The organism is Limimaricola cinnabarinus, assembly GCF_002723615.1.
Taxonomy (GTDB): Bacteria; Pseudomonadota; Alphaproteobacteria; order Rhodobacterales; family Rhodobacteraceae; genus Limimaricola; species Limimaricola cinnabarinus_B.
The window spans coordinates 83,344-194,772 of record NZ_KZ304951.1; the positions used below are offsets into that span (position 1 = coordinate 83,344).

The window sequence follows — 111,429 nt, forward strand, 5'->3', positions numbered from 1 at the left end:
TTAAACGCGAGGTCAGATCGGCAACCGGCGCCGCGCTGCTGCGCCTTGACCGCGTTGCGCTGTCGGCTGCCAACTTGATCTCCGCAAAGGGCTCGCGTGATTGCGGTCGCTGAGTGCGACGGGTGCAAGGTTTGCGCTGCCTGATGAGCAAGAATGCCACGCCTCGAGCGAACTCCGCCTCTGCCCACGCCACAATTGGCGACGCAAGAGGCAGGGTCCGACAGGAGGAGAGTGCCGTCGATGTTATGAGGGTGGCCGGGCTCTGTTGCGCAAAACGGGTGATGGCCGAGGTGCCCCTTTCCCCAAACGGACTTATCCTACGACCTCTGTCACAGGTATGCCGAGCGCGGTGAAGCCGTTGAGCACGGCAATGCGGATCTGGAGCTCGGCGACCTGACGATCGAAGTCCCGGGCCATGAGGCTTTGGCCCAGTAGCTTCACACAGTGCATCTTCGTCTCGACGCGGTTTCGGCGGTGATACCCGCTCCAATGGCGCCATAGGGATCGGCCCAGATACTTTGACGCCCTGAGGGCTTCGTTGCGGGCGATCGCCCCAGCGGAGCCGGGCTTCCAAGGCTTCGCATTCTTGCGCGGCGGGATGACCGCATGCGCCCCCCGATGCGACGGCGTCATGGCACTTGCGCGTATCGTAAGCGCCGTCTGCCGTGACCGAGCCAATGTCTTGGTTGCTGGGGATCTGGTCCAGCAGTTCAGGAAGCATGGGGGCATCGCCGACATGGCTCCCCGTAATCTCGACCGCCCGAACCTCCAGCGTGTCCTCGTCGATCCCGAGGTGGATCTTGCGCCACAGGCGTCGCATTGGCCCGCCGTGCTTGCGCGCGTGCCATTCGCCTTCCCCTTCGGCTTTGATCCCAGTGCTGTCGATCAGCAAATGCAGCGGACCCGGTGAGCCGCGATAGGGGATGTTCACGGCCAGCGCCTTCTGGCGCCGGCACAGGGTGCTGAAGTCTGGCACCACCCAGTCCAGGCCGATCAGCTGCAAAAGGCTCTCGACGAAGCCCGTTGTCTGGCGGAGCGCCGGGCCGAACAGCGATTTCATCGTCAGGCAGACCTGAATGGCGGCGTCGCTGTAGCTCTGCTGGCGCCTCCTGTTGCCGCTCGGTGGCGGCGTCCAGACCATGCCGGGATCGAACCAGATCGTCAGGGAGCCACGCTTCTTCAGGGCTGCGTTATAATCAGACCAATTCCTGGTCTTGTAGCTCGGCGGCTTGGATCTGCTGCTCATGCGCGCCCGCTATCATGCTGCTTCCAAGAGATGAATCCCGTCAGCCTGTTTGCACAACAGAGCCGTGGCAGGGCGGAAGTAGCTATCCAGCGGCTTCACCCTGTTCTACTTGAAAAAATCCCGATTGCTCTAAGCAGCTTCGAAGGAGCGACATAAGCTCCTGACTCACCAGAGCTTCAAGATTTCGCCTACCACCGGGTTGCTGAGAAAGGCGGTCATTCAAATTTGATATCAACTTCTTGCCATACGCCCGCTCAAGATTTGCGCCTTCGTTTTCCGGCCAAAGCTCATTCGTGTTCGGACTCCCACCGTCCTTCCAAAATTTTTGATTTGCTTCTTGGCGTTTCTTCCGGAATTTGGCCCGAAAGTCGTTTGCGCTGCGATCTATTTCTTCTTGAACAATTTGCCGGCATTCGAATTCACCGAGATCATAAACCGCAGCAACATGAGCTGGTGTGCAATGGTAGGATTCAATATCGCAAAGGGGAGGGGAGAAGACCAACATGTCGCGGTTTATATAATCCGCACCCCACATATTCACCTCAGCATCAATCATGAAATCTCGATCCCGGTGAACAATGATGAGCGGGTTATTCTCATACAGATCAGCCATCGCTTTAATTGCTACGGACGAAGCCGCATTATTGATGCCGTTGTATGAGATTACTTTAATTCGCTCTGACAATCCCAAGCTCTCGACGCAGTTCTCCAGCGCTCTCTTGCCTTTGTCCTCGGTGCAAATGATGCAGTCTGCTCCTTGTGAGTCGAGTTGATCCAAGGCGCCAAGGTCCATGAGAACGCTGGCCAGATCTTTGCATTCATCCGACTCTATTTTCCCATCCTTCATCCATACGATCTTCGCAGTAGATGATGCGGCAGCGACCAAGTGCCGACTGTGAGTGGTGACGACAATTGTTGATCCATACAGCTCTGATAGCTTATCAAAAGTCTTGGCCAGTATCGCTTGACGTGACGGGTGAAGGTGATTGTCAGGCTCATCAACTAATAGAAATTTGGGTTCGAAGAGGCACACATAAGCAACAATTTGAACCAGTTGAAGAATGCCAGTTCCAGTTAAGTCAATTGGAACACTCTTGCCTCCGCCCTGAGAAAACTGCACGTCCACGAATAGATCTCTTTCTGCATCATGGCTGATGTAGATTTTGCAGTTGCCGATGATGTCCTTGAGGATATCCTCAACTTCTAAAATCTTATCTGATTCGTCCAGAATTCTAATGATATTCCTAAATACGAGATTGGCTTCTCCTCCGGCGGCCTTCAGGAAAACTGAGGCGTAATTTTTGTGCTCCTCTCTGTGAGGGATTCCAGATATTCCGGGAACGAACACCGAAAACATACTCTTAGGGTCGCAGATCTCCTGCCCAAACCCGGCATACGTTCCACTCCTATCTACTCCAACACTCCCGTAGTTTCTACCTTTGTAAATCTCAACGCGGTAGCTTGCGACAGTGCCGTCATTCGCGGTTCCCGTAAACTCAATGCGCCCGCGTGATCCAGTGGCTTTATTTTCATAAGGAGCGCTGTGACCAAGCAGAGTGAATTCTGAAGTCGGTGAGTATCTCAGCTCAGCCTCGGGGAGAACTTGCTCCTTCCGTTCGAGAGAAAGCTTTGCGCATGATGCGGCCATATGAATGGCTTGAAGAACACTGCTCTTTCCGGAATTATTGCCCCCAACAATGTAATTGACTTTCGATAGAGGTATTTCGACTTCGGAGATTCTTTTGAAGTTCTCGATTTTAATATTCGTTACATCCAAAGCGGAAGACCTTCTTTTTGTGATGCGCGTGGGAGTGCAAATTACGGATTGCGGAGTGAGTTGCAGGTTGCGAGGGGTGATGTAGAAATTCAGCAGTTGCGAGGCAGCAACGCACCTATCCGTGTTAAGTATAGCATTTTGGGTCGGTAGAATTAGTGTTCTGTGTGACGGCATTTAGGCGGGTGGCCTATGGTCGCTTGGGGCTGAAACTACGGATCGGCCAGGCGCCAGAACCCATGCTTGCGGCCGTGCTCCTGCTTGAGCACCTCGAGAAACCGCGCGTGTGAGGGGAAGTCGCCGTAATCCGCGATGGCGGCGTCGCAGGAGCGGCATTCGGCCAGATGCCGCGCCGCGTGACGATAGCGCTTAGACTTGCCCCCGTTCAGCGTGTCCAAAACCATGGCGCGCCGCATGAGCGTCGCGGCGAGCGGATGCCCGGCCTCGAGCGCATCGGCCGCTGTCGTGAGGGTATGGTAGGAGTTCCCATTCAGCTCGTCGGCTCGGGATAGCACGACCCGTGCCGCGCGGTCGTGAGACGGCCAATCGGCAAGGAAACCGATCGCTGCCTCCAGGTGCGGAAAGGCCTCCGCAAGATCCAGAGCCGACTCTTCGGCCTCGAAGTCCTCGAAGTCGGGCAGCAGCTTCAGATACTTGCGGAGGCAGGGCGTGCTGAGGGTCTGCTCGAACGCCCCTTTCAGATGGGCCTTCAATTCCTCCGTCCTGCCCTGCCGCTCGAGGCATTCTTCGAAGACCGCGTCGAGATCGTGGCGGAACATCCGGAACGGTTTGCCGTCTTCGCTGGCGCGGGCACGGACGACGATGTCGTAAGCCTCGTCGACCCGTCCCGCGTCCAGCAAGCGCCGGGCCACGTCGGGGGCGATGGTGCCATAGGTCAGCTGTTCCGCGGAATAGCGGGCCATGTAGGCGTCGACATCCCCCTGGGCGTCCGCGACATCCGCCAGGATGATCGACCGCGTAGCTTGCTTGTTGCGGCGCACGCTGTCTTCGGCAGAAGACCTAAGGCCATAGCCCTGGTATTGCTCGAGCTCATGCTCGGTCGGTGCCGCTTCGGCCCAGGCTTGCGTGATGCCTTTAAGATGCTCCAGCCCCTCCTGGCCGAGCGCCTCCGCCGTCGCGGGAATGATCCCGTCGAACTCTCCGTAGCCGGCTCCGGCGACCGCGTCGAGAACGCGCTCGGCCAGGGCGGTGCGGTTCTTGGAAATCCTGGGCGATATCTCCGCGATCAGGTCCACCGCGTCACTCATGACGCCGCCGACCGCGCCGTTGCTGTCATCCGTGCGCGCGTAGATCGAGGGGGCGAGCTGCAGGAAAGACCAGAGCAGTTCGAAAGCCTCGTCCGGGTCCTGCGGGACGATGTTGGTTTCGATCATTCTCAGCAGGCCTTCGAGATCCTTGACCAGCGTCCTTTGCTTGCGCCAGTCGACAAAGCCAGTCGCGCGGCGCAGCGAAGCGAAGCGTTTGCGCAGATCGGCAGCAACATCCCCGGGGCCCTGGGCGGCGCTGAGTTCCATCCGTGCGCGACGCTGAAGGGCCGCACTCCCCTGAACCAGCTCCATGACCAGGGCGGCGAGCTTTTCCGCCCCCAGCTTCTCGAGGTTGGTCTGGTTCAAGGTCTTCTTGGACATGGCGTCAGGTCTGGCTTTGTTGCAATGCGTCCTGCGGACCATGTCGCACAGGTCTTCTTGCAACAAGCGCCAATGGTGGCTTTTGGGGGAGCCACGCGACGTGGTCTGACGGCGAATGAGACGCGCATTCTGGCACAGCGAAATGTTAAGGCGTTCGTGGAAGACGCGTCGGCCAGCATTGCCAATCCGATGCACCGATGAGGCAGGGCACACGTCGATTGCAGCAGTGCTAATATTTTGGCGTTGGCAGCAGGCCTCAGAACGGCTGCGTCATGGGCTACGGGCGGCCGTTCCTCGGGCTATCATCCCATACGGCGGCCTGAATGCGGAGGTAGGCATTTGCCACCCAGCAGGTCACGACCGGTAGGATACCGCCTTTCTTCTGCGGCGGCTGCGCTCCTCTTCTTGCAGACGGCACAGCTGCTCGTCCATTCGCTCAAGCTCAGACAGGTCTAAGCGCCTCTGCTTTTCGTTCACGAGCTCTTTATAATACCGCATCGCATTGCCGTAGCAGGCCAGTTCAGAAATGGGGGTGGATTTAATAAGCACGTCCCGCATTATTCTGATACTTTCTGCGATTTGGCAATCCAAGTTCCGGTCAGTCAGCCATAAGAGTGCCTTTCTATGCGCTTTCTCTGTTGCGTGGTCGCTTCGCATTTTTGATAACTCTGGACCATTGCGAATTGCGCGGAGGATGTGGAGATGCCGGTCGAACATGCGCGACATTCGCTGGGGAACTTGCAATTCCGCAATGGCTTGGCGCACAAAGGCCTCGATTTCTGGCCAGGGTTTCCAGGGTTGCTCCCCATCAAGGAGGGGGAGCAAGAAACACGGATCCCCCATGTCGAGGGGAAGCGAAATGGAGCCTTCGACCGGGCCACGCCATTTCGGTTCGTAGGTGGCCGCGATCGATAGGACTGCGCCATCGTATCGGACTGTCACGCGGGTCGGCCGGGCGGATGGGGGATGCGCAAGGCCGGAGGCTGCGAAAGAGCCGTTTTCATGGGTCACTTCGAGGGGGCCTGAACCCGCGCGTCCGAGAGCCCCTGGAGCAAGATGCTTGCTCGTCGAGTTTGATTTGGGCTTATTTTGCGTCATGACTTGCTCCCGTGCGCCAAGCGCAGACCTTGCACTTCCTGCGGCCGTTCTGGGAATCCCGGGATCGGGCTTTGCACCCGTTCTGGGTCGAACGGAATCTTCTTTACCTGGTCGAAGAGGCTCGCGATGCTTATTCCCTTCTGGGCGTAGGCACGTTCTCCTTCGTCGAGAGGCTCGTGGCCCATCAGTTTTCGCCGGTGCGCCCCCGGACAGGATCCATCCACCAAGCGGTGGTGGAACGTGGTGCGCAGAGCGTGGAAATCAAGGCCATGCCAGTAGACGTCATTGGTGCGGCGGTAGTAGCCGAAGGCCTTGGTGAAATTTTCGGTAAGTGTCCCCTTGTTCGCCCCACGCGTGAGCGAGGGAAAAAGGCGGCGATCTCCTCTTTTCCTGGCGCGCTCCACGAGTTCCATGAAGCCGAGGTCGATCAAGGCGGGATGCACCGGGATCTTGCGGGTCGCATTCTCCGACTTGACGCTATCGCCCAAGGCTTGGCGAACGATCAGGTAGGCAATCCCTTCATCGGATTGGACATCATCCGGTCCGGCTTGGGCGGCTTCTTCCATCCGCGTGCCCATCAGGTAGCCGATCAGCGGCATCCAAAACAGGGGATCAGCTTCATCTGCGGCATTGCCTTTGAATACTCGGGTTGCGAATAGCTCATTGAGGCGGTCATCCCAAGGTTGGCGCGCTACGTTTTCCTCGGTCATTTTCAGGGCCTTCGCTTCACGATTGGAAAAGGTGCAGATGCTGAACGGATTCGTTCCCACGAGGCCGAGCTGCTCGAGCATCGTGCCAACCCTGTTGGCCATGCGAACGATGCGCATATAGGTCTCTGCCCGAAGACGCGGTTCGGCATGTGCGAGACGCGCATCTCGAATCTCGGCTTCGTTGTTGCAGCCTTGTCGCCGCAGTTCCCGTTCTGCGTTATCCATCGCCTGGGCTTCACGCGCTTCGACCTTTGCGATCAGTGCCGGGTAGCTCTCGGCCGTGTATTTCTTTCCTTTGCCATGAAGTCTCGGGAGACTGCGGATGACATTGATGGCGGCCTCGATCTCTTCTTCAGGGATCTCGGTGAATACTTTGGAGCCCAGTGGCTCCGCCCAGATTTTCAGGCTTGTCTTCGCCGAGGCGCCCGACGACTTGACCCACTTTCGCCCCACGGCGGCATCGGGACGCTGATACTTGTGCCATTCGTCGGCGAAGCCTGCTTCCTTCAGTTTGAGGTAGAAGTCGGCTGCTCTGTCGAACGTGATTGGTTCGCCGCTCTCGAGGCTTGCAAGGAGCTCGGGCGGGCAGCTTTGGAGAACCCCGCGTTTTTTCAAGAGATCTCTGACAGCTGGTTTCTCGGTCGGCGTTTCCTCGGGCCCCGATTTTTCATGTGCGGGCTCGCATGAGGCAAACCGGGATGGGGGGAACAGTTTCGTGGCAACTTCCTTGTCGATGAGACGTTCGGCGATGGCCGAGGCGGTTGATTGCGCGGGAATGCCCGGGGATGTTTCCTCGGCGATCGCGCGGACGAAGTAGGGGCTGGGACTGGGGAAGATGCCCCGGTCCCGCCGGGCCTTCTCCTCGCTGGCATCCAGCAGCACGCGCGTGGCCTCGTAGGCCAGTAGCCGCGCCTGTTCGCTGCCCGCTTCGGGGAGCTCGATGCCCAGATGCGCGGCGACATGGCGCAGCGGCTCCTCCACCACGGTGTAATCCTGCTGGAAGAAGGCTTGCCGCAGAACGGCCTGCCGGGCCGCTTCCCGTTCCAGGGCCGCCTGCGCGAGCTGGGGGGATCGCGGATCGGCCAAGGCACGTTCGCGATCGGCCGCCTCGATCTCGAAGCGGGCGAGTGCGGTCAGGAGGCGGGTGACGTCTTGGGGTGACAGGTTCATCGTGGCGGTGGCGTAGAGGAATATCTGATCGCTGAGGGTGCTGAGCCTGCGGGCAAGCTCCGCGGCCACCGAAAAGCCATGGGTCTTGAGGGAAAGACATAAGGGGATTCCCCCAAACAGGGTTTGATTCCCCGAATTCTCCTCTTGCGTCTCGGCAACGAGCTTTGAACGGGTCATGTCGTTACAGAGAATCCGATTCTCTTCGCAGGCTTTGATGCGAACCGAGGCGAAAACCGCCGCCTTTTCAGCTTTCACGGGTTGCCCGAGTCGCAGAACCGATCGCGGGAGTCGCCGCCGCCAGACGTAGCCTTGGGCGCGCAGTTCGAGATGGGGGATATGGGCGTGTTTGGAACGGGCAAGGGGCACCGGCACTGACTCCTTGTGACTCCGATGTGTCCGGAGTGTGTAAGGCGGAGTGTCAGGACCTGTGTCCGAAACGCGAAAAGCGCCCCCGAGGGAGCGCTTTTCCGTTTGTTTCCAACCATTTACTTAGTGGTTGGCTCCGGCGGTAGGGATCGAACCTACGACCAATTGATTAACAGTCAACTGCTCTACCGCTGAGCTACGCCGGAACATGTGGGCGATATACAGTTATCGGATCGGGAGTGTCCAGAGGGGGTGGCGTAAAAAATTCAACTGCCCTCACGTCAGGAAGAAACGGGCCCCGACCAGACCGCCATCGCTCGGGGTGACGAGGTTTCGCTCCATGAGATCAATGAGATGGGCGAGGACGTTTCGGCGGGCGGCCGGATGGAGCGCGATCGGCAGGTCGGCATAGAGGCGCTCTGTCAGGGCGGCGGGGTCGAGCGGGCCGTCTTCGAGCGCGGCGCGGATCTGGGCCTCGCGCGCGGCGCGGTGGGCCAGCAGCCAGTCGATCCTTTCGGCGGGCGAGTCGACCGGGGCGCCGTGGCCGGGATAGAGCCGCCGGGGCGCATGGGTGCGCAGCCGCTCGCAGGAGCGGCGGAAGGCGGCGAGATCGCCGTCGGGCGGGGAGATCAGCGTGCTCGACCAGCCCATGACGAGATCGCCCGAGAACACCGCGCCGCGCCAGGCAAAGCACAGATGCCCGGCCATGTGGCCGGGCATGTGCAGCGCCGTCAGCGGCGCCCCCTCCGGGGCCAGCTCTGCGCCATCGGCCAGGCATCTGTCGGGCGCGAAGCCCTCGTCGAGACCCTCGCCGCCGCCGATCCCGGCATCGGCCAGCCTGCGCATCACCGCGCTGCGCCCGGCGGTGGCGGGGCCGTAGGCGCAGACCGCAGCACCCGTGGCCCGCGCCAAGGCGGGCGCGAGGGCCGAATGATCGAGATGCGCATGGGTGACCAGGATCGCCTCCACCGGCCGGGCGCCGATCACCGACAGGAGCGCCTGCAGATGCGCCGGATCGTCGGGGCCGGGATCGAGGACGACGAGGCGGTCATACCCCACGACATAGCTGTTCGTGCCCGGTCCGGTCATCGGCGAGGGGTTGGGCGCGCGCAGGCGCATCAGCCCCGGTTCGAGCTCTTCGAGCGGCGCGTCGGTCATGCTTTTCCTTTCCGGCCCGGGCGGCTAGCTTGCGCCATGGCTTTCGACTGGTTGAAACGATGGATGCCGCGCGGCCTGCAGGGCCGGGCCGCGCTGATCCTGCTGCTGCCCGTGGTCACCTTGCAGCTGGTGATCTCGATCAGCTTCGTACAGCGCCATTTCGAAGGCGTCACGCAGCAGATGACAAGGTCCGTGCTGATCGATCTGCGCTTCCTGTCGCAGGCGGTCGATGCGGCCCCCGACCGCGCCGCCGCCGAGGCGCGGGCGCAAACGCTCGGGCAACCGCTCGAGCTCGAGGCGCGCTTCGCGCCGCCCATGCCCGCCGATGCGGTGCGGTTCTTCGACCTGTCGGGCCGCGCCGTGATCGAGACGCTGCGCGCCGGGCTCGAGACGCCGCTGGCGGTGGAGGTGGCCGAGGGGCGCAGGGTGACCGCATGGATCGACACCGCGCATGGCCCGCTCGCGGTGACCTTCGACCGCCGCCGCGTCTCGGCCAGCAACCCGCACCAGCTGATCGTGCTGATCGTCGTGCTGGGGGCGCTGCTGACGCTGGTGGCCTATCTCTTCTTGCGCAACCAGCTGCGCCCGGTGACCCGGCTGGCGGCGGTCGCCTCGGCCTATGGCAAGGGGCGGATCCTGCCCTACAAGGCGGCCGGCGCCTCGGAGGTGCGGGCCGCCGGCATGGCCTTTCTCGACATGCGCAACCGGATCGAGCGGCAGACCCAGGCCCGCCGGCTGATGCTGTCGGGGATCAGCCACGATCTGCGCACGCCGCTGACCCGGCTCAGGCTGGGGCTGACCATGCTGCCCGAGGAGGAGGCCGCGCCGCTGGTGGGGGATGTCGACGAGATGCGCCGCCTGCTCGACGCCTTTCTCGATTTCGCCCGTGGAGACGCGGCCGAGGCGATGGAGACGGTGGACCCGGCCGATCTCGTCGCCCGCGTGGTCGAGGATGCGCAGCGGGCCGGGCAGGCGGTGCGCCTGCGGCCCGTGCAGGGCCGCTCCGAGCCGATGCCGCTGCGGCCCACGGCGCTGCGCCGGGCGCTGGAGAACCTGATCAACAACGCGCTGCGCTACGGCACGCGCTGCGAGGTGGCGCTCGTGGTCGGGCCGCGCAGCCTGCGGCTCTCGGTCGAGGATGACGGGCCGGGCATCCCCGAGGAGCGGCGCGAGGAGGCGATGCGCCCCTTCAGCCGGCTCGATCCGGCCCGCAACCAGGATCGCGGCACCGGGGTCGGCCTCGGGCTCGCCATCGTGGCCGATATCGCGCATGGGCATGGCGGCGCGCTGCATCTGCACGACAGCGAGGGGCTGGGCGGGCTCAGGGCCGAGCTGGTTCTGGCGCGCTAGGGCGCGGCCGGCCGAAGCTGCCCACCGCCTGCGCGGTCAGCAGGCTGAGAAACAGGTTCTCGCCGCCGCCTTCGGCGATCATGAAGGCGCCGCTGAGCAGGGGCCGGTCGGGCCAGTAGAAGCCGACCAGCGTGTGCAGCGTGTCCATGCCCATCGCGCACAGCGCGATCCCCGCAAAGAACAGCCCCGTGCCCATCGCGCGGCGGCGCAGCCCGGCATCGGCCCGGCGCCAACCGATCCCCAGCGGCACCGCGCAAAGCAGCCCCAGCCCGGCCCAGATCACCAGCTCGCAGATCTGGAACGCGATGGTGCCATGACGCTCCACGAGACCCGTGGCGAGCGCCAGCGCGATGCTGCCCTGTTCGTGCAGCCGGCCCGCATCGTCGGCCACCGCGACGAGCAGCGTCGCCGCCATGGCGGCGGCCAAAAGCGCATCTTCGCGCCGCCAGGCCAGGGCGAGCGCCCCGGCCGCGACCAGCCATTTGACGTAGTTCAGCATCTCCGCAAGGCCCCAATCGTGATCGAACCGGAGCGCGGGCGGCCAATGCACCGAAGGATCGAACGCCACGGCCACCCCGTAGCCCACCCCGATCACCAGAAGCAGCAGGTCGAGCGCGATCAGCGGGAACAGGACCCGGCGATCCAGCCGTCCGAGCCCCCATGGCAGTTCGATCATCCGTTCCGCTCCGTTCCGCTTTGCTTCGCCATGCGTGGATGCAGCCTGCCACGGGAAGGGAATGGCGGTCCAGATCGTCCATGGCGCGAGGCACGCCGTTCGCTCCTTCCGGCGAACCGTTCCATCCCGGCTGCGTTGAGCCGCGACGCAACAGAAGGAAACGGACATGGTCTACAAGTATCTCATCCCGGCGGCGCTGCTGCTTGGCGCCTGCACGACCATGCAAGGCGGCGCGGGCCTTTCGACCGAAGCGGGCGCGGATGGCACCGTCTTCAACGACGAGGATCGCCCCGATTATCGCCAAGGCGGCGATCCCGTGCTCAATACCGGCGGCGGGCTGAACGACGAGGAGGACGACTGACGCCGCAGGTCACGAATGACTTGCGCGCGCACCTATGAGCCGAGATTGCCGCTGGAGGACGCGGCCGGTGCCCGCCCGCGTCCTCACGCTCGATCGCTGTCCTGACCAGAGCCACCGGTAAGTTCAGTCACACGGTCACGTGATGAAACTTATGACACCGCCAGACGTGTATGCAGGGTCAACTTCTGGTGGCGGAGAACGTCACATATTATGACAGGGAGGAGAGCCTGTGGCTCATCTTAACAGTTCTTACGGATCTTTCGAAACCTTTCTCAAGGGGTCGGAGGGCACCTGGGCCGTCGACCTGACGGCGCTGAACAACTCCGGTGTGTTCGGCAGCGCCATCGTGTCTCTCGGCGAAGCCGAGGATACGCCTTACATCAACGTGGCGGTGCTGGCCGAAAACCTGACGCCTGACGCCGCCCATGCCCAGCATATCCATGGCGCCTTCGACGAAGATGGCGATCCCGCCAATTCGCGCACGCCGACGCTGCCCGATGATGCCGATGGCGACGGGTTCGTCGAGGTGCTCGAAGGGGTGCCGGCCTACGGCGACATCCTTCTTCCGCTCATCGACGAGGACGGCATGAGCCCGATGGCCGATGCCCGGGGGCAGCTCTCCTACATCCAGAGCTTCGACCTCACCGACATGGACAACCTCAAGAGCCCGGTCACCGGCAATCAGTATGACATGGAAGACCTGATGCCGCTGGCGCTGCGCGAGATCGTGCTGCACGGCCAGAATGTCGAGAGCGGCTATGGCGAAGGCACCGATGGCGAGATCGACGGCACGCAGGACGGCTATGTCGGCATCCTGCCCGTCGCTTCGGGTGAGATCACGAAGATCGATCTCGAACAGGCCCTCGACCTCCTCGCCGGGCAGCGCGCCTCTGCCAGCGGCAACTTCAGGCTGAGCGCGGATGATGACGTCTTCGATGCCGGTGCCGGCGATGATGTCGTGAAGGGCTTCAGGGGCAATGACGTGCTCGATGGCGGCGCCGACAACGACGTGCTGCGCGGCTTTGCCGGCAATGACCGGCTCGATGGCGGCATCGGAAACGACCTGCTGGCCGGCGGCGCGGGTGCGGATGTTCTCGCCGGCGGCAAGGGCAATGACACCCTGCAGGGCAAGGCCGGTGCCGACGTCCTCATCGGCAACCAGCAGCGTGATACCCTGGATGGCGGGGCGGGCGATGACCGGCTTCTCGGCAATCTGGGCCGCGATACGCTCGATGGCGGCAACGGCGCCGACACGTTGAATGGCGGCCGTCACAACGACGTTCTCACCGGCGGCAACGGGGCGGATCTCTTCGTCTTCCGCAGCAAGAAGGATGGCGATGACGTCATCACGGATTTCGAAGACGGGTCGGACCTGTTCGACTTCACCCGCACCTCGCTGGATTTCGAGGACCTGTCCATCGAGAACCAGGGTGACGACGCCGTGATCAGCTATGGCGAGTCGCAGATCACGCTTCGCGGGGTCGATGCGGAGATGATCACGGAAGACGATTTCCTGATCTGATAGAACCGAGTTCGAAAAAGCCTGGGCCGCCCGCGGGCGGCCCTTTCCCTTGCGCGATGTCCGGGATCGGGCAGGTCGCGCTTGCAGCACAAATCGGCTGGCCGAGTTTCGTCAGCAGAAGTCAGACGTTCGTAAGAGCGGCCTGTCGGCACCGGATTGGCATGCAGCAGAGATCGCCTCGTCCGAGAGGAGGGTCGGCCACGGCCCTTATCACAGGGCCAGCGCCACCCCGATCCAGATGAGGCTCGCCCAGATCGCCAGTCCGATACTCGCGCCCGGGATGATCCACCACCCTTGATGGAACCACTTATCGTGTTGAGCGGGTCGCGTTGCGCGATAGGAAATACTGCTGATCATTGGCGCAGAACGCCGGTGCCGGGCTCATGTTCCCGATGATTGCGCAAGGGCAACGTAACCGGGCGTTCGACCGGGCTTTCTCGCGCGGCCCCGCTTTCACGGGGCAATCATGATGATGACCGGTTGACTCCCATGAGGCGGGGATTTGCCCCCACGCCTCATGTGGTTTTCGTTTATCGTCAGTTACTTGAGGGTGTTTTTGGTAGGCCCGGAGGGATTTGAACCCCCAACCAAACCGTTATGAGCGGTCTGCTCTGACCGTTGAGCTACGGGCCCCCTGCGTTCCTCTTAGCAGACCGGGGGGGCGGGTCAAGTTGGCGCTGGCTCTCGCGCGGGGTCTGAGGTATCGCGGCGTCACTTCACACACCGGCATTCGGGGGACGCGATGCAGAAGGACGGGCTCACTTACGCGCAGGCGGGGGTGGATATCGATGCGGGCAATGCGCTCGTGGAACGGATCAAGCCCGCGGCGAAGCGCACCGACCGCCCCGGCACCATGTCCGGTCTCGGCGGCTTCGGCGCGCTGTTCGACCTCAAGGCCGCCGGATACAGCGACCCGGTGCTCGTGGCCGCCACCGATGGCGTGGGCACCAAGCTGCGCATCGCCATCGACACCGGCCATCTCGACGGCGTCGGCGTCGATCTCGTCGCCATGTGCGTCAACGATCTCGTCTGCCAAGGCGCGGAGCCGCTCTTCTTTCTCGACTACTTCGCCACCGGCAAGCTCGACACCGACAGCGCCGCGCGGGTGATCGAGGGCATCGCCGCGGGCTGCGAAGCCTCGGGCGCCGCGCTGATCGGCGGCGAGACGGCGGAGATGCCCGGCATGTATCCGGCGGGCGATTTCGACCTCGCGGGCTTTGCCGTCGGCGCGATGGAGCGCGGCCACGCGCTGCCCGATGGCGTGGCCGAGGGCGACGTGCTCTTGGGCCTTGGCTCGGACGGCGTCCATTCCAACGGCTATTCCCTCGTGCGCCGCATCGTCGAGCGCGCCGGGCTCGGCTGGGACGACGCCGCGCCCTTCTCGGGCGAGAGCCTCGGGGCCGCGCTGCTCGCGCCGACGCGGCTTTACGTCAAATCGGTCCTCGCGGCGATCCGCGAGGGCGGCGTGCATGGCCTGGCGCACATCACCGGCGGCGGGCTGACCGAGAACCTGCCGCGGGTGCTGCCCGAGGGCCTGGGCGCCGAGATCGATCTGGGCGCGTGGTCGCTGCCGCCGGTCTTCGACTGGCTCAAGCGCGAGGGCGGGCTGGACACCTCCGAGATGCTCAAGACCTTCAATTCCGGCATCGGCATGGTCGTCGTCGTCTCGCCCGAGAAGGCGGACGCCATCGCCGCGCTGCTCGACGCCGAGGGCGAGACGGTGCACCGGCTGGGCCGCGTCACGGCCGGGCAGGGGGTCGCCTATACGGGCAGCCTGTCGTGAGCGAGACGCAGCGCGTCGCCATCCTGATCTCCGGCGGCGGGTCGAACATGCTGGCGCTGGTGCGCGACATGACGGGCGACCACCCCTGTCGCCCGGTGCTGGTGGCCTCGAACGACCCCGCGGCGGGCGGGCTCGCCCGCGCCGCCGGGCTGGGCATCCCGACCGCGGCGGTCGATCACAAGCCCTTCGGCCGCGACCGCGAGGCCTTCGAGGCGGCGCTGAGCGAGCGGCTGGAGGCGGCGCGGCCCGACATCATCTGCCTTGCGGGCTTCATGCGCATCCTGACGCCTGCCTTCATCGCCCGGTGGGAGGGGCGGATGCTCAACATCCACCCTTCGCTCTTGCCGAAATATCGCGGGCTTCACACCCATGCGCGCGCGATCGAGGCGGGCGACGCGGAGCATGGCGTTTCGGTGCACGAGGTCACCGCCGAGCTCGATGGCGGGCCGGTGCTGGGGCAGGCGCGGGTGCCGGTCCATCCGGGCGACACGCCCGAGGTGTTGGCGGCAAGGGTGCTGGAGCAGGAACACCGGCTCTACCCGATGGTGCTGCGCCGCTTTGCCATAGGCGACCGGACGCCGATCCGGCTTTGAGCCGGGCGCTTTCCATCTGCGCGCCCGTCCCTTAAGAGAACGGGGACCGGCGCCGCCGCGCCGCCCCCATTTCCGCAGGCTCCAGACGACATGCAGACCATCACCACCACCGAAGATCTCGCCGCCTTTTGCCAAAGGGCCGCGAAGCACCCTTATGTCACGGTGGACACCGAGTTCCTGCGCGAACGGACCTATTACTCCAAGCTCTGCCTGATCCAGCTCGCCCATCCGGGCGAGGACGGCCCCGATGGCGGCGAGGGCAGCGCCGTTCTGGTCGATCCGCTGGTCGAGGGGCTCGACCTCGCGCCGCTTTACGACCTCTTCCGCGATCCGGGCGTGGTCAAGGTGTTCCACGCGGCCCGGCAGGATCTGGAGATCTTCCAGGTCGAGGCCGATCTCATCCCCGCGCCGCTGTTCGACACGCAGGTGGCGGCGATGGTCTGCGGTTTCGGCGAGCAGGCGGGCTACGAGACGCTGGTGCGCAAGATCGCCCGCGCCGAGATCGACAAATCCTCGCGCTTCACCGATTGGTCGCGCCGCCCGCTATCGGAGGCGCAAAAGAGCTATGCGCTGGCCGATGTGACGCATCTTCGGGTGATCTACGAATGGCTCGCCGCGCAGCTCAAGAAGACGGGCCGCGCCCGCTGGGTCGCCGAGGAGATGGCCGTGCTGAACGACCCCGCGACCTACCGCGTCGATCCGGCGCAGGCCTGGCAGCGGGTCAAGACCCGCTCCAACAGCCCCAAATTCATCGCCGCGCTGCGCGAGCTGGCGCAGTTCCGCGAAGCCTATGCGCAGGAGCGCGACGTGCCGCGCTCGCGCGTGTTCAAGGATGACGCGCTGGTGGAGCTGGCCTCGACCCGGCCCGCCAATGAAAAGGATCTCGGCCGCTCGCGCCTCTTGCTGCGCGATGCGCGCAAGGGCGAGATCGCCGAGGGCATCCTCGCCGCGGTCGATCGCGCTGCCAGGCTGCCCGCCGACAGGATGCCGCGCGCCGAGAAGCCGCGCGACCAGCTTCAGGTCAACCCGGCGCTGGCCGATCTCCTGCGCGTGCTGCTGAAGGCGCGCTCCGAGGCCGAGGGGGTCGCGCCCAAGCTGATCGCCAGCTCCGCCGATCTCGACGCGCTGGCCGCGGGCGAGCGCGAGGTGCATGCGCTTTATGGCTGGCGCCGCGAGGTGTTCGGCGAGCAGGCGCTGGCGCTGTGCGAAGGCCGGGTCGGCCTTGCCGCCCGGGGCGCGCAGGTGGTGACGGTCGATCTCTGAGCCGAGCCGTCCGACACGAGACCGGGGGCCGCGCCCCCACTGGCAAATGCGGGCAAAGCGCTTACCTGTGAGCCACAGCCCCGACGACAGGAGACGCAGATGGCCCAGCCCGCCTTCGAGGAGATCGCCGAGACCTTCGAGTTTCTCGATGATTGGGAAGACCGCTACCGGCACGTGATCGAGCTTGGAAAGGCGATGGACCCGCTCGAGGACGCGCTGAAGGTGCCCGCGACCAAGGTGCTGGGCTGCGCCAGCCAGGTCTGGCTCGTGCCCGCGCCCGAGGGCGGCACCTATCATTTCCGCGGCGACAGCGACGCGATGATCGTGCGCGGCCTGATCGCGGTGCTGCACGCGCTTTATGACGGCGCGCCCGTCGCGGAGGTGCCCAAGATCGACGCGGGCGGCGAACTGGCGCGGCTCGGGCTCAACGATCACCTCTCGGCGCAGCGCTCGAACGGGCTGCGCGCCATGGTCGAGCGCATCCGCGAGACCGCGATGGCCGCCGCCTAGGCCCGCACCAGCGCGGCCTCCAGATCGCCGTAACCGGTCAGCCGCCGCTCGAAGCCCAGCCCCAGCCGTTCGGCATGGGCGCGGGCGAGGGCGGTGAGCGCCGGATCATCGGTCTGCGCTTGGTAGACCAGTGTGGTGTAATTGCCGAAATACATCTCGCGCAGCTCCGGGTGCCGATCGAGGCCCAGGGGCTGCCAGACGAAGGCGTCGAACTGCCGCACGAGAAAATCGGTGAGGTAGAAGCAGGTGACCTCGCCCGTCTCGGCAAAGGTCTCCACGCCTTCGTAGAAGGCGTAGCAATGCGGCCCCTCGACCATGCCCAGCCCCAGCCGTTCGCAGGTCCGGGCCAGCTCTCCCCCGGTGCCGCAATCGGCATAGACCACGAAGATGCGCGCGTAGCCTGCGCCCCGCGCCGCCACCGCCGCCTCGACGGCGGGGGCGATGCGCTCGGGGCGGTTGTGCAGGATCGCGGGCAGGCAGTGCAGGTCGAGATGGTCCCAGCCATTGCGCCCGATCAGCGCGAGGATCTCGCGCGCCAGCGCGCCGCAGGCGATGAGCAGCACACGGCCCCGCCCCGACGGGGCGAGGCCGTCGCGCGTCAGCGCGGCGTCGGAGGGCAGGGGCGCGCTCAGGCGCCCGCCCGCATCCGGTTGTGCCGGCGCGAGACCTGCTCCTTGGCCGTCTCCACCGCCACGGCGGCGTCGCGGCAATAGGCGTCGGCGCCGATCGCTCGGCCGAACTCCTCGTTGAGCGGCGCGCCGCCCACCAGCACGATGTAATCGTCGCGGATGCCCTGCTCCTTCATCGTGTCGATCACCACCTTCATGTAGGGCATGGTGGTGGTCAGGAGCGCCGACATGCCGAGGATGTCGGCCTGTTCCCGGGCCAGCGCCTCGAGATAGTTCTCGACCGGGTTGTTGATCCCGAGATCGACGATCTCGAAGCCCGCGCCCTCCATCATCATCGCCACGAGGTTCTTGCCGATGTCGTGGATGTCGCCCTTGACGGTGCCGATCACCATCTTGCCCATGCGCGGCGCGTCGGTTTCGGCCAGAAGCGGCTTCAGGATCGACATGCCGCCCTTCATCGCGTTGGCGGCGAGCAGCACCTCGGGCACGAAGAGGATGCCATCGCGGAAATCGTTGCCGACGATGGTCATGCCGCCGACAAGGGCGCGGGTCAGCACGTCGTAAGGCTGCCAGCCGCGATCGAGCAGGATCTGCGTGGCCTCCATGATCTCGTCGCGCATGCCGTCATAGAGGTCGTCGAACATCTGCGCGACAAGCTCTTCATCGTCGAGTTCGGAGAGGATCAGGTCGTCATCTTCATCAGCCATGTCACGGGGCTCCTCGGGGCGGGCTTTGCTCTTCGGGCCGATCAACGCCCGGATCGGCACGCGGGTCGCGGCCGTTTCCGACACTGCCTGCATCGCAACCGACGAGGATGCAAATGAAAAGACCCCACGACAGTTATGAGCCCGCCTCAACTATGGGGCTTGCCCGGCGCGCGCGCTTGCGAAAGCGTGGCGGCAGGGAGGACAGGCATGAAGATGGACGCAGCGGCGCTGACCGCGTTTCTGGAGCGCGATTTCGCGCAGGTCGCCGCGCAATTCGCGGTGGAGCGGGCGGAGGGGGAAGGAGTGCTGCTGCGGCTGCGGGTGACGGCGCTGCATCTGCGCCCCGGCGGCACGGTCTCGGGGCCGTCGATGTTCGGGCTGGCCGATGTGGCGATCTATCTCGCGATCCTGTCGCGGATCGGCCCGGTCACGCAGGCGGTGACCACCGGGGCCACGATCGACTTTTTGCGCCGCCCCGTGGCGGGGGCGGATCTTCTGGCCGAGACGCGGCTCTTGAAGCTCGGGCGCAGGCTGGCGGTGGGCGAAGCGCTCTTGTTCAGCGAGGGGCAGGGCGCGCCGGTGGCGCGCGCCTCGATGACCTATTCGATCCCGCCCGATCCGGCGCAGGGGGCGATGCCTGCATGAAAAAAAGGGGCCGGATCGCTCCGGCCCCGCAGGTTTGGTCAGGCCGGGGATCAGCCCTTCCAGAACGGCAGCGCCGCCTCGCGCTCGGCCGAGACGGGATCGAGGCCGAGATCGCGCAGCATATGCGCATCGAGACGCGACAGCGCGCGGCGGGTGCGGGCGCGGCGCTCCCACAGCGCCACGCGGCGGGCCAGCCCGGCGAGAAGCGCGGAGAAGGCTCCCTGATCGAGGGCGGCCTCGAAGGGCGTGGCGGTGCGGGCGAGCGTGGTCATGTCGGCCTCTCTTGTATTGGTACAATATCTGTCTATGCTTCGGATAAAGGCATACAATGCGCGGAAACTGACGTCTAGGGAAGTTTTGTCATGAGTACAATCTGGTGGCCCAGCCTCGATGGCGGTGGCCCGGTCAAGCATCAGGCCTTGAAGCGGTCGATCCAGGAGGCGGTGGGCTCCGGCACCATCGCGCCGGGGCACCGCCTGCCGCCGGTGCGCGAGGTGGCCTGGCGGCTCGGCGTGACGCCGGGCACGGTGGCGCGCGCCTACAAGGATCTCGTCGAGCAGGAGGTGCTGCGCGCCGTGGTCGGGCGCGGCACCTTCGTCGCCGAGCCCGACATGCCCGCGCCGCTGCCGGCGCTGATCGACCCGTCGGGCATGGGCCCCGAGGGCGAGATGCTCAACCTGCGCACCGCGCAGGTCGCCGATGTGGGGCAGGGGCGCATGCTGCATGAGCTATTGAAAAACCTGCCCGATCCGCCGCTTGGCGCCTATGTCGGCTATCCGCGCCCCGAGGCCGACGCGCCGCTGCGCGCGCTTCTGGCCGAGTGGTTCGCCACCCCCGCCCATGGCCCGCTGGAGGCCGAGGACCTCGTGCTCACCTCGGGCGCGCAGCATGGCATGGTGGTGCTGCTGCAGGCGCTTTTGCACGGGCCGCGCCCGGTGGTGCTGACCGAGGAGCTGGCCTATCCCGGCTTTCGCCACGCCGCTGCGCTCGTCCGGGCCGAGATCCGCGGCATCGCCTTCGATGGGGAGGGGCTTTTGCCCGAGGCGCTGGAGCGGGCCTGCCGGGAGAGCGGGGCGCAGCTGCTTTGTACCAGTGCAGAGGCACACAATCCGACGACGATCCGCACCTCGCCCGAGCGGCGGGCGCAGATTGTATCAATAGCGCGCCAGTACAATCTTCAGATCATCGATGATGACTGCTTCCGCTCCGACGCGGGCGAGGATGCCAGTTACCGCCGCCTCGCGCCCGAGCGGTCATGGGTGGTCACGACGCTGTCCAAGACGCTGAGCCCCGACCTGCGGCTCGGCGCGATCCTCTCGGCCCCCGGGCGGGCCATGCTGCCGCGCATCGCGGCGCAGCAGCAGTTCTTCGGCCTGTCGCGCCCCACCGTCTCGCTGGCCGAGGCGGCGCTCTCGGGCGGGCTCGCGGCACGGGTGCGCGACGCGGTGCTGAAGGTGCAAAGCCGGCGGCTGGATTATCTCAATCGCCGCCTCGCGCCATGGCAGCCCCGCAGCCGCGAGGGCGTGCCCTTCGCCTGGCTCGACCTGCCGCGCGGCTGGCGGCCCTCTTCGCTGAGCCGCGCGGCGGAGGCCAAGAACATCCGTATCAAGCCCGCCGACGAGTTCGCGCTGATCGACGGGCGCGCGCCCTCGGCGGTGCGCCTCGCGCTGACCGGTCTGCGCGAGGATGCCGCCTTCGAGGCGGCGATCGACCGGCTCGCCGCACTTCTCGCCGCGCCGCCGCATGTGATGGAGGTCTGAACCCCGCAAATTCATGGGGTATCATTATACCATATTTGCAAGCGACTGATATTGGACGGTTTTTCGATACCTTGCGCGCTTGACTGCGCGCCAGCTTCGTTTAGAACCCGGCCATCGAATTTGCGCGGGCGGCCCGTACGGGGCGGTGCGCGTTGCAGATCAAGGGCAGAACCATGAAAACCTTTACCGCTACACCGGCGGATATCGACAAGAAGTGGATCCTGATCGACGCCGAGGGCGTCGTCCTGGGCCGCCTCGCCTCGATCATCGCCATGCGCCTGCGCGGCAAGCACAAGGCCTCCTTCACCCCGCACATGGACATGGGTGACAATGTCATCGTGATCAACGCGGACAAGGTGCAGCTGACCGGCAAGAAGCGCGAGAAGCCGCATTACTGGCACACCGGCCATCCGGGCGGGATCAAGTCGCGCACCACGCAGCAGATCCTCGAAGGCGCGCATCCCGAGCGCGTCGTCATGCAGGCCGTCAAGCGCATGCTGCCGGGCAACCGCCTGTCGCGCACGCAGATGACCCATCTGCGCGTCTTCGCCGGTGCCGAGCACGGCATGGAGGCCCAGAAGCCCGAGGTTCTGGACGTCACGTCCATGAACAAGAAGAACACGAGGACCGCATAATGGCCGATCAGATCAACTCGCTCGAAGAGCTGGGTGAAGCCGTCTCGACCGAAGGTCAGGTCAACACCGAGGCGCTCGCCCCCCGCGAGCCCGTCCGTGACGAGCTGGGCCGCTCCTACGCGACCGGCAAGCGCAAGGACGCGGTCGCCCGCGTCTGGATCAAGCCGGGCTCCGGCAAGGTCACCGTCAACGGCAAGGAAATGAGCGAGTACTTCGCCCGCCCGGTGCTGCAGATGATCCTGCGCCAGCCGTTCCAGGTTGCCGGTGTCTCCGGCCAGTTCGACGTCTACGCCACCGTCGCCGGCGGCGGCCTCTCGGGCCAGGCCGGTGCCGTGAAGCACGGTGTCTCCAAGGCGCTGCAGCTCTACGATCCCTCGCTGCGCGGCGCGCTGAAGGCCGCGGGCTTCCTGACCCGCGACAGCCGCGTCGTCGAGCGCAAGAAGTACGGCCGCCGCAAGGCCCGCCGCAGCTTCCAGTTCTCCAAGCGCTGATCGCCAGCCTTCGGGATTTTCGGAAAGGGCGGCCCCGGCGGGGCCGCCCTTTTCGCATCTCCCGGCCCGTTCAGAGCGGCAGGGCGACGCGAAGGCCGAAGGTTTCCAGCCCGGGATTGGGGTCCGACAGGCCGCCATTCGAGCGGTGATCGAATTGCAGCGAGATCCGCGCGCCATTGTCGAACTCGTAGCCCACCCCCGCCGAGGAGCGGAACTCCAGAGCATGCCCCAGATCGGGGCCGTCCATCGGCGCATAGAGACCGGGCAGGAGCGACAGCTGCACGAAGCTGTCATGCGGCAGCGCGCCGGTCCATTGCAGCCCGGCGCCCAGCCAGGCATCGCCATCGGCCGAGACCGACAGGCCGATCACCGGCTCGAGCCTGCCATAGCGCGCCGCGAGGTGATGCTGAAGATAGAGCTCACCGCCCTGGCGCTCGCGCTGGAACAGCACCTCGCCATATTGCAGCGCGGTGCGCGCCGGGGCGGGGGCGGCGCAGCGCGGGGTCGCGCAATCGGCAAAGTGAAGGTCGGCGGTGGCCACCAGGGCAAAGAGAAGGGCTAGCGAGCCGTCCATGCGATACTCCTCCGAGTTGTACCGGCGCCACCTTGCGAATTCGCGCCGGGGCGACAAGCACCGATCGCCCCGAGACGCGCGCTTGGCATGATCAGGTGCCCAGCCGTGCCACGAGAGCCACGAGTTCGGCCTGCCGCCGCGTGCCGGTCTTGTCGAACAGGCTGCAGATCTGGTTGCGCACCGTGTTCTGGCTGACGCCGCGCAGCGTGGCGATCTCGGAGATCGACAGGCCGACGCAGAGCTGACGCAGCACCATGCTCTCGGCCGGGGTCAGTTCGAACAGCGCCCGCAGTTCTTCGTCCGCCACGCCGCCCCCCCGGCTCGGCAGGGTCAGGGTCAGCGTCACCACCGCCCGCTCGGGCGCGAGGGCGTTCTCGATCGGCGGAATGGCACGCGGGCGCGGCAGCGGCGCCAGCCGGGCCAGGATGCGCCCCGCGACCGGGTCGGGCACCACGAAGCCATGCCCGACGCGCCCGCCCGTCCCGAGCCCGGCATCGAGCGCGCTATTGGCCGCGTCATCGACGAATCGCAGCCGGCGGTCCCGGCCGAGGCGCAGCACCTGTCCGGCCGAGAGCAGCTGTTCGCCACGCGCGTCGCAGGCCACGAGACGCGAGCGCGGATCGAGCGCCAGGCAGGCATGCGGCGCCGCCGTCCCATCCATGATCCGGGCGCTGGCGCAGATGACGCTGCGCTCGAACAGCCGCGTGAGATCGAAGGCGCGCCGCAGATGCGGGCCAACCAGGTCGAGGATGCGGCCCGCCGCGGCGCCGATGCTCTCGGCATGGCGCGGCGCATAGTTGCAGCTGGCGATCAGCCCGCCGGTATCGCCACGCAACAGCACCATGCCGCAAGCCCTGTGGATATCGCCCTGCGGCCTGAGGAAATCGGCGTAGAACTCCGAGTGCAGCAGCTTCTCGGGATCGAGAACCTGGCTGTCCTGGATGAGCTGCAGCGCCGGCATGCGCATCAGCCCCGACAGCCACGGGTTCTTTGCGGCATAGCGCTCGGGGTAGAGCGCGAGCAGGTCGGGGTCGAACCCCACCCCGTGCACCGCGCTGTGCCATGGCGGCCCGGGCCGCACCAGCTGCAGCGCCCAGGAGCCGCCGCCCGCGACCGCGGCAAGGCGACCGGGCAGGGTTTCCCACATCTCGGGCGAGATCGCGCTGCGATAGATATCATCGCATAAACCGGCAATCTCAGGGTCACTCGGTAATGGAGGCATAGGCGCCTTCGAAACAATGGGGCCTCTGGTTCAAACGAACCATGCAGCTTCCCTCTGCCCATGACACTGACTGTTATTGGTGGGTCCTGTCCAGTTTGTCGTTCTCCTAGTTTCCCGGTATCGGACAGGATTCACCGCCCCCTTACCCGTCTGGCGCGATCAGCCCGAGACCGCGCAGATAGACGCCGATGCCGCTTTCGAGCAGGTCCTCGGGCGGGAAGGGCGAGCGCGTTCCGGGCGAGCCGCGCGCGAACAGCTCGACCACGCCGTGGCTCATCGCCCAGACATGCGCGGCGAACATCTGCGGCGGCGGGCGGCGGTCTTCGGGGATGCGCTCGGATAGCGCCTCGGCCGCGCGTTCGAGCACGCCGAGCGCGCGGCGCGAGGCAGCGGCGAGCTCGGGTGTGCGCTGCACCGAGATGCCGCTTTCGAACATGGCGACGTAATGGCCCGGATGCTTGCGCGCGAAGGCGAGATAGGCACGGCCCGTCTTCTCGAAGGCCGCGAGCACCGAGGGGCGGCCCGCGTCATAGGCAAAGTCGAGCAGGTCGGCGAAGATCTCGTAGCCCTGCCGCGCGGCTTCGGCGATGAGGTCTTCGCGCCCGGCGAAATGGCGATAGACCGCCGCCGGGGTCACCCCCGCCTCGCGCGCGGCCTCCGAGAGGGTGAAGCCCGTGGGCCCCTTGGCCTCGATCAGCTTCAGGCAGGCCTCGACCAGCGCCTGGCGCAGGTTGCCGTGATGATACCCCTGCTTGGCCACCTCAGTCGCGCGGCCAGATGTCGGGGCCGCCCGCGATCTTCGGATCGATCGCGCAGGCGGCCCGGTCGTCCTTGTCGGGGTAGTCGAGGCCCGAGAGCACGCGGCGGATGGCGCTCACCCGCGCGCGCCGCTTGTCGTCGCCGCGCACCACCGTCCAGGGCGCGAAGTCGAAATCGCTGCGCTCGAACATGGTGGCGATGCGGTCGGTATAGGCGTCCCATTTGCGCAGGCCCTCGACATCGACCCATGACAGCTTCCACTGCTTCAGCGGATCGTTCTCGCGCTTGAGAAAGCGTTCGAGCTGGGTGGCGCGGCCGACATTGATCCACAGCTTGAACAGCAGGATGCCGTCATCGGTCAGCATCTTTTCGAAAGGCGCGAGCTGGTCGTAGAACCGCGCGACCTGATCCTCGTCGGCAAAACCGAACACCGGCTCGACCACGGCGCGGTTGTACCAGGAGCGGTCGAAGAAGACGATCTCGCCCGCGGTGGGCAGCTCGCGCACATAGCGCTGGAAATACCACTGGCCCGCCTCGATCTCCGACGGCTTGGCCAGCGCCACGACCCGCGCGCCGCGCGGATTGAGGTTCTGGCGAAACCGCGCGATGGTGCCGCCCTTGCCGGCGGCGTCGCGCCCTTCGAAGATCACCACGACCCGCTGGCCCGTCTCCTTGACCCAGGCCTGCATCTTGACCAGTTCGATCTGCAGCGCGTCCATCTCGGCGTCATAGGCCTTGCGCTTCCACTTCTCGGGATAGGGAAAGCGCGGGCTGGCGATGTCGCCCTTGCCGGCCCCGGCCAGCGCGCGGCGGATCTCCTCGGGCGCCTCTTCTTCATGGAAACGGCTGATCGCGGCGTCGAACGGCTTGGTCATCTGTCTCTCCTCGCGCGGGCCATGTTGCGATCCGGGGCGCGTCAGCGCAATCCCGCGCGCGCCGCGGCCCGGTCGATCGCCGCGACCACCTCGAGCGGGGTGGTGTGATGCGGCATGTGGCCAACGTTTTCCAGCACGCGCAGGTTCGCGCCGGGGATCAGCTCGGCCAGCCGGGCGGAATGCACCTCGAGCGGCACGATGGTGTCGGCCACGCCATGCACGATCTCGACCGGCAGGTCGATCGAGGCATAGCGCTCGCGCATCCGCGCCACCTGCGGCAGGAGCCCCGCGACCTGCCGGGCGTTGACGCGCAGGCTGTCGCGGCGGATGGCAAGCCCTGCGCCGACGAAATCGGCATAGCCCTCGGGCACCGGGTTGGGGGCGAAGACCGCCTCGACCGTCTCCTCGACCATGGCTTCGGGCGCAAAGGCGGTGATGAGCGGCGGCACCACCGCGCCGCCGAGTGCCGTGCCGTTGATCTGGTAAAGCGTGCCGAGCCCGCTCTCCCACGGCATGGTGGCACCCGAGACATCGACCACGGCGGCGATGGCCTCGGGCCGCTCCAGCGCCCAGGCCATGGCCACCGCGCCGCCGAAGGAATGGCCCAGAACGATCGGCCTTTCGGCGCCGAGTTCGGCGGCGGCGGCCTGCAGCAGCCGCGCCTGCGCCGCGACGCTGTCGGCGCGGGTGGTGAAGACATCGTCCGCCGCCCCGTCGATCGGGTCGGAATAGCCCAGCCCCGGCCGGTCGAAGGCGATGACGCGGTAGCGCTCGTCGAGCTGGTCGATCAGGTCGAAGGCCATGTCGCGCAGGTTGCCCGAAGCGCCGTGGATCAGCACGAGGTCGGGCCCCGACCCCGAGACCAGCGCATGGACACGCTTTCCCTCGACCTCGACGAATTGGCCCAATGGCGGGTGCGCCTGCACCGCCTGCGCCTCGCGCCGGTCGGCGCGGTGATCGACGAAGGCACAGCCCGCGACGGCCATGACCGCGACGAGAGCGGCGAGCTTCAGGACCATCCTAGCGGCCAATGTCGCTGAGATCATAGGGGGTGGTCTGGTAGATCTCGTTGATCCAGTTGCCGTAGAGCAGATGCGCATGGCTGCGCCAGCGGTTCGAGGGCGGCTTCGAAGGATCGTCACCGGGGTAGTAATTCGCCGGGACGGCGATGTCGTTGCCCGCCGCCACGTCGCGGTCGTATTCTTCCTTCAGCGTGTGGCTGTCATATTCGAAGTGGTTGAAGATGTAGAGCGTGCGCTTGGCGGGCTCCTCCACGAGGCAGGGGCCGACCTCGTCCGAGGCCAGAAGCGTCACCAGTTCGGGCCGCGCGTCGATCTCGTCCTGCCGGATCTCGGTCCAGCGGCTGACCGGCACGGTGCAATCATCCGAAAAGCCGCGCAGATAGGCGCTGTCGGGCTTGAGGTTGCGATGCCTGAAGCAGCCGAAAGCCTTTCGGTCGAGCAGGTGCTTGGCCACGCCGTGCCGGTGCGCGATCAGCGCCATGCCGCCCCAGCAGACGCCGAAGGTCGAATGGGCATGGGTCTCGGCCCAGTCGAAGACGCGGCGCAGCTCGTCCCAATAGGTCACGGCGTCGAAATCGAGATGCTCGACCGGCGCGCCGGTGATGAGAAAGCCGTCGAATTTCTGCCCCGAGGCCTCGATCTCGGAAAACGGGTGGTAGAACGCCTCCATATGCTCGGGCGTGGTGTTGCGCGCCTCGTGCTCGGACATGCGGATGAGCGTCAGCTCGATCTGCAGCGGCGTCGCGCCGATCAGCCGGGCGAACTGCGTCTCGGTCTGGATCTTCTTGGGCATCAGGTTCAGCAGGCCGATCTTCAAGGGCCGGATGTCCTGCCGCGCCGCCTGATCCTCCGACATCACCATCACGCCCTCGCGCGTCAGCACGGAATAGGCGGGGAGGGCTTCGGGGATCTTGATGGGCATGGTGCAACCTTCTGATGGAAGGGGTGATCTATGCTTCGCGGCGGCGCTTGCCAAGACGGGCGTCGAGCGCCTCGGCCACCACCGCGTCGAATGCCTCGGCCGAGGACAGGTCGGCCAGCGCCTCGGCCGGGATGGAAAGGCCCCAGCGCTCGGCCATCCTGGCATAGCGCGGCTGCCGATGCGCCAGCGCCTTGGCATAGGTCCAGCGGATGAAGCTGTCGGGATCGACGCGGGCCTCCGAGAGGCCGGTCTCGGCGAGGTAGTCGCGCCAGCAGCGCATCAGGAAATCGGGGCTGTAAGCCATCGGCTTGGGCGCGCGGTCGAAGCGGCGCACCAGCTCGGCGGTATGCGCCTCCGAGCCCTCGATCCAGATCATCAGCATCTGGCGCGACAGAAGGGTCATCAGCGGATCGTTCGGGTCGTCGGGGTCGACCCATTCGCAGATCGAGCCGCCGGTGTCGCAGACGAAATGCGGATAGCCGTAGAGCGCGAGGCTGCGCTCGATGAACCACGGCGTGTCCTCGAGGGCGGCGATCTCGGCCCGGCGAAACTGCTCCTGCCTCTGGCGATAGGTCTCGAAGGGCAGGCCGCCCTTCTCGGCGCAGCCGGGCTTGCCGAGATAGGTCGAGACGGGGGCAAGGTTGTCGAAGCTGATGTTCGAGCCGATGTAGATCGAATCCGACAGCAGCAGGTCGCGCAGGAACGGCACCTTCATCGCCTCGCGCTTGGCGTTGTCGGCAATGAGCTCGCCCATATGGCGGGTGCCGATGCGGTAGTCGATCGAGTAGTGGAACCAGTCGCCCGAGCGGCGCAGCAGGTTCGACACATGGGTCTTGCCCAAGCCCGACATGCCGAAGAACAGGACGCGTTTGCGCGGGGCGGACAGCCAGTCCGAGGCGGAGGAATGGATCATGCGCGCATGGGTAGCGGGCGCGCGGGGCACGGTCCAGACGGAACTTGGAGCATCCGCTCAGAACCGTGGCGCGGGCGACGCCCCACGCGCCCGCCTGCGCCGCAACAGCCGCCCGTCGAGCACGACGAGCCCGCAAGCGAGCAGTGCAAAGCCCGCATAGGCCCGTGCGGGCAGCGTCTCGTCCAGCACCGCGACGCCCAGAAGGATCGCCACGGGGGCGACCATCAGCGTCACCAGAAGCACGTTGCCGCTGCCGGCGATGGCGATGACGCGGTAGTAGATGATATAGGCCAGCGCGGTCGATCCGACCGAGACATAGGCCAGCGCGCCGATGGTGGCGGGGGCGAGGTCGAGCGCGGGCGCGCCCTCGGCCAGACAGGCGAGCGGCACGATCAGCAGCGCCGCCCCGGTGGTCATCCCCGCCGCCGAGGTCAGCGGCGGCAGGGCCCCCATCTTCTTGCGCGCCCAGACGCTTGCCAGCGCATAAGAGACCGTCGCCCCGATCGCCGCGACCTGGCCCAGCGCGCCCGGATCGAAGCCCGACAGCGCCGCCGGCCCGATCACCCAGACCACGCCGGAAAAGCCCAGACCGACGCCCAACGCCTTGCGCGCCGAGAGCCGCTCATCGGCAAAGAAGATCGCGGCGAAGAGCACGCCGAAGATCGCGGTCGAGGCGTTGAGGATGGCGATGAGCCCGGTTTCGACATGCTGCTGCCCCCAGGCCAGAAGCCCGAAGGGGATGACGTTGTTGAGCGCGCCCATGACGATCAGCACCGCCCAGATCCGCAAGCCGCGCGGCAAGGGCAGGCGGCGCAGCAGCACCACGGGCCAAAGCACGGCGGCGGCCCAGACCGCGCGATGCGCCACGATCCACATCGGCCCGACCTCGTCGAGCGCCACGCGCACCGACAGGAACGAGCCGCCCCAGATCAGGGCGAGCAGGCCGAGCTGCGCCCAGGCCGCGTTGGTCATGGTTTTCTGTGCCGTCATGAGGCGCACTGTGCACGCCGCCCCGGCGGGCGCAATCCGAAACATGCGGTTTGCATGGAAATGCCGAAGGGGCCGGCGCGCGGGCCGGCCCCTCCAGGCGATCCGCGCGGGATCAGAAGCGGTAGGCCACGCTCATGCCGACCGCGAGAGCCGAGTTGTCCTCGAAACTGGCCGCGCCGCGCGGTTCGGCATCGCCCAGCATGGTATAGCGGACACCGCCCGAAACCGTCACCGCCTCCATGTTGTAGGCGCCGCCGAGGCTGACCCAGCGCTTGCCATCGGTCGGGTCGAGCGGCGAGATACGCTCGTCGCCCTCGGGCTCGAAGCCGATCGCCGCCTGGCCGGAGAACATGTCCGAGAAGCGCCGGCCGATGCCGACCTGGATCGAATAGTTGTCGTCGATGTCGGTCAGGCTGACGCCGCCCGTCTGATCCGAGAAGAACTCCGGCGAGACGCGCGTGTCCTCATAGGTGGCGTAGCGGATGTTGGCAAAGGCCAGCGTGTCGGGCGCGATGCCGGTCTGCATGTCGAGGTTCCACGCTTCGGGGGTCTGGACCTCGGTCGGCTTGCTGGGGGGCAGCGGGTTGCCCGAAAGGGTTTCGACCGTATCGAATTCATGGTCGATCGCCGAATTGTAGGTCAGCGCCACGCGCAGCGCGATCTCGGGCTTCTCGTAGGCCGCGCCGACGAGGTAACCATTGGCGCCGTCCTCCGCCAACTCGACCCGGTATCCGCTCAGACCCGCATAGCCGGCCCCGGCAAGTGTGATGTCTGCCTCCAGCCACTCGCGCCGCAAGCCGGCATGAAAGCTCACATTCTCGTTGAGCCGGTAGCGGCCGACCGCGGTGACCGCCCGGCTGTCGAGATGGGCCATGGTGCCATTGAAGACGCTGGCCGCCGCCGGGGTGGTCGGCTCACCCTCATAGGAAATATCCGCGCCGAAGGGCTGATCGATGATCAGCGCGCCGGAAAAGCCGTTGCCGAAATCCATCTTCAGGCTGGCCGCGGCATTGGTGAAATCGTCTCCGACGTCGTCGTAGCGGTCCATCGCCGGGGCATTGTCCTCGCCCGACAGATCGACAAAGACCTTGCCGAAGCTCAGCTCCGCGACGTTGCCCTCCTCGAAGATGGCCGTCACGTCCTGGTTCGATCGGTCGAGGCCGATCGCGCTTGCCCCCGTGGCCGTCAGCGCCGCTGCCAGCGCCATCGCGCTTGTCGCGCTCAAATGCAGTTTCATGTCGTCTCCCTGTCGCATGAAGCGTCCTCCGGGGGACAGGAGAGGCAGGGCGGGGCATCGTCGCAATCTGTGACGCAACGGCAGGTTGACGTGGACGTCGCAGCGTCACATCGCTGCATCAGGGCGGGCACGAAAAGGGCCCCGAAGGGCCCCTTTTGTCTCATTCCCACTCGATCGTGCCCGGCGGCTTCGAGGTCACGTCATAGGTGACGCGGTTGATGCCGCGCACCTCGTTGATGATCCGGGTCGCGGTCTCGCCAAGAAACTCGTGGCTGAACGGGTAGTAATCGGCGGTCATGCCATCGACCGAGGTAACGGCGCGCATCGCGCAGGCATAGTCATAGGTCCGCCCGTCGCCCATCACGCCGACGGTGCGCACCGGCAGGAGCGCCACGAAAGCCTGCCAGATCTCGTCATAAAGGCCGTGCTTGCGGATCTGGTCGATATAGACCGCATCGGCGCGGCGCAGGATGGCGAGCTTTTCGCGGGTGATCTCGCCGGGGCAGCGGATCGCGAGGCCCGGCCCCGGAAAGGGGTGGCGGCCGATGAAGCTGTCGGGCAGGCCCAGCTCGCGGCCAAGCGCGCGCACCTCGTCCTTGAACAGCTCGCGCAGCGGCTCGACGAGCTTCAGGCCCATCTTTTCGGGCAGGCCGCCGACATTGTGGTGGCTCTTGATCGTCACGCTCGGCCCGCCCGAGAAGCTGACGCTCTCGATCACGTCAGGGTAGAGCGTGCCCTGAGCGAGGAAGGTCGCGCCGCCGACCTCGGCCGCGTGCTTCTGGAACACGTCGATGAAGAGCCGGCCGATGGTCTTGCGCTTGACCTCGGGATCGCTCACGCCCTCCAGCGCGTCGAGGAAAAGATCCTCCTCCTGCGCGTGAATGAGCGGCATGTTGTAATGATCGCGGAACATGGTGACGACCTGCTCGGCCTCGCCCTCGCGCAACAGGCCGTGATCGACGAAGACGCAGGTGAGCTGATCGCCGATCGCCTCGTGGATCAGCACCGCGGCGACCGAGCTGTCGACGCCACCCGAAAGCCCGCAGATCACCTTCTGATCGCCGACCTGCTCGCGGATGAGGCGGATCGCCTCCTCGCGGTAGGCGCCCATGGTCCAGTCGCCGGTGAAGCCCGCGATGTGCAGGAAATTCTCGAGGAAGGTCCGGCCATTCGGGGTGTGGTGCACCTCCGGGTGGAACTGCACCGCATAGAAGCGGCGGTCGAGATCGGCGGTGATGGCGAAGGGCGCGCCCGGCGAGGTGCCGCAGACCTCGAAGCCCGGCGCGAGCTTGCTCACATGATCGCCATGGCTCATCCAGACCTGCTCGCGGCCCTCGAGGAACCAGCCGCGCAGGAGATCGGTGGCCTCGCCCTCGGGCTCGACATGGGCGCGGCCGAATTCGGCGGTGCCGTCGCCGCGCAGCACTTCGCCGCCCAGCATCTGCATCATCACCTGCTGGCCGTAGCAGATCCCGAGCACCGGCACCTCCAGCTCGAACACCCGCATCGGCGGGCGCGGGCTGCCCTCGTCGGGGACGCTGGCCGGGCCGCCCGACAGGATCACCGCCTGCGGCTCGAAGGCGTCGAGGAAGGCCTCGTCCACCACGTTGAAGGGATGAATCTCGCAATAGACGTTCAGCTCCCGCAGGCGGCGCGCGATGAGCTGCGTTACCTGTGAGCCGAAATCCACGATGAGAAGGCGCTGGTGCTGTTGGCTGTGCTCGGTCATGGCCCAGCGAATAGGCCCGGCGATGGTTTCGCGCAAGAGGCGGCGGAAGCGAAAAAGCGCGAGATGACGGCCCCCATGTCGCTTTCGCGCCTGAGGCGGCGCAATCCGGCCAAGCGGCGCGGACGCGCGGGGCTATCAGGGGGGTGAAAGACGCATCACGGAGAGCGGGCGATGACGGAAGCGGCACAGATGGCATCCGGGCGGAGCGGACGGCGCGGACGGTCGGGCGGAGGGGCCGCGCGCCGGGCGGAACGCACCGCCGTCAGCGTCGAGACCGCGCGCTTCATCACCCGCAACATTCCCGATTTCGAGGTGCTCGACGAGGCCGCCCTCGCGGTGATCGAGCGCAATGCCGAGACCGTGCTCGAAGAGATCGGCGTGGTGTTTTCCGACAACGCGCCGGCGCTGGAGCGCTGGCGGCAGGCGGGGGCGCATGTCGATGGCGAGCGGGTGCGCATTCCGCGCGGGCTGGCGCGCGAGCTGTGCGCCACCGCGCCCGCAAGCTTCACCCAGCACGCGCGCAACCCAGAGCGCAATGTCGAGATCGGCGGGCGCAACCTCGTGCTCGCCCCGGTCTACGGCCCGCCCTTCGTGCGCGACGCGGCGGGCGGGCGGCGCTATGCCACGATCGAGGATTTCCGCAGCTTCGTGAAGCTCGGCTACATGTCGAAATGGCTGCATCATTCGGGCGGCACGGTCTGCGAGCCCACGGATGTCGCGGTCAACAAGCGCCATCTCGACATGCTGCTCGCGCACATGACCTATTCCGACAAGCCCTTCATGGGCTCGGTCACCGCGCCCGAGCGGGCGCGCGACAGCGTCGAGATGTGCGAGATCCTGTTCGGCAAGGAATTCGTCGCCGAAAACACGGTGATGACCTCTCTGATCAACATCAACTCGCCGCTGACCTTCGACGGCATCATGATGGGCGCGCTCGAGGTCTATGCGAAGGCCAACCAGGCTTGCATCATCTCGCCCTTCATCGTCGGCGGCGCGATGGCGCCGGTGTCGGTCGCGGGCACGCTGACGCAGGTTCTGGCCGAGGCGCTGGCGGGCGTCGCCTATTCCCAGCTGGTGCGCCCCGGCGCGCCGGTGATCGTCGGCGCCTTCGTCACCTCGATCGACATGAACTCGGGCGCGCCGACCTTCGGCACGCCCGAGGCCGCGCTCGTCACCTATGGCATGGGCCAGCTGGCGCGGCGCATGGGGCTGCCCTACCGCTCGGCGGGCGGGTTCTGCGGCTCCAAGCTGCCCGATGCGCAGGCGGGCTACGAGAGCGCCAACAGCCTCAACATGGGGCTGATGGCGGGGGTGAACTTCATGCTGCATGCCTGCGGCTGGCTCGAAGGCGGGCTGGTGGCCTCCTTCGAGAAATTCGTGATGGATGCCGACCAGCTCGGCGCGCTGCACCAGATCGCGCGGGGGGTCGACATCTCCGAGGAGATGCAGGCGATGGACGCGATCCGCGAGGTCGGCCCCGGCGGGCATTACCTCGGCTGCGCGCATACCCAGGCCAATTTCAAGACCGCCTTCTGGCGCAGCGACCTGCTCGACTACAAGCCCTTCGAGACTTGGGAGGAAGAGGGCGGGCGCGACACGCAGGCGCTGGCCTCGGCGCGGGTGGCGAAGATGCTCGACACCTACCGCCAGCCGCCGCTCGATCCACAGATCGCGCAGCGGCTGGAGGACTACGTGGCGCAAAAGAAGGCCTCGATGCCCGACAGCTTCAGCTGAGCCGCGCGGCGCGCAGAAGCCGCGCCTCGCCCATCAGCGCCACGATCAGCTCGACATGGCGGGCCGGGCGGTAATCGCCCGAGCCCGAACGCCGCCGCGCCTCGATCTCGGCCTCGCGGTCGAGAAGCGCCGTCGCGGCGCGGGCCGGGCCGAAGCCGCCCGCGCCGATCAGCCGCGGCAGAAGCCGGGCGCGGTCATAGCCATCGATCCCGAAGCGTGCCGCCTCGACGAGCAGCGGCGGTCGTTTCAGCGCGGCGATCCTGCTCAGGGGGTCCTGCATGGGGCGTCCTTTCCCGTCTCGTGTCTGCGATCCCTCCTTTCTCTCACGGCTCCTGCCGCGTTGCGCGCGAGGCACTCGGCGCGCGCGGTGGCTTCAGTCTTGTTTGGGAATTCTCAACCAGGATGAACTGGTTCGAAGCGGCTTAACGCTTCGGTAACCGGGGCAACTGAAAGTCGATATCGTGAAGCTTGGGGATGTCAGGGAGAGCCGGGGGCTGCCGCCATGCGCCGCCATCGGGGGAAAGGTGCAACCGCGCGACGGCGTCAGGGCAGGGCTGCCCGGATGGGTGCCGCCCGCGGTGCGGCATTACATCGAGCATGTCGAGGGCGGCGCGCCGATCCGGGTGCTGGCCCGCCGTTCGGCGGTCCATGCCTCGACCGTGCTCAGACAGGTGCGCCAGCTCGAAAGCCGCCGCGACGATCCGCTGGTCGATGCCGGGCTGAAGCGGCTGTCGCAATGTTTCGGTTCCGACATCTCCGAGGAGAACGAGATGACCCATCATGACCGACATGGACCGCGCCCCGAGGCCGGCGGGGAGGAGGCCGAGGCGCTGCGCGTGTTGCGGCGCATGGCCGAGCCGGGAGCGGTGCTCGCGGTCGCCGCCGAGATGGCCGTGGCGGCGGTGATGCGCGAGGCCGAGGGCGGGGCGGCGCAGCGGCTGGCGCGGCTCGACCGCAGCCTGGCCGAAACGCTGGCGCTGCGCGGCTGGATCGCGGCGCGGGGCGGGGCGGGGCGGGGCGGGTGGCGCGCTACCGCATCACCGCCAAGGGCCGCGCGGCGCTGCGCGCGGCCATGCCCGCGCCGCCGCCCGAACCGGGATTTGCCGAGGCGCAGGCGGGCTTCGCGGCCGCGCCGCAGGGCGCGCGGGCGATCACCAATGAGGGGCCGCTGACGCTTCTGGCGCGCCGCCGCGACCGCGACGGGCGGCCCTTTCTGGCGCGCGAACTGGTGACGGCGGGCGAGCGGCTGCGCGAGGATTTCGAGCTGGCGCAGATCGGCCCGCGGGTGACGCAGGACTGGTCGCGCTACCTCACCGGGGGCTGCGAGGGCGGTCGCGGCGGCGGCGCGCCATCCGGTGCCCGGGGCAGGCTGGCGGCGGCGCTGTCGGATCTCGGCCCCGGGCTCGGCGACGTGGCGCTGCGCTGCTGCTGCTATCTCGAAGGGATGGAGGTGCTGGAGCGGCGCATGGGCTGGTCGGCGCGCTCGGGCAAGATCGTGCTGCGCATCGCGCTGGAGCGGCTCAGGCGGCATTACGACGGCATGTCGGGCGGCGACATGATCGGCTGAGACGCGAAATGGCGGCGGGTTTTCCCCCGCCGCCATTCGAGTTTCACGCGAACCGGTCGATCACTCGGCGGCGTGGCTGGTGTCGACGCTCGCATTCTCGGTCTTGGCATGGCGCAGCGCCTCGCGCACGCCGTCGCCATACGCCTGATCGACCTTGTCGAAATGCGCGAGCTGGCGATCGACGATCTCCTGCGGCACGCCCGCCATGGCGGTGGCGATGTTCGAGAAGAGGCGGCTCTTCTGGCCTTCGTCGAACATGTTGAACAGCGCGCGCGGCTGGCTGTAGTGATCGGCCTCCGCGCGGAAATCATAGCGCCCCACCTCGCCCTCGTAGCGATGCGGCGGCTCCTGCACGCTGGGGTCCTCGACCGGCCCGCCGAAGGAGTTCGGCTCGTAATAGGCGTCGGGGTTGGTGCGCAGGCCGGTCGGCATCTCGCCGTCGCGGTGGTAGTGATGCACCGGGCAACGCGGCTTGTTGACCTCGAGCGTGTCGTAATGCGTGCCGATCCGGTAGCGATGCGCGTCCGGGTAGGAAAAAAGCCGCCCTTGCAGCATCTTGTCGGGCGAAAAGCCGATGCCCGGCACGACGTTCGAGGGGTTGAAAGCCGATTGCTCGATCTCGGCGAAGTAGTTCTCGGCGTTGCGGTTCAATTCCATCTCGCCGACCTTGATCAACGGGTAGTCGCCATGCGGCCAGACCTTGGTCAGGTCGAAGGCCGACCAGCCGGTCTTCTTCTCGAACTCGATCGCCTCCATCTCGGGCATCACCTGGATGAACATGTCCCATTGCGGGAATTGTCCGTTCGCGATGGTGCCGAACAGCGCCTCCTGGTAGGTCTCGCGGCTCTTGCCGATGACCTGCACCGCCTCGTCATTGGTGAAGTGCTTGTGGCCCTGCCGGGTCTTGAAGTGGAACTTGACCCAGAACCGCTCGCCTTCGTCGTTCCACAGGCTGAAGGTGTGGGAGCCATAACCGTTCATGTGCATCGGCGTCTGCGGCAGGCCGCGATCCGACATCAGGATCGTCACCTGATGCAGGCTCTCGGGGCAGAGCGACCAGAAATCCCACATCGCGGTGGCCGAGCGCAGATTGGTGCGCGGGTGGCGCTTCTGGGTGTGGATGAAATCCGGGAACTTGTAGGGATCGGCCACGAAGAAGACGGGGGTGTTGTTGCCCACGAGGTCCCAGTTGCCTTCCTCGGTGTAGAACTTGAGCGCGAAGCCGCGCACGTCGCGCTCGGCATCCGCGGCACCCTGTTCGCCCGCCACGGTCGAGAAGCGCGCGAGCATTTCGGTCTCGGCGCCCGGCTTGAACACGGCGGCGCGGGAGTATTTCGTGATGTCTTCGGTCACCCGCAGCGTGCCATAGGCGCCCCAGCCCTTGGCGTGGACCACGCGCTCGGGGATGCGTTCGCGGTTCTGATGGGCGAGCTTTTCGATCAGCTGGTAGTCTTCGAGCAGGACGGGGCCGCGCGGGCCGACGGTCTTGGCGTTCTGGTTGTCGGCGACGGGCGCGCCTGCGGATGTCGTGAGGCGGGGGCGATCGGTCATGGCTGTCCTCCGGGGTTGGCTTCGGACAGGACTATGGCGCGCGGTGGCCAGAAGACAAAATCGGATTTTCTGGCCTTATCCATAAGCCGGGCTTATGGGTAGGGCATGACGCCATCACTCAAACAACTGCGCTACTTCGTGGCGCTGGCCGAAACCGGCGGCTTCGGGCGGGCGGCCGAGACGGTCTTCGTCACGCAGCCGGCGCTCAGCCAGCAGATCCGCGAGCTGGAGACGATCCTCGGCGTCGGCCTCGTGGAGCGGCTGCCGCGCGGGATCAGGCTGACGCGGGCGGGGCGCGAGGTGCTGGAGCGGGCGCGGCGCATCCTGTCGGAGGTCGCCGATCTGGAGCGCGCGGCGCGGCTGTCGCGCGGTCTGACGGGGCGGCTTCGGCTCGGGGTGATCCCGACCGTGGCGCCCTATCTGCTGCCCGGCGCGCTGACGCGGCTCAGGGCGCAGGATCTCACGCTCGACATCCGGGTGCGCGAGGCGCAGACCGAAGCGCTGCTCGACGATCTGGAGGCGGGGCGGGTGGATGCGGTGGTCGCGGCGCTGCCGCTGCCGGATGCGGGGCTGGCGGTGGAGCCGCTCTTCGAGGACCGTTTCGTGCTGGCGGGCACGCGGGCGCGGCTGGCGCGCTGGTCGCGCGGGGCTGGGGCGCGGCGCCCGGCCGAGCTGGCGCCCGACCAGCTCCTGCTGCTCGACGAGGGCCATTGCCTTGCCGATCAGGCGCTGGAGGTCTGCGGGCTGAGGGAGCGCGGGCGCGTCGATCTGGGCGCCTCGTCGCTGGCCACGCTGGCGGGGCTGGTGGCCGAGGGGTTCGGGCTGACATTGCTGCCCGAGATCGCGCTCAGGGCCGAGAGGGCGGCGGCGCCGGGGCTGTCGCTGATGCGCTTTGCCGGACCCGAGCCCGCGCGCAAGCTGGCGCTGCTCTACCGGGCGGGCGGCGATGACGGCTGGTCCGCGCCGCTCGCCGCGCTCTTGCGCGATGCGGGGGCCGAGCTTCTCGGCTCGGCCCGCGCGGTCTGTCCCTGAAGGATCAGGCGGCCTGCTCGCGGTTGGCCTTTTCGAGCCATTCGAGCACGCTCTCGGGCGAGGAGACGCCGTAGGGGTCCTCGGGGTGGTTGTCGCACAGGCCCGGCTCCTCGAACCACGCCTCGACGCGGCCGTCATTGATGACGGCGGCATAGCGCCACGAGCGCAACCCGAAGCCGAGATTGTCCTTGCGCACCAGCATGCCGGCGCGGCGGGTGAACTCGCCGGAGCCGTCGGGGATCACCTCGACATTCTCGAGGTTCTGGGCCTTGGCCCACTGGTTCATCACGAAGGCGTCGTTGACCGACATGCAGTAGATCGCGTCGATGCCCTGGGCGCGGAACGCCTCGATGTTCTTTTCGAAGCCGGGCAGCTGGTAGGTCGAGCAGGTCGGGGTGAAGGCACCGGGCAGCGAGAACAGCACCACGCGCTTGCCCGCGAAATAGGAGGCGGTGTCGCGCTCTTCCCAGCGGAAGGGGTTGGGGCCGTCAATGCTTTCGTCGCGCACGCGGGTGCGGAAGGTCACGTCGGGAATACGGGCGCCGGGCTGCATGGGCATGCTCCTGTCTGTCTGATCGATGGGCTCGGGGCGTCACTTAGGAAATCGGGCGCGGCTTCGCAATGCTGCGATGCGGCAGTTCGGGATTCCGCCGAAGCCGCATGGCAGGGTTGCAGCGGGCGCGGTCCGTGCGGCCCCTGCCGCGTTGCGCCCATGCGCGGCGCGGCCTATGTATCGGTCAGGCCAAGAGGAAAGGCATCCCCCGTGCGCGACCTGAAGATCCCCGGCGACCGCCACCCCGAAAAGGCGCGCCGCGCCGACAGCGCGCCGCAGCCCAAGAAGCCCGACTGGATCCGCGTCAAGGCGCCGACCTCGGAAGGCTACAAGGCGACGCGCGACATCATGCGCGAGCACAAGCTCGTCACCGTCTGCGAGGAGGCGGGCTGCCCCAATGTCGGCGAATGCTGGAGCCAGGGCCACGCCACCATGATGATCATGGGCGAGATCTGCACCCGCGGCTGCACCTTCTGCAACGTGGCGACGGGCCGACCCGACACGCTCGACGTGTTCGAGCCGGGGCGCGTGGCCGATGCGGTCAAGAAGCTCGGGCTCAACCATGTGGTGATCACGAGCGTCGACCGCGACGACGTGGATGATGGCGGGGCCGAGCATTTCGCCCAGACGATCCGCGCCATCCGCCGCCAGTCTCCCGGCACGACGATCGAGATCCTGACGCCCGATTTCCTGAAATCGAAGCCCGGCTCGCTGGAGATCGTGGTCGCCGCCAAGCCGGACGTGTTCAACCACAATCTCGAAACCGTGCCGGGCCTCTACCCGGAGGTGCGCCCCGGCGCGCGCTATTTTCACAGCCTGCGGCTGTTGCAGCGGGTCAAGGAGATCGACCCGTCGATGTTCACCAAGTCGGGCATCATGGTGGGCCTTGGCGAGGACAAGCAGGGCGTGCATCAGGTGATGGACGACATGCGCGCCGCCGATATCGATTTCCTGACCATCGGCCAGTATCTCCAGCCGACGCCGAAGCACCACGCCGTGGACCGCTTCGTCACGCCCGAGGAGTTCGCCAGCTACGAGAAGGCGGCGCGGGGCAAGGGCTTCCTGATGGTTTCGGCGACGCCGCTGACGCGGTCGTCCTACCATGCGGGCGAGGATTTCGCGCAGCTGCGCGCGGCGCGGCTGGCCCGGCTGGGCGCCTGATCCGTTTCATCTTTCTTCAAATACGCATATCCGCCGCCGGTCACTCGACCGGCGGCACCGATTTGAGATAGGCGGCGACCGCGGCGCGGTCTTCGGACGAAAGCCTGGCCATCTCCTCGACCACCAGCGCCATCTCGCCGCCCGCCGTGTCGAAATCGGGCGTGAAGCCGGTTTCCAGGTAATAGGCGATGTCCTCTTCGGACCAGTCGAGCCCGGCGGGGGTGATGTTCGGGATGCGGCCTTCGCCCGAGGGGTTGGGTGCGCCCGACAGCCAGCGCGCCTGATCGAGCCCGCCCAAGGGCCCGCGCGGCGTGTGGCATTCGCCGCAATGGGCCAGCGCCTCGGCGATGTAGCGCCCGCGCTCGGCGGGCTCCGGCAGATCGCCATCGACGACCCATTCCTCGCGCAGGTTCATCAGCTTCCACAGCCCGACCCCGCGCCGGATCGAGAATGGAAAGGGCAGGTCATGCGGCCGGTTTTCGGCCTCCGAGGGCGGCAGCTCGCGCAGATGCGCCACCAGGTCGCGCATGTCCTGCGGCTCGGCGCGGGCATAGGCGGCATAGGGCAGGGCGGGATAGTAATGCGCGCCCGAAGGCGAGACGCCGCGCATCACCGCATTCACGATCTCGGCGTCCGACCAGTCGCCCACGCCTTGTGTCGAGGGCGAGATATTGGGCGCGTAGAAGGTGCCGAAGGGCGAGGCGAAGGCGCGCCCGCCCGACAGAACCGGCGCGTCGCCGATATCGGCCTCGGGCGCCACGTGGCAGGCCGCGCAGCCCGCCGCCGCGAAGACCCGCGCGCCGCGCGCCGCATCGCCGGGCGGCCCCGCGAGCACCTCCTCGGGCAGCGGCTCGGGCGCGGTCAGCACCCAGCCCGTGCCCGCCGCCAGCAGCGCCAGCGCCGCCGCGGCCCCGAGCGCGCGGCGGATCATTCTTCGGGTTTGCGGAAGGCCTTGTGGCAATCGCCGCAGGCGCCGCCAAGGCCGCCCATCGCGCCTTGCAGCGCGGCCAGATCGGTGCCGGCGGCGTCCTGCATGACCGAAGTCGCCTCAACGAGGCTGGCCTGGTGCTCCTCGAATTCGCCCATCTTCTCCCAGATGGCGGGCAGGGCGCGGCTGTCGGCGATCTGTTCGCTCGACGAGCCCTCGACCCAGTAGACATCGCCCGCCGCGCCGACCGCATCGGCCAGACCGGCGAGAGCGCCCGCCGCGGCACCGGCGGTGGCGGCGTCATAATCCGTCTCGCCCTTGGCCATCGCGCCCAGAACGCCCAGATGCGCGCCCATCAGCTTCATGTGGCTCTCGCGCAGCTCATGCGCCTTTTGCGGCTCGAAGGCCTGGGCGGAGGCGAGGCCGGCCAGGGCGGTGAGCCCGGCGGCGGCGAGGGCAAGACGGATCGGACGGGACATGACGGCATCTCCTGCTGTGCGACTATGCGTGATCTACCCTAGCGTCAGCCGGCTCTCGGTCCAGCGGAAACACGCCGCGCGATGCGCTCAGCGCAGCCCCGCGCCGCGGCCCGTCGGCGTGACGCTCAGCGCCTCGGGCCAGCCGATGAAACGCTCAACCCCCACCAGAAGCAGGCACAGCGCCACGACGCCCGCGATGAGCGCCATGCGGCGCGGCGAGGGGGGGTGGCGGACCCAGTGGGTCAGCCGCAGCAGCCAATGGATGTTCATGTCGCACTTTCCCTGTCGGTTCGTTGCACCAGATCGGTGCGATGATCGCATGGCGCAAGCGGTCCGGGGTTGATCCCGGGCGGCGCGAGAGCGAAATGAGGCGAGACACGAAGGACCGATCCATGCCGACACATTCCGAGACCCGCACGCTGCCCTACAGCGCCCAGCAGATGTACGACCTCGTGGCCGATGTCGGCAACTATCCCAAGTTCCTGCCATGGACCGCCGCCGCGCGGGTGCGCTCGGTCACGCCCGAGGGCGATCACGAGGTGATGCTCGCCGACATGGTGATCTCCTTCAAGGTGTTCCGCGAGCGTTTCACCAGCCGGGTCACGCTCTGGCCCGGGCAGAAGAAGATCCATACCGAATATATCGACGGGCCGTTCCACCATCTCGAAAGCAATTGGAGCTTCCGCGACGTGGAGGGCGGCGCGGAGGTGCATTTCGACGTGGATTTCGAGTTCCGCAACCGGTTGTTGCAGGGCGCGGCGGGGCTGTTCTTCAACGAGGCGATGCAGCGGGTGGTGCGCGCCTTCGAGCGGCGCGCGCATGAGCTTTACGACCGGCCCTGAAGGGCCTTGCGCCGCTCAGCCATCCTGCCGGGTGATCGCGTCGATCACCGCGGCGATGGCGTGATCTCGGGCCAGGGCGCGCACCGTGTCGCGCCCGCGCGCGCCGAACTCGACAAGCTCCGTCTTGCAGCCTTGCGCCGTGGCGACGCCGAAGCAGACCCGTCCTTCGGGCTTGTATTCGGATGCGCCCGGCCCGGCGATGCCGGTGATCGAGATGGCGATGTCGGCGCCCGAGGCGGATAGCGCGCCCTGCGCCATTTCCGCCGCGACCTCGACGCTCACCGCGCCATGCGCGTCAAGCGTGGCGGGGGAGACGCCGAGCAGCGCCTGCTTGGCGGCGTTGGAGTAGGTGACGACGCCCCAGTCGAAGACGTTCGAGGCGCCCGGCGTTTCGGTGATCGCCGCGGCCAGCATGCCGCCGGTGCAGCTTTCGGCGGTGGCCACGCGCAGCCCCGCCGCGCGCGCCGCGTTCACCAGACGTGCCGTGTCGCCCATGCTCAGCCTCCGAAGATCAGGACGCCATGCGCCAGCGCCGCCAGCACAACCACGCCGAGGGCGGCAAAGATCCCGGCGACGACGTCGTCGAGCATCAGCCCGGTGATGTCGCCGCGCCGGTCGATGCGGCCCACGAGCCAGGGCTTCCAGATGTCGAACAGCCGAAACAGCGCGAAGGCCGCGACCCAGCCGGGCCACAGATCGAGCACCGGCGCGCCGACATGGGCCGCGCCGAACAGCACCGGCCAGATCGCGATCCACTGGCCCACCACCTCGTCGATGACGACATGGGAGGGATCGTGATCGCCCGCGCGCGCGGCCTCGGCCCTTGCCGCCGGAAAGCCCAGAACCAGCGCCAGCGCGATCATGGCGAGCATCAGCCACGGCCCGCCGATCCAGTGGATCGGCAGCGCCACGACGAGGGCGGCGAGAGAGCCCCATGTGCCGGGGGCGGGGCGGATCAGCCCGCTGTAGAAGAAGGTGGCGATGAGCCGGCTCATGATTTCACCAGCGTCGCGGTGGCCATGGCGGCGATGCCTTCCTCGCGGCCCGCAAAGCCCAGCCGCTCGGAGGTGGTCGCCTTGACGCTGACCCTTCCCGGCTCGATCTGCATGATCCGCGCAAGCTCGGCGCGCATCGCCTCGGCATGCGGGCCGATCTTGGGCCGCTCGCAGATCAGCGTCACGTCGCAATGGGTGACGGCAAAGCCCTCGACCCGCGCGAGATCGGCGGCATGGGCGAGGAAGATCTCCGAGCGCGCGCCCTTCCACTGCGGATCGGAGGGCGGGAAATGCTGGCCGATATCGCCATGCGCCATCGCGCCATAGATCGCGTCGGTCAGCGCGTGCATGCCGACATCGGCGTCCGAATGGCCCGCAAGCCCTGCGTGATGCGGGATCTCGACCCCGCACAGCCAGACCGCGTCGCCCGGCCCGAAGGCATGCACGTCGAATCCATTGCCCGTTCTCACATCCATGTCGCACCCCAATATCCGCTCGGCGCGGGCGAAATCCTGCGCGCCGGTGATCTTCAGATTGTCCTCGTGGCCCGGCACGACCGTAACCGCAAGCCCCGCCGCGCGCGCCACCGCCACATCGTCGGCGGCGGGCGGGCCGTCATGGGCGCGATGCGCCGCGAGGATGGCGTCGAAACGAAAGCCCTGCGGCGTCTGCGCGCGCACCAGTCCCTCGCGCGAGGGGGCCTCGGCCACCCTGTTGTCCGAGACGCGCCACAGCGCGTCGGTGACGGTGAGGCCGGGGGCCGCCGCCGCTCCATGATCGAGCGCCGCGATCACCGCGCGGATCGTCTCGCGCGGCACCAGCGGCCGCGCGGCATCATGAATGAGAACCCTCAATGGCGCGTGCTTTTCCAGCGCCTCCAGCCCCGCGCGCACCGAATGCGCGCGCTCCGCGCCGCCCGGCACGACGAGATCGGCCATGGCCTCGATCTCGGGGTGCCGGCCGATCTCCTCGGCGCGCAGCACGAGGCAGAGGGGGCCGAGCCCGGCAAAGGCCGCGATGCTGCGCGCCAGCACGGTCCGCCCGCCCAGATCGCGCCACTGCTTGGCCAGCCCGCCGCCCGCGCGCAGGCCGCGCCCGGCGGCGACGATCACGGTGGCGACCGTCGCGTCATCGGTGGTCGAGGGGTCGGGATCGGGCAGGGACGACGAGGGGTCGGACGGGCGGGATGTCACGCTCTCTCCTTCACGCGGCGGTCGGGCTTGTGTAGGGGCTGGCACGGGGCGGTGCAATTCCATCCTTTCCGGCAGGATTGCGCACAATTTTTAGGCAAATGCGATATGCTGCGGCAATTGCACATGCATTGCGATTGAGACGCCCCGGCCCACCCCGTAATTCGGACCCATACGCACAGGTTTCAGGCAGATGACACCCGCCCCGCTTTCCCCCATCGATCTCGGCTCCGGCGTGACCTTCGACGCCCCTGTGGCGCTGGCGCCGCTGGCGGGGATCACCGACCTGCCGTTCCGCCGCCTCGTGGCCTCCTTCGGGGCGGGCTGGGTCGTTTCGGAGATGGTCGCGAGCCAGGAGATGGTGCAGGCCAAGCCGGGGGTGCGCGAACGCGCCGAGCTGGGATATGAGCGCTCGGATACCGGCGTGCAGCTCGCTGGCCGCGATCCCTACTGGATCGCCGAGGCCGCGCGCATGGTCGAGGCCAATGGCGCGCGCTTCATCGACATCAACATGGGCTGCCCGGCCAAGAAGGTGACGGGCGGGCTGTCGGGCTCGGCGCTGATGAAGACGCCGGACCACGCGCTGCGGCTGATCGAAGCGGTGGTCGGCGCGGTCTCGGTGCCGGTGACGCTCAAGACCCGGCTGGGCTGGGATGACGAGCTGCGCAACGCGCCGCAGATCGCCCGCCGGGCCGAGGCGGCGGGCGTGCGCATGGTGGTGATCCACGGGCGCACGCGCTGCCAGTTCTACAAGGGCGCCGCCGACTGGGCCGCGATCCGCGCGGTGCGCGAGGCGGTCTCGATCCCGGTGATCGCCAATGGCGACATCCTCGATGCCGAGACCGCCCGCACCGCGCTGGCGCGCTCCGGCGGGGCGGGGGTCATGGTCGGGCGCGGCGCACAGGGGCGGCCCTGGCAGCTGGCGCGGATCATCGCCGCGCTGACCGGCGCGCCCGCGCCCGAGATCCCGCAAGGGCGCGGCTTCACCGACATGGTGGGCGCGCATTACGAGGCGATGATGGGCTTTTACGGCACGGCACTCGGCGGGCGCGTCGCGCGCAAGCATCTGGGTTGGTACATGGAGGAGGCGGGCACGCCCGCGCCCTTGCGCCGCGAGCTGCTCACCGCCGCGCCGGAGCGGGTGCCGGGGCTCCTGCCGCTCGCGCTGCAAGGCGAGAGATGCGCGGCATGACCGATGATGGCGCGCTGTGGAACTCGCTGCCCGTGCCGGCGCTGCTCTTGGGCGAGGAGGATCGCATCCTCGAGGCCAATTCCGCCGCCGAGCTTTTCCTCAACGTCTCTCTGCGCAGCCTGAGCGGCGCGGTGTTGTGGGACAAGCTGCGCAGCGAGGTGCCGCTCGAGGAGGCCTTTGCAAAGGCCCGCGCGCAGCGCAGCGCGCTTTTCGTCAACGATATCGAGCTGGGCACGAATGACCGGCCCACGACCCAATGCTCGGTGCAGATCGCGCCGCTGGCGGGCCACGAGACGCAGATGCTGCTCCTGATCTCGCCGCGCGAGATGGCGCATCGCATGACCCAGAAGCAGGCCACCGGCAAGGCCGCGAAATCGGCGATCGGCATGGCCGAGATGCTGGCACACGAGATCAAGAACCCGCTGGCGGGCATCACCGGCGCGGCGCAGCTTCTGTCGATGGGGCTGTCGGCCGAGGACCGCGAGCTGACCGATCTCATCGTCGAGGAAAGCCGCCGGATCGTGAAGCTGCTCGAACAGGTTGAGCAGTTCGGCAATCTGCGCCCGCCCGCGCGCCGCCCCGTCAACGTGCACGACACGCTCGACCGGGCGCGGCAATCGGCGATGGTGGGCTTTGGCGCGCATATGAGCTTCGTCGAGGATTACGACCCCTCGCTGCCGCGCGCGCTTGTCGATCCCGACCAGCTCCTGCAGGTGGTGCTCAACCTCGTGAAGAACGCCTGCGAGGCCGGCGGCCCCGGCGGCACGATCCGCCTGCGCAGCTATTACGACCCCGCCTTGCGCGTGCGCCAGCCCGATGGCGGCCAGGCCCGGCTGCCCTTGCAGATCGAGGTGCAGGATGACGGGCCGGGCCTGCCGCCCGAGATCGCCGAGGAGGCCTTCGAGCCCTTCGTCTCGGGCCGCGAGAACGGCACCGGGCTGGGCCTCGCGCTCGTCTCCAAGCTCGTCACCGAGAATGGCGGCTGGATTTCCGTCGAAAGCGCCCCCGGCCGCTCCGTGTTCCGGATCTCGCTGCCGCGCGCCCCCGAAGATCATCCCAGCGGAGAACACTGATGGACGGAACGATCCTGGTCGCCGATGACGACCGCACCATCCGCACCGTGCTGACCCAGGCGCTGACGCGCGCGGGCTGCAAGGTGCATGCCACATCCTCGCTGGTGACGCTGATGCGCTGGGTCGAGGAGGGCAAGGGCGATCTGGTGATCTCGGACGTGGTCATGCCCGACGGCAACGGCATCGAGCAGCTGCCGAAGATCGCGCAGGCCCGGCCCGGCCTGCCGGTGATCGTGATCTCGGCGCAGAACACCATCATGACCGCGATCCAGGCGACCGAGGCCGAGGCCTATGACTACCTGCCCAAGCCCTTCGACCTGCCCGACCTGATGAAGCGCGCCAGCCGCGCGCTCGAGGCCAAGCGCCGCGCGCCCGCGCCCCGCGGCCCCGAGATGTCCGACGCCGCCGCGGGCGGTGACCTGCCGCTGGTGGGCCGCACGCAGGCGATGCAGGCGCTCTACCGGCTGGTGGCGCGGGTGATGAACACCGCGCTGCCGGTGCTGATCACCGGCGAAAGCGGCACCGGCAAATCGCTCATCGCGCGCGCCATCCATGATTTCTCCGACCGCCGCGCGCGGCCCTTCGTCACCGTCACGCCCTCGGACCTCGCCGGCATGGACGGGCCGGATGCGGTTCTGAGCCGGGCGCGCGGCGGCGCGATCCTGTTCGACGAGGTCGGCGATCTCGATGCCGAGGCGCAGCTCCGGATCGTGCGGATGCTCGACGCGATGGGCGATCACGCGCCGCGCATCATGGCGACCTCGCAAGGCGACCTGGCGCAGAGGCTCGAAGAGCACAGCTTCCGCGAGGATCTCTACTACCGCCTCGCCGGCGTCACCATCGCCGTGCCTTCCTTGCGCGAGCGGGTCGAGGACATCCCGCTTCTGGCCGAGCATTTCCTGCTCAGGGCGGAGCGCGACGGGCTCGGGCCGCGCCGGCTCGCGCCGCAGGCGCTCGAGGCGATCCGCGCCTATTCCTGGCCCGGCAATGTGCGCCAGCTCGAAAACGCGATGCAGCGACTCGTCGTGACCTCGAATGGCGAGGAGATCGGGCGCGGGGATGTCGAGCTGGTGCTCGGCGGGCAGCCCATGGCCGAGCCCTTGCGCGGTGGCCATGAGGGCGAAAAGCTCTCGGCCAGCGTCGAGCGGCATCTCAAGCGCTATTTCGACCTGCATGGCGGCCAATTGCCACCCATCGGCCTCTACCAGAGGATTCTCAAGGAAATTGAAACACCTCTGATCGAAATCTCACTCGATGCGACAGGTGGAAACCAGGCGAAATGCGCCGATCTTCTGGGCATCAACAGGAATACGCTGCGCAAGAAGATCACCGATCTCGATATACGCGTGACACGACGCCGCAAATTGATGTAAAACCGCAACAGAACCGTGACCCCCCGGACCCAAGGCCGGGGCGGAATCGCGGCGACGAGGCGGGGAACTTGCGTTCCCATCAGACGGGGCAGGGTGTTTGAGGCGGCTATCGACCTCCCGATTCGCGCGTGTCACGCGCTGGCGTCGCCAGCGGCGCGTGCAGAATGTCGCGACGCTGTCGCTCGTTCTGCTCGGCCCGGTGCTGGCCTTTGCCACCTATTGGGTGATGGGTCCGCTCGATCAGGGCGCCTCCTCGTTTTCGCTGCGCCTCGTGCTGCTGGCGGATCTGGTCTACGCGCTCGTGGTCGCGGCGCTGGTCTCGTTCCGGGTGGCGCGGATGATCTCGGCCCGGCGCGCGCGCTCGGCCGGCTCGCGGCTGCACCTGCGGCTCACGGGCGTCTTCGCGCTGCTGGCGCTGATCCCCACCGTCCTCGTGGCCGTGTTTTCGGTCCTCACCATCAATGTCGGCCTCGAAGGCTGGTTCTCCGAGCGGGTGCGCACCGTGCTGGGCGCTTCGCTCACCGCGGCGCAGGCCTACGAGGAGGAGCACCGGCAGGACCTGTCGCGCGACGGGCTGGGGCTTGCCAATTTCCTCAATGCCGAACGCAGGGCGCAGCCCTTTCTCTCGGATGGCGAGGTGCGCCAGGCCCTGGGCCGGGTGGAGGGGCAGATCGAGCGCGGGCTGACCGAGGCCTTCGTGATCGACAGCGCGGGCGAGATCCGCGCCCGCGGCGCGCGCAGCTACGAGTTCGGCTATGAGCGCCCCGAGCCCGAACGCTTCGCGCAGGCCGATGCGCGCGGCATCGCCATCGTCGAGGACTGGGTCAACAACGAGTTCCGCGCGCTGATCCCGCTCGACGCCTTTCTCGACCGCTATCTCTATGTCACCCGCGAGGTCGATGGCGGCATTCTCGCGCTGCTCGACGACACGCAGCAGACGGTCGAGCTCTACCAGCAGCTCGAAGCCGAGCGCGGGCGGCTCCTGTTCGAGTTCGGCCTGCTTTATCTCGGCTTCGCGGTGATCCTCATCCTCGCGGCGATCTGGCTCGGGCTGTGGTTCGCCGAGCGGCTGTCGAAGCCGGTGGGCCGCCTCGTCTCGGCCTCGCAGCGCGTCGGCGCGGGCGATCTCGACGTGCGGGTGGTCGAGGAGGAGGGCGATGACGAGATCGCGCAGCTCGGCACCTATTTCAACCAGATGACGCTGGAGCTGAAGGCGCAGCGCGACCGGCTTTTGGACAATACCCGCCAGATCGAGGCGCGGCGCCGGCTGTTCGACAGCGTGCTGGGCTCGGTCACCTCGGGCGTGATCGGGCTCGAGGCCGACGGCCATGTCGCCTTCGTCAACCGCTCGGCTCTGCGGCTGCTGGGGATCGAGGGCGAGCTGGAGGCGACGGCGCTGGCGGTGGTGGTGCCCGAATTCGCGCCGCTCTTCGACGCGCTGCGCGATGGCGAGCGCGAGGCGGTGCAGGAACAGGTCCAGCTGATCCGCGACGGGCGGCACGAGACGCTTCTGGTGCGCATGGCCCCGAGGCGCGCCGATGACGGCGCGCTCGAAGGCTACGTGGTCGCCTTCGACGATGTGAGCGACCTCGTCTCGGCGCAGCGCATGGCCGCCTGGGGCGACGTGGCGCGCCGCATCGCGCATGAGATCAAGAACCCGCTGACCCCGATCCGGCTTTCGGCCGAGCGGATCCAGCGCAAGTTCTCCCGCAGGCTCGACGCCGAGGATGCCGAGGCGCTCGAACGCATGACCGAGGTGATCGTGCGCCAGACCGGCGATCTGCGCCGCATCGTCGACGAGTTCTCGAAATTCGCGCGGATGCCCGAGCCCGACCGCATCCGCAACGATCTCGTGGCGATCCTGCGCGACGCGGTGACGCTGCAGGAGGCCGGCCAGCCCGATGTGCGCTTCGAGGTGGATCTGCCGGCGCAGGGCGTTCCAGCCGCGCTCGATGCGACCATGATCACCCAAGCGCTCACCAACCTTATCAAGAACGCAGGCGAAGCCATTGAGAGCGTTCGGGAAAAACATGGCGATGAGGGCTATGAGCCGGTGATCCGCATCGAGATGAGCGCCGGGGCCACGGAGGCGCGGATCATCATTGCCGACAATGGCATCGGCCTGCCCGAGGATCGGGCGCGGCTGTTCGAGCCATATGTCACGACGCGCGACAAGGGCACCGGCCTCGGCCTGCCCATCGTCAAGAAGATCATCGAGGAACATGGCGGCAGCCTGTCCCTCGTCGACGCGCCACCCTTCGAGGAGGGCGCCCGCAGGGGCGCCATGGCGGTCATCACCCTTCCGGTTCTGCGCGAGGGTCATGACGAATCGGGGGACATCGAGAAGACCGGGCAACCGGCATTGCAGGCAACAGCATGAGGCATGAGATGGGCGACATCCTGATCACCGACGACGAGCGCGACATCCGCGAACTGATCTCCGACATCCTGCGCGACGAGGGCTATTCGACCCGGCTCGCCAGCAGCTCCGACGAATGCATGACCGCGATCGAGGAGGAGGTGCCCGCGCTGATGATCCTCGACATCTGGCTGAAGGACAGCCGGATGGACGGGATCGACATCCTGAAAACCGTCAAGCGCGAGCATCCCGGCGTGCCGATCGTCATCATCTCGGGGCATGGCAACATCGAGATCGCGGTCGCCGCGATCAAGCAGGGCGCCTATGACTTCATCGAGAAGCCCTTCAACATCGACCAGCTTCTGGTGGTCATCAAGCGCGCGATGGAAACCTCGCGGCTGCGGCGCGAGAATGTCGAGCTGCGCCGCGGCGATGCGCCGCCCTCCGAGATGCTCGGCGAAAGCGCCTCCTTCCGCTCGCTGCGCAGCCAGCTCGACAAGGTGACCCGCTCCAATGGCCGGGTGATGCTCACCGGCCATCCCGGTTCGGGCAAGGAGATCGCCGCGCGCTACATCCACGCCAATTCCAACCGCGCCGCGGCCCCCTTCGTCACCGTCAATTCGGTGACGATCGAGCCCGAGCGCATGGAAGAGGTGCTGTTCGGCAAGGAAAGCGCCGAGAAGGGCATCGAGAAGGGCCTCTTGGAGCAGGCCAATGGCGGGGTGATCTATTTCGACGAGGTCGCCGACATGCCGCTCGGCACACAATCGAAGATCCTGCGCGTGCTGGTCGACCAGTCGTTCCAGCGCGTCGGCGGCAGCGAGAAGGTGCAGGTCGACCTGCGAGTGATCTCTTCGACCAACCGCGACCTGCAGGCCGCGATCCGCGGCGGCTCCTTCCGCCAGGAGCTCTATCACCGGCTCAACGTCGTGCCGATCCACGTGCCCGGCCTCGAGGAGCGGCGCGAGGACATCCCGCTGCTGGCCGAGCATTTCATCGCCGAGCTCAACAAGAGCCAGGGCCTGCCGCTGCGCCCCTTGGGCGAGGATGCGCGCGCGCTGTTGCAGACCATGCTCTGGCCCGGCAATATCCGCCAGTTGAAGAACGTCGTCGAACGCGTTCTGATCCTTGGAGATTCCTCGGGCGAGATCAGCGCCAAGGAGCTGCCCGGGGTCGATGATCCGAATGGCGAGGAGGGCCGCGTCGTGCTGTCTGGCGGGCTGGCCACGCTGCCCTTGCGCGAGGCGCGCGAATTGTTCGAGCGCGAATACCTGCTCACCCAGATCAACCGCTTCGGCGGAAACATTTCGCGCACCGCGGCCTTTGTCGGGATGGAGCGCTCGGCGCTGCACCGCAAGCTCAAGAGCCTCGGCGTCGTCACCTCCTCCAAGGCGGGCGCGCGGGTGGCGCATGTCGGGAACTGATCGGGCGGGGCGACGGGCGGCCGATTGACCGCCCGCGCCGGCTCTGGCACTCCGTGGGGGCATGAGCGCCCCCGCGGGCGCGTTCCAACGGGTCGGGAACCAAGATGAAGGTCATCATCTGCGGCGCCGGGCAGGTCGGCTGGCAGATCGCCCGGCACCTGTCGGGCGAGCGCAACGACGTCACCGTCGTCGACAGCAACCCCGATCTCGTGCGCCGCGCCACCGATACGCTCGACGTCCAGGGCATCACCGGCTTTGCGAGCTATCCCGACGTGCTCGACCGCGCAGGCGCGCGCGATGCCGACATGATCATCGCCGCCACCCATAGCGACGAGGTCAACATGGTCACCTGCCAGGTGGCCCATTCGGTGTTCTCGATCCAGCGCAAGATCGCCCGGCTCAGGGCGCAGTCCTATCTCGACGCGATCTATTCGGACCTCTACCGCCGCGATCACATGCCGATCGACGTGGTGATCAGCCCCGAAAAGGCGGTCGCCGAAGCGGCGTTGCAGCGGCTTGCGGCCCCTTCGGCCTTCGATGCCGAGAGCTTCCTCGAAGGGCGCGCGCATCTTTTGGGCATCGCGATCGACGAGGACTGCCCGGTCATCAACACGCCGCTGCGCCAGCTCACCGATCTTTTCTCGACGCTGCGCGCCATCGTGGTCGGGATCAGGCGGCGCGGCCGCCTGTTCGCGCCCTCGCCCGAGGACCAGATCTTTCCCGGCGACGCGATCTATGTCTTCACCGACACCGACGACATGGTCCGCACGCTGGAGATCTTCGGCAAGCGCCACGCCAAGCAGGAGCGGATCGTGGTGATCGGCGGCGGCAATGTCGGCCTCGGCGTCGCCCGCGCGCTCGAAAACCGGCCCGACCGGCTGCGCGTCAAGATGATCGAGCGCGACCGCATGGCCGCCGAGCGCGCCGCCGATCAGCTCGACCGGACCATCGTGCTCAATGGCGACGGGCTCGACGCGGCGCTTCTGGAGGAGGCGCAGATCGGCACCGCCGACGCGGTGCTCGTGGTCACCGATGACGACAAGACCAACCTTCTGGCCTCGGTGCGCGCCAAGGCGCTCGGCTGCCCGCTGGCGATCTGCCTCGTCAACGACCCGACGCTGGTGCCGCTCATGCAGGCGATGGACATCGACGCCTATATCAACCCGCGCTCGACCACCGTCAGCTCGATCCTGCGCCATATCCGCCATGGCCGGGTGCGCGGGGTCTATTCGATCGGCGACGCCGAGGCCGAGCTGATCGAGGCGCAGGTGCTGGGCACCTCGCCGATCGCCGGGCAGCGCATCCGCGACATCGCCTTTCCCGAGGGCGTGCTGGTCGGCGGCGTGCTGAAGGACGGGCGGATGACCAAGATCCACGGCGCGCTGAGGATCGAGGAGGGCGATATCGTGGCGCTCTTCGCCATGGCCTCGGACGTGTCGGAGGTCGAGCGCCTGCTGCAGGTCTCGATCGACTTCTTCTGACGCGATGGAGCACCGTCTCACCCGCATCCCGTTCTTCGTGCTGCTGATGGCGATCGGCTCGGTGGCGATGCTGCTGCCGGCGGTCCACGCGCTGGTGCGCGAGGACTGGCTCACCTCGCGGACCTTTCTCTACGGCGCGATCCTCGGCCTGATGCTGTCGCTGCTGATCGGCCTCGCCACCGCCAATTACCGCCCGACCAGCGTGCCGCGCAGCCAGCTCTCGGCGCTGCTCGCGGCCTTCACGCTGCTGCCGGTGATGTTCGCCATCCCGTTCCACGAGGCGCTGGGGACGACCTCCTTCCTCAACGCCTGGTTCGAGATGGTGTCGAGCTTCACCACCACCGGTGCGACGGTCTACGACAATGTCGCCCGGCTCAACGACAGCCTGCATCTGTGGCGCGCGACGGTGGGCTGGCTCGGCGGGCTGCTGATCTGGGTCACGGCGGTGTCGATCCTCGCGCCGATGAATCTCGGCGGTTTCGAGGTGCGCAACCCGGCCATGGTCGGCGAGGGCGGCAGCCGGCTGAGCCAGATCACCCGCGTTGCCGATTCCTCCGAGCGCCTGGTGCGCTATGCCGCGCGGCTGCTGCCGATCTATACCGCGCTGACCGCGCTCTTGTGGCTCGGCCTCGTGGCGGCGGGCGACCGGCCCTTCGTCGCCTTCAACCACGCGATGTCGACGTTGGCCACCAGCGGCATCAGCCCGATCGGCGGGCTGCGCTACGACACTTCGGGCTTCCTGGGCGAGCTGCTGATCATGATCTTCGGCGTCTTCGCGCTGTCGCGGCTTACCTTCGCGCGCAACATGTTCGGCGATCATGGCGGCCGGCTGATGCGCGACCCAGAGCTGCGCATGGGTCTTGCGCTGGTGCTGATCGTGCCGGGGCTGTTGTTCATGCGGCATTTCTTCGGCGCGGTCGAGGACCGGGTGGAGGCGGACCTGCCGCAGGCCGCTGCCGCCCTGTGGGGCGCGCTGTTCACCGTGTCGTCCTTCCTGACCACCACCGGCTTCGAAAGCCGCTACTGGCTCGGCGCGGCCGACTGGTCGGGGCTGGAGACGCCGGGGCTGGTGCTGGTCGGGCTGGCTTTGATCGGCGGTGGCGTGGCGACGACGGCGGGCGGGGTCAAGCTGATGCGGGTCTATGCGCTGTGGATGCATGGCAAGCGCGAGCTGGAGCGGCTGGTGCACCCGCATTCGATCGGCGGCGACGGGGTCGAGGCGCGGCGCATCCGGCGCGAGGGCGCCTTCATCTCGTGGATCTTCTTCATGCTCTTCGCCCTCTCGGTCACCGCCGTCATGCTGGCGCTGTCGCTGACGGGGGTGCAGTTCGAGGTGGCGATGACGCTGACGGTGGCGGCGCTGTCGACCACCGGGCCGCTTGCCGAGATGGGCGCGCAATACCCGATTTCCTATGCCGGCATCCCGGCCATGGCCAAGATGATCCTCGCCGCCGCGATGGTGCTGGGCCGGCTGGAGACATTGGCGATCATCGCGCTCTTGAACCCGTCGAGCTGGCGCAGTTAGGACACGCGGGAGGGCCGGTGCGCCAGCGCATGGATTTCCGGGCTGGAAACTCCACCCGCGCCAAGACATACTTGCCCGAACATGCGAAAAGGCCGGTCCGCGGCCGCAAGAACAAAGGGACGGTGATGGCCGGAGACAAGCAGAACCTTCAGGACGCCTTCCTGAACCACGTGCGCAAGATCAAGGTGCCGGTGACGATCTTCCTGATCAACGGCGTGAAGCTGCAGGGCGTGATCACCTGGTTCGACAATTTCTGCGTGCTGCTGCGCCGCGATGGCCAGAGCCAGCTCGTCTACAAGAGCGCGATCTCGACCATCATGCCGTCGCAGCCCGTGAACCTCTATGACGGTGAAGATTGACCGATTATTACATCCCCGAGGCCCCGGACACCCGCACATGGGTGATCCACCCCGAGATCAAGAACGACCCCGACCGGCGTGAGCCCGAGGCCGCGCTGGCCGAGGCCGTGGCGCTGGCCGAGGCGCTGCCCGGGCTCGACATCACCGGCTCCGAGATCGTGCGCCTGCCCAAGCGCCACCCGGGCATGCTGTTCGGCACCGGCAAGATCGAGGAGCTGAAGCAGCGGCTCAAGCAGAACGAGATCGAGCTGGTGCTGATCGACGGCCATGTCGGCCCGGTGCAGCAGCGCAATCTCGAAAAGGAATGGAAGGTCAAGATCCTCGATCGGACCGGCCTCATTCTCGAGATCTTCGGCGACCGCGCCGCCACCCGCGAGGGCGTGCTGCAGGTCGAGATGGCGGCGCTGAGCTACCAGCGCACGCGGCTCGTGCGCGCCTGGACGCACCTTGAGCGCCAGCGCGGCGGGCTTGGCTTCGTCGGCGGCCCCGGCGAAACCCAGATCGAGGCGGACCGCCGCGCCATCGACGAGCAGCTCGTCCGGCTGCGCCGGCAGCTCGACAAGGTCGTCAAGACCCGGACGCTGCACCGCGCCTCCCGCGCCAAGGTGCCGTTTCCGATCGTGGCGCTGGTGGGCTATACCAACGCCGGCAAGTCGACGCTGTTCAACCGGCTCACCGGGGCCGAGGTGATGGCCAAGGACATGCTCTTCGCCACGCTCGACCCGACCATGCGGCGCGTGGTGCTGCCCACCGGCGACGAGGTGATCCTGTCGGACACGGTGGGCTTCATCTCGGACCTTCCGACCGAGCTGGTCGCGGCCTTCCGCGCCACGCTCGAAGAGGTGCTCGACGCCGATCTGGTGCTGCATGTGCGCGACATCGGCCATGCGCAGACCGCCGAGCAGGCGCGCGAGGTCGAGACCATCCTGTCGGGCCTCGGCCTGCCCGAGGACACGCCCCAGATCGAGGTCTGGAACAAGATCGACGCGCTGGAGCCCGACACCCGCGAGGCCGCGCTGGAACGGGCCGGGCGCACCGAGAATGTCTGCGCCGTCTCGGCCATCACCGGCGAGGGGATGGAGCCTCTGCTCGACCTCATCTCGGAGGCGCTCGGCGGGGCCAAGCATGCCGAGGAGCTGACCGTGGCCTTCGCCGAGGGGCGCAAGCGGGCCTGGCTGTTCGAGCAGGGTCTCGTCGAGGAGGACACGCAGACCGAGGAGGGCCACAGGATGCTGGTCCGCTGGTCGGCGGCGCAGAAGGCGCGGTTCGAACGGCTTTGAGGGGCGCGGCGCAGGCGGTGCGCCTTGTGGAAAGACACGCGATGATCCTCGACCTGCATCACCTCCAGCTCGCCATGCCGAAGGGCGGCGAGGCGCTGGCGCGCGGCTTTTACGGCGGCGTGCTGGGGCTGTCGGAGACCGCCAAGCCCGCGGCGCTGGCCGGGCGCGGCGGGGTCTGGTTCGAGACGCGGGCGATCAGGCTGCATCTCGGCGTGGAGGAGCCATTCGCCCCGGCGCGCAAGGCGCATCCGGCGTTCCGGGTCGCCGATCTCGACGCGATGCGCCTGCGCCTTGCCGCAAGGGGCATCGAGGCGCGCCCCGACATCGACCTGCCCGATCTCAGGCGGCTTTATGTCGACGACCCCTTCGGCAACCGCATCGAGATCTGCGAGACGGTCTGAACCCTCATTTCAGCGGGTCGTGGCCCCAGTTCATCAGGCTGTAGCGCCACTTGGAATGCTCGACGTCCTCGTCGGGGCCGCCTTGCGCCTTGTGGCGCTTGATGTAGCCCACGACCTTGGCCATGTGGTCCCACTGGTCGTCGGAAAGATCGGCCTTGTTGGTGCGCTTGATCTCGACGATGCGCTTGCCCGATTTGTGGCCGGTGCTTTCGCCCTCGCCGCCGGTATCGCCGACCTTGCGGCTTTCCTCGGTGTCGAGAAACTCCTCGACCTCCTTCGGGGCCATGTTCACCAGATCGCCCCATTCCTCCCAGATCTCGTCATGCGACTTGCCGCTCATGCCGTCCTCCCATGCCTGCGTGCAGGGGCAACCGGCGCGCGGCGCGGCGGTTCCGCCTCAGGTCGGGGCGGGGATCAGCTGGGTGATGCCGACGGCGGCGCCGCGGGCGAGGGAGGGGTCGAGCGACATGGGGATGTATTCGCCGCGCCGCCACAGCTCGCCCAGATCGTCGTAATGGCGCGACAGCGGGTGGCCCGACTGGCCGGTCGAGACGATGAAGACCGAGCTGTCGGGGTCGGCGAAGTCGTAGACGCCGCGATAGCCCGCCGCGTGGACGTTGTGGAACGGGTCGGGTGCGCGCCCGTCGGTCAGCCCGCGGCGCAGCGTGTTGTCGCCGCCCGAGGTGCTCTGGCGCAGGTTGACGAACCAGTTGAGAAACGGCGCGCGGCCCAGCACCGGGTGATCCTGCCGCGCCTCATGCGCGTCGCCCCAGCGCAGCGCGTCGAGATCGCCGCCATATTTCTCCGCGATCCAGATCAGCGCGTCGTCGAGCGCCATCCGCGCGATGTCGGCGCAGCTTTCCTCGGCCGCCGACTGGCGGATGTCGCACCAGGCCGCGGCGCCGCCTTCGTCGCGGAACACCCGGTCGATGAAGAGCGGCCGCAGATGGGCGTATTGCGCCGCCAGCGGGCCGAGATCGTCGCGGATCAGCCGGTCCTGAAGCGCCCGCATCCAGGCGGCGTAGATCAGCGGCTCGGGCAGGTGCTCGTTCATCTCGCCGTTCCATTCGCCCAAGAGCTCCAGCGCGCGCTGGCGGCGGCGCTCGGGCGTGCCTTCCTCGGCGGGCTCTCCGGTGAACCACAGATCCGCGCCGACGATCGGCAGCAGGGCGCGCGCGGTCGGGCTCACCGTGTCGAGCTGCGCCTCGATGAAGCTGTCGCGGGTATGCACCTCGCGCGATTGCATCAACCCGCGCCAGCGCGCGATGCGCTGCGTGTCGCCCCAGTGATAGGAGACATGCTCGGGAAAGGGGCGATCGACGGTCTTGTTGTTGGTGTTGCCGACGAGCCCGCCCACCGGCTCGGTGCTTTCGGGCAGGTCGGAATAGGACAGCCGGCCCTGCCAGCGGTTCTCGGCGATGTAGCCCAGCGTCGGCAGGCGGCCCTTGCTCTGGTGGTCGGGGTCGCGCAGCGGCACCGCGCCCACGGTCTTGAGCGCGACGCGGTTGCGATCGGCGAGGATCAGGTTCTGGTTCGGCGCGACCTGCAGGCGGCCGGCGCGGATGCCTTCCTCGATCGAGCGGGCCTGCATCAGCCGCAGCCCCGCGGTCATCGAGGTGTCGTCATCCGACAGGCCCGACCAGGCCAGCGACATGACATGGCCGCGCGGGCGGATCGTGTCGAGCGCGAACTGCTCGGGCGGCAGCACCGGGCCGTTGGCGGTGCGCTTGAGCCGCAGCGTGACGGCGGCGGCGTCCTTGATCTCGACGATGCTGTCGCGCGCCTCGAACCGTTCCCAGCCCTCGGGCGTGCGGTATTCGGCGGCGTTCTTGGGGTTCACCTCCTCAGCGTAGAGGTCGAGATCATCGGCGAAGGAGGCGGTGATGCCCCAGCCCAGATCGGCGCTGCGGCCCGCCAGGACCAGCGGGATGCCCGGCACGGTCGCGCCGATCACCCCGCCCGAGCGCAGCTCCAGCCGCGCGAGATACCAGATCGAGGGCGCGGTGAGCAGGCGGTGCGGATCATTGGCCAGAAGCGTCGCCCCGGTGGCCGAGCGCGAGGGCCCGGCGGCCCAGGCGTTCGACGCGCCCGAAAGCGGCGCGGGCAGGCTGGCCGAGAGCGGGTCGAACGGCGCCTCGGCGGCGGCGACGCGGACAGGGATCTCGGGCATCAGATCGGCGTAGCGGGGCAGGGCGGTGAGGCCCGGGCCCGGCACGTCGGGCAGGATGTCGCGCAGCCGCTCCTCTTCGAGCACGAGCGAGGTCCGCGCGCGTAGCACCTCGGCCTGCAGGTGGTCACTCTGCTGCCAGCCCATGAGCTTGAGGATCGCGATGCTGTCGGCGGGCTGCCATGGCGCGATCGGCTGGTTGAAGAGCCACATCTCGGGCGCGCCGCGTCCCAGCGCCCCGGTGTTGACCTCGCCCAGCCAGGCGTTGACGCCCGAAGCATAGGCGTCGAGCGCGGCGCGGGTCTGGCCGTCCTGATCCTCGAGCGAGGCGGTGGCGGCACGGTAGAGATCGAGCCTGCGCATCAGCACGTCGCTTTCGACGGTGCGCTGGCCGAACAGCTCTGACAGGCGGCCCTGCACCGTGCGGCGCAGCATCGTCATCTGCCACAGCCGGTCCTGCGCATGGGCGTAGCCGAGCGCGAAGAACACGTCGCGGTCGGTCGAGCCGAAGATGTGCGGCACATTGGCATGATCGCGCACGATCTCGACCGGCGCGGTGATCCCGGCGACGCGGGTGCGCGCGTCGTAATCGGGCAGGGAGCGGGCGAAGAACCACCATGTCAGCGCGAAGGCCACGAGGCCCAAGAGGATCGCGCCGACGGTCAGGCGCAGGAGCCAGCGGAACAGGGTGGCCATCGATCCTCCGGGGGTGTTCGGCGCCCGCGCTTGACGGGCCGGTTGGGCATGGTGAGTATCGCGCCTCGGGGGCGAGCGAAAGCCCCGGGAGGCAGGGAGAGCGCAATGGCGAAGCTGACATTTCTGGGACTTGGCGTGATGGGATACCCCATGGCGGGGCATCTGGCCCGCGCGGGCCACGAGGTGACGGTCTACAACCGGACCACGGCCAAGGCGGAGAATTGGGCCAAGGAACATGGCGGCCACCACGCCGCGACCCCGCGCGAGGCGGCGCGCGGCGCCGGGATCGTCCTTGCCTGCGTCGGCAATGACGACGACCTGCGCAGCGTCTGCCTGGGCGATGACGGCGCCTTTTCGGGCATGGAGGCGGGCGCGCTTTTCGTCGACCACACCACCGTCAGCGCGGCGGTGACGCGCGAGCTTGCCGGGCAGGCCGACGAGATGGGCCTCGGCTTCGTCGATGCGCCGGTTTCGGGCGGTCAGGCGGGGGCCGAGAACGGCCAGCTTTCGGTGATGTGCGGCGGCGCGCAGGACCATTTCGACCGGGCCGAGCCGGTGATCGACGCCTATGCCAAGATCTGCCGCCGCTTGGGCGAAAGCGGCGCGGGGCAGCTGGCGAAGATGGCCAACCAGATCGCCATCGCCGGGCTGGTGCAGGGCCTGTCGGAATCGCTGGCCTTCGCCGACAAGGCCGGGCTCGACGGGCGGGCGCTCGTGGAGGTGATCTCGCAGGGCGCGGCGGGAAGCTGGCAGATGGTCAACCGCCACGGCACCATGCTCGACGATGAGTTCGAGCACGGCTTCGCGGTGGACTGGATGCGCAAGGATCTCGGGATCTGCCTCGATGCGGCCGACGAACTGTCGGTCAGCCTGCCGGTGACGGCGCTGGTCGACCAGTTCTACAAGGAGGTGCAGCAGATGGGCGGCGGGCGCTGGGACACCTCGTCGCTGATCAGGCGGCTCAGGCGGCCCTGAGCGGGGTTGCCTTTGCGGGCGGGTGGCGCTATGGGCGGCGCACGATCAATCCCGCAGGCGGAGGCGGGCCACGGGCGGGAGACATCCCCCGCGGTCCACCGGTTGGGGCAGACGCCCTGATCCTCCGCCGAGGCTAAACCGGAAAGGTATAGAGACATGGCTCTTCCCGAGTTCTCCATGCGCCAGCTGCTCGAGGCCGGCGTTCACTTCGGCCACCAGACCGCCCGCTGGAACCCGCGGATGTCCGAGTACATCTACGGCGCCCGCAACGGCATCCACATCATGGACCTGACCCAGACCGTCCCGATGCTGGACAAGGCGCTGCAGGTCGTGCGCGACACCGTCGCTAAGGGCGGCCGCGTTCTCTTCGTCGGCACCAAGCGCCAGGCTGCCCAGCCGATCGCCGACGCCGCCGAGAAGTCGGCCCAGTTCTACATGAACCACCGCTGGCTCGGTGGCACGCTGACCAACTGGCAGACCGTGTCGCAGTCGATCAACCGCCTGCGCGCCATCGACGAGGCGGCCGAGCAGGGCTTTGCCGGCCTGACCAAGAAAGAGCGTCTCGGCATGGAGCGCGAGCAGATCAAGCTTCAGGCCTCGCTCGGCGGCATCCGCGAGATGGGCGGCGTGCCGGACCTGCTCTTCGTGATCGACGTCAACAAGGAAGACCTGGCGATCTCCGAAGCCAAGAAGCTCGGCATCCCGGTCGTCGCCGTCGTCGACACCAACTGCTCGCCCGAGGGTGTGGACTACGTGATCCCGGGCAATGACGACGCCGCCCGCGCGATCGCGCTCTACTGCGACCTTGCCGCCCGCGCGGCGCTCGACGGCATGAGCGCGCAGCTCGGCGCCGCCGGCGTCGACATGGGTGCGATGGAGCAGTTCACCGAAGAGCAGCTCGCCGCCGGCGCAGACGCCGAAGCCGAGGCCGCCGCCCAGTAAGCGGGCCCGCCCGGCAAGGCCGCTGGCCTTCCCAGACGATTGCCGGGCGCGGATCACCGCGCCCGGACTCCATTCAAATTCTAGGAGAGATGCGATGGCGATCACCGCGAGCATGGTCAAGGAACTGCGCGAGAGCACCGGCGCAGGCATGATGGACGCCAAGAAGGCGCTGACCGAAACCGATGGCGACATGGAAGCCGCGACCGACTGGCTGCGCACCAAGGGCCTGGCGAAGGCCGCCAAGAAATCCGGCCGCACCGCCGCCGAGGGCCTCGTGGCCGTCGCGGTCGAGGGTGGCCGCGGCGTCGCGATCGAGCTGAACTCGGAAACCGACTTCGTCGCCAAGAACGCCGATTTCCAGGCGCTGGTGTCGAAGATCGCCAAGGCCGGCGTCAAGGCCAACAGCCTCGAAGAGCTGAAGGCCACCGATCTCGACGGCAAGCCGGTCGAGACCCAGGTCACCGACGCGATCGCCAAGATCGGCGAGAACCTGACGCTGCGCCGCATGGCGATGGTCGAGGGCGAGAAGGTCGTCACCTACGTCCACAACGCCGCCGCGACCGACATGGGCACCATCGGCGTTCTGGTCGCCTTCTCGGGCGCTGACGAGGCCTTTGGCCGCCAGGTCGCGATGCACATCGCCGCCGCCAACCCGGCCGCCCTGGGCGAAGCCGATCTCGACCCCGCGATCGTCGAGAAGGAAAAGCAGGTCCAGATGGACATCGCCCGCGAAAGCGGCAAGCCCGAGGCCGTGATCGAGAAGATGATCCAGGGCCGGATGAAGAAGTTCATGGCCGAATCGACCCTGCTCGGTCAGGCCTTCGTGGTGAACCCCGACCTGACCGTCGAGGCCGCAGCAAAGGAAGCCGGTGCGACCATCACCGGTTTCGTGCGTCTCGCCGTGGGCGAGGGCATCGAGAAGGTCGAGGAAGACTTCGCCGCCGAGGTGGCCAAGGTCGCCAAGGGCTGAGCCCAAGCTTTCGAGCCGAAGATCGCAGACGCCGCCCGCATCGCGGGCGGCGTCTTGCATTGCGCGGATGTGAAACGCGTCGGGGCAGGGCGGCAGGATCGGTTCGGTGGGGCAGTTCGCCACATGAAAGTGCCGCGCCCGGCGGCGACGGGCGCGGCGATCTCATGCTGAATTCCGACCTGCTGCTGTCGGAGAAGGCCCGGCTCCTCGATCATCTCGGGGCGGCGCCATGGTCGAAACGACCGATACTCGTGAACATCACAACCATGTCACGACATGTGATTCTCCGAAAGTCAGGTAAACCAGACCCCGTGACGCCATGGTTTTGCCTTAAGTATAGAGTTGCGAAAATCGCAGCGCGCGGGCGATGGCCTGGGCCGTCGTCGTGGCATCGAGCGCTTCGCGCGCCAGCCGCAGATGCTTGTCGATCGTCGCCGGGCTCAGATCGAGCTCCTGCGCGATCTGCTGCACCGTGAACCCGGCGGCCACGCGCCGCAGGACTTCCTTCTGGCGCGCGGTCAGCCGGAAACCATCCGTGTAGATCAGCTGGAATCTCTGGTGGAAGACATGGATCTGCGCCTCGATCTCGTCGCGCTGGCGCAGCCACAGCCGATCGAGCCGGCTTTGCGGCAGATCGGGACGGGCGGCCAGCACCAGCGTCGCATGGGTATGGTTCGGCAGGACCGGAAAGCTCACCATCGCCCCGGCGCGCAGCTGGTGCATGCGGTTGAGTTCCCGCAGGCGGGTCTCGCTGACCGGATCGCCGGGGGCGAGCATGTGATGCCGGCTCCACAGCAGGGTGCCGGTGTGATCGCGCGCCCAGATGGCATAGCGCGTGTCGAGATAGAGATCCTCGGCGACGAAGCGGCGGGTATAGGTCTCGCCATGGCTGCTGCGCAGGATCCAGTTGGAGGGGGCGTTCGGGCCCGGTTCGGGAAGAGCGGTGAAGCCGTAGAGCAGGCGATCGAGACCGTAGCTGTGCATCCTGTCGCAAAACAGCGACCAGAGCGCATCGTCCTGCGCCAGCTTGCAGGCGTCGGATATGAACGCGAGTGCCGTATTGCGAACCGGGGCCGTGGTCGTGACGTGCATTTCTTACGGTATCATCTTGCGGATCATATCCAACCCTCTCGGTATATATTACATAATCTTCGTTATGAGATAATCGTTATGACCCGGGGCATCCTTCGACATCGCATATGACAATCGCTCCATCCTGCCGCATATGAGCTGACCGATACTCCCCGCCCGTGGGTTTATTTTCGGTAAAGACAAGCGATGGTCCTGCCGAACGGCTGCCTCGCGGCGCCTGTCGTGCTACGGATGATCCTCGCCCCAAATGGCGCGGCCCTTATCCCCGTTTCTCTCTCCGGCCTAGCTCGCCACCCCCGCCATCTCGAACGAAACGAGCAGGATCGCTCCCCCGGCGAGCAATTCGATCAAAGGCAGGACATGAGCCGCCCTTGCCGTTCCGCTCAGGGAAAACAGCGTGCTCTGCCGGATGAAGACGCTGCCCGCCGCCACGAGCACGGTCAGCGCGGCGGTGCCCGAAGACATCGCCACCGCGCCCAGGATCCCTGCGCCGAGGATATCCATGTGCCAGGTCAGCACGAGAAGCAGGATCGCCCCGGAGCAAGGCCGGATCGCGATGCTCGCGATCAGCACCGCGGCGTCGCGCAGCCCGTGCGCGCCCAGAACCTCGTCGGGGCTCGGGCCGTGGCGATGGCCGCAGCCGCCATGGCAGGAATGGCCATGCGCCGCCTTCGCGGCGCCGGTCCGCAGGCTCCACAGGCTGCGCGCCCCGCGGATCGCCAGCCACAGCCCGATCAGCCCGATCGCGGCCGCGCTGACGGGCAGCATGATCGTCTCCGCCGCGCCGGTCATCTGGCTGCGGGTCCAGCCCAGCACGAACAGCCCCGCAAGCACCAGCACGATCGCGGTCGCCGCCTGCCCCAGCGCCGACAGCAGCGAGATCAGCGACAGCCGGAAGAGCGGCACCTCGTGGCTCACCCCATAGCCGCCGATCAGGAACTTGCCATGCCCCGGCCCCAGCGCGTGAAAGAAGCCATAGGCGAAGCACAGCCCCGCAAGCGCGGCCAAAGCGCCCGGCTCGCCCGCCCTGAGAGCGCGCAGACCGCCCGCCAGCGCGTTCTGGAACTCGCGCTGCCAGCCTGCGGCCCAGCGGGCCAGATCCTGGTCGGCACCGCTCGCCAGCGCCCAGATCCCGGCGCCCACGAGCAGGACCGGAAGGATCAGGACGAGGCGGCGCATGACAGCACGAAGCGGTCGGCGAACAGCGCGCCGATATCGGGAAGCTCGACCACCGCGAAGGGATCGGAGCCGGCGTCGACCGCGGCCAGCTGGTCGCCATATTCCGCCTCCGCCGCCGCGCGGTCCGCCTCTTCGCGCCGGATGCGGCAATCCTCGCGCCCCGAGATCGCCGGGGCCGCGGGCACGTCGTAAGCCACGAAATATGTCGGGTCATAGGCCCGCGCGGTCACCACGCCCTCCGTCGCGTCGAGCGGCGCGGCGAGCGGACGGACATGCGAGGTGACGACCCGGCCGTCCTCGAACCGGGCGCGATGCCTGACGGGGCCGTCGAGCGCCACCTCGGCCCCGTCCTGCGCAAGGACGAAATCCCCCGGAAAGCCCGCGGCCCAGTCGACGTCATGCCCGGCATAGGCGTCGAGCAATGCCTGCTCGGGCGTGCCGTCGCCATCGGCGTCGAGCCCGTTCTCCTCGATCAGCATCAGCGAATAGAACTCGTCATAGGCCCAGTCGATGCGGACGGCCGCGAGGCGGCCCGCATCGTCGAAGACCAGCTCGAAGGCGGCATCGATGAACACATGCGGATGCGCCTGTGCCGCGCCGGAAAGCACCGCCGACAAAGCGAGGCAGGAAAGAGGAATGCGCCAAGTCATGTCGCCTAATAGGAGCGCGCGCGACCGATCGGCAAGGGCCTTGGGCGCGATGGGCGAATTCGAGCCGGTCCACGGGCCCGCCCTGCCCCGGCATCGCGTCCCGCCCCGTCAGGGCTGCGGCGCGCCATGATCGGAGAGGCATTCCTCGTGATCGCGCAGCACTTCGAGGATACGGCAATCGGCCACCCGGTCGGCGTGGCATTCGCCGATCATGCGTTGCAGCTCGCCCCGCAACGCCTCGAGCCGGGCAAGGCGCGCCTCGACCTCCGACAGCTGCCTGCGCGCGACCGCGTCCACCTCGGCGCAGGAGCGCTCGGGGCTGTCGGAAAGATCGAGCAATTCGCGGATCGCCTCCAGCGAAAAGCCGAGCTGCCGCGCGTGGCGGATGAAGGCCAGCCGGTCGAGCTGGGCCGTGGCGTAGCGGCGCTGGCCGCCCGCGCTCCTCTCCGCTTCGGGCATCAGCCCGATCTGCTCGTAATAACGGACCGTCTGCACCTTGGTGCCGGTGCGCTTGGCCAGCACGCCGATGGACAACATGGGGGCTCTCCTTTTTGTGCGGCGCGCGAAAGGCCCCGGCGCTTCGGTCGAAGGGCGGCAAAGAGCCTTGAAGCTACACCCGCTGTAGGTCCCATATAGGAACCCGATCGGGAATCACCACGGAGAAGATCATGTCGGCGGAGGAAGCGGGGCGGCGCGAATGGCGCGTGACGGGCATGGATTGCGGCGCCTGCGCGGCCAAGGTGCGGGGCGCGGTCGAACGCCTGCCCGGCGTCGAGGATGTCGACGTGGCGCTCATGGCCGAGCGGCTGCGCCTGCGGTTGGATGATGGCCAAAGCTCGCCCGAGAGCGTCGAGAAGGCGGTGCGCAAGCTCGGCTTCGGCATCGCGCCCAAGGGCGCGCGCCCCGAGCGGCCCAAGGGCGGCTTCGTTTTGCCCGAGGGCGCCTTTCCCGTGGCCGAAGAGACGGCGGATGCCGACCCGGCCGGGGCGGCCCCGCCCGAGGAGGCGCGCCCCCCCGCATGGCACGAGACCGCCAAGGGCCGGTTGGTGATCGGCACGGGCGCGCTGCTCGCTGCCGCCTGGGCGGCGCGGCTGGCGCTTCCGGCCGGGGTCTCGCATTGGGGCTTCATCCTCGCCACGCTGATCGGGCTCCTGCCCGTGGCGCGGCGCGGCTTCGCGATGCTGCGGGCGGGCATGCCCTTTACCATCGAGATGCTGATGACCATCGCCGCGGGCGGCGCTCTGGTGATCGGCGAGGCCGAGGAGGCCGCGCTGGTGGTCTTTCTCTTCGCCGTGGGCGAGCTGCTCGAAGCCGTCTCGGCGGGCAAGGCGCGCGAGGGCATCCGCGCCCTGTCCCGGCTCGTGCCGCGCACCGCGCGGCTGGAGACCGATGGCCGGGCGCGCGAGGTGCCCGCCGAGGCGCTTCGCATCGGACAGGTCGTGCAGGTCCGCCCCGGCGACCGCGTGCCCTGCGACGGCGCGGTGCTGAGCGGCACCTCCGGCGTCGATGAAAGCCCGGTGACGGGCGAGAGCGTGCCGGTTTTCAAGACGCCGGGCGCCGATGTCTTCGCGGGCACGATCAACGCCGAGGCCTTGCTGCGCGTGCGGGTGGACAAGGCGGCCCAAGACAACACCATCGCCCGCATCGTGCGGCTGGTGGAGGAGGCCGAGAGCGCCCGCGCCCCGACCGAGCGCTTCATCGACCGGTTCAGCCGCGTCTACATGCCCGCCGTGGTCGGCGCGGCGCTTCTGGTGGCGGTGCTGCCGCCCCTGCTGTTCGGCCAGCCCTGGGGCGAATGGACCTACCGCGCGCTGGCGCTGCTGCTGATCGGCTGCCCCTGCGCGCTGGTGATCTCGGTCCCCGCCTCGATCGCCTCGGCGCTTTCGACCGGCGCGCGCAACGGCCTTCTGATGAAGGGCGGCTCGGTGATCGAGGCGGCGGCCCGGACCACCCATGTCGCCTTCGACAAGACCGGCACGCTCACCCACGGAAAGCCGCGGGTGACGGAGCTGGAGGCGATTTCGGGCAGCGAGGCCGACCTGCTGGCGCTGGCCTCCGGGGTGGAGAGCGGCGCGAGCCATCCGCTGGGCCGGGCGATCTGCGCCGAGGCCGAGCGCCGGGGCATCGCGCCGGCCCCTGTCCGCGATGGCTGCGCCCTGCCCGGCAAGGGGGCGGAGGCGGTGATCGGCGGCATGACGGTCAGCGTCGGCGCGCCGCGCCTCGCGCGAGAGCGCGGCGCGCTGCCAGAGGCGCTCGAAACTCGCGTGGCGGCCCTGGAGGCCGAGGGCAAGACGGTGGTGATCGTGCTCAAAGGCGATGCGGCGCAGGGCTTCATTGCCTTGCGCGACGAGCCGCGCGATGATGCGGCTCAGGCGGTGGCGCAGCTGCGCGCCATGGGGATCGCCCCGCTGATGCTGACCGGTGACAACCCGCGCACCGCGCAGGCCATCGGCGAAAGCCTCGGCATCGCGCATCGCGCCGGGCTGATGCCCGAGGACAAGGTCGCGGCCGTCCGCGCGCATCCGCCCGAGGCGCGGGTGATGATGATCGGCGACGGCATCAACGACGCGCCCGCGCTGGCCGCCGCGCATGTGGGCGTGGCGATGGGCTCAGGCACCGACGTGGCGCTGGAGACGGCCGATGCGGCGATCCTGCGCGACCGGGTGGGCGACGTGCCGGGCGCGATCCGGCTGGCGCGCGCGGCGATGGGCAATATCCGCCAGAACATCGCCATCGCGCTGGGGCTGAAGGCGGTCTTCCTGGTGACCACCCTTCTCGGCATCACCGGGCTGTGGATCGCCATTCTCGCCGATACCGGGGCCACCGTGCTCGTGACGCTGAACGCGATGCGGCTTCTGGTCTTTCGCCCCGCGCGCGGCTGAGGCCCCTGCCCGCCCTTTCGCAGCGTGGCCCGCCCGCGTATGAGGAGACCCGAGCAGAGGAAAGGACGAGCATGGACCGCGCCAGCCGCATCAACCGGACCATCGCGCAGGAGATCGGGGCGAAGGCGCCGCAGGTCGCCGCCGCGATCAAGCTTCTCGACGAGGGCGCGACGGTGCCCTTCGTCGCGCGCTACCGCAAGGAGGCCACCGGCGGGCTCGACGACGCGCAGCTGCGGCTTCTGGCCGAACGGCTGGGCTATCTGCGCGAGCTCGACGACCGGCGCGACGCGATCCTGAAATCGATCCGCGAGCAGGACAAGCTCACCGAGGCGCTGGCCCGCGCGATCGACGCCGCCGACACCAAGACCCGGCTCGAGGACATCTACCTGCCCTACAAGCCCAAGCGCCGCACCAAGGCGATGATCGCGCGCGAAAACGGGCTCGGGCCGCTGCGCGATGCGATCATGGCCGATCGCGGCCGCGACCCGGAGGCGCTGGCGAAAGCCTATCTGAATGATGCGGTGCCCGACACGAAGGCCGCGCTGAACGGCGCGCGCGACATCCTGACCGAGGAGCTTTCGGAGACCGCCGACCTGCTGGGCGAGCTGCGCGGCTTCCTGCGCAAGGAAGCGGTCGTCACCGCCAGCGTCGTTCCGGGGCAGGAAGAGGCCGGGGCCAAGTTCTCGGATTATTTCGATCATTCCGAGACATGGGCGGCGATGCCCTCGCACCGCGCGCTCGCCATCCTGCGGGCGATGAAGGAAGGCGTCATCCGCTTCGACATCGGCCCCGACAAGGAGATCGGCGCGCCGCGCTGCGAGGCGATGGTCGCGGCTAGGCTGCGCCCTTCGGGCGATGGGCCGGGCGACCGCTGGCTGCGCGAGGTCGCAAGCTGGGCCTGGAAGGTGAAGCTTTCGACCACGATGATGACCGAGCTGGTGGCCGAGCTGCGCGCCCGTGCGCATGAGGAGGCCATCTCCGTCTTCGCCCGCAACCTCAAGGATTTGCTGCTCGCCGCACCGGCGGGCGCGAAACCCACGCTCGGCCTCGATCCGGGCATCCGCACCGGGGTGAAGGCCGCGGTGATCGACGCGACGGGCAAGCTGCTCGCGACCGACACGCTCTATCCGTTCCAGCCGAAAAAGGATGTGCGCGGCGCGCAGGCGGCGATCCTGCGGATGATCGAGGCGCATGGGGTCGAACTCATCGCCATCGGCAACGGCACCGCCTCGCGCGAGACCGAAAGGCTCGTCGCCGACACGCTGGCGCTGCTGCCGTCTGGCGCGAAGACCCCCACCAAGGTCATCGTCAGCGAGGCGGGGGCCTCGGTCTATTCGGCCTCGGAGCTGGCGTCGAAGGAGTTTCCCGGTCTCGACGTGTCGCTGCGCGGGGCGGTCTCCATCGCGCGGCGGCTGCAGGACCCGCTGGCCGAGCTGGTGAAGATCGAGCCCAAGAGCATAGGCGTCGGCCAGTATCAGCACGATGTCGACCAGCGCCGCCTGTCGAAATCGCTCGAAGCGGTGGTCGAGGATGCGGTGAACGCCGTGGGCGTCGATCTCAACACCGCCTCCGCGCCGCTTTTGTCGCATGTCTCGGGGCTGACCCCGGCGCTGGCCGAGGCCATCGTCGCGCATCGCGATGAGGCGGGCGCCTTCGCCAGCCGCAAGGATCTCTTGAAGGTGGCGCGGCTCGGGCCGCGCGCCTTCGAGCAATGCGCCGGTTTCCTGCGCATCCGCGACGGGCGCGAGCCGCTCGACGCCTCGGCGGTCCACCCCGAGGCCTACGGCGTGGCGCGCCGGATCGTCGCCGATTGCGGCCGCGATCTGCGCGCCCTGCAATCCGATCCCGGGGCGCTGAAGGAGGTCCGCGCCGAGGCCTATGTCGACGATCATTTCGGCCTGCCCACCGTGCGCGACATCCTCGCCGAGCTGGAAAAGCCCGGACGCGACCCGCGGCCCAGCTTCAGGACGGCGAGCTTCGCCGAGGGCGTGGAGGAGATCGGCGATCTGCGCGAGGGGATGAAGCTCGAAGGCACGGTGACCAATGTCGCGGCCTTCGGCGCCTTCGTGGATATCGGCGTGCATCAGGACGGGCTGGTTCATGTCAGCCAGCTCGCGGATCGCTTCGTCAAGGACCCGCATGAGGTGGTGAAGGCGGGCGACGTGGTGCAGGTGCGGGTGACGGAGGTCGACGTGGCGCGCAAGCGCATCGGGCTGACCATGCGCAAGGATGGCGGCGCCTCGGCCAGGGAGGACCGCAACGCGCGCGGCCCCCGGCGGGGCGACGCGCCGAAAAAGCCCGCCAAGCCGCCGCGCAAGGAGGCTCGGCAGGCCGGCGCGCCCGCGCGCGGCGACCAGACCGGCTCCTTCGGCTCCGCCCTGATGGAGGCGATGAAGAAGCGCTGAAGTGGCGCGGGTATCGCGTCCGGAGCATGTCCCCGGACGCGATCCTCGTTGCCGCCACCGGACCGGGCGGCCCCGCGCCGCCGCGCCGGACCGGGCGTCGTCGCCCCCTACCCCAGCGCGTAGCCCGCGCCGCGCACCGTGCGCAGCGGATCGGTGCCGCCATGCGCGCAGAGCGCCTTGCGCAGCCGTCCGATATGCACGTCGACGGTGCGCGTGTCGACATAGACATCGCGGCCCCAGACCCGGTCGAGCAGCGCCTCTCGGCTCCAGACCCGGCCGGGCCGCTCGAGGAAGGTCGCGAGCAGGCGGAACTCCGTCGGCCCGAGCTTCACCGGCTGCCCTGCGCGCTGCACCCGGTGCGTCTCCGCGTCGAGCGTGATGTCTTCGAAGCTCAGCGTCTCGCCCACGCCCGCCGGGCGCGAGCGGCGCAGCTGGCTCTTCACCCGCGCCATCAGCTCGCTCACCGAATAGGGTTTGACGACGTAGTCATCGGCCCCCGTCTCCAGCCCGCGCACACGGTCCACCTCCTCGGTGCGGGCCGAAAGCATGATGATCGGCAGGCCGCGCGTCTCGGGCCGCGCCTTGATGCGGCGGCAGATCTCGATGCCGCTGACGCCCGGCAGCATCCAGTCGAGCACGACCAGATCGGGGATCTCCTCGGCCACCATGAGCAGCGCCGCGTCGCCATCCTCGGCCTCCGAGACGCGGAAGCCCTCGGATTCGAGGTTGTAGGCCAGCACCGCGCGCTGCGACGGCTCGTCCTCGACGATCAGCACATGCGGCTTCACCCGGCGCATCGGTTCACTCCGGCTGTGCCACGTAGGAGGTGTTGTCGCCCTTGGGGCGGTCTTCGTCGGGCATCTGGCCTGTGGTCAGATAGATCACCTGCTCGGCCATGTTGGTGGTCAGATCGCCCATGCGCTCGATGTTCTTGGCGATGAAATGCAGGTGCATGCAGGCGGTGATCGCGCGCGGGTCCTCCATCATGTGGGTCAGGAACTCGCGGAACAGCGCGTTGTACATCTGGTCGACGTCCTGATCGCGCTGCAGCACCTCGGCGGCGAGATCCGCGTCGCGGTTGACGAAGGCGTCGAGCGTGTCGTTGAGCATGTCGCGCACCTCGCGCGCCATGCGCTTGAGCGCGGCGTCAGAGCCTTCGATCGGGCTCAGCTCGGCGAGGATCGAGGTGCGCTTGGCCATGTTCTTGGCATAGTCGCCGATCCGCTCGAGGCTGGCGGCGAGCCGCAGCACCGACAGGATTACCCGCAGGTCGCGGCTGACCGGCGCGCGGATCGCGATGACGCGCGCGGCCTCCTCGTTGATCTGTTCTTCGAGCGCGTCGATCGCCTTGTCGCCGCGGCGCACGGCTTCGGCGTTCTCGACGTCGCGGTCGGCGAGGCTCTGCGCGCCGTCGATGATCGCGGCCTCCACCAGACCGCCCATCTTCAGGATCAGCGCCTGGATGTTTTCGAGATCGCGGTCGAAGGCCGAGGAGATGTGATGCTTGTCCTGCATGGTCCTGCTCCCTTACCCGATCCGGCCCGAGATGTAGCTCTCGGTGCGGCTGTCCTCGGGATTGGTGAAAATCTTGCCCGTTTCGCCGTATTCGACGAGATGGCCCAGATGGAAGAACGCCGTGCGCTGGCTCACCCTCGCCGCCTGCTGCATCGAGTGCGTCACGATCACCACCGTGAAGTTCTGCCTGAGCTCGTCGATCAGCTCCTCGACCTGCGCGGTGGCGATCGGGTCGAGCGCGGAGCAAGGCTCGTCCATCAGCAGGATCTCGGGCTCGGTCGCCACGGCGCGGGCGATGCAGAGCCGCTGCTGCTGACCGCCCGAAAGCCCGGTGCCGGGCGCGTGCAGCCGGTCCTTGACCTCGTCCCAGATCGCGCCGCGGCGCAGCGCCTTCTCGACGATCTCGTCGAGCTCGGCCTTGTTGCGGGCCAGCCCGTGAATCTTCGGCCCGTAGGCCACGTTGTCGTAGATCGACTTCGGGAAAGGGTTGGGTTTCTGGAACACCATGCCGACCTTGGCGCGCAGCTGCACCGGATCGACGCGGGGGTCGTAGATGTCGGCCTCGTCGATCCTGATCTCGCCGGTGACCAGCGCGCCGGGGATGGTGTCGTTCATCCGGTTGAGGCAGCGCAGAAAGGTCGACTTGCCGCAGCCCGACGGCCCGATGAAGGCGGTGACGGTGCGGTCGGCGATATCGACATCGACGCCCTTGATCGCGTGGGTGGTGCCGTAATGCACATGCACGTCGCGGGCGGTGATCTTGGTCTTGTCGGTCACGGCATTGTCCATGGGTCGCATGTCGTTCATGTCCGGGCCTCCTGCCCTTTGCGCGCTCACCAGCGCCGCTCGAAGCGGCGGCGCAGCAGCACCGCGATGAGGTTCATGGCCAAGAGGAACGCCAGCAGCACGATGATGCCGCCCCAGGCGCGCTCGTAAAAGGCCGGATCGGCCCGCTTGGCCCATTCGTAGATCTGCGCCGGCATGGCGGAGTTGGGGGCGAGGAAGCCCTCGGCCACGCCGTCGGGATAGTTGGTCGCGATATAGCCCACCATGCCGATCAGCAGCAGCGGCGCGGTCTCGCCCAGGGCCTGCGCGAGGCCGAGGATGGTGCCGGTGAGGATGCCCGGCATCGCCAGCGGCAGCACGTGATGAGTCACCGCCTGCATCCTGGAGGCGCCGACGCCGAGCGCCGCGTCGCGGATCGAGGGCGGCACGGATTTCAGCGCGGCGCGGGTCGAGATGATGATGGTGGGCAGCGTCATCAGCGTCAACACGAGGCCGCCGACCAAGGGCGCCGATTGCGGCAGATGCATGAACTGGATGAACACCGCGAGGCCGAGAATGCCGAAGACGATCGAGGGCACGGCGGCGAGATTCGAGATATTGACCTCGATCAGGTCGGTCAGCCGGTTCTGCGGCGCGAATTCCTCCAGATAGATCGAAGCCGCGACGCCGATCGGCAGCGACAGGATCAGCACCACCAGCATCATGAAGAACGAGCCCAGCATGGCGACGCCGATGCCCGCCTGCTCGGGGCGCGAATCCGAGGCGTCGGCCCCGGTGATGAAGGCAAGATTGAAGCGCTTTTCCACTGCGCCCGCCTCGCGCAGCGTATCGACGAGATCGAGATGCGCGGCGTCGAGATTCTTGTCGCGCGCGAGGCTTTCGCGGCTCACCCGGCCCTTGAGATAGCCATCGACGCGGCTGGAGGCGAGCAGATCGAAGCTGACGGTTTGGCCGATCAGCGACGGATCGGCAAGCACGCGGTCGCGGATCTTCGCGGCGGCGGAATCCGACAGGATCTTGGTCAGCGCCTTGCCGTCGAGCTCGGTCTCGATCCCCTCGCGCGCCACCAGATCGGTGAGCGCCGCCTCGATCAGCGGCTTGTAGCCGAAGGTCGAGACCTTGGCGATCTTGTCGGGGTCGCGGTCGCCGTCCTTGTCGAGCTTTTCCTCCAGAAGCGGCACGTCGAGCTGGACATAGGTCTGGCTGAAGGCGGTGAGCCCGTTCGACAGGATCGCCCAGAGAAGCGCCACGAGAAAGGCCATGCCGACGGCGAGCGCCGCGATGCCGTAAGCCTTGAAGCGGGTCTCGGCGCGGTTGCGCCGCTTGGTGCGCGCATCCGTCACCAGAAGCGAGCCGCCCCGCGCCGGGGTGTCGTTGGAGATATCGGTCATTCGTACTGCTCCCGGTAGCGGCGCACGATCCACAGCGCGACGACGTTGAGCGCGAGGGTGATCACGAAGAGGGTCATGCCGAGGGCGAAGGCCACCAGCGCCTCGGGCGATGAGAAATCGGCGTCGCCGGTGAGCTGGCTCACGATCTTGGCGGTGACCGTGGTCATGGCGTCGAAGGGGTTCATCGACAGCCGGGCCGCGGCCCCTGCCCCCAGCACCACGATCATCGTCTCGCCGATGGCGCGGCTGGCCGCGAGCAGCACCGCGCCGACGATGCCGGGAAGGGCCGCGGGAAGCACCACCTGCCGGATCGTCTCGGAGCGGGTGGCCCCCAGCCCGAGGCTGCCGTCGCGCAAGGACTGCGGCACGGCGTTGATGATGTCGTCCGACAGCGAGGAGACGAAGGGGATGAGCATGATGCCCATGACGAGACCGGCGGTCATCACCGCCGTGCCGCCCTGCATCCAGCCAAGCCCCAGCCAGCCGCCGCGCCCGAAGGCCTCGACCAGAAGCGGGCCGACGGTCAAGAGCGCGAAGAGGCCGTAGACGATGGTCGGGATGCCCGCCAGCATCTCCAGCATCGGCTTGGCCCAGCTGCGCACGTTCCTGTGGGCATATTCGGCAAGGTAGATCGCGGCGAAGAGCCCGATCGGCACCGCCACGATCAGCGCGATGATCGAGATGTAGAGCGTGCCCCACAGAAGCGGCAGGATGCCCAGCTCGGAGCCGCCACCGAAGCTCGGGCTCCATGTGGTGCCGAAGAAGAACTCGGCCGCAGGATAGAGGCGGAAGAACTCGACCGTGTTGAAGATGAGCGCCAGGACGATGCCCACCGTGCTCAGGATCGCGATCAGCGCCGCCGCGATCAGCCCGCCGCGCATCGCCCGTTCGACCGCGTTGCGGGCGCGGATGTCGGGCCGCGCGCGCGAGATGCCCCAGGCGGCCCCGGCGAGCGCGAGGCCGATCACCGCGATGTCGCGCAAGAGATGGCCCAGCCCGCTCACCCGCTGCCAGCGCAGCGCCGCGTCGCGGGTGGCGGGCGTCACGTCGGAGCCGAGCGCCACGCCCTGATCGGCCATGACGGCGCGCAGCTCCTCGGGCGGCAGCGCGCGCGCCGCCTCGGGCGACAGCCGCCCCGAACTGGCGGCGGTGTCGAGCCCGGCGGCGAGGCGCTGCACATCGGCCATCATCAGCGACGGCACCGCGCCCTCGGCGGCTTCGGCCTGCAGCACCGGCCAGGTCAGGCTTCGGGTGACGACGGGCTGGGCCACGAGCCACAGCGCGAGCAGCAGGAGCGCCGGGCCGGCGGCATAAATGGCTGCGGTCCAGCCGTAGTAATGCAGGAGGGAATGGAGCCTGCGCGCCTCTCGGCGGGCGGCGCCCCGCGCGCGGGCGCGCGCCAGCACGAAGCCTGCGGCGGCGATGACCAGCACGATCAGGGCGGTCCAGATGGGGGGCATGGCGGGGCCTTCGATTGTCGAGGCCCGAAGCGCCTGCGCTTCGGGCCGGGATGTCTGCTATGTCGCAGCGGGTCCGGGCGGCGGCGCGAAGACCGCCCCCCGGCAGGTCCGCCGCGTTACATCGCGCCCATGGTGGTGCCGTTCGCGACCGTCTCCTGCGTCGCGGCCAGCTCGGGGTCGGAGACGAGACCGTAATCCGACAGCGGGCCGTCGGGGCCGGCGATCTCGTCGGCGACGAAGAACTCGACGAATTCCTGCAGCCCGGGGATCACGCCCAGATGCGCCTTCTTGACGTAGAAGTAGAGCGGGCGCGAGACGGGGTAGTCGCCGGAGGCGATGGTTTCGACCGTCGGCTCGACGCCGTTCATGGTCGCGACCTGAAGGCTGTCGGTGTTGTTCTCGTAAAAGGACAGGCCGAACACGCCGAGCCCCTGCGGGTTGGCCTCGATCCGGGCCAGCGTCTCGGTGTAGTCGCCGTCGATATCGACCGACACGCCGTCGGTGCGGGTCTCGATGCAGGCCGCCTCGGCCGCGTCCTCGTCGCCGCCATTGATCTCGAGGATCTGCTCATAGGCGCCGCTTTCCTCGCAGCCCGCGAGCAGCACCTTCTCCTCGAACACCTCGCGGGTGCCGTGCTTGGTGCCCGGGATGAAGGCGAGGATCTCCTGATCGGGCAGGTCGGCGTTCACCTCGGCCCAGCTGGTGTTGGGGTTCTCGACCAGCGCGCCGTCCTGCGGGATTTCGGCGGCGAGCGCCTCGTACCAGTCGGCGGGGGTGAAGGCGAAGCTCTCGCCGTCGATGTCGGAGGCGAAGACGATGCCGTCATAGCCGACCCGCACCTCGATGATCTCGCTCACGCCGTTGGCGGCGCAGGTCTCGATCTCGCCCTCGCGGATGGGGCGCGAGGCGTTGGCGATGTCGATGGTGTTCTCGCCCACGCCCTCGCAGAACCGCGCGAGACCGGCCGAGGAGCCGCCCGATTCCACCACCGGGGTCGGAAAGTCGAAATTCTCGCCGAAGGCTTCGGCCACGATCGAGGCATAGGGCAGCACGGTCGAGGAACCGGCCACCTGCACGTTGTCGCGGCCCTGTGCGGCGGCGAAGCCTGCGGTGGCGGCGAGGAGGGCGGCGCTCGAGACGGTCATCTTGACGAAGGACATGGATCGCTCCTGTTGTTCATTCCCCCGAAGCGCCGAGGCGCTTCGTTGGGGTCCGACTACGGGTCGTAGACCTCGCTTTTGTGACAGCCATGTAAAAGTTTCATGACAGGTCGGAACCTAGCGCGGCTGACCGAGGGGCAAGGGCTCAGCCGACCGGCAGGATGACGATGAACCGGCTGCCCTGCCCTTCGCGGCTTTCGATCCTGAGCCGGCCGCGATGGCGGTTGACGATGTGCTTGACGATGGCGAGGCCCAGACCGGTGCCGCCCATGTCCCGCGAGCGGTGCTGATCTATGCGGTAGAAGCGCTCGGTCAGGCGCGGCAGGTGATGCGCCGCGATGCCTTCGCCCTGATCGCGCACCACGAGGCGCACGCCCGGCCCGCGCAGCTCGGGCTGCGGCTCGGGCGCGCCGAGCGTGACCTCCACGGCGCGCCCCGCGCCGCCATACTTGATCGCGTTGCCGACGAGATTGGTGATCACCTGCCGCAGCTGCTCCTCGTCGCCGGGCACGATGACCGGCGGCTCGGGCGCGGTGAGCGAAAGCGTCACCCGGTCGCGCGCGGCGATGGGGTCGAGGAGCGCGATCACCTGCGCGGCCAGCGCCGACAGATCGACCGCCGCGGTCGGACGGTGCCGCTCGCCCTGCTCGACGCGGGCGAGCGACAGAAGATCGGCCACCAGCTGCGACATGCGCGCGGCCTCGCGCGCCATGATTGCGAGAAACCGCTCGCGCGCGGCGGCATCGTCGCGCGCCGCGCCGCGCAGCGTCTCGATGAAGCCCGACAGCGCGGTGATCGGCGTGCGCAGCTCGTGGCTCACATTGGTGACGAAGTCGCGCCGCATCGCATCCGCCGCCTCGACCTCGGTGATGTCCTCGAAGCTCAGGGCGACGCCGGGCCCGGTGTCGAGCGCGACCGCGCCGATCGTCACCTGCCAGGTGGTGTCGCGGTTGCCCGAGCGGCCGAGATATCGCGCATGTCGCGTCTCGCCGTCGCGCAGAACCGCCTCGACCGCGTCGAGCACCGCCGGTTGGCGCAGCGCGGTGATGTAGTGCCGCCCCGGATGCGCCGCCCCCAGAAGCCGCAAGGCCGCCGCGTTGGCCGCCTCGATCCGTTCGCCCGCGCCGATCAGCAGCACCGGAAAGGGCAGCGCCGCCATGAGCGACCGGGTGGCGTTCATCGCCCGGTCATCGGGCTGCGCGATCGCCTCACCGGGACCGTGCGCCGCGGCCTCGTTTCGGCCCGGCCCGCGCAAGGCCCGCCCGATGCTGCGCCACAGGGGGATCAGAGCGCTTCGAGCCCGTCGCGGAAGCGCGCGGCGTTGTCGCGGTAGTTCAGCGCCGATGCCCTGAGCTTCTCGATGGCGGCCTCGTCGAGCTGGCGCACCACCTTGCCCGGCGCGCCCATCACGAGGCTGCCATCGGGGATCTCCTTGCCCTCGGTCACCAGCGCGCCCGCACCGATCAGGCAATCGCGACCGATCTTCGCGCCGTTGAGCACGGTGGCGCCCATGCCGATCAGGGAATTCTCGCCGATCGTGCAGCCATGCAGCATCGCCTTGTGGCCCACCGTCACGCCCGCGCCGATCTCGAGCGGAAAGCCCATATCGGTGTGCAGCACGCAGTTCTCCTGCACATTGGTGTTCTCGCCCAGCGTGATGCGCTCATTGTCGCCGCGGATCGTGGTCCCGAACCAGACCGAGCTGCCGGGCGCCAGCGTCACGCGGCCGATCACATGGGCGCCGGGGGCGACCCATGCGGTCGCGTCGATCTCGGGGGTCTCGCCGTCGAGCGCGTAGATGGTCATGATCTCTCCTCGAATTCCGATTGCAGGCCGCGCACATGGTCGACGAGCCAGGGCTGCTGGCTGCGGCGCAGGCGCTCGGCCTCGATGATGATCTTGAGCCGTGCCTCGGTGGCGTCAAGATCGTCATTGACCAGAACGTAGTCGTAGCTGTCCCAATGGCTGATCTCGTCCCAGCTCTTCTGCATGCGCCGCTCGATCACCTCCGCCGCGTCCTGCGCCCGCCCCACGAGCCGGCGGTGCAGCTCGGCGATCGAGGGCGGCAGGATGAAGATCGACAGCACCTGGTCGGCCATGCGGCTGTTGGAGATCTGCTGCGCGCCCTGCCAGTCGACGTCGAACAGCACGTCGCGCCCGGCCTCGGTCGCCTCGGCCACCGGGCCGCGCGGGGAGCCGTAGTAGTTCTCGAACACTCGCGCATGCTCCAGCATCTCGCCCTCGGCGACGAGATGCTTGAACCGTTCCTCGGTGACGAAATGGTAATCCTTGCCATCGGTCTCACCGGGGCGCGGCGGTCTCGTGGTGGCCGAGACCGAGAAGCCCAGGCTGGGGTCCCAGTCGCGCAGCCGCCGCGCGAGGGTCGATTTTCCCGCGCCCGAGGGCGAGGAGAGGATGATGAGAAGGCCGCGCCGCTGCATGATGTCCGCTGCTCCGTCTATGTGCCGATCGGCCCGGGTCGGGCTTTGGCCGGGGTTAGGCGGATCGGGGCCGCGCGGCAAGACCGGTGGCGCGCGTTAAGCAAATGTAAAGATATGACGGGCGGTCGTCCGGCCCGCGCCCTAGAATAAGGGCAAGAATGTGGTGAAATCCGGGAGTGGGCCGATGACGTTGCGTGAACAGGAGTTTCGACAGGACGACACGACCGCCCGGCTCGACGGGGTCGAGGCCTATTGGCGCGGCCTGGCAAGGCAGGGTCTCGCCCCGCCGCGCGCCGCGATCGACCCGCATGAGATCGGCGAGGCGCTGCCTTTCATGTTCCTGCTCGACGCGGTGGCACCGGGCGTGGGGCGGCTGCGCATCGCCGGGCGCGAGATCTGCGAGATCGCGGGAGGCGAGGCGCGCGGCCTGCCGCTGTCCTGCCTCTTTGCCGCTTCGGCGCGGCCGCGTCTGGCCGGGCTGCTGAAGCGCGCCTTCGAGGCGCATCACCCCTGCCGCGCCCCGCTCATCGCAACCCGCGCGGCGCGCGGGCGGCGCTGCGCCGAGCTCTTGCTGCTGCCGCTGCTGCCGCGCGCCGGGCTGCCGCCGCAGATCCTCGGGGCGCTCTCGCATGATCTTCGCGCGGGGATGCATCGCTTCGATTTCGCGGGCCCCGTGCGGATCGGCGCGCCGCCCGCACAGCGTCCGGCGCTGCGCCTCGTGCGCGGCTGAGGGGCGCGTGGCAGGGCCGCCGATCCGGCCGCCCTGCCCCTTTCAGCGGTCGCTCAGACCGCCTTGGCCGTCTGAAGGCCCGTCCGGCGCGCAGACAGCGCCTCGGCCACGAGGAAGGCCAGTTCCAGCGATTGCGAGGCGTTGAGACGCGGATCGCAAGCGGTGTGGTAGCGGTCCGAGAGATCCTCGTCGGTGACCGCGCGCACGCCGCCGGTGCATTCGGTGACATCGGCGCCGGTCATCTCGAAATGCACCCCGCCCGGCACCGTGCCTTCGGCGTTGTGCACGTCGAAGAACTCGCGCACCTCGCGCAGCACGCTCTCGAAGGGCCGGGTCTTGTAGCCCGAGGAGGACTTGATGGTGTTGCCATGCATCGGATCGCACGACCAGGTCACCTTGGCGCCCTCTTCCTGCACCGCACGGATCAGCCGCGGCAGATGCTCGCCCACCGAGCCCGCGCCGAAGCGCGCGATCAGCGTCAGCCGGCCCTCTTCGTTGAGCGGGTTGAGCTTGGCCATCAGCGCCTTGAGGTGGCCGGTGGTCATCGAAGGGCCGCATTTCAGGCCGATCGGGTTCTGCACGCCGCGCGCGAACTCGACATGCGCGCCATCGGGCTGGCGGGTGCGGTCGCCGATCCAGATCATGTGGCCCGAACCCGCGAGCCATTTGCCGGAGGTGGAATCGAGACGGGCCAGCGCCTCCTCGTATTCCAGAAGCAGCGCCTCGTGGCTGGTGAAGAACTCCACCGTCTGCAGCGCATGCGCCGCCTCGGCGCGGATGCCCGCGGCTTCCATGAAGTCGAGCGCATCGGTGATGCGGTTGGCCATGTCGCGGTATTTCTCGGCCTCGGGCGCGCCGATGAAGCCCAGCGTCCAGGCATGGACCTTGTGCACGTCGGCATAGCCGCCGGTCGAGAAGGCGCGCAGCAGGTTCAGCGTGCCCGCCGCCTGGGTGTAGGCCTGCAGCATCCGCTCGGGCTCGGGGATGCGGGCCTCGGGGGTGAAATCGAAGCCGTTGATGATGTCGCCGCGGTAGCTCGGCAGCTCCTGGCCCTGCACGGTCTCGGTCGGGGCCGAGCGCGGCTTGGCGAACTGCCCGGCCATGCGGCCCACCTTCACCACCGGCACCTTGGCGCCGAAGGTCAGCACGACCGCCATCTGCAGCATCACCTTGAAGGTGTCGCGGATATGGTCGGCGTTGAAGGCCGCGAAGCTCTCGGCGCAATCGCCGCCCTGCAGCAGGAAGGCCTCGCCGCGCCCGGCGGCGGCAAGCTCGGATTTGAGCTTGCGCGCCTCGCCTGCAAAGACCAGCGGCGGATAGGAGGCAAGGCGGGCCTCGACGGCGGCGAGGCGCTCCGCGTCGGTGTAATCGGGCATCTGCACCCGGGGCTTGGCACGCCAGTCGGCCTTGGTCCACTCGGTCATGGTCTTTGCTCCAATGGAGGCTGCGGGAATATCGGCGGCCTCTATAGCGCGCATGGCCCCGAGGTCCAACGCCTAATGCCGCATGGCGGCACGGGTGCCGGGGCGCGCCGGTCTTCGAAGACGGCCGCGCGCTCTTGATGCCGCAGGGCAAACCTGTTTCGGTCGAACCAGACGCTGCATCTCGCAGCGGCTCGAGCGAGCGCGCCATGACAGACAAGATTTCCGCCCCCCACCGCGCCGAGACCGCCCGCCCGAGGCGCTTCGTCTTCGTGCTGCTGCCGCAATTCACCATGCTGTGCGTCTCCTGCGCGGTCGAGGCGCTGCGCATCGCCAACCGCATGGCGGGCCGCGAGATCTACAGCTGGGCCCTCGCCGGCGAGGGCGGCGACACCGCGACCTGTTCGAACGGCATCATGTTCAAGCTCGACATGGATCTCGGCGAGCTGTCGCGCGACGACACGCTGATGCTGTGCGGCGGGCTCGACGTGCAGGCGGCGAGCAGCAAGCGGGTGCTGAACTGGCTCCGGCGCGAGGCGCGGCGCGGCGTGGTGACGGGCGGGCTCTGCACCGCCGGCTACACCCTCGCCCGGGCCGGGCTGCTCGACGGCAGGAAGGCGACGATCCACTGGGAGAACCAGGACAGCTTTGCCGAGGAATTCGAGGAGGTGGAGCTCACGCGCTCGGTCTTCGTGATCGACGGCAACCGCATCACCACCGCCGGCGGCACCGCCTCGATCGACCTGATGCTCAAGATCATCGCCGACGATCACGGCGAGGATCTCGCCAATGCGGTGGCCGATCAGCTGATCTATTCCACGATCCGCACCGACCGCGACACGCAGCGGCTCTCGACACCGATGCGGATGGGCGTGCGCCACCCCAGGCTCGCGCAGGTGATCAAGGCGATGGAGCAGGCGATCGAGGAGCCGATCAGCCCCGCGATCCTGGCCGAACGCGCCGGCATGTCGACCCGGCAGCTGGAGCGGCTGTTTCGCCGCTATCTCGACCGCAGCCCCAAGCGCTACTACATGGAGCTGCGGCTGAGCCGCGCGCGCAACCTCCTGATGCAGACCGACATGAGCGTGATCAACGTGGCGCTGGCCTGCGGCTTCGCCAGCCCCTCGCATTTCTCCAAATGCTACCGCGCCCATTACCAGACCACGCCCTACCACGAGCGCGGCAGCCAGGGCGGCCGCCCGCTCACCGCCTGACCCCGGCCCGCTTCCCACGAACTGCGCCCCTGCGGGAACGGTGCGTCCTTGGCGTTACGGCAAGCTTGCGCAACCACTTTCTTTTCGCATGGGCCGCGTCTAGCGTGCTGGTATAAAAATCAGGCGTCAGGGAGACGAACATGAAGAAACTGCTGCTGGCTTCCGCCGCGACCGCGCTCGTGGCAAGCACCGCCATGGCCGAGAGCCATTCGGACCCGGTCAAGATCGGCATCATCCTCGGCTTCACCGGCCCGCTCGAATCGATCACCCCCGACATGGCGGGCGGCGCCGAGCTTGCCATCAACGAGGTCAACGAGACCGGCGCCTTCATGGGCGGCACCGAGATCGAAGCCGTGCGCGCCGACAGCACCTGCATCGACAGCGCCGCCGCCACCGCCGCCGCCGAGCGTCTCGTCACCAATGACGGCGTCGCCGGCATCATGGGCGCGGATTGCTCGGGCGTCACCGGCGCGATCCTGCAGAACGTCGCGCGCGCCAACGGCGTGGTGATGATCTCGCCCTCGGCCACCTCGCCCGCGCTCAGCGAGGCCGAGGATGACGGCATGTTCTTCCGCACCGCGCCCTCGGATGCGCGCCAGGGCGAGATCATGTCCCAGGTGATCATGGATCGCGGCATCGAAGAGGTGGCGCTGACCTATACCAACAACGACTACGGCAAGGGTCTCGCCGACAGCTTCCAGAAGGCCTTCGAGGCCGATGGCGGTTCGGTGACCATCTCGGCCGCGCATGAGGACGGCAAGGCCGACTACTCGGCCGAGGTCGCCTCGCTCGCCTCCGCCGGCGGCGAAGTGCTCGTGGTGGCTGGCTATACCGACCAGGGCGGCAAGGGCATCATCCAGGCCTCGCTCGACAGCGGCGCCTTCGACACCTTCGTGCTGCCCGACGGCATGATCGGCCAGCAGATCGTCGACGATCTGGGCGACGGGCTCACCGGCTCCTTCGGCCAGCTGCCGGGCTCGGACAGCGAGGGCGCCTCGATGTTCCAGGAGATGGCGACCGAGGCGGGCATCAACCCGACCGGCATCTACACCGGCGAAAGCTACGACGCCGCCGCTCTGATGATCCTCGCCATGGCGAAGGCGGGCTCGACCTCGGCCACGGAGTATGCGGGCGAGATCATGGACATCGCCAACGCGCCGGGCGAGCAGATCCTGCCGGGTGAGCTGGGCCGCGCGCTCGAGCTGATCGAGGCCGGCGAAGAGATCGACTATGTCGGCGCCACCGCCGTCGAGCTGATCGAGCCGGGCGAGAGCGCGGGCTCCTTCCGCGAGATCGAGATCAAGGACGGCGCCATCGAGACCGTCGGCTACCGCTGATCCACACCGCGCCGCGCCCCGCCGGGGCGCGGCGCATCCCGTAACAAGAACATGGTCCAGACCCCTGGGAACAAAGGGAAACCGGACCGATCGGGGACCAAATGATCACCGTCGAGAACCTTCACCGCCATTTTGGCGGTTTTCATGCTGTTGATGGGGCGAGCCTCAGGATCGAGACCGGCTCGATCACCGGGCTGATCGGCCCCAACGGCGCCGGAAAGACCACGCTTTTCAACGTCATCGCCGGCAGACTTCCACCCACTTCGGGCCGCGTCACCATGGATGGCGAGGACATCACCGGCCTGCCGCCGCACGAGCTGTTCCACAAGGGGCTCCTGCGCACCTTCCAGATCGCGCATGAGTTTTCCTCGATGACCGTGCGCGAGAATCTGATGATGGTGCCCGAGGGCCAGCATGGCGAGACGCTGTGGAACGCCTGGTTCGGGCGCGGCAAGATCGCCGCGCAGGAGCGCGAGCTTGCGAAGAAGGCAGATGAAGTCCTTGAATTCCTGACGATTTCGCATCTGGCAGAAGAAAAGGCCGGCAATCTTTCCGGCGGCCAGAAGAAGCTTCTGGAGCTGGGCCGCACCATGATGGTCGACGCCAAGATCGTGTTTCTCGACGAGGTCGGCGCCGGCGTGAACCGCACGCTTTTGAACACCATCGGCGACGCGATCATCCGGCTCAACAAGGAGCGCGGCTACACCTTCTGCGTGATCGAGCACGACATGGATTTCATCGGCCGGCTTTGCGATCCGGTGATCGTCATGGCCGAGGGCAAGGTGCTCGCCCAAGGCTCCGCCGACAGCATCATGCAAAACGAGGCGGTGATCGAGGCCTATCTCGGCACCGGGCTCAAGAACAAGACCGTCGCGGAGACGGCATGAGGGGAAGAGAATTGAAGCATTACGCAATGGTGGCCCGCCATGGCTGAGCCGCATCTGATCGGCGAGGCGATGACCGGCGGCTACGGGCGCGGCGCGGACATCCTGCATGGCTGCACGCTCTCGGTCGACAAGGGCGAGATCGCGGTGATCGTCGGCCCCAACGGCGCGGGCAAGTCGACCGCGATGAAGGCGGTGTTCGGCATGCTGAACCTGCGCGAGGGCGCCGTGCGCATCGGCGGCGAGGACATCACCCATCTCAGCCCGCAGGACCGGGTCGCCAAGGGCATGGCCTTCGTGCCGCAGACCTCGAACATCTTTCCGTCGATGACGGTCGAGGAAAACCTCGAAATGGGCGCGTTCTTGCGCCGCGACGACATCCGCCCCACGATCGAGCAGGTCTATGACCTCTTCCCGATCCTGCGCGACAAGCGCCGCCAGGCGGCGGGCGAGCTGTCGGGCGGCCAGCGCCAGCAGGTCGCGGTGGGCCGGGCGCTGATGACCCAGCCTTCGGTGCTGATGCTCGACGAGCCGACGGCGGGCGTGAGCCCCATCGTCATGGACGAGCTGTTCGACCGGATCATCGAGGTCGCCCGCGCCGGCATCACCATCCTGATGGTCGAGCAGAACGCGCGGCAGGCGCTGGAGATCGCCGATACCGGCTACGTGCTCGTGCAGGGGGCCAACGCCTATACCGGCACCGGGGCCGAGCTGATGGCCGATGACGAGGTGCGCCGCACCTTCCTGGGGGGCTGAGACATGACCGATATCCTCAACGCGATCGTCGCGCTGTCGAACTTCGTGCTGGTGCCCGGCGCGGCTTACGGCGCGCAGCTCGCGCTCGGTGCGCTCGGCGTGACGCTGATCTACGGCATCCTGCGCTTTTCCAACTTCGCCCATGGCGACACCATGGCCTTCGGCACCATGGCCACGATCCTCGTGACATGGGGGCTGCAATCCATCGGCATCAGCTTCGGCTTCCTGCCGACCGCGCTCATCGCCCTGCCCATCGGCATCGCCATCACCGGGCTGCTGCTTTTGGGCACCGACCGCGCGATCTACCGCTTCTACCGCAAGCAGAAGGCCGCCCCCGTGGTGCTGGTCATCGTCTCGATCGGCGTGATGTTCGTGATGAACGGCCTCGTGCGCTTCATCATCGGCGTGGGTGACGTGAACTTCGCCGATGGCGCGCGCTTCGTCATCAATGCCCGCGAGTTCAAGGAGATGACCGGGCTCGACGAGGGCCTCGCGATCCGCACCACCACGCTGATCACGCTGGTGACGGCGGCGATCGCGGTGGCGCTCTTGTTCTGGTTCCTCAACAAGACCCGCACCGGCAAGTCGATGCGCGCTTTCTCCGACAACGAGGATCTGGCGCTCCTGTCTGGCATCAACCCCGAGCGGGTCGTGGCCGTGACATGGCTGATCGTGGCGGCGCTCGCCACCACGGCGGGCGTGCTCTACGGCCTCGACAAGTCGTTCAAGGCCTTCACCTACTTCCAGCTCCTGCTGCCGATCTTCGCCGCCGCCATCGTCGGCGGCCTCGGCAACCCGCTGGGCGCCATCGCGGGCGGCTTCGTCATCGCCTTTTCCGAGGTGCTGATCACCTATGCCTGGAAGAAGGTGCTGGTCTACGCGATGCCCGAAAGCCTCGAGCCCTCGGGGCTCGTGCAGCTTCTCTCCACCGACTACAAATTCGCCGTGAGCTTCGCGATCCTGATCATCGTGCTGCTGTTCAAGCCCACCGGCCTCTTCAAGGGACAGTCCGTATGACCGCGCGTGGCTTTCTTCTCTATGCCGGGATGGCGCTGCTGATCGTGCTGACCGGCATGTTCCAGGGCTGGAACCTGGCGCTGACCATCCTCAACATGGGGCTGATCTCGGCCATCATGAGCTTGGGCGTGAACCTGCAATGGGGCTTTGCCGGGCTGTTCAATGTCGGCGTCATGGGCTTCGTGGCGCTGGGCGGCCTTGCCGCCGTTCTGGTGGCGCAGCCGCCGGTGACCGAGGGCTGGAACGCCGGTGGCCTGCGGCTTTTGGGTGCGCTGGCATTGGGCGCGGCGATCCTCGTCGGCGCGGTGCAGGTCTGGAAGCGCAAGATCGGCGGCTCGATGCGCGCGCTCGTCATGCTGGCGCTGCTGATCGGCGGCTTCTTCCTGTTCCGCGCCTCGCTCGATCCGGCGGTGCAGGCGATCGAGGCGATCAACCCGTCGCTTTCGGGCTATCTCGGCGGCCTCGGCCTGCCGATCATCGTGGCATGGCCGGTGGGCGGGCTGCTGGCTGCCGGAGCCGCATGGATCATCGGCAAGGCGGCCTTGGGCCTGCGTTCGGACTATCTTGCCATCGCGACGCTGGGCATCGCCGAGATCGTGATCGCGGTGCTGAAGAACGAGGACTGGCTGTCGCGCGGCGTCAAGAACGTGGTCGGCCTGCCCCGGCCCGTGCCCTACGAGGTCGATCTGCAGCGCGATCCGGGCTTCGTCGAGGCCGCGGCAGGCTACGGGCTCGACCCGGTCACCGCCTCGACGCTCTGGGTCAAGATCCTCTATTCGGGGCTCTTCGCGGTGGTGCTGATCGTGATCCTGTTTCTCGCGCAGCGGGCGCTGGCCTCCCCTTGGGGCCGGATGATGCGCGCGATCCGCGACAACGAGGTCGCGGCGAGCGCCATGGGCAAGAACGTCACCGCGCGCCACCTGCAGGTCTTCATCCTCGGCTCCGCCGTTTGCGGCATCGCCGGCGCGATGATGACGACACTGGATGGCCAGCTCACGCCGGGCTCCTACCAGCCGCTGCGCTTCACCTTCCTCGTCTGGGTGATGGTGATCGTCGGCGGCTCGGGCAACAATTACGGCGCGGTGCTCGGCGGCTTCCTGATCTGGTGGCTGTGGGTGATGGTCGAGCCGCTGGGCCTCTGGGCGATGGAGCTGATCACCTCGGGCATGTCGCCCGACAACTGGCTGCGCGGACACCTGACGGATTCGGCGGCGCAGATGCGGCTGATGACCATGGGGATCATCCTGCTGGCGGTGCTGCGCTTCAGCCCCAAGGGGCTGATGCCCGAACGCTGAGCGGCGCAGGAAACCGAAAAGGGCGGCGACCGGATGCGGTCGCCGCCCTTTTTCATGGCCGTCCGAGAAGGCTCAGAGCAGCGTGCGCTCGATCACCCACCAGATGCCGACAAGCGCGATGCCCGCCGAGGCCGGGACCGCGATCACCCGGCGATACCACGGCTTGCGCCACGCCCAGCCCACCGCGAGGAAGGCCGCCGCGATCACCGTGAGCTGGCCCAGCTCCACGCCGATGTTGAAGCCGATCAGCGCCGGGACGAAGCTGCCCGCGGGCAGGCCGAACTCGCCCAGAACGCTGGCGAAGCCGAGACCGTGCAGCAGGCCGAAGCCGAAGACGATCACCGGGCGCCAGACGCCGAGGCGCGGGAAAAGGATGTTCTCGATCGCGACGAAGGCGATGGAGGCCGCGATCAGCGGCTCGACGATGGCGGCGGGGACCGAAACATAGCCCAAAGCCGCGAGCGCCAGCGTCACCGTATGCGCCAGAGTGAAGGCCGAGACCTGCCACAGGAGCGGGCCGAAGCGGGTTGCGAGGAAGAACAGGCCCAGCACGAAGAGGATATGGTCGAGCCCCTTGGGCAGGATGTGGTCGAAGCCCACGGGAATATAGGCCACGAAGCTTTCCCACGCGCTGGCCTGGTCACCCCCCGAAAGCCGGATGGTGTCCGAGAGCGCCCCGGCTTCGAGATAGCCGTCATAGGGCGCCTCGACCCCCTGCTGGCGCAGCACCAGCGTGCCGAATGCGGCGTCCCAGCCGACCTGCACGCTCTCGGCCCCCTCGGGCAGCGGCGCGTGGAAGCGCAGCGTGGCGGGGCGCGGCAGAGAGGGGTCGATGCCCCCGGGCACCTCGACGCCGTCGATCTCGGGCGTCACACGCGCCCCGTCGACGAGGATCTCGATGCGCTCGGCCATCTCGGGCCAGAAGGCGCGGAAGCGGGCCTCCATCTCATCGGGCTCCAGAGCGCGCAGCGCGTCGTAGCGTTCGGCCTCGGGCGCCGCGTCTGTATCGCCGACCGCGCCGAGATCGATCCCCGCGACATGACCCTCGAGCGGCGCCTCGACGGTGAAGGCGAGCCGGTCGCCCTCGCGCTCCATGTCGGCGATGGCGGGCAGCACCTCATGCGCGGCGGCAAACGCGCCCCACAGGATCGCGATGCTTGACATCACGAGGCCGAGGATCACCCTGCGCCCCAACCCATGGAGCCCCTGAATGCGTGTCATGACCGTCTGCCTCGCCTTGTTGTCCACGCCTGTCGCGGCGCATGAATTCTGGATCGAACCGCTTGAGTGGCAGATCGCGGCGGACGATATGGTCCGGGCCGAGCTTGTCAACGGCGACCGCTTCGAAGGCATCCGCTATGCCTTCCTGCCGCAACGCTTCGAAAGCTTCACGCTGCATGCGAATGGCGCGCAGCGCCCGGTCGAGGGGCGGCTCGGCGCGCGCCCCGCTCTGGAGATGCCCGCTCCGGCCGAAGGGCTGCTGGTCGCGGCCTATGTCTCGGAGCCGAGCGTGCTCACCTATGACGACCGGGCGGTCTTCGACCGGTTCGTGGATCACAAGGATCTGGGCGCGGTGGCGGAGGATCACGCGGCGCGCGGTCTGCCGGAGGTGGGGTTCAAGGAGGCCTTCACCCGCTATTCCAAGGCGCTGATCGGTGTGGGGGATGCCGAGGGTTCGGATACGCGGCTCGGGCTCGCGACCGAGCTGGTGGCGCTCGACAACCCCTACACGGGCGCGCTGGCGGAGGGGCTGCGGGTGCGGCTCTTCATGGGCGACGCGCCGCGCGCAAAGGCGCAGGTCGAGCTTTTCGCGCGCGACGCGGAGGGCGCGGTCGAGCTGACGCTGCACCGCACCGATGCCGAGGGGGTGGCGGTGCTGCCGGTCGAAGCGGGGCATGACTACCTCGCCAGTGCCGTGGTGCTGCGCGAACCTTCCGCGACGCTGGCAGAGGAGACCGGTGCCGTATGGGAAAGCCTCTGGGCGGCGCTGAGCTTCGCCGTTCCCGATTGACCGGGGCGCGGGGCTGCGGCACACCCGTCGCATGACCGAGAGATCCCCCGACATCCTGTGCATCGGCTCCGTCCTGTGGGACGTGATCGGGCGCACCGCCAGCCATATGCGCATCGGCTCCGACGTGCCCGGCCGCATCCACCGCCTGCCCGGCGGCGTCGCCATGAACATCGCCATGACGCTGGTGCGCTTCGGGCTGCGCCCGGCGCTTCTCAGCGCGCTGGGCCGCGACGCGGAGGGCGATGAGCTCACCGCCGAGGCCGCGCGCATGGGCATGGTGGTCGATCACCTCTACCGCTCGGATGATCTTCCGACCGACATCTACATGGCGATCGAGGGGGCGAACGGCCTCATCGCCGCCATCGCCGACGCGCATTCGCTCGAACAGGCGGGCGACAAGATCCTGCGCCCGATGGGCGACGGGCGGCTCGGCTCGGCGCAGGCGCCATGGACCGGTCTCGTCGCGCTCGACGGCAATCTCACCACCGAGCTGCTGACCCAGATCGCGGCTTCGGAGCTTTTCGCCCGCGCCGATCTGCGCGTGGCCCCGGCCAGCCCCGGCAAGGCCGAGCGCCTGCTGGCGCTGATGGGCCACCCGACGGCGACGCTCTATGTCAATCTCGAAGAGGCGGGGCTTTTGTGCCATGCGGGCTTCGACAGCTCGGAGGCCGCCGCCCGCGCGCTGGTGGCGCGCGGCGCGCATCGCGCGCTCGTCACCGATGGGGGCCGCGCCGCGACCGTCGCCACCGCCGACGCGGTCATCACCCAGGCCCCGCCCGAGGTGCTCGTCACCCGCGTCACCGGCGCGGGCGACACCTTCATGGCGGCGCATATCGCGTCCGAGGCCGAGGGCATGGACCCCGCCGCCGCCCTCGCCCGCGCGCTGAGCGCCGCTGCCACCTATGTATCCGGAGACAACCCGCTGTGATCGACATCCAATATTCCCCCGAGGTCGCGCAGGCGCGCGCCGAAGGCCACCCCCTCGTCGCGCTTGAAAGCACGATCATCACCCATGGCATGCCGTTTCCGCAGAATGTCGAGACCGCGCGCCGGGTCGAGGCCGAGATCCGCGAGCACGGCGCCGTGCCCGCGACCATCGCGATCCTCGATGGCCGGCTGCATGTCGGCCTGACCGAGGCCGAGCTCGACCGGCTGGGCCAGGCGAGCGACGTGGCCAAGCTCTCGCGCGCAGATTTCGCCGCCTGCCTCGCGCGGGGCGGCAATGGCGCGACGACCGTGGCCGCGACCATGATCGCGGCGCAGCTCGCAGGCATCGAGGTCTTTGCCACGGGCGGCATCGGCGGCGTGCATCGCGGCGCCGAAGCGAGCTTCGACATCTCCGCCGACCTGCACGAGCTCGCCAAGACGCCGGTGACTGTGGTGGCGGCAGGCGCCAAGGCGATCCTCGATCTGCCCAAGACCTTCGAGGTGCTGGAGACGCTCGGCGTGCCGGTGATCGCCTACGGCCAGGACGTGCTGCCCGCCTTCTGGTCGGCAAGCTCCGACATGCCCGCGCCGCTTCGGATGGACAGCGCGGGCGAGATCGCCAAGGCGGCGCGGATGCGCGGCGCGATGGGGCTCGATGGCGGCCAGCTCGTCGCCAACCCGATCCCCGCAAAGGCCGAGATCCCGGCCGAGGAGCTGCGCCCGGTGATCGAGCAGGCGCTCTCGGAGGCCGAGGCGCAGGGCATCGCCGCCAAGGCGGTGACGCCGTTCCTCTTGGGCCGGATCTTCGAGCTGACCGAGGGCCGCTCGCTCGAGAGCAACATCGCGCTGGTGCTCAACAATGCCCGCCTCGGCGCCGCCATCGCGGTCGAGCTGAACAAGCTGCCGCGCTGAGCCCGCGCACCGCAGCCGCGCCATTGCCGGGGCGCGGCTGCGGCATTACATAGGCCCCGAGCCAGACGCGCGCCAGAAGGACGAGCCGAACGTGACCCGCCCGCCTATCCTGCCGCCACCTCCGGGCGAGCCGCCGCGCCGCCGCCGGCTGATCGGTCTGCTGCGCAACAACTTCATCGCCGGGGTGGTGGTGATCGCGCCGATCGGGCTTACCGTCTGGCTGATCTGGACGCTGGTGGGCTGGATCGACAGCTGGGTGCTGCCCTTCGTCCCCAATCGCTTCAATCCCGAGCAATATATCGGGATCAACCTGCGCGGCGTCGGGGTCATCTTCTTCATCCTGTTCACCTTTCTCGTCGGCGCGCTGGCCAAGGGCTTCGTCGGGCGCAGCCTCTTGCGCATGGGCGAGAGCCTCGTGGCGCAGATGCCGGTGGTCCGCTCGATCTATTCGGGTCTGAAGCAGATCGCCGAGACGGTCTTTGCCCAGACCGAGACCAGCTTCGATCAGGCCTGCCTGATCGAATATCCGCGCAAGGGGATCTGGGCGCTCGCCTTCATCTCGACCTCGGCCAAGGGCGAGGTGCTGCGCCGCCTGCCTTCAGAGGGCGAGATCGTCACCGTGTTTCTGCCCACGACGCCCAACCCGACCTCGGGCTTTTTGCTGTTCCTGCCGCGCGCGGAGGTGACGGTGCTCGACATGTCGGTCGAGGATGCGGCCAAGCTGGTGATCTCGGCCGGGCTGGTGACCCCGCCCGACCGCATGCGCCCCAAGGACGGGGCCGAAGAGGTCGAGGAGGCTTCGGTGCTGCGCAGCGGCACCGCCGGGCGCTAGGCTCAGGCGAACATCGCCCGCAGATCGACCGTGTCGCGCCGGCCCAGATCGGATTTATGCGCCGCGAGAAAGGCGTCCATCGCCGCCGCGCCCGCATCGCGCAGCCGTGCCAGGATCACCGGCGCGGGGATCGCCTTGGTGGCGATATTGAGATCGTTCATCAGCGCGTCATCGCTTACCATGTGCAGCAGCACCCGCTTCATCGCCCCCTCGGGAAGCCTTTGCTCGTCGAGCAGGCGGCGCACGAAATCCACCGCGCGCAATTCGCGCAGCAAGGAGGTGTTGAAGCTGATCTCGTTGATGCGGTTCTGGATCGCGGCGCTGTCGTCGGGCAGCTCCTCGCGGTAGAGCGGGTTGATGTTCACGATCAGAACATCATCCGGCAAAGCCTTGTCGAACAAGGGGAAAAGAGCGGGATTCCCGGTATATCCGCCATCCCAATAGGCTTCGCGTCGCCCGGTGGCCGGATCGTCGATCTCGACCGCGCGAAACAGCGTCGGCAGGCAGGCCGAGGCAAGGATCGCCTCGGGGCTCAGCTCCGCGCCCGAAAACACCCGGATCTTGCCCGAGCGCACATTGGTTGCCCCGATGAAGAGCGCGGGCCCCATGGGCCCGCGCACCGCGTCGAAGGACAGCTCGCGCAGGATGCGCTCCAGCGGGTTGCGCAGCATCGGGCCATAGGCATAGGGCGACATCAGGCGGGTCGTCAGCTCGAAGGCCCTGAAGGCAGGCGACCATTCGATCGCCCGCGCCAGCGCCGGGGCGGTGGGCGTCATCGCCGCGATCCAGTCCGACCAGCGCGCATCGGTGATCGCGCCCACCCGGCCCCAGAACTCGGTCAGCGCCTCTCGCGCGCCGGCCCGGCCGCCCTGCGCCCAGCCCGCCTTGAGCGCCGCGGCGTTCATTGCCCCGGCCGAGGTGCCCGAGATGGCGGCGATCTCGATGTCCTCCTCGCACAGGAGCCGGTCGAGCGCGCCCCATGTGAAGGCGCCATGCGCGCCGCCGCCCTGCAGCGCGAGGCTGAGCCGGATCACAGCGCGGTCCAGCCGCCATCGACGCTGATCGTGGTGCCGGTGATCTGCGCCGCCGCGTCCGAGCACAAAAAGGCGCAGGTGCCGCCGAGCTGCTCGGTGGTGGCGAACTCCTTGGAGGGCTGACGCTCCAGCATGACCTTCTCGATCACCTCGTCGCGCTCCATGCCGTATTTCTGCATGGTGTCGGGGATCTGCGCCTCGACCAGCGGCGTCAGCACGTAGCCCGGGCAGATCGCGTTGGCGGTGATCGGCTCGCGCGCGGTTTCGAGCGCGGTGACCTTGGTGAAGCCGACGATGCCGTGCTTGGCCGCGACATAGGCGCCCTTGTAGGGCGAGGCGGTGAGCCCATGCGCGGAGGCGATGTTGATCACCCGGCCCCAGCCCGCCTTGCGCATCATCGGCAGCGCGACGGCGGTGGTGTGGAAGGCCGAGCTGAGATTGATCGCGATGATCGCGTCCCATTTGGCGGCCGGAAATTCCTCGATCGGCGCGACATGCTGGATACCGGCATTGTTGACGAGGATATCGCAGCGCCCGGCCGCCTCGATCAGCCCGCGCGCGGCCGCGCCATCAGAGAGGTCGGCCGCGATGTAGCGGGCCGCGACGCCATGCTCCTCGGCGATTTCCTGCGCAAGCGCGTGGTCCTCGTCGCGGTCGGTGAAGGAGTTGAGCACCACATCCGCCCCGGCCCGCGCCAGCTCGCGCGCCACCCCCAGACCGATTCCCGAGTTCGATCCGGTGATGATCGCGGTCTTGCCCTTGAGATGCATCTTGGCTGTCCTTGCTGCTGAAATCTGCTTCGGAGTGTGCCGCGACGCAGGCGCAAAGCGAAGCACTATCTCCCGCAACCCCTTGATAAACGTGGATCGAAGCGGTAGCGCGCTCGCATCGAGCGGCCGATCCCGGCGCGGGCCCGAACTCCCCTCAGCCCAAAAAAAACGCCCGCACAAGGCGGGCGTTGAGTTATGAGGCAGGTTTCATACAGGCAAGAAACCTATCGAGCAGTGACTCTCTTATAAGCCTTTCCCCGCCATCCTCCAAGCTAAAAGTTTGATAAAGATCAGGGGGGGCTATACGGTTTTCTTCAACTACAAATCTGGTCAAGAATCCGAACCGACAGGGGGCTCCTTCCGAGATGACACGACCCATGACCAAATTGCTGCCACAATTGTTGCAAGGCAGCGCGATCGCCGTCCTGTGCAGCGCCGCCGCGCTGCAGGCCGAGCCCTCGCACGGCATTGCCATGTATGGAAAACCCGCGCTGCCAGAAGGGTTTACCGCCCTGCCCTATGCCAATCCCGACGCGCCCACCGGCGGGCGCATGGCCACGGCGGAGGTCGGCGGCTTCGACAGCCTCAACCCCTACATCCTGAAAGGCTCGGTGCCCTGGCAGCTGAGCTACCTGACCGGCGAAAGCCTGATGGGCCGCACGCTCGACGAACCCTTCACCCTCTACGGCCTGCTGGCGGAATCGGTCGAGACGGCCGAGGACCGCTCCTGGGTCGAGTTCACGCTGCACCCGGAGGCGAAGTTCTCCGATGGCAGCCCCGTCACCGTGGAGGACGTGATCTGGTCCTTCGAGACGCTCGGCACCGAAGGCCATCCGCGCTACATCGGCTTTTGGGAAAAGGTCGAGAGCATCGAGGAGACCGGCGAACGCAAGGTGCGCCTCACCTTCAACACCGATGACCGCGAGCTGGCACTGCTGGCCGGGCTGCGGCCGATTCTCAAGAAGGCGCAATGGGAGGGCAAGGATTTCGCCGAGAGCGGCCTCGACACCGTGCCGATCACCTCGGCCCCCTATGTGATCGAGGATTTCGAGGCGGGCCGCTACATTTCCCTGAAGCGCGACGAGGATTACTGGGGCGCCGACATCCCGTTCCGCCGCGGCACCAACGTGCTCGACGAGATCCGGCTCGAATTCTTCGGCGACGAGACGGCGGCCTTCGAGGCCTTCAAGACCGGCGAGACCGACTTTACCCGCGAATTCAACGTCGCGCGCTGGGAAAGCCAGTATGATTTCCCGCGCGTGCGCTCGGGCGAGGTCGTGCTCGAGGAGCTGCAGCATGGCCGCCCCTCGGGCATGACCGGCTTCGTGATGAACAGCCGCAAGCCGGTGTTCGAGGATTGGCGCGTGCGCCAGGCGATGATCGAGGCGTTCAACTTCGAATTCATCAACGAGGCGATGACCGGCGGCGCGCAGCCGCGCATCACCTCCTATTTCTCCAACTCGCCGCTCGGCATGGAGGACGGCCCGGCCGAAGGCCGCGTCAGGGAGTTCCTGCTGCGCTGGGAGGAGGATCTGCCCGAGGGCGCGCTCGAAGGCTATGCCCTGCCCGTATCCGACGGCTCGGAGCACAACCGCAAGGGCACGGCCGCCGCATTGGCGCTTTTGTCGAGCGCGGGCTGGGTGATCCAGGACGGCGTGCTGACCAACGAGGCGACGGGCGAGCCCTTCGCCTTCGACATCCTGCTCGAGACCGGCGCCTCCGAGAACGCCGCGATCATCGACATGTATGTCCAGGCGCTGGAGCGGATCGGCGTGACGCCGACCGTCACCATGGTCGACAGCGCGCAGTTCAAGGAGCGCACCGACGCCTACGACTTCGACATGACCTATTTCCGGCGCGGGTTGTCGCTTTCGCCCGGCAACGAGCAATACGCCTATTGGGGCGCGGAGGCCGCCGACACGCCGGGCGGGCGCAACGCCATGGGCGTGAAGAGCCCGGCCGTGGACGGTCTGATCGACCTGCTTCTCACCTCCGAGAGCCAGGATGATTTCTTCGCCGCGGCCAAGGCGCTCGACCGGGTGCTGACGGCGGGGCGCTACGTGATCCCGATCTACCAGTGGAACATCAGCCGCATCGCCTATGACGCGGATCTGCACCATCCCGACTACATCCCCGTCTTCGGCGACTGGCCGGGCTGGCAGCCCGATGTCTGGTGGCACGAGGAGGCGAATGGCGACGCCTCGGGCGCGCAGGCGGATGCGGAGGGCGACCAGTGAGGCGCGCGGCGCTGCTCCTCGCTCTCATGGGTCTGATGGCCGCCTGCACGCCCGTCAGGGTCGTGGGCAACGCCGCCGTCGGCACGGCGCAGCTCGGGCTCGGCGTGGTCGACATGGCGCTCTGAACGCGCGGCGCGTCATGCGCCCATGAGGGGGGCGGACCGGAACCCGGTCCGCCCCCTTTCCGTTGCCGGAGCAAGACATCGGGCAGCATGAGGAGACCCGCGATGAAATGGAGCCACGTGGCCAAGCACTGGCACGCCTTCGTGCCCAATATCCTGACCGAATGGCCGGATCTCGACAGCGACGAGGTCGAGGCCACCGAGGGGGAGCTTGGGCCTTTTCTCGACCATCTGTGCGAGGTGACCGGCATGAGCCGCGAGGATGCGCGCGACGAGGTGTCCGAATGGCTCGAAGGCACCGACCCGGCGGATGCGGTGATGGACGAGACCCGCGACAACGAGCGCATCATCGCCTCGGCCCGCTCGATGCATCCCGGTGAGGATGCCTATAGCGACGATGCCGAATTCGGCGATGACGACAGCAAGGACGGGCGCGACGACAACTAGGCGTCAGTCCAGCGACGTGACCCAGAGGATCGTCGCGTCCTCGGGGCTGGTCGAGATCACGTTGTGACCCATGGCCGCGTCGTAATAGGCGCTGTCGCCGCGCTTCATCTCGACCGGCTCGTAGAATTCGGTCAGCAGGCGGATCGTGCCGGTGAGCACGTAGAGGAATTCCTCGCCGTCATGGCGCACCCAGCCGTCGAACTCCTCGAAGCTGCGGGCGCGGATGCGCGCGCGGTAGGGCAGCATCCGCTTGGTGCGCAGCGCCTCGGCCAGAAGCTCGTGCTCGTAGGTCGCGGTGATCTGGCCGCTGCCCTCGCCCGCGCGGGTCGTCACCATCCGTCCCATCACCTGTTCGCGGCGCGGCGGGGTGAAGAGCTGCGGCACAGTGATGCCGAGGCCCAGGGCCAGCTTCTTCAGCGCATCATAGGTGGGCGACATCTGCCCGTTCTCGATCTTCGAAAGCGTCGAGCGCGCGAGACCGGCCTGCCGGGCCGCCTGCTCCAGCGTCCAGCCCTGGGCGCGGCGCAGCTCGCGCACGCGCGGGCCAAGCTCGAGCGGCGGCGCGGTTTCGGAAGCGCCGCTGTCGCGCGCGATGCGGATCATCGATCCGGGGCGGGTCTGGCTTTCGGACATGGCCGCCGACATACACGCCGCGCCGCCGGCCTTGCAACAGCCTCTGTCGGGGGCTAGCTGGCAGGCGACACAGAAGTGAGGCCGCGCCATGGTGAAACTCGACATCCTCTCCGACCCGATCTGCCCGTGGTGCTGGATCGGCAAGGCCGGGCTCGACGCGGCGCTGGCCGAGATCCCCGATCATCCCTTCACCATCGAATGGCACCCGTTCCAGCTCAACCCCGACATGCCGCGCGGCGGCATGGACCGGCGCGCCTATCTGGAGGCCAAGTTCGGCGGCAAGGAGGGCGCGGCACAGGCCTATGCCCCGATCGTCGCGCGCGCCGAGGAGGCCGGGCTCGCGCTCAACCTCGACCGGATCGCGACCACGCCCAACACGCTCGATGCGCATCGGCTCATCCATTGGGCCGGGATCGAGGGGCGCCAGACCGCGGCGGTCAGCGCGCTGTTCAAGGCCTATTTCACCGATGGGCGCGACATCGGCGATCATGACGTGCTCGCCGACATCGCCGACGGGATCGAGATGGACGCCGCCGTGGTGCGCCGCCTGCTCGAAGGCGATGCCGATCTCGAGGACATCCGCGCGCGCGACGCGCATAGCCGCGAGATGGGCGTGACCGGCGTGCCGACCTTCATCGTGGCGCAGCGCCACGCGGTGCCGGGCGCGCAGACGAAAGAGACCTGGATGCAGGTCATCGACGACATCCGCGCCCAGATCGACGAGAGCTAGGGGCTCAGCGCCACGTCGATCGCTTCCTCGCGCCGCCCGCGCTGCAGGGCGCGCGCGCCCTGCGGGGCAGCCATTCGTCCGAAATCCGCCGCCAGCGCCTGTGCGGCACCGTCCCGCGCGAGCCAGAGCACGGGCCCTTCGAGGCCCGGCGCCTCTTCGGCGAGGCGGATGTCCCGCCCGGGCAGTGCGAGGATGAGATTGCCCGCGATCCAGCCGCTATCCGTCAGCACGGCCGCGCCCGGATGCGCGGCCTCGATCCAGCTTGCCAGAGGCGCGAAGCCGGCGGCGCGGTAGCCCGGCTCGATCCGGCCCGACACCGGCAGAAGCGCGATGGCCAGAAGCCACAGCGCGGCCAGCCCGCCCGCCAGCCACCTGCCCCCGCGCGCGCGCATCCGGTCAAGCGTCCAGAGCACGGCGACCGGGGCCGCGAAGAGAGCGATCGGCAGGAGCCAGCGATCGGCCACCTCGGTCACCCCGAACAGTGGCAGCCCGACGGCCAGCCAGCCCGCGCCTGCGAGCATCGTGCCGATCATCAGCCGCGAGGCGGGATCGGGCTGCCAGCGGCGCGGCGCGCGGGTGGTGAGAGCGACGATCAGGACGAGCAGGATCACGAGTCCCAGAAAGGCGATCCATGCCGCGCCGAGGCTGCCCAGCCCGGCGGCCAGCTTCGAAGGCAGCGTCGCTTCCTCGATCTCGAGCTTGTGCAGCGAGGCGCCGGCGCGTTCGAAGTTGCGCATGATCCACCAGCCCGGCACCGCCAGCACGCACAGCGCCGCGCCGAGCGCCAGCACGAGGCCGCGCGGATCGAGCCGCGCCCGCCATTCGGCGCGCAAGAGCGCGGCCGTGAGGATCGCCACGGGCAAGAGGGCCACGTTCCATTTCGAGATCGCCCCGAGACCGGCGGCGAGACCGAGCGCGATCCAGCTCTTGAGCGTCACCCTGCCGCCGGGGTTCAGCAGCCGCTCGGCAAGGGCCATGATCAACAGCGCCATGGTGATTGCCAGAACCGAATGGGTCAGCGCGCGCTGCGCTTCCCACAGGATCTGCGGCAGAAGGCCGAGCCCGGCCACGGCGAGCCCCGCCTCGAAGGGTGGACGCCACCGGCGCAGCATGGCGTAGAGCAGCAGCGCCGCCAGCGCCAGAAGCGCGTTCTTGAGCAACGCCAGCGCGAAGATGTTCTCTCCGAAGAGCGCAAAGACCCCCGCCTGCAACCAGAAATACAAGGGCGGCTGCGCGTTGTAGCCCCAGGCGAAATGGCGCGCGAAATACAGCGCCTCGGCCTCGTCGAGCTCCAGCCATGGCCCTTGCGCGTAGCGCCAAGCCAGTTGCAGCACGGCCCAGGCCAGAATGAGCCCGATCCAGGCCCGATCCGACCTCATGGCTCGGCGCGGCTCTCGGATTGGCGCTCGTTCCAGATGAAATAGATGTTGCGCGCGTAGACCATCAGGCCGAAGGCCTGCCCGAGGATGAAGACCGGGTCGCGGCGATAGATCGCATAGGCCAGCAGCATGGCGCCGCCACCGGCGGAGAAATACCAGAACGCCTCGGGCACGATCGACTTGCGCACCCGTTCGCTGGCGATCCACTGGATCAGGAAGCGCGCGGAAAACAGCGCCTGCGCGAGAAAGCCGATCCCGAGCCAGGTCAGCTCGACCCAGCCCGTCTCGGCGAACCAATCGGTGAACAGGCTCATGGGGCGTCCTCTGCCAGAACCGGCCGCGCCCGCATCACCAGCCAGCGGACCCCCATCAGGTCGGGAATGCCCTGCAGGCCGCGCTTCCAGTTGGTGTAGTTCGAGGCGCCGTGCCTGCGGGCCCGGTCGCCCACCGGCACATAGGCCGTGGTCGCGCCATAGGCGCGGAACAGCGCCGGCAAATAGCGGTGCTGGCCGTGAAAGAAGGGCAGCGCGAGATGGCGGTCGCGCTCGAACACCTTGAGACCGCAGCCGGTATCGGGGCAGTCGTCGCGCAGGATCCTGCGGCGCAGCCCGTTGGCCAGCTTCGAGGCGGTGCGCTTGGACCAGGTGTCGCGCCGCTTGGCGCGCACCCCGCCCACGAGCTGCGGGCCTTGCGGGTCATAGGCGGCGACGAGCGCGGGAATGTCGCCGGGCGGGTTCTGCCCGTCGCCGTCGAGCGTGGCGATCAGCGGGTAGCGCGCGGCGGCGACGCCGCTGCGCACGCTGGCGCTCTGGCCTGCGTTGCGCGCATGGCGCAGCAGGCGCAGCCGCGGATGGCGCGACCGCAGCGCCGCGAGCCGGCGGATGCTGTCATCGGTCGAGCAATCATCGACGACGATCAGCTCTCCGAGCAGCGTCTCGGGCAGCAGATCGAAGGCCTCCTGCACCAGCGCCTCGATGTTCCCCGCCTCGTTGTAGCAGGGAATAACGAGCGTTATCATGTGCTTGTTGTTCGAACTTGAGATGGATTCCGTCATCAGCCCGCCGCCTTCGCCTTTTTCGCCGCCTTGATCTTCTCGGCCAGCTCGCGGGCGAGGCCGAAGGCGCCGCGGATCTTGTCGGCCTCCTTGGACCAGTCGCGCATCACGACGATCTTGTTGTCCTTCACCTTGGCCTGGCCCTTCTGGTCCTGGATGAACTCGACCAGCCCCTCGGGCGAGGCGAACTTGTCGTTGTGGAAGCGGATGGTCGCGCCCTTGGGGCCGCCATCGAGATGGCTGATCCCGGCGCGCAGGCACATCGCCTTGATCCGCACCACCAGCATCAGCGTGTTGACCTCCTTGGGCAGCGGGCCGAAGCGGTCGATCAGCTCGGCGGCGAAGCCTTCGAGCTCGACCTTGGTGGTCAGCTCCGACAGCCGCCGGTAGAGCCCGAGCCGCACGTCGAGATCGGGGACATACTCCTCGGGGATCAGCACCGGCACGCCGAGATTGATCTGCGGCGCCCATTGCCCCTCGTTCTCCGAAAGCCCCTCGGCCTCGCCCGAGCGGATCTTGGAAATCTGTTCCTCCAGCATCTGCTGATAGAGCTCGAAGCCGACCTCGCGCATCTGGCCCGACTGCTCCTCGCCGATGAGGCTGCCCGCGCCGCGAATGTCGAGATCCTGGCTGGCCAGCGTGAAGCCCGCGCCGAGGCTGTCGATGCTGCCCAGCACGCGCAGCCGCTTTTCGGCGCCGGGCGTCAGCGGCGCGCGCGGCTTGGTGGTCAGGTAAGCGTAAGCGCGGGTCTTGGAGCGCCCGACCCGGCCGCGGATCTGGTAGAGCTGCGCCAGGCCGAACATGTCGGCGCGGTGGACGATCATGGTGTTGGCGGTCGGAATGTCGAGGCCGCTTTCGACGATGGTGGTGGCCAGGAGCACGTCGTAGCGCCCGTCATAAAAGGCGTTCATCCGCTCGTCGAGCTCGCCCGCCGCCATCTGGCCGTGAGCTACGACATAGGAGACCTCTGGCACCTCCTCCTTGAGGAAGGTCTCGATCTCCGCGAGATCGCTGACGCGCGGGACGACGAAGAAGCTCTGCCCGCCGCGGAAGCGTTCGCGCAAGAGCGCCTCGCGCACGGTGACGGCGTCGAACTCGCTGACATAGGTGCGGATCGCGAGGCGATCGACCGGCGGCGTGCCGATGATCGACAGGTCGCGCACGCCCGTGAGCGACATCTGCAACGTGCGCGGGATCGGCGTCGCGGTGAGCGTCAGCACATGCACGTCGGTGCGCAGCGCCTTGAGCCGCTCCTTGTGGCTGACGCCGAAATGCTGCTCCTCGTCGATGACGAGAAGCCCCAGATCGCGGAACTTGACGCTCTTGGCCAGAAGCGCATGGGTGCCCACGACGATGTCGACCGTGCCGTCGGCGATGCCGGCGCGGGTCTGCGACGCCTCCTTGGCCGAGACGAAGCGCGACAGCGGGCGCACATTGATCGGAAAGCCGCGGAAGCGCTCGGCAAAGTTCTTGTAGTGCTGGCGCGCGAGCAGCGTGGTCGGCGCGATGACGGCGACCTGCACGCCAGACATGGCGGCGACGAAGGCGGCGCGGATCGCCACCTCGGTCTTGCCGAAGCCGACATCGCCGCAGACCAGCCGGTCCATCGGATGGCCCGACTCCATGTCGTTCAGCACATCCTCGATCGCCTGAAGCTGATCCTCGGTCTCGTCATAGGGAAAGCGCGCGAGGAACTGCTCCCAGATGCTGTCATGCGGGATGAGCCTCGGCGCCTTGCGCAGCGCCCGCTCGGCGGCAATGCGGATCAGCCGGTCGGCGGCCTCGCGGATGCGCTCCTTGAGCTTGGCCTTCTTGGCCTGCCATGCCCCGCCGCCTAGCTTGTCGAGCATTCCCTCCTCGTGGCCGAAGCGGCTCAGAAGCTCGATGTTCTCGACCGGCAGATAGAGCTTGGCGTTCTCGGCGTATTCCAAGAGCAGGCATTCATGCGCGGCCCCGGCGGCGGTGACCACTTCGAGCCCGTGGTAGCGGCCCACACCGTGATCGACATGCACGACGAGATCGCCCGCGCTCAAGGACTGCGCCTCGGTCAGGAAATTGTCGGCCCGGCGCTTCTTGCGCGCCCGGCGGATGAGCCGCTCGCCCAGCACGTCCTGCTCGGAGATGACGGTGACGTCATCGGTCTGGAAGCCATGCTCCAGCGGCCAGACGGCGAGATGCAGCCCGCGCTTGCCGACGCCGGTCCAGTCGCGGACATGGATCGTCTCGGTGAGGCCCTCATCCTCGATCAGCCCCGAAAGCCGCTCGCGCGCGCCCTCGGAATAGGAGGCGATGACCACCGGCCCGGCCTTCATGCGGTCCTTCACATGTTCGGCCAGCGCGGCGAAGAGGCTGATGCTTTCCTGCTGCCGCTCGGGCGAGAAGTTGCGCCCGATCCGCCCGCCCGCGTCGATCACGCCGGGGCCGGTGGCCTGCTGGATCGGCGCGAAGCGCAGCACGCGGCGGCCCTCGGTCGCTTTGATCCATGCGTCATCGTCGAGATAGAGAAGCCCCGGCGGGCTCGGCTTGTAGACCGAATCCATCCGCCCCTTCTGCTTGAGCGCATGGCGGCGGGTCTCGTAGGCGTCCGAGACCAGCGTCCAGCGCGCGTCGCGGCGCGGCGCGGTCTGGTCGTCGAGCGTGACCGGCGCGCCGGGCAGGTAGTCGAACAGCGTCTCCAGATCGTCCTGGAAGAAGCCGAGCCAATGCTCCATGCCCGCATGCTTGCGCCCCGCCGTCACCGCCTCGTAGAGCGGATCATCGGTGCCCGCGGCGCCGAACTCGATGCGGTAGGACTGGCGGAAGCGGGTGATCGCCGCCTCGTCGAGGATCACCTCGGAGACGGGGGCAAGCTCGACGCGGTCGAGCTTTTCGGTGGTGCGCTGGGTCGCGGCGTCGAAGCGGCGCGCGCCGTCGAGCACGTCGCCGAACATGTCGAGCCGGACCGGCCCGCCCTGTCCCGGCGCGAAGATGTCGATGATGCCGCCGCGGATCGCGTAATCGCCCGGCTCGGTCACGGTCGGGCTCTGGGTGAAGCCCATCCGCACCAGAAAGGCGCGCAGCGCCGCCTCGTCCATCCGGTCGCCGACATGGGCGGTGAAGGCCGCGTCGCGCAGCGTCGCGCGGGCGGGCACGCGCTGGGTCGCGGCGTTGAGCGTGGTGAGCAGCACGAAGCGCTCGGGCATGCCCTGCATGAGCCCGGCCAGCACGGCCATGCGCGCGGCCGAGATCTCGGCGGCGGGCGAGACGCGGTCATAGGGCAGGCAATCCCAGGCCGGAAAGGTGACGACCGGCATGTCGGGGGCATAAAATTCGATCGCCGCGCGCATCGCCGCCATGCGCTTGTCGTCGCGCGCGACGTGGATGACCGGCCCGGAGGCCTTTTCGACCTCCCGCAGGACCAGCGTTGCGTCGAAGCCCTCGGGCGCGCCCGAAACCGTGATCCTGCTGCCGTTCGTCTTTACCATTGCGCTGACCTACCTTTCGGACGGGCGCTGTCAAGCGTCCCGAAGGGTCAGAACCCCGGCGCGACCGAAAGGTTCTGGTACATGCCGTACATCGCGGTCACGAAGATCGAGATCATTCCGATCACCTGGACCCAGAAGCGGTGCCGCGCGAGGCGCTTGCACAGCGCCTGCAGGTCGGGCTGTTCCGCGGCGATCCGCCGCGCCAGGGCAAAGCGCATCATGGCCACGAGCGACAGCGGGATCGCGATCAGCACCACGGCCTGGGCGAATTCGACATCGTACCAGAAGGCCAGCAGCGCCAGAGAGCTCAGCCCGAAGGCCATCAGGCCGATCAGCCAGCTTCCGGCGACATGGGCGAGATGCAGCATCCGGTTGACGTTGATCCGCACCAGATCGAAGAGATCGCGCTCGGATTGCCCGCCCAGGCGCTTTGCGCGGGCGACCATGTCGAAGGGCACGCCGATCACCCGGTGGCTCACCATCGACCAGATCACCGCCAGCATGATCCAGAACCACAGATTCGAGAAAGACCGCATGTCGATCACTTCGAAGATGGTCTGTGTCAGTGTCACGCGCGGGTCATCCGGTTAGTCGCTCGGGCGGAGCCTATCGGCGGGCCGCGGGGAAGCCCAGACTTGTGAGGCGCCCCAAACCGTGCCACCCCCTTGCTGTGATATGAAAACCCCGCCCGGGAGACGCCTCGATGCCGCAGCCCTTCGCCGCCCCCTACCCGCACTCGCGCCCGCGCCGCCTGCGCCGGACCCCGGCGCTGCGCGCCATGATGCGCGAAACGTCGATGACGCCCGACAACCTGATCTGGCCGATCTTCCTTCAGGCGGGAAAGGACGAGGAAAGCGCCATCGCCTCCATGCCCGGCGTGTCGCGGCTCACCGTCGACCGCGCGGTGGGGGCGGCGCGCGAGGCGCATGCCTTAGGCATCCCCGCCATGTGCCTCTTTCCCTATACCGGGCCGGAGAGCCGCACCGAGGACTGCGCCGAGGCCTGGTCGGACGACAACCTTACCAATACCGCGATCCGCGCGATCAAGGACGCGGTGCCCGAAATGGCGCTGATGACCGACATCGCGCTCGACCCCTACAACGCCAATGGCCATGACGGCTTCGTCGTCGATGGCGAGATCGTCAACGACGCCACCGTCGAGGCGCTGGTCAAGATGGCGCTGGCGCAGGCGCGGGCGGGGGCGGACATCCTCGGGCCGTCCGACATGATGGACGGGCGGATCGGCGCGATCCGCGCCGCGCTCGAGGCCGAGGGGCACGGCCATGTCGCGATCCTGAGCTATGCCGCAAAGTTCGCCTCCGCCTTCTATGGCCCGTTCCGCGACGCGGTGGGCGCTTCGGGCGCGCTCAAAGGCGACAAGAAGACCTACCAGATCGACCCGGCCAATGCGCAGGAGGCGCTGCGCATGGTGGGCCGCGATCTTTCGGAGGGGGCCGACATGGTGATGGTCAAGCCGGGGATGAGCTATCTCGACATCTGCACCCGGGTGAAGGACGCCTTCGAGGTGCCGACCTTCGCCTACCAGGTTTCGGGCGAATACGCGATGATCGAGGGCGCGGCGCGGCAGGGCTGGCTCGATGGCGACCGGGTGATGATGGAGAGCCTGTTGGCGTTTCGCCGGGCGGGCTGCGACGGGGTTCTGAGCTATTTCGCGCCGCGCGCCGCGCGGATCATGGCGGGTTGAGCCGGACCGGCGCGGCAGGTGGATGACAGCCCCTTCGGGCTGGCCTATGCTCGCCGCGATCGCCCGGTCACAAGGGCGGCAGGACTTCGCATGAGGGGCAGCGACATGAACAAGACGACGCGGCGGGGCTTTGCGCTCGGCCTGGGCGCCACCGGGCTACTGGCGGCTTGCGGCAACGGGGTGGGCAGCGATGGCGGCTCGCGCATCGATGCGCGAGTGCAAAGCACGCTCGATCACATGTATGACCGCTATCCCGGCACCCGCGAGCTTGCGGCCCAGTCCAAGGGCATGCTGGTGATGCCGCTGGTGACCGAGGTGGGCCTCGGTCTGGGCGGCGCCTACGGGCGCGGCGCGCTCATGGTCGGGCGCAGCGTGGTCGATTACTACTCCGCCACCAGCGCCAGCGCCGGGCTTCAGATCGGCGCGCAGCAGTTCAGCCACGTGCTGTTCTTCATGACCGAACGCGCGCTGGGCGATTTCCGCCGCGCGCCGGGCTGGGCCGCGGGCGCGGATGTGGAATACGCCGTCAATGATCGTGGCGAGATGCTGCGCGCGGAGACGACAACCTCGCTCTCGCCGGTGATCGCGGTGGTCTTCGCCCAGACCGGTCTGCGCGTCGGCGCGACGCTCGAAGGCACGAAATACAGCCGGATCATCCCCTGAGCCTAGCGCCGCGTCGCCATCTCGGGGGCCGCGCGGGCCAGCCGGTCGCGGTCCGGCTCGAAGTCGAGCGCGGCGCGGCCGCGCGACAGCGCCTCATGCGCCATGTCGCGCGCGGCCCGCGCGATCGCGGCGTCGGGATGGCGGCCGAGCGCCTCCAGCGTCTTGAGCATGGAGATCAGCACCTCGACCTGCGCCGCACCGTCGCGCGCCATGGCGCCGAAGCCGTCCTGCATCAGGTCGTGCGGGTCGAGCGGCACCACCCAGAGCCGGTCATGGATGGCCTTTTCGCGCCCATGCGCGATCTCGTCGCGGTAGGAGCCGATGACCCGGCCGATCCGCCCGATCACGTCGATCGCCGTGCCCGGATCGTTGATCCCGGCCGAAAGCGCCTTGGAGCCGATCTCCGACAGCATGATCAGCGCAAAGCGCGGATCCTGCTCGTCGGTGCGCAGCTCGCCCATGTGGATGGCGGCGCGCGCGGCCTCGTCCATCTCCTCGTTGCCGCCGAGAAGATGGGCGATGGTCTCGCCCTCATGCACGAAGCGGCCCACCGGCGCGACGAGATAGATCCGCCCGTCATGCTCCTCGGCCGCCGCCTGCAGGCTGTCTTCGTAGATCGCCTGCACATAGGCCGTCCGGTCGGCCCGCAGCGGGCGCGCCGCGCCGGGGATCTCGCCCGGGTCGAGCGCGTGCCCCCCGAGACAGGGCCGCTCCATGCGCGCCTTAAAGGCCTGCTGCGCCCGGCGCTCGATCCGCACGGTGGTGTCGACGAGGCTGCCGAAGGCCTGCAGATGCATGATCCAGCGCAGGATGACGAAGACGATCAGCACCAGAACCAGCAGCGTCGAGATATAGAGGGTGACGATCTCCTTTTCGCCGTAATAGGGCGTCGAGAGCAGGATGATCGCCGCCAGCGAATAGATATAGGCGCCGATGAAGGTCGCCAGCACGGTCTGGGTGGTGGTGTCGGCCAGAAGCATCCGGTGCGCCCGCGGCGTCCAGCGCGAGGAGGCCGACTGGTGCACCGAGACCATCACCGTCAGCGAAAAGGTGGTGACCGCGAGCATAGAGGTCGAGATGATGTCCAAAAGCCGGTTCAGCGCATCGGCGCCGATCACCTCCGACAATCCTTCGGGGATCATCGGGCCGAAAAGCTTGGCCGCGCCGAGCGCGACGAAGGCGAGAGCGGAAATCAGCGTCACCCGCACCCAGAGGCGACGCGACAGGCGGTGGATCTTGCGCAAGGCCGTGGAGAACATGGTCCCTTCCGTTGCGGCGCGGCGCGTCTCGTCTCGGCGCGGGCCTGTCATGGCCCCGCTGTCCTGCGCGTGGCATCCTCGCTTCAACGCCGCTTAGTCACAGGAAGTTGCACATGTTTCCGCTGCTGATCCTCGCCGCCGGGGCCGCCGCGCGGATGCGCGGGCCCGACAAGCTCGCCCTGAAGATCGACGGCGTGCCCCTGCTGCGCCGGCAGGCCATGGCGGCGATCGCGGCGGGGGCGCGGGTCCATGTCGCGCTGCGCCCCGGTGATCCGCGCGGCGCGCTGCTCGACGGGCTTGCGGTCACCCGGCTGGAGATCGCGGCCTCGGCCGAGGGCATGGGCGGCACGCTGCGCGAGGGCGTGGCGCGGCTGCCCGCCGCGCGGCGCTTCGCGCTGATGCCGGCCGATCTGCCCGATCTCGATGCCGCGGCGATCGCGCGGGTGTTCGACGCCGCGGCGCGCGAGGATGGCGCGCTGGTCTGGCGGGGCGCTTCCTCTTCGGGGCGGTTCGGGCATCCGGTCGTCTGCGACGCGCATCTCGCGCCGCGCTTTGCCATGCTGCGCGGCGCGCAGGGCGGCGCGGCGGTTCTGGCGCCCTACAAGGCGCAAACGCGCCTTGTCCGGCTTCCCGGCAGTATCGCCACGCGCGATCTCGATACGCCCGAAGACTGGGCCGACTGGCGGGAAGCCAGGGGCGAAGGGGGCTGACGCCCTTCGCCCCGGCCCATCAAAGACCCATCAAGACCACATTCGCCAAGGACACCCGCCGGTCAGATGACCATGAGCCGCGCCTCGTGACGCTTGAGCGCCTTGCGCGCCGATCTGTAATTGTCGATCCCCTCGCGCGCCTTCAACTCGGGGAACAGCTCGAAGATCTCGTCGCGCTGCTCGGCGCCGATGCCCTTGAGCGTGTGGTCGCCGGGCTGGAAGCTTTCGGTCCATGCGCCGTTCGACAGCACCACCTCGTGGCGGTCGAACATGAAGTGGATGTAGCTGGTGCGCGGAACATCGACCGAATGGATGCCCTTGGAACCGATGAGATGCTTGGCCGCGGCGAGCACCTCGCTGTCCTCGAAGTAGAGCTGCGCCCGCTCGCCCGAGAGCAGCACCCGGTGATTGGGCGAGACCATCATGTCGCGTTCGGGCAGGCCATTGCCAAGGGCGCCCGCGCGGATCATCACCGGCTTGAGATGCGGGCTGGTGAGAAACTGCTTCGGTCCCACCTGCTTGTGGCCGACCCAGCGGATCTCCTGGATGCCGTTGTCGCGGGTGATGATGCGGTCGCCCTCGCGCAGCTCCTCGACCAGGCGCTCGCCGCGCGGCGTGGCGATCACGGTACCGGGCGTGAAGCAGGGCACGACGTTCTCGATCTCCTCGAACCGCATCGTCGTGCCGTCCTTGAAGTAGACGATGCCGTCCTCGCGGTCGTCCGAGGTGTATTCGATCCGGTCGACCCCGCTCTCGCTGCCGGTCAGGTCGAGCGTGTCGTAATCGTCGCCGCCCTCGCCGCCGAAGGCCCGGTCCCCGCCATTGCCGCCAAGGATGGTGTCGCGGTCGTCATCGCCGAACAGCAGGTCGACCCCCTGCCCGCCGGTGATCGTGTCGTTGCCCGCGCCGCCAAAGACGGTGTCGTCGTCGATGCCCGCGTCGAGCGTGTCGTCGCCCGCGCCGCCGAACAGCTTGTCGTCGTCGTCCTGGCCGAAGATCGTGTCGTTGCCGTCGCCGCCGAACAGCTCGTCCCGGCCATTGTCGGTGACGAGATCGCCCTCGTCGTCGCGGATGTTCAGCCTGTCGGGAAAGCGCGGGTCGAGACCGCCATGGATGACGTCGTCGCCCTCGCCGCCGAAGATGCGGTCATTGCCCTCGCCGCCGGTGAGGTTGTCATCGCCCTCCTCGCCCAGCACGAGATCGTCGTCGATGCCCGCGTCGATATGGTCGTCGCCGGTGCCGCCGAAGATGGTGTCGCGGTCGTCGCCGGTATGGATCCGGTCGTCGCCGGCGCCGCCATAGACGATGTCGCGGTCGTCGAAGACATCCGGGTCGGGGGTCAGGCCCGGATAGGGGTTGTCGAAGAGGTCGAGATCGGCCTTGCGGTCGCCATCGCTCGCGTCGATCCGGTCGTCGCCATCGCCGCCATATATCTCGTCGCGGCCGGTGCCGCCGAACAGCCGGTCGTTCTCGGCGCCGCCGAACAGGCGGTCGTCGCCCTCCCCGCCGTCGAGCCGGTCGCCGTTGCGGCCGCCATCGAGCCTGTCGTCGCCCGCGCCGCCGGACAGCCTGTCGCCGCCATTGCCGCCGATCAGCTCATCCTCGCCCGCGCCGCCGAAGATGGTGTCGCGGCCACCCCCGCCCAGCAGCCGGTCGTCGCCCGCCTCGCCATGGATCGTGTCGTTGCCGCGGCCGCCATGAACGATGTCGTCGCCCTCGCCGGCGCGCACCGTGTCGTTGCCGCCATAAGCCTCGATGCGGTCGTCATTCGGCGCATCGTCGGCCAGGATCGCGTCGCGGTCGTCGACGCGGTCGCCCTCGGGGTCGCCGTCATAGGCGAGGTCGATCACGTCGTCGCCCATCGTGCCTTCGACGATGCCGTCCGGGCCGGGGGCGCAGGCCACCCGCAGCGCCACCTCGGCGCTGTCGACACCGCCGCGATCGTCGGTGATGCTGTAGCTGATGGTCACGTCGCCGTCGAAACCGGCCTCGGGCGTGTAGTGCAGCGTGCCGTCTGGGTTGATCACCACCTCGCCGCGGCTGGCGCTGGCCTCGGTGACGCGCAGCGGATCGCCGTCGGGGTCGCTGTCATTGGCCAGCACGTCGATCGTCACGGCCATGCCCTGCGTGGTCGTGGCGGTGTCGTCCCGCGCATCGGGGGCGGTGTTCCTGCCCTGCGGGTCCTTCAGGAAGCTTTCGATATTGCGGAAATCGAGCCGCTCGCCCGTGGGGTTCATGTTCTCGTCGAGAAACTGGATCCAGCCGCTGGAGCCGTTGCCGTCGCTATCGGGCACGATGTCCTTGGCATAGACATTGCCCTGGCCGCGCAGGTCGAGC

103 protein-coding genes, 2 tRNA genes and 2 pseudogenes (1 of these 107 only partly in view) are annotated in these 111,429 nt (G+C 68.0%); 49 read left to right on the forward strand and 58 right to left on the reverse strand.

The features are described from left to right. Window positions 1-312 precede the first annotated feature (312 nt). From CJ301_RS00400 to CJ301_RS00425, 7 genes and pseudogenes are all read right to left on the reverse strand, one after another. Window positions 313-1,246 (reverse strand): annotated as a pseudogene (locus CJ301_RS00400) (IS5 family transposase). Window positions 1,247-1,328: 82 nt separating this feature from the next. Further along, window positions 1,329-3,023, reverse strand: coding sequence for an ATP-dependent nuclease (locus tag CJ301_RS00405; RefSeq protein WP_162620375.1), 1,695 nt, complete (start codon window positions 3,021-3,023; stop codon window positions 1,329-1,331). A 209-nt stretch (window positions 3,024-3,232) separates the two neighbouring features. After that, window positions 3,233-4,669, reverse strand: coding sequence for a DUF6880 family protein (locus CJ301_RS00410; RefSeq protein ID WP_099273106.1), 1,437 nt, complete (start codon window positions 4,667-4,669; stop codon window positions 3,233-3,235). 354 nt (window positions 4,670-5,023) lie between these two features. Continuing rightward, on the reverse strand, window positions 5,024-5,767 hold the full coding sequence (locus tag CJ301_RS18550) for a hypothetical protein (protein WP_162620376.1): 744 nt from the start codon (window positions 5,765-5,767) through the stop codon (window positions 5,024-5,026). After that, window positions 5,764-8,013 carry a hypothetical protein gene (locus CJ301_RS00415; RefSeq protein WP_162620377.1) on the reverse strand — a complete coding sequence of 750 codons (2,250 nt, stop codon included), beginning with the start codon at window positions 8,011-8,013 and terminating at the stop codon, window positions 5,764-5,766. Before CJ301_RS00415 ends, CJ301_RS18550 begins: the two co-directional genes overlap by 4 nt. 131 nt (window positions 8,014-8,144) lie before the next feature. Beyond that, window positions 8,145-8,219 (reverse strand) — tRNA-Asn (locus tag CJ301_RS00420). Window positions 8,220-8,289: 70 nt separating this feature from the next. Beyond that, window positions 8,290-9,171 carry an MBL fold metallo-hydrolase gene (locus CJ301_RS00425; protein ID WP_099273110.1) on the reverse strand — a complete coding sequence of 294 codons (882 nt, stop codon included), beginning with the start codon at window positions 9,169-9,171 and terminating at the stop codon, window positions 8,290-8,292. Window positions 9,172-9,207: 36 nt separating this feature from the next. On the opposite strand from CJ301_RS00425, the gene CJ301_RS00430 reads away from it, so the two are divergent. After that, on the forward strand, window positions 9,208-10,521 hold the full coding sequence (locus CJ301_RS00430; protein WP_099273112.1) for an ATP-binding protein: 1,314 nt from the start codon (window positions 9,208-9,210) through the stop codon (window positions 10,519-10,521). Here CJ301_RS00430 and CJ301_RS00435 read toward each other — a convergent pair. After that, window positions 10,493-11,197 carry a hypothetical protein gene (locus CJ301_RS00435; protein ID WP_099273114.1) on the reverse strand — a complete coding sequence of 235 codons (705 nt, stop codon included), beginning with the start codon at window positions 11,195-11,197 and terminating at the stop codon, window positions 10,493-10,495. The genes CJ301_RS00430 and CJ301_RS00435 overlap by 29 nt on opposite strands. A gap of 166 nt (window positions 11,198-11,363) precedes the next feature. On the opposite strand from CJ301_RS00435, the gene CJ301_RS00440 reads away from it, so the two are divergent. Next, window positions 11,364-11,558: a hypothetical protein gene (locus CJ301_RS00440; RefSeq protein WP_099273116.1), complete on the forward strand. Its 195-nt coding sequence runs from the start codon at window positions 11,364-11,366 to the stop codon at window positions 11,556-11,558. Between the two features lie 229 nt (window positions 11,559-11,787). After that, window positions 11,788-13,080, forward strand: a complete 1,293-nt coding sequence (locus CJ301_RS00445; RefSeq protein WP_099273118.1) for a calcium-binding protein — start codon at window positions 11,788-11,790, stop codon at window positions 13,078-13,080. Window positions 13,081-13,637: 557 nt separating this feature from the next. On the opposite strand, the gene CJ301_RS00450 is transcribed toward CJ301_RS00445, so the two are convergent. Beyond that, window positions 13,638-13,713, reverse strand: a tRNA-Ile gene (locus tag CJ301_RS00450). Between the two features lie 109 nt (window positions 13,714-13,822). Between CJ301_RS00450 and purM the strand changes: the two genes are divergently transcribed. The 4 genes from purM to CJ301_RS00470 all read left to right on the forward strand — a co-directional run bounded on the left by purM (window position 13,823) and on the right by CJ301_RS00470 (window position 17,229). Continuing rightward, complete coding sequence (gene purM, locus CJ301_RS00455; protein WP_099273120.1) at window positions 13,823-14,863, forward strand: phosphoribosylformylglycinamidine cyclo-ligase; 1,041 nt, start codon at window positions 13,823-13,825, stop codon at window positions 14,861-14,863. Further along, complete coding sequence (purN, locus tag CJ301_RS00460) at window positions 14,860-15,456, forward strand: phosphoribosylglycinamide formyltransferase (RefSeq protein ID WP_099273122.1); 597 nt, start codon at window positions 14,860-14,862, stop codon at window positions 15,454-15,456. Before purM ends, purN begins: the two co-directional genes overlap by 4 nt. 90 nt (window positions 15,457-15,546) lie before the next feature. Continuing rightward, window positions 15,547-16,719 (forward strand): ribonuclease D, encoded by a 1,173-nt coding sequence (gene rnd, locus CJ301_RS00465; RefSeq protein ID WP_099273124.1) that lies wholly within the window; start codon window positions 15,547-15,549, stop codon window positions 16,717-16,719. 99 nt (window positions 16,720-16,818) lie between these two features. Continuing rightward, window positions 16,819-17,229: a SufE family protein gene (locus tag CJ301_RS00470; protein WP_099273126.1), complete on the forward strand. Its 411-nt coding sequence runs from the start codon at window positions 16,819-16,821 to the stop codon at window positions 17,227-17,229. On the opposite strand, the gene CJ301_RS00475 is transcribed toward CJ301_RS00470, so the two are convergent. Beyond that, a complete protein-coding gene (locus CJ301_RS00475) occupies window positions 17,226-17,849 on the reverse strand; it encodes a DUF1638 domain-containing protein (protein WP_099274112.1) in 624 nt (207 codons plus the stop codon). The genes CJ301_RS00470 and CJ301_RS00475 overlap by 4 nt on opposite strands. Window positions 17,850-17,857: 8 nt before the next feature. Continuing rightward, window positions 17,858-18,565 (reverse strand): corrinoid protein, encoded by a 708-nt coding sequence (locus CJ301_RS00480; protein WP_099273128.1) that lies wholly within the window; start codon window positions 18,563-18,565, stop codon window positions 17,858-17,860. A gap of 207 nt (window positions 18,566-18,772) precedes the next feature. Here CJ301_RS00480 and CJ301_RS00485 point away from each other — a divergent pair, with 207 nt between their 5' ends. Next, the gene (locus CJ301_RS00485) at window positions 18,773-19,210 is read left to right on the forward strand and encodes a PaaI family thioesterase (RefSeq protein ID WP_099273130.1); all 438 of its coding nucleotides are present in this window, start codon (window positions 18,773-18,775) and stop codon (window positions 19,208-19,210) included. Between the two features lie 50 nt (window positions 19,211-19,260). Here CJ301_RS00485 and CJ301_RS00490 read toward each other — a convergent pair whose 3' ends face one another. Next, window positions 19,261-19,482: a DUF1127 domain-containing protein gene (locus tag CJ301_RS00490; RefSeq protein ID WP_099273132.1), complete on the reverse strand. Its 222-nt coding sequence runs from the start codon at window positions 19,480-19,482 to the stop codon at window positions 19,261-19,263. A 90-nt stretch (window positions 19,483-19,572) separates the two neighbouring features. Here CJ301_RS00490 and CJ301_RS00495 point away from each other — a divergent pair, with 90 nt between their 5' ends. The 3 genes from CJ301_RS00495 to rpsI all read left to right on the forward strand — a co-directional run bounded on the left by CJ301_RS00495 (window position 19,573) and on the right by rpsI (window position 22,096). Next, window positions 19,573-20,970 carry a PLP-dependent aminotransferase family protein gene (locus tag CJ301_RS00495; RefSeq protein ID WP_099273134.1) on the forward strand — a complete coding sequence of 466 codons (1,398 nt, stop codon included), beginning with the start codon at window positions 19,573-19,575 and terminating at the stop codon, window positions 20,968-20,970. A 173-nt stretch (window positions 20,971-21,143) separates the two neighbouring features. Next, window positions 21,144-21,605, forward strand: a complete 462-nt coding sequence (rplM, locus tag CJ301_RS00500; RefSeq protein ID WP_099273136.1) for a 50S ribosomal protein L13 — start codon at window positions 21,144-21,146, stop codon at window positions 21,603-21,605. Next, the gene (gene rpsI / locus CJ301_RS00505; RefSeq protein WP_099273139.1) at window positions 21,605-22,096 is read left to right on the forward strand and encodes a 30S ribosomal protein S9; all 492 of its coding nucleotides are present in this window, start codon (window positions 21,605-21,607) and stop codon (window positions 22,094-22,096) included. Before rplM ends, rpsI begins: the two co-directional genes overlap by 1 nt. Before the next feature lie 70 nt (window positions 22,097-22,166). Here the strand turns inward: rpsI and CJ301_RS00510 are convergent, their stop codons facing one another. The 10 genes from CJ301_RS00510 to guaA all read right to left on the reverse strand — a co-directional run bounded on the left by CJ301_RS00510 (window position 22,167) and on the right by guaA (window position 32,339). Beyond that, complete coding sequence (locus CJ301_RS00510; RefSeq protein ID WP_099273141.1) at window positions 22,167-22,670, reverse strand: acyloxyacyl hydrolase; 504 nt, start codon at window positions 22,668-22,670, stop codon at window positions 22,167-22,169. A gap of 91 nt (window positions 22,671-22,761) precedes the next feature. After that, a complete protein-coding gene (locus tag CJ301_RS00515; RefSeq protein ID WP_099273143.1) occupies window positions 22,762-23,817 on the reverse strand; it encodes a helix-turn-helix transcriptional regulator in 1,056 nt (351 codons plus the stop codon). Between the two features lie 217 nt (window positions 23,818-24,034). Continuing rightward, the gene (locus CJ301_RS00520; protein WP_099273145.1) at window positions 24,035-24,652 is read right to left on the reverse strand and encodes a TetR/AcrR family transcriptional regulator; all 618 of its coding nucleotides are present in this window, start codon (window positions 24,650-24,652) and stop codon (window positions 24,035-24,037) included. A gap of 1 nt (window position 24,653) precedes the next feature. Further along, complete coding sequence (gene ppk2 / locus CJ301_RS00525) at window positions 24,654-25,526, reverse strand: polyphosphate kinase 2 (RefSeq protein ID WP_099273147.1); 873 nt, start codon at window positions 25,524-25,526, stop codon at window positions 24,654-24,656. A 41-nt stretch (window positions 25,527-25,567) separates the two neighbouring features. Continuing rightward, the gene (locus tag CJ301_RS00530; RefSeq protein ID WP_099273149.1) at window positions 25,568-26,545 is read right to left on the reverse strand and encodes an alpha/beta fold hydrolase; all 978 of its coding nucleotides are present in this window, start codon (window positions 26,543-26,545) and stop codon (window positions 25,568-25,570) included. Between the two features lies 1 nt (window position 26,546). Further along, window positions 26,547-27,470, reverse strand: a complete 924-nt coding sequence (locus tag CJ301_RS00535; RefSeq protein ID WP_099273151.1) for a homoserine O-succinyltransferase — start codon at window positions 27,468-27,470, stop codon at window positions 26,547-26,549. A 28-nt stretch (window positions 27,471-27,498) separates the two neighbouring features. After that, the gene (locus CJ301_RS00540; RefSeq protein ID WP_099273153.1) at window positions 27,499-28,383 is read right to left on the reverse strand and encodes an ATPase; all 885 of its coding nucleotides are present in this window, start codon (window positions 28,381-28,383) and stop codon (window positions 27,499-27,501) included. A 57-nt stretch (window positions 28,384-28,440) separates the two neighbouring features. After that, on the reverse strand, window positions 28,441-29,355 hold the full coding sequence (locus CJ301_RS00545) for a DMT family transporter (RefSeq protein ID WP_099273155.1): 915 nt from the start codon (window positions 29,353-29,355) through the stop codon (window positions 28,441-28,443). A 130-nt stretch (window positions 29,356-29,485) separates the two neighbouring features. Then, window positions 29,486-30,610, reverse strand: a complete 1,125-nt coding sequence (locus CJ301_RS00550; RefSeq protein WP_099273157.1) for a hypothetical protein — start codon at window positions 30,608-30,610, stop codon at window positions 29,486-29,488. Window positions 30,611-30,770: 160 nt separating this feature from the next. Then, entirely contained in the window at window positions 30,771-32,339 is a 1,569-nt protein-coding gene (gene guaA, locus CJ301_RS00555) for a glutamine-hydrolyzing GMP synthase (protein WP_099273159.1), read from the reverse strand. A gap of 171 nt (window positions 32,340-32,510) precedes the next feature. Between guaA and CJ301_RS00560 the strand changes: the two genes are divergently transcribed. Next, window positions 32,511-34,073: a trimethylamine methyltransferase family protein gene (locus CJ301_RS00560; RefSeq protein ID WP_099273161.1), complete on the forward strand. Its 1,563-nt coding sequence runs from the start codon at window positions 32,511-32,513 to the stop codon at window positions 34,071-34,073. On the opposite strand, the gene CJ301_RS00565 is transcribed toward CJ301_RS00560, so the two are convergent. Then, the gene (locus tag CJ301_RS00565) at window positions 34,066-34,353 is read right to left on the reverse strand and encodes a DUF6477 family protein (RefSeq protein ID WP_254050019.1); all 288 of its coding nucleotides are present in this window, start codon (window positions 34,351-34,353) and stop codon (window positions 34,066-34,068) included. The two genes, CJ301_RS00560 and CJ301_RS00565, sit on opposite strands and share 8 nt — an antisense overlap. 274 nt (window positions 34,354-34,627) lie before the next feature. On the opposite strand from CJ301_RS00565, the pseudogene CJ301_RS00570 reads away from it, so the two are divergent. Continuing rightward, window positions 34,628-35,640 (forward strand): annotated as a pseudogene (locus CJ301_RS00570) (DUF6456 domain-containing protein). Between the two features lie 60 nt (window positions 35,641-35,700). Here the strand turns inward: CJ301_RS00570 and CJ301_RS00575 are convergent. Further along, a complete protein-coding gene (locus CJ301_RS00575; RefSeq protein WP_099273163.1) occupies window positions 35,701-37,191 on the reverse strand; it encodes a catalase in 1,491 nt (496 codons plus the stop codon). Window positions 37,192-37,296: 105 nt separating this feature from the next. Between CJ301_RS00575 and CJ301_RS00580 the strand changes: the two genes are divergently transcribed. Then, window positions 37,297-38,223 carry a LysR substrate-binding domain-containing protein gene (locus tag CJ301_RS00580; protein ID WP_110522073.1) on the forward strand — a complete coding sequence of 309 codons (927 nt, stop codon included), beginning with the start codon at window positions 37,297-37,299 and terminating at the stop codon, window positions 38,221-38,223. Between the two features lie 4 nt (window positions 38,224-38,227). Here the strand turns inward: CJ301_RS00580 and CJ301_RS00585 are convergent, their stop codons facing one another. Further along, the gene (locus tag CJ301_RS00585) at window positions 38,228-38,776 is read right to left on the reverse strand and encodes a peroxiredoxin (protein WP_099273165.1); all 549 of its coding nucleotides are present in this window, start codon (window positions 38,774-38,776) and stop codon (window positions 38,228-38,230) included. Window positions 38,777-38,935: 159 nt separating this feature from the next. Between CJ301_RS00585 and lipA the strand changes: the two genes are divergently transcribed. Next, window positions 38,936-39,937 (forward strand): lipoyl synthase, encoded by a 1,002-nt coding sequence (gene lipA, locus CJ301_RS00590; protein WP_099273167.1) that lies wholly within the window; start codon window positions 38,936-38,938, stop codon window positions 39,935-39,937. A 40-nt stretch (window positions 39,938-39,977) separates the two neighbouring features. Here the strand turns inward: lipA and CJ301_RS00595 are convergent, their stop codons facing one another. The 3 genes from CJ301_RS00595 to CJ301_RS00605 all read right to left on the reverse strand — a co-directional run bounded on the left by CJ301_RS00595 (window position 39,978) and on the right by CJ301_RS00605 (window position 41,614). Continuing rightward, complete coding sequence (locus CJ301_RS00595; RefSeq protein WP_099273169.1) at window positions 39,978-40,868, reverse strand: c-type cytochrome; 891 nt, start codon at window positions 40,866-40,868, stop codon at window positions 39,978-39,980. Further along, on the reverse strand, window positions 40,865-41,344 hold the full coding sequence (locus tag CJ301_RS00600; RefSeq protein ID WP_099273171.1) for a c-type cytochrome: 480 nt from the start codon (window positions 41,342-41,344) through the stop codon (window positions 40,865-40,867). Before CJ301_RS00600 ends, CJ301_RS00595 begins: the two co-directional genes overlap by 4 nt. An 87-nt stretch (window positions 41,345-41,431) precedes the next feature. Then, on the reverse strand, window positions 41,432-41,614 hold the full coding sequence (locus CJ301_RS00605) for a hypothetical protein (RefSeq protein ID WP_099273173.1): 183 nt from the start codon (window positions 41,612-41,614) through the stop codon (window positions 41,432-41,434). Window positions 41,615-41,736: 122 nt separating this feature from the next. On the opposite strand from CJ301_RS00605, the gene CJ301_RS00610 reads away from it, so the two are divergent. Next, a complete protein-coding gene (locus CJ301_RS00610) occupies window positions 41,737-42,186 on the forward strand; it encodes a type II toxin-antitoxin system RatA family toxin (protein ID WP_099273175.1) in 450 nt (149 codons plus the stop codon). Window positions 42,187-42,201: 15 nt separating this feature from the next. Here CJ301_RS00610 and CJ301_RS00615 read toward each other — a convergent pair whose 3' ends face one another. The 3 genes from CJ301_RS00615 to CJ301_RS00625 are packed head-to-tail and all read right to left on the reverse strand — an operon-like array spanning window position 42,202 to window position 44,293. Continuing rightward, window positions 42,202-42,681, reverse strand: a complete 480-nt coding sequence (locus CJ301_RS00615) for a CinA family protein (RefSeq protein ID WP_099273177.1) — start codon at window positions 42,679-42,681, stop codon at window positions 42,202-42,204. Window positions 42,682-42,683: 2 nt separating this feature from the next. Beyond that, window positions 42,684-43,181 carry a phosphatidylglycerophosphatase A family protein gene (locus CJ301_RS00620; protein WP_099273179.1) on the reverse strand — a complete coding sequence of 166 codons (498 nt, stop codon included), beginning with the start codon at window positions 43,179-43,181 and terminating at the stop codon, window positions 42,684-42,686. Further along, entirely contained in the window at window positions 43,178-44,293 is a 1,116-nt protein-coding gene (locus tag CJ301_RS00625; RefSeq protein WP_437438405.1) for a bifunctional 2-C-methyl-D-erythritol 4-phosphate cytidylyltransferase/2-C-methyl-D-erythritol 2,4-cyclodiphosphate synthase, read from the reverse strand. The genes CJ301_RS00620 and CJ301_RS00625 overlap by 4 nt, the downstream gene beginning before the upstream one ends. Before the next feature lie 271 nt (window positions 44,294-44,564). Here CJ301_RS00625 and dusB point away from each other — a divergent pair, with 271 nt between their 5' ends. From dusB to CJ301_RS00675, 10 genes are all read left to right on the forward strand, one after another. After that, on the forward strand, window positions 44,565-45,563 hold the full coding sequence (dusB, locus tag CJ301_RS00630) for a tRNA dihydrouridine synthase DusB (protein WP_099273183.1): 999 nt from the start codon (window positions 44,565-44,567) through the stop codon (window positions 45,561-45,563). After that, the gene (locus CJ301_RS00635) at window positions 45,560-46,636 is read left to right on the forward strand and encodes a two-component system sensor histidine kinase NtrB (protein ID WP_099274115.1); all 1,077 of its coding nucleotides are present in this window, start codon (window positions 45,560-45,562) and stop codon (window positions 46,634-46,636) included. The genes dusB and CJ301_RS00635 overlap by 4 nt, the downstream gene beginning before the upstream one ends. Then, window positions 46,636-48,009, forward strand: coding sequence for a response regulator (locus tag CJ301_RS00640; RefSeq protein WP_162620379.1), 1,374 nt, complete (start codon window positions 46,636-46,638; stop codon window positions 48,007-48,009). The genes CJ301_RS00635 and CJ301_RS00640 overlap by 1 nt, the downstream gene beginning before the upstream one ends. A 157-nt stretch (window positions 48,010-48,166) precedes the next feature. After that, complete coding sequence (locus CJ301_RS00645; protein WP_099273187.1) at window positions 48,167-50,389, forward strand: sensor histidine kinase NtrY-like; 2,223 nt, start codon at window positions 48,167-48,169, stop codon at window positions 50,387-50,389. Between the two features lie 8 nt (window positions 50,390-50,397). Then, window positions 50,398-51,792, forward strand: a complete 1,395-nt coding sequence (ntrX, locus tag CJ301_RS00650) for a nitrogen assimilation response regulator NtrX (protein WP_099273189.1) — start codon at window positions 50,398-50,400, stop codon at window positions 51,790-51,792. A gap of 104 nt (window positions 51,793-51,896) precedes the next feature. After that, window positions 51,897-53,273: a Trk system potassium transporter TrkA gene (gene trkA / locus CJ301_RS00655; RefSeq protein WP_099273191.1), complete on the forward strand. Its 1,377-nt coding sequence runs from the start codon at window positions 51,897-51,899 to the stop codon at window positions 53,271-53,273. 4 nt (window positions 53,274-53,277) lie between these two features. Continuing rightward, complete coding sequence (locus tag CJ301_RS00660; protein WP_099273193.1) at window positions 53,278-54,798, forward strand: TrkH family potassium uptake protein; 1,521 nt, start codon at window positions 53,278-53,280, stop codon at window positions 54,796-54,798. A gap of 125 nt (window positions 54,799-54,923) precedes the next feature. Continuing rightward, on the forward strand, window positions 54,924-55,157 hold the full coding sequence (hfq, locus tag CJ301_RS00665; protein ID WP_017928544.1) for an RNA chaperone Hfq: 234 nt from the start codon (window positions 54,924-54,926) through the stop codon (window positions 55,155-55,157). Continuing rightward, window positions 55,154-56,437 (forward strand): GTPase HflX, encoded by a 1,284-nt coding sequence (hflX, locus tag CJ301_RS00670; RefSeq protein ID WP_099273195.1) that lies wholly within the window; start codon window positions 55,154-55,156, stop codon window positions 56,435-56,437. Before hfq ends, hflX begins: the two co-directional genes overlap by 4 nt. 41 nt (window positions 56,438-56,478) lie before the next feature. Beyond that, window positions 56,479-56,838 (forward strand): VOC family protein, encoded by a 360-nt coding sequence (locus CJ301_RS00675; protein ID WP_099273197.1) that lies wholly within the window; start codon window positions 56,479-56,481, stop codon window positions 56,836-56,838. A gap of 4 nt (window positions 56,839-56,842) precedes the next feature. On the opposite strand, the gene CJ301_RS00680 is transcribed toward CJ301_RS00675, so the two are convergent. Then, window positions 56,843-57,178, reverse strand: a complete 336-nt coding sequence (locus tag CJ301_RS00680; RefSeq protein ID WP_099273199.1) for a DUF3140 domain-containing protein — start codon at window positions 57,176-57,178, stop codon at window positions 56,843-56,845. Between the two features lie 57 nt (window positions 57,179-57,235). Next, window positions 57,236-59,701, reverse strand: a complete 2,466-nt coding sequence (locus tag CJ301_RS00685) for a penicillin acylase family protein (protein WP_099273201.1) — start codon at window positions 59,699-59,701, stop codon at window positions 57,236-57,238. 105 nt (window positions 59,702-59,806) lie between these two features. Here CJ301_RS00685 and CJ301_RS00690 point away from each other — a divergent pair, with 105 nt between their 5' ends. The 3 genes from CJ301_RS00690 to tsf all read left to right on the forward strand — a co-directional run bounded on the left by CJ301_RS00690 (window position 59,807) and on the right by tsf (window position 62,588). Next, the gene (locus CJ301_RS00690; RefSeq protein ID WP_099273203.1) at window positions 59,807-60,676 is read left to right on the forward strand and encodes an NAD(P)-dependent oxidoreductase; all 870 of its coding nucleotides are present in this window, start codon (window positions 59,807-59,809) and stop codon (window positions 60,674-60,676) included. 156 nt (window positions 60,677-60,832) lie between these two features. Then, window positions 60,833-61,618 (forward strand): 30S ribosomal protein S2, encoded by a 786-nt coding sequence (gene rpsB, locus CJ301_RS00695; protein ID WP_099273205.1) that lies wholly within the window; start codon window positions 60,833-60,835, stop codon window positions 61,616-61,618. A gap of 94 nt (window positions 61,619-61,712) precedes the next feature. Next, complete coding sequence (gene tsf / locus CJ301_RS00700) at window positions 61,713-62,588, forward strand: translation elongation factor Ts (RefSeq protein WP_099273207.1); 876 nt, start codon at window positions 61,713-61,715, stop codon at window positions 62,586-62,588. A gap of 330 nt (window positions 62,589-62,918) precedes the next feature. On the opposite strand, the gene CJ301_RS00705 is transcribed toward tsf, so the two are convergent. The 4 genes from CJ301_RS00705 to CJ301_RS00720 all read right to left on the reverse strand — a co-directional run bounded on the left by CJ301_RS00705 (window position 62,919) and on the right by CJ301_RS00720 (window position 66,046). After that, complete coding sequence (locus CJ301_RS00705; protein ID WP_099273209.1) at window positions 62,919-63,680, reverse strand: helix-turn-helix transcriptional regulator; 762 nt, start codon at window positions 63,678-63,680, stop codon at window positions 62,919-62,921. A gap of 282 nt (window positions 63,681-63,962) precedes the next feature. Next, complete coding sequence (locus CJ301_RS00710) at window positions 63,963-64,859, reverse strand: nickel/cobalt transporter (protein WP_099273211.1); 897 nt, start codon at window positions 64,857-64,859, stop codon at window positions 63,963-63,965. Beyond that, a complete protein-coding gene (locus tag CJ301_RS00715) occupies window positions 64,841-65,509 on the reverse strand; it encodes a DUF1007 family protein (protein WP_099273213.1) in 669 nt (222 codons plus the stop codon). Before CJ301_RS00715 ends, CJ301_RS00710 begins: the two co-directional genes overlap by 19 nt. A 108-nt stretch (window positions 65,510-65,617) precedes the next feature. Then, entirely contained in the window at window positions 65,618-66,046 is a 429-nt protein-coding gene (locus CJ301_RS00720; protein WP_099273215.1) for a MerR family transcriptional regulator, read from the reverse strand. Window positions 66,047-66,177: 131 nt separating this feature from the next. On the opposite strand from CJ301_RS00720, the gene CJ301_RS00725 reads away from it, so the two are divergent. Then, a complete protein-coding gene (locus CJ301_RS00725) occupies window positions 66,178-68,391 on the forward strand; it encodes a heavy metal translocating P-type ATPase (protein ID WP_254050020.1) in 2,214 nt (737 codons plus the stop codon). A gap of 71 nt (window positions 68,392-68,462) precedes the next feature. After that, on the forward strand, window positions 68,463-70,796 hold the full coding sequence (locus tag CJ301_RS00730) for a Tex family protein (protein WP_099273218.1): 2,334 nt from the start codon (window positions 68,463-68,465) through the stop codon (window positions 70,794-70,796). Window positions 70,797-70,903: 107 nt separating this feature from the next. Here CJ301_RS00730 and phoB read toward each other — a convergent pair whose 3' ends face one another. The 9 genes from phoB to gmk form a co-directional block, all read right to left on the reverse strand. Beyond that, complete coding sequence (gene phoB, locus CJ301_RS00735; RefSeq protein ID WP_099273221.1) at window positions 70,904-71,593, reverse strand: phosphate regulon transcriptional regulator PhoB; 690 nt, start codon at window positions 71,591-71,593, stop codon at window positions 70,904-70,906. 4 nt (window positions 71,594-71,597) lie between these two features. Further along, entirely contained in the window at window positions 71,598-72,311 is a 714-nt protein-coding gene (gene phoU, locus CJ301_RS00740) for a phosphate signaling complex protein PhoU (RefSeq protein WP_099273223.1), read from the reverse strand. 12 nt (window positions 72,312-72,323) lie between these two features. Beyond that, entirely contained in the window at window positions 72,324-73,118 is a 795-nt protein-coding gene (gene pstB, locus CJ301_RS00745; protein WP_099273225.1) for a phosphate ABC transporter ATP-binding protein PstB, read from the reverse strand. Window positions 73,119-73,144: 26 nt separating this feature from the next. After that, the gene (gene pstA, locus CJ301_RS00750; protein ID WP_099273227.1) at window positions 73,145-74,488 is read right to left on the reverse strand and encodes a phosphate ABC transporter permease PstA; all 1,344 of its coding nucleotides are present in this window, start codon (window positions 74,486-74,488) and stop codon (window positions 73,145-73,147) included. Next, entirely contained in the window at window positions 74,485-75,948 is a 1,464-nt protein-coding gene (gene pstC / locus CJ301_RS00755; protein WP_099273229.1) for a phosphate ABC transporter permease subunit PstC, read from the reverse strand. The genes pstA and pstC overlap by 4 nt, the downstream gene beginning before the upstream one ends. 116 nt (window positions 75,949-76,064) lie before the next feature. Then, window positions 76,065-77,108, reverse strand: coding sequence for a substrate-binding domain-containing protein (locus tag CJ301_RS00760; RefSeq protein WP_099273231.1), 1,044 nt, complete (start codon window positions 77,106-77,108; stop codon window positions 76,065-76,067). A 145-nt stretch (window positions 77,109-77,253) separates the two neighbouring features. Then, on the reverse strand, window positions 77,254-78,288 hold the full coding sequence (locus tag CJ301_RS00765; protein WP_099273233.1) for a sensor histidine kinase: 1,035 nt from the start codon (window positions 78,286-78,288) through the stop codon (window positions 77,254-77,256). A gap of 104 nt (window positions 78,289-78,392) precedes the next feature. Beyond that, complete coding sequence (locus tag CJ301_RS00770; RefSeq protein ID WP_099273235.1) at window positions 78,393-78,914, reverse strand: gamma carbonic anhydrase family protein; 522 nt, start codon at window positions 78,912-78,914, stop codon at window positions 78,393-78,395. Next, on the reverse strand, window positions 78,911-79,549 hold the full coding sequence (gmk, locus tag CJ301_RS00775) for a guanylate kinase (protein WP_099273237.1): 639 nt from the start codon (window positions 79,547-79,549) through the stop codon (window positions 78,911-78,913). Before gmk ends, CJ301_RS00770 begins: the two co-directional genes overlap by 4 nt. A gap of 184 nt (window positions 79,550-79,733) precedes the next feature. Between gmk and CJ301_RS00780 the strand changes: the two genes are divergently transcribed. Further along, window positions 79,734-80,279, forward strand: coding sequence for a PAS domain-containing protein (locus tag CJ301_RS00780; RefSeq protein ID WP_099273239.1), 546 nt, complete (start codon window positions 79,734-79,736; stop codon window positions 80,277-80,279). 53 nt (window positions 80,280-80,332) lie between these two features. On the opposite strand, the gene CJ301_RS00785 is transcribed toward CJ301_RS00780, so the two are convergent. Beyond that, a complete protein-coding gene (locus CJ301_RS00785; RefSeq protein WP_099273241.1) occupies window positions 80,333-81,703 on the reverse strand; it encodes a class II 3-deoxy-7-phosphoheptulonate synthase in 1,371 nt (456 codons plus the stop codon). A 206-nt stretch (window positions 81,704-81,909) separates the two neighbouring features. Here CJ301_RS00785 and CJ301_RS00790 point away from each other — a divergent pair, with 206 nt between their 5' ends. From CJ301_RS00790 to CJ301_RS00815, 6 genes are all read left to right on the forward strand, one after another. Next, window positions 81,910-82,914 (forward strand): GlxA family transcriptional regulator, encoded by a 1,005-nt coding sequence (locus CJ301_RS00790; protein WP_099273243.1) that lies wholly within the window; start codon window positions 81,910-81,912, stop codon window positions 82,912-82,914. A 140-nt stretch (window positions 82,915-83,054) separates the two neighbouring features. Beyond that, entirely contained in the window at window positions 83,055-84,251 is a 1,197-nt protein-coding gene (locus CJ301_RS00795; RefSeq protein ID WP_099273245.1) for an ABC transporter substrate-binding protein, read from the forward strand. 101 nt (window positions 84,252-84,352) lie between these two features. Further along, window positions 84,353-85,138, forward strand: coding sequence for an ABC transporter ATP-binding protein (locus tag CJ301_RS00800; RefSeq protein WP_099273247.1), 786 nt, complete (start codon window positions 84,353-84,355; stop codon window positions 85,136-85,138). Window positions 85,139-85,177: 39 nt separating this feature from the next. Then, window positions 85,178-85,891 (forward strand): ABC transporter ATP-binding protein, encoded by a 714-nt coding sequence (locus tag CJ301_RS00805; RefSeq protein WP_099273249.1) that lies wholly within the window; start codon window positions 85,178-85,180, stop codon window positions 85,889-85,891. A 3-nt stretch (window positions 85,892-85,894) separates the two neighbouring features. Further along, window positions 85,895-86,908 (forward strand): branched-chain amino acid ABC transporter permease, encoded by a 1,014-nt coding sequence (locus CJ301_RS00810; protein WP_099273251.1) that lies wholly within the window; start codon window positions 85,895-85,897, stop codon window positions 86,906-86,908. After that, window positions 86,905-88,203 carry a branched-chain amino acid ABC transporter permease gene (locus tag CJ301_RS00815; RefSeq protein WP_099273253.1) on the forward strand — a complete coding sequence of 433 codons (1,299 nt, stop codon included), beginning with the start codon at window positions 86,905-86,907 and terminating at the stop codon, window positions 88,201-88,203. Before CJ301_RS00810 ends, CJ301_RS00815 begins: the two co-directional genes overlap by 4 nt. Before the next feature lie 72 nt (window positions 88,204-88,275). Here CJ301_RS00815 and CJ301_RS00820 read toward each other — a convergent pair whose 3' ends face one another. After that, the gene (locus CJ301_RS00820) at window positions 88,276-89,424 is read right to left on the reverse strand and encodes a HupE/UreJ family protein (RefSeq protein WP_099273255.1); all 1,149 of its coding nucleotides are present in this window, start codon (window positions 89,422-89,424) and stop codon (window positions 88,276-88,278) included. On the opposite strand from CJ301_RS00820, the gene CJ301_RS00825 reads away from it, so the two are divergent. The 4 genes from CJ301_RS00825 (at window position 89,414) to CJ301_RS00840 (ending at window position 92,885) form a co-directional block, all read left to right on the forward strand. After that, a complete protein-coding gene (locus CJ301_RS00825) occupies window positions 89,414-90,214 on the forward strand; it encodes a DUF4198 domain-containing protein (RefSeq protein ID WP_099273257.1) in 801 nt (266 codons plus the stop codon). The two genes, CJ301_RS00820 and CJ301_RS00825, sit on opposite strands and share 11 nt — an antisense overlap. A 31-nt stretch (window positions 90,215-90,245) precedes the next feature. Beyond that, window positions 90,246-91,142 (forward strand): PfkB family carbohydrate kinase, encoded by an 897-nt coding sequence (locus CJ301_RS00830; protein WP_099273259.1) that lies wholly within the window; start codon window positions 90,246-90,248, stop codon window positions 91,140-91,142. Beyond that, window positions 91,139-92,053, forward strand: coding sequence for a pseudouridine-5'-phosphate glycosidase (locus tag CJ301_RS00835; RefSeq protein WP_099273261.1), 915 nt, complete (start codon window positions 91,139-91,141; stop codon window positions 92,051-92,053). The genes CJ301_RS00830 and CJ301_RS00835 overlap by 4 nt, the downstream gene beginning before the upstream one ends. A 91-nt stretch (window positions 92,054-92,144) precedes the next feature. After that, window positions 92,145-92,885, forward strand: coding sequence for a DUF502 domain-containing protein (locus CJ301_RS00840; RefSeq protein WP_173812301.1), 741 nt, complete (start codon window positions 92,145-92,147; stop codon window positions 92,883-92,885). A 2-nt stretch (window positions 92,886-92,887) separates the two neighbouring features. Here the strand turns inward: CJ301_RS00840 and CJ301_RS00845 are convergent, their stop codons facing one another. Next, window positions 92,888-93,919 carry a patatin-like phospholipase family protein gene (locus CJ301_RS00845; protein ID WP_099273263.1) on the reverse strand — a complete coding sequence of 344 codons (1,032 nt, stop codon included), beginning with the start codon at window positions 93,917-93,919 and terminating at the stop codon, window positions 92,888-92,890. After that, on the reverse strand, window positions 93,916-94,689 hold the full coding sequence (locus CJ301_RS00850) for a 3-hydroxybutyrate dehydrogenase (RefSeq protein ID WP_099273265.1): 774 nt from the start codon (window positions 94,687-94,689) through the stop codon (window positions 93,916-93,918). Before CJ301_RS00850 ends, CJ301_RS00845 begins: the two co-directional genes overlap by 4 nt. Before the next feature lie 377 nt (window positions 94,690-95,066). Here CJ301_RS00850 and CJ301_RS00855 point away from each other — a divergent pair, with 377 nt between their 5' ends. From CJ301_RS00855 to CJ301_RS00860, 3 genes are all read left to right on the forward strand, one after another. Continuing rightward, window positions 95,067-96,926 (forward strand): extracellular solute-binding protein, encoded by a 1,860-nt coding sequence (locus CJ301_RS00855; RefSeq protein ID WP_254050021.1) that lies wholly within the window; start codon window positions 95,067-95,069, stop codon window positions 96,924-96,926. Further along, window positions 96,923-97,051, forward strand: a complete 129-nt coding sequence (locus tag CJ301_RS19225; protein ID WP_301553807.1) for a hypothetical protein — start codon at window positions 96,923-96,925, stop codon at window positions 97,049-97,051. Before CJ301_RS00855 ends, CJ301_RS19225 begins: the two co-directional genes overlap by 4 nt. Before the next feature lie 102 nt (window positions 97,052-97,153). Next, the gene (locus CJ301_RS00860) at window positions 97,154-97,495 is read left to right on the forward strand and encodes a hypothetical protein (RefSeq protein ID WP_099273267.1); all 342 of its coding nucleotides are present in this window, start codon (window positions 97,154-97,156) and stop codon (window positions 97,493-97,495) included. A gap of 3 nt (window positions 97,496-97,498) precedes the next feature. Here the strand turns inward: CJ301_RS00860 and CJ301_RS00865 are convergent, their stop codons facing one another. Continuing rightward, a complete protein-coding gene (locus CJ301_RS00865) occupies window positions 97,499-98,128 on the reverse strand; it encodes a helix-turn-helix domain-containing protein (RefSeq protein WP_099274123.1) in 630 nt (209 codons plus the stop codon). Window positions 98,129-98,216: 88 nt separating this feature from the next. Between CJ301_RS00865 and CJ301_RS00870 the strand changes: the two genes are divergently transcribed. Then, a complete protein-coding gene (locus CJ301_RS00870; RefSeq protein ID WP_099273269.1) occupies window positions 98,217-98,858 on the forward strand; it encodes a DsbA family oxidoreductase in 642 nt (213 codons plus the stop codon). On the opposite strand, the gene CJ301_RS00875 is transcribed toward CJ301_RS00870, so the two are convergent. Genes CJ301_RS00875 through CJ301_RS00895 form a run of 5 tightly spaced genes read right to left on the reverse strand, consistent with a single transcriptional unit; the run spans window position 98,855 to window position 105,327 of the window. After that, window positions 98,855-100,237, reverse strand: a complete 1,383-nt coding sequence (locus CJ301_RS00875) for a glycosyltransferase family 39 protein (protein WP_099273271.1) — start codon at window positions 100,235-100,237, stop codon at window positions 98,855-98,857. The two genes, CJ301_RS00870 and CJ301_RS00875, sit on opposite strands and share 4 nt — an antisense overlap. Continuing rightward, window positions 100,234-100,551, reverse strand: coding sequence for a lipid-A-disaccharide synthase N-terminal domain-containing protein (locus CJ301_RS00880; protein WP_099273273.1), 318 nt, complete (start codon window positions 100,549-100,551; stop codon window positions 100,234-100,236). The genes CJ301_RS00875 and CJ301_RS00880 overlap by 4 nt, the downstream gene beginning before the upstream one ends. Further along, entirely contained in the window at window positions 100,548-101,255 is a 708-nt protein-coding gene (locus tag CJ301_RS00885) for a glycosyltransferase family 2 protein (protein ID WP_099274125.1), read from the reverse strand. Before CJ301_RS00885 ends, CJ301_RS00880 begins: the two co-directional genes overlap by 4 nt. Window positions 101,256-101,290: 35 nt before the next feature. Continuing rightward, on the reverse strand, window positions 101,291-104,755 hold the full coding sequence (gene mfd / locus CJ301_RS00890; RefSeq protein ID WP_099273275.1) for a transcription-repair coupling factor: 3,465 nt from the start codon (window positions 104,753-104,755) through the stop codon (window positions 101,291-101,293). 47 nt (window positions 104,756-104,802) lie between these two features. Continuing rightward, window positions 104,803-105,327, reverse strand: coding sequence for a component of SufBCD complex (locus CJ301_RS00895; protein WP_099273277.1), 525 nt, complete (start codon window positions 105,325-105,327; stop codon window positions 104,803-104,805). A 131-nt stretch (window positions 105,328-105,458) separates the two neighbouring features. Here CJ301_RS00895 and hemB point away from each other — a divergent pair, with 131 nt between their 5' ends. Both hemB and CJ301_RS00905 read left to right on the forward strand, forming a co-directional pair. After that, window positions 105,459-106,460, forward strand: coding sequence for a porphobilinogen synthase (gene hemB / locus CJ301_RS00900; protein WP_099273281.1), 1,002 nt, complete (start codon window positions 105,459-105,461; stop codon window positions 106,458-106,460). 105 nt (window positions 106,461-106,565) lie between these two features. After that, on the forward strand, window positions 106,566-107,123 hold the full coding sequence (locus CJ301_RS00905; RefSeq protein WP_099274127.1) for a YSC84-related protein: 558 nt from the start codon (window positions 106,566-106,568) through the stop codon (window positions 107,121-107,123). A 2-nt stretch (window positions 107,124-107,125) separates the two neighbouring features. Here CJ301_RS00905 and CJ301_RS00910 read toward each other — a convergent pair whose 3' ends face one another. Next, window positions 107,126-108,382, reverse strand: coding sequence for a DUF2254 domain-containing protein (locus CJ301_RS00910; protein ID WP_162620381.1), 1,257 nt, complete (start codon window positions 108,380-108,382; stop codon window positions 107,126-107,128). Window positions 108,383-108,495: 113 nt separating this feature from the next. Between CJ301_RS00910 and CJ301_RS00915 the strand changes: the two genes are divergently transcribed. Further along, window positions 108,496-109,092 (forward strand): nucleotidyltransferase family protein, encoded by a 597-nt coding sequence (locus CJ301_RS00915; protein ID WP_099273289.1) that lies wholly within the window; start codon window positions 108,496-108,498, stop codon window positions 109,090-109,092. A gap of 62 nt (window positions 109,093-109,154) precedes the next feature. Here CJ301_RS00915 and CJ301_RS00920 read toward each other — a convergent pair whose 3' ends face one another. Beyond that, window positions 109,155-111,429, reverse strand: partial view of a Hint domain-containing protein gene (locus tag CJ301_RS00920; protein WP_099273293.1) — the 3' portion only. It continues 212 nt past the right edge of the window; the window shows 2,275 of its 2,487 coding nt (coding positions 213-2,487); its start codon lies off the right edge, out of view; the stop codon is at window positions 109,155-109,157.

What these genes read in the sequence shown, in the direction of transcription:
- CJ301_RS00865 (WP_099274123.1), bottom strand. Translation starts at nt 98,128, where the DNA reads ATGTCCGAAAGCCAGACCCGCCCCGGATCGATGATCCGCATCGCGCGC.
- CJ301_RS00640 (WP_162620379.1), top strand. Translation starts at nt 46,636, where the DNA reads ATGGACGGAACGATCCTGGTCGCCGATGACGACCGCACCATCCGCACC.
- lipA (WP_099273167.1), top strand. Translation starts at nt 38,936, where the DNA reads ATGCGCGGCGCGGCCTATGTATCGGTCAGGCCAAGAGGAAAGGCATCC.
- dusB (WP_099273183.1), top strand. Translation starts at nt 44,565, where the DNA reads ATGACACCCGCCCCGCTTTCCCCCATCGATCTCGGCTCCGGCGTGACC.
- CJ301_RS00765 (WP_099273233.1), bottom strand. Translation starts at nt 78,288, where the DNA reads ATGAACGCCACCCGGTCGCTCATGGCGGCGCTGCCCTTTCCGGTGCTG.
- CJ301_RS00495 (WP_099273134.1), top strand. Translation starts at nt 19,573, where the DNA reads ATGAGTACAATCTGGTGGCCCAGCCTCGATGGCGGTGGCCCGGTCAAG.
- guaA (WP_099273159.1), bottom strand. Translation starts at nt 32,339, where the DNA reads ATGACCGAGCACAGCCAACAGCACCAGCGCCTTCTCATCGTGGATTTC.
- CJ301_RS00680 (WP_099273199.1), bottom strand. Translation starts at nt 57,178, where the DNA reads ATGAGCGGCAAGTCGCATGACGAGATCTGGGAGGAATGGGGCGATCTG.
- CJ301_RS00610 (WP_099273175.1), top strand. Translation starts at nt 41,737, where the DNA reads ATGCCGACACATTCCGAGACCCGCACGCTGCCCTACAGCGCCCAGCAG.
- CJ301_RS00730 (WP_099273218.1), top strand. Translation starts at nt 68,463, where the DNA reads ATGGACCGCGCCAGCCGCATCAACCGGACCATCGCGCAGGAGATCGGG.
- CJ301_RS00430 (WP_099273112.1), top strand. Translation starts at nt 9,208, where the DNA reads ATGGCTTTCGACTGGTTGAAACGATGGATGCCGCGCGGCCTGCAGGGC.
- CJ301_RS00880 (WP_099273273.1), bottom strand. Translation starts at nt 100,551, where the DNA reads ATGAGCCTGTTCACCGATTGGTTCGCCGAGACGGGCTGGGTCGAGCTG.
- CJ301_RS00910 (WP_162620381.1), bottom strand. Translation starts at nt 108,382, where the DNA reads ATGTTCTCCACGGCCTTGCGCAAGATCCACCGCCTGTCGCGTCGCCTC.
- rplM (WP_099273136.1), top strand. Translation starts at nt 21,144, where the DNA reads ATGAAAACCTTTACCGCTACACCGGCGGATATCGACAAGAAGTGGATC.
- CJ301_RS00605 (WP_099273173.1), bottom strand. Translation starts at nt 41,614, where the DNA reads ATGAACATCCATTGGCTGCTGCGGCTGACCCACTGGGTCCGCCACCCC.
- CJ301_RS00585 (WP_099273165.1), bottom strand. Translation starts at nt 38,776, where the DNA reads ATGCAGCCCGGCGCCCGTATTCCCGACGTGACCTTCCGCACCCGCGTG.
- CJ301_RS00770 (WP_099273235.1), bottom strand. Translation starts at nt 78,914, where the DNA reads ATGACCATCTACGCGCTCGACGGCGAGACCCCCGAGATCGACGCGACC.
- CJ301_RS00440 (WP_099273116.1), top strand. Translation starts at nt 11,364, where the DNA reads ATGGTCTACAAGTATCTCATCCCGGCGGCGCTGCTGCTTGGCGCCTGC.
- CJ301_RS00860 (WP_099273267.1), top strand. Translation starts at nt 97,154, where the DNA reads ATGAAATGGAGCCACGTGGCCAAGCACTGGCACGCCTTCGTGCCCAAT.
- CJ301_RS00635 (WP_099274115.1), top strand. Translation starts at nt 45,560, where the DNA reads ATGACCGATGATGGCGCGCTGTGGAACTCGCTGCCCGTGCCGGCGCTG.
- CJ301_RS00620 (WP_099273179.1), bottom strand. Translation starts at nt 43,181, where the DNA reads ATGAGCCGGCTCATCGCCACCTTCTTCTACAGCGGGCTGATCCGCCCC.
- CJ301_RS00710 (WP_099273211.1), bottom strand. Translation starts at nt 64,859, where the DNA reads ATGCGCCGCCTCGTCCTGATCCTTCCGGTCCTGCTCGTGGGCGCCGGG.
- CJ301_RS00780 (WP_099273239.1), top strand. Translation starts at nt 79,734, where the DNA reads ATGACGTTGCGTGAACAGGAGTTTCGACAGGACGACACGACCGCCCGG.
- CJ301_RS00800 (WP_099273247.1), top strand. Translation starts at nt 84,353, where the DNA reads ATGATCACCGTCGAGAACCTTCACCGCCATTTTGGCGGTTTTCATGCT.
- CJ301_RS00540 (WP_099273153.1), bottom strand. Translation starts at nt 28,383, where the DNA reads ATGATCCATTCCTCCGCCTCGGACTGGCTGTCCGCCCCGCGCAAACGC.
- CJ301_RS00485 (WP_099273130.1), top strand. Translation starts at nt 18,773, where the DNA reads ATGAAGATGGACGCAGCGGCGCTGACCGCGTTTCTGGAGCGCGATTTC.
- CJ301_RS00560 (WP_099273161.1), top strand. Translation starts at nt 32,511, where the DNA reads ATGACGGAAGCGGCACAGATGGCATCCGGGCGGAGCGGACGGCGCGGA.
- rnd (WP_099273124.1), top strand. Translation starts at nt 15,547, where the DNA reads ATGCAGACCATCACCACCACCGAAGATCTCGCCGCCTTTTGCCAAAGG.
- gmk (WP_099273237.1), bottom strand. Translation starts at nt 79,549, where the DNA reads ATGCAGCGGCGCGGCCTTCTCATCATCCTCTCCTCGCCCTCGGGCGCG.
- CJ301_RS00565 (WP_254050019.1), bottom strand. Translation starts at nt 34,353, where the DNA reads ATGCAGGACCCCCTGAGCAGGATCGCCGCGCTGAAACGACCGCCGCTG.
- phoU (WP_099273223.1), bottom strand. Translation starts at nt 72,311, where the DNA reads ATGCAGGACAAGCATCACATCTCCTCGGCCTTCGACCGCGATCTCGAA.
- CJ301_RS00480 (WP_099273128.1), bottom strand. Translation starts at nt 18,565, where the DNA reads ATGGCTGATGAAGATGACGACCTGATCCTCTCCGAACTCGACGATGAA.
- CJ301_RS00905 (WP_099274127.1), top strand. Translation starts at nt 106,566, where the DNA reads ATGAACAAGACGACGCGGCGGGGCTTTGCGCTCGGCCTGGGCGCCACC.
- CJ301_RS00615 (WP_099273177.1), bottom strand. Translation starts at nt 42,681, where the DNA reads ATGGGCGACACGGCACGTCTGGTGAACGCGGCGCGCGCGGCGGGGCTG.
- pstA (WP_099273227.1), bottom strand. Translation starts at nt 74,488, where the DNA reads ATGACCGATATCTCCAACGACACCCCGGCGCGGGGCGGCTCGCTTCTG.
- CJ301_RS00725 (WP_254050020.1), top strand. Translation starts at nt 66,178, where the DNA reads ATGTCGGCGGAGGAAGCGGGGCGGCGCGAATGGCGCGTGACGGGCATG.
- CJ301_RS00515 (WP_099273143.1), bottom strand. Translation starts at nt 23,817, where the DNA reads ATGTGGGAAACCCTGCCCGGTCGCCTTGCCGCGGTCGCGGGCGGCGGC.
- CJ301_RS00490 (WP_099273132.1), bottom strand. Translation starts at nt 19,482, where the DNA reads ATGACCACGCTCGCCCGCACCGCCACGCCCTTCGAGGCCGCCCTCGAT.
- ppk2 (WP_099273147.1), bottom strand. Translation starts at nt 25,526, where the DNA reads ATGACCAAGCCGTTCGACGCCGCGATCAGCCGTTTCCATGAAGAAGAG.
- CJ301_RS00785 (WP_099273241.1), bottom strand. Translation starts at nt 81,703, where the DNA reads ATGACCGAGTGGACCAAGGCCGACTGGCGTGCCAAGCCCCGGGTGCAG.
- purM (WP_099273120.1), top strand. Translation starts at nt 13,823, where the DNA reads ATGCAGAAGGACGGGCTCACTTACGCGCAGGCGGGGGTGGATATCGAT.
- CJ301_RS00805 (WP_099273249.1), top strand. Translation starts at nt 85,178, where the DNA reads ATGGCTGAGCCGCATCTGATCGGCGAGGCGATGACCGGCGGCTACGGG.
- rpsI (WP_099273139.1), top strand. Translation starts at nt 21,605, where the DNA reads ATGGCCGATCAGATCAACTCGCTCGAAGAGCTGGGTGAAGCCGTCTCG.
- CJ301_RS18550 (WP_162620376.1), bottom strand. Translation starts at nt 5,767, where the DNA reads ATGACGCAAAATAAGCCCAAATCAAACTCGACGAGCAAGCATCTTGCT.
- phoB (WP_099273221.1), bottom strand. Translation starts at nt 71,593, where the DNA reads ATGCGCCGGGTGAAGCCGCATGTGCTGATCGTCGAGGACGAGCCGTCG.
- CJ301_RS00855 (WP_254050021.1), top strand. Translation starts at nt 95,067, where the DNA reads ATGACCAAATTGCTGCCACAATTGTTGCAAGGCAGCGCGATCGCCGTC.
- CJ301_RS00705 (WP_099273209.1), bottom strand. Translation starts at nt 63,680, where the DNA reads ATGCACGTCACGACCACGGCCCCGGTTCGCAATACGGCACTCGCGTTC.
- tsf (WP_099273207.1), top strand. Translation starts at nt 61,713, where the DNA reads ATGGCGATCACCGCGAGCATGGTCAAGGAACTGCGCGAGAGCACCGGC.
- CJ301_RS00435 (WP_099273114.1), bottom strand. Translation starts at nt 11,197, where the DNA reads ATGATCGAACTGCCATGGGGGCTCGGACGGCTGGATCGCCGGGTCCTG.
- CJ301_RS00875 (WP_099273271.1), bottom strand. Translation starts at nt 100,237, where the DNA reads ATGAGGTCGGATCGGGCCTGGATCGGGCTCATTCTGGCCTGGGCCGTG.
- CJ301_RS00595 (WP_099273169.1), bottom strand. Translation starts at nt 40,868, where the DNA reads ATGATCCGCCGCGCGCTCGGGGCCGCGGCGGCGCTGGCGCTGCTGGCG.
- CJ301_RS00790 (WP_099273243.1), top strand. Translation starts at nt 81,910, where the DNA reads ATGACAGACAAGATTTCCGCCCCCCACCGCGCCGAGACCGCCCGCCCG.
- CJ301_RS00660 (WP_099273193.1), top strand. Translation starts at nt 53,278, where the DNA reads ATGGAGCACCGTCTCACCCGCATCCCGTTCTTCGTGCTGCTGATGGCG.
- CJ301_RS00830 (WP_099273259.1), top strand. Translation starts at nt 90,246, where the DNA reads ATGACCGAGAGATCCCCCGACATCCTGTGCATCGGCTCCGTCCTGTGG.
- CJ301_RS00810 (WP_099273251.1), top strand. Translation starts at nt 85,895, where the DNA reads ATGACCGATATCCTCAACGCGATCGTCGCGCTGTCGAACTTCGTGCTG.
- CJ301_RS00685 (WP_099273201.1), bottom strand. Translation starts at nt 59,701, where the DNA reads ATGGCCACCCTGTTCCGCTGGCTCCTGCGCCTGACCGTCGGCGCGATC.
- mfd (WP_099273275.1), bottom strand. Translation starts at nt 104,755, where the DNA reads ATGGTAAAGACGAACGGCAGCAGGATCACGGTTTCGGGCGCGCCCGAG.
- CJ301_RS00815 (WP_099273253.1), top strand. Translation starts at nt 86,905, where the DNA reads ATGACCGCGCGTGGCTTTCTTCTCTATGCCGGGATGGCGCTGCTGATC.
- CJ301_RS00825 (WP_099273257.1), top strand. Translation starts at nt 89,414, where the DNA reads ATGCGTGTCATGACCGTCTGCCTCGCCTTGTTGTCCACGCCTGTCGCG.
- CJ301_RS00675 (WP_099273197.1), top strand. Translation starts at nt 56,479, where the DNA reads ATGATCCTCGACCTGCATCACCTCCAGCTCGCCATGCCGAAGGGCGGC.
- pstC (WP_099273229.1), bottom strand. Translation starts at nt 75,948, where the DNA reads ATGCCCCCCATCTGGACCGCCCTGATCGTGCTGGTCATCGCCGCCGCA.
- trkA (WP_099273191.1), top strand. Translation starts at nt 51,897, where the DNA reads ATGAAGGTCATCATCTGCGGCGCCGGGCAGGTCGGCTGGCAGATCGCC.
- CJ301_RS00535 (WP_099273151.1), bottom strand. Translation starts at nt 27,470, where the DNA reads ATGCCCATCAAGATCCCCGAAGCCCTCCCCGCCTATTCCGTGCTGACG.
- CJ301_RS00425 (WP_099273110.1), bottom strand. Translation starts at nt 9,171, where the DNA reads ATGACCGACGCGCCGCTCGAAGAGCTCGAACCGGGGCTGATGCGCCTG.
- pstB (WP_099273225.1), bottom strand. Translation starts at nt 73,118, where the DNA reads ATGAACGACATGCGACCCATGGACAATGCCGTGACCGACAAGACCAAG.
- CJ301_RS00715 (WP_099273213.1), bottom strand. Translation starts at nt 65,509, where the DNA reads ATGACTTGGCGCATTCCTCTTTCCTGCCTCGCTTTGTCGGCGGTGCTT.
- CJ301_RS00870 (WP_099273269.1), top strand. Translation starts at nt 98,217, where the DNA reads ATGGTGAAACTCGACATCCTCTCCGACCCGATCTGCCCGTGGTGCTGG.
- rpsB (WP_099273205.1), top strand. Translation starts at nt 60,833, where the DNA reads ATGGCTCTTCCCGAGTTCTCCATGCGCCAGCTGCTCGAGGCCGGCGTT.
- CJ301_RS00530 (WP_099273149.1), bottom strand. Translation starts at nt 26,545, where the DNA reads ATGGTCCTGAAGCTCGCCGCTCTCGTCGCGGTCATGGCCGTCGCGGGC.
- CJ301_RS00795 (WP_099273245.1), top strand. Translation starts at nt 83,055, where the DNA reads ATGAAGAAACTGCTGCTGGCTTCCGCCGCGACCGCGCTCGTGGCAAGC.
- hemB (WP_099273281.1), top strand. Translation starts at nt 105,459, where the DNA reads ATGCCGCAGCCCTTCGCCGCCCCCTACCCGCACTCGCGCCCGCGCCGC.
- CJ301_RS00575 (WP_099273163.1), bottom strand. Translation starts at nt 37,191, where the DNA reads ATGACCGATCGCCCCCGCCTCACGACATCCGCAGGCGCGCCCGTCGCC.
- CJ301_RS00545 (WP_099273155.1), bottom strand. Translation starts at nt 29,355, where the DNA reads ATGACCAACGCGGCCTGGGCGCAGCTCGGCCTGCTCGCCCTGATCTGG.
- CJ301_RS00690 (WP_099273203.1), top strand. Translation starts at nt 59,807, where the DNA reads ATGGCGAAGCTGACATTTCTGGGACTTGGCGTGATGGGATACCCCATG.
- hfq (WP_017928544.1), top strand. Translation starts at nt 54,924, where the DNA reads ATGGCCGGAGACAAGCAGAACCTTCAGGACGCCTTCCTGAACCACGTG.
- CJ301_RS00915 (WP_099273289.1), top strand. Translation starts at nt 108,496, where the DNA reads ATGTTTCCGCTGCTGATCCTCGCCGCCGGGGCCGCCGCGCGGATGCGC.
- CJ301_RS00410 (WP_099273106.1), bottom strand. Translation starts at nt 4,669, where the DNA reads ATGTCCAAGAAGACCTTGAACCAGACCAACCTCGAGAAGCTGGGGGCG.
- CJ301_RS00470 (WP_099273126.1), top strand. Translation starts at nt 16,819, where the DNA reads ATGGCCCAGCCCGCCTTCGAGGAGATCGCCGAGACCTTCGAGTTTCTC.
- ntrX (WP_099273189.1), top strand. Translation starts at nt 50,398, where the DNA reads ATGGGCGACATCCTGATCACCGACGACGAGCGCGACATCCGCGAACTG.
- CJ301_RS00760 (WP_099273231.1), bottom strand. Translation starts at nt 77,108, where the DNA reads ATGTCCTTCGTCAAGATGACCGTCTCGAGCGCCGCCCTCCTCGCCGCC.
- CJ301_RS00850 (WP_099273265.1), bottom strand. Translation starts at nt 94,689, where the DNA reads ATGCATCTCAAGGGCAAGACCGCGATCATCACCGGATCGAACTCGGGA.
- CJ301_RS00510 (WP_099273141.1), bottom strand. Translation starts at nt 22,670, where the DNA reads ATGGACGGCTCGCTAGCCCTTCTCTTTGCCCTGGTGGCCACCGCCGAC.
- CJ301_RS00580 (WP_110522073.1), top strand. Translation starts at nt 37,297, where the DNA reads ATGACGCCATCACTCAAACAACTGCGCTACTTCGTGGCGCTGGCCGAA.
- CJ301_RS00820 (WP_099273255.1), bottom strand. Translation starts at nt 89,424, where the DNA reads ATGACACGCATTCAGGGGCTCCATGGGTTGGGGCGCAGGGTGATCCTC.
- CJ301_RS00720 (WP_099273215.1), bottom strand. Translation starts at nt 66,046, where the DNA reads ATGTTGTCCATCGGCGTGCTGGCCAAGCGCACCGGCACCAAGGTGCAG.
- CJ301_RS00885 (WP_099274125.1), bottom strand. Translation starts at nt 101,255, where the DNA reads ATGATAACGCTCGTTATTCCCTGCTACAACGAGGCGGGGAACATCGAG.
- CJ301_RS00600 (WP_099273171.1), bottom strand. Translation starts at nt 41,344, where the DNA reads ATGTCCCGTCCGATCCGTCTTGCCCTCGCCGCCGCCGGGCTCACCGCC.
- CJ301_RS00550 (WP_099273157.1), bottom strand. Translation starts at nt 30,610, where the DNA reads ATGAAACTGCATTTGAGCGCGACAAGCGCGATGGCGCTGGCAGCGGCG.